Source organism: Niastella vici, assembly GCF_002077945.1.
Taxonomy (GTDB): Bacteria; Bacteroidota; Bacteroidia; order Chitinophagales; family Chitinophagaceae; genus Niastella; species Niastella vici.
Map to the genome: position 1 here is coordinate 1 of NZ_LVYD01000058.1, position 115343 is coordinate 115343.

The following is a 115343-nucleotide window of genomic DNA, read 5'->3' on the forward strand; positions in this document are numbered from 1 at the left end:
TATCCCTGCGGAACCTGGTAAGGATTGTTTGCTTTTGGCAGAACAGGAGAACCGGCATCCCCGGCTTTAACCAGTTGCAATAACTGATGGGCCAGCCCCTCAAAGTACCCGGCGGGCACTGTGTAAGGAACCTGGTGGCCGAGTTCAGCTACAACCGGGCTTATTTCCCTCAATTCATTCAATATGTTTTTCCTGTTTTCCATTGCACCAACTGAGACGTAATTTGTTAATTAAAGTTTAATGATTCAGGATGTAATCCTCAATTTTTTTCACCGCATGGTGGTAAGAAGCTTTCAGGGCCCCTTCAGAGGTTTCCAAAACCTGGCTCATTTGTTCATACGGCATTTCGTCATAATACCGCAGGGTAAATACAACGCGCTGTTTATCAGGTAATTGCTGAATAGCCAGTTGCAGTTTCCACTCCAGTTTATTAGGATCAAAATGTTTATCTGCTTTGATCTTGTTTTCCAGTCCACTTTCCACATCACTGAGCGATACCGAACTTCTTTTTTTCTGTTGTTCCAGGTAGGTGAGGCATTCATTGGTGGCAATGCGGTACAACCACGTATAAAGCTGGGAATCTTCCCTGAAATTCTCCAGTCCATTCCATACCCTTATAAAAACATTCTGTAATACATCGTTCGCATCCTCGTGTTCAACCACCATACGGCGAATATGCCAGTATAGTCTTTCCTGGTATTTTCGGATTAGAGCCGTATAGGCTTTTTCTTTAGTGGCCGGATCGCGGAATTGGATCAGCAATTCGCTGTCTTGCAAGGTCACCGACATAGGTTAGCTAGTTTTCTGTAAAAATGTGATAAATATTGGAACCCGCACAAGGGGTTTAGTTTAAACGCCGGAACAAATATATTATGATAAGATAAAAACCAGGCTTTTAGATTTTGTATTAAAGATTTTATATATGGAATGGGCTTAAAAAACAATGGTGAACGATCATTGATCGTTCACCATTGGCTATCGAATATCGACTATAAAGGATTATCCTTTTCTTGCTATTACTTTATGTACTGCATCTACGACATTTGGTGTATCGAGACCGTATTTTTTCAGCAATTGGGTAGGTGTGCCGCTTTCACCAAACGTATCATTGGTACCAATGTACTCAATAGGAATGGGGAAACTCTTTGCAGCAGTTTGTGCAATAGCATCGCCTAAACCGCCAATAATATTATGCTCTTCTACAGTAACCGCGCAACGGGTTTTGCGGATCGATTTCAGGATCGCCTCTGTATCGAGCGGTTTAATGGTGTGAATATTCACCACTTCAACGCTAATACCCTGCTCTTCCAGAATGCGACCGGCTTCAATGGCTTTCCATACCATGTGGCCGCAGGCAAAAATGGAAACATCTTTTCCTTCGCTGAAGAACTGGGCTTTACCTATTTCGAATTTTTGATCGGCTGCTGTAAAAATAGGCCAGCTGGGGCGGCCAAAACGCAGGTATACAGGTCCAACATATTCAGCCACGGCTATGGTAGCGGCCTTGGTTTGGTTGTAATCGCAGGGAACGATCACCGTCATGCCAGGCAGCATTTTCATTAAACCAATATCTTCCAGGATCTGGTGTGTGGCGCCATCTTCGCCCAGGGTTAAACCGGCATGTGAAGCGCAGATCTTTACGTTCTTACCTGAATAGGCAATTGACTGGCGGATCTGGTCGTATACGCGACCGGTAGAGAAGTTGGCAAAGGTGGTAGTGAAAGGAATTTTTCCTCCAATCGTTAAGCCGGCTGCAATGCCCATCATATTGGCTTCAGCAATACCCACCTGAACATAGCGCTCAGGAAACTCTTTCATGAACTGATTGAGTTTCATTGAACCAGCCAGATCGGCTGTTAAGGCTACTACATTCGAATTTTTACGGGCTGCTTCCACAATACCATCGCCAAAACCACTGCGGGTATCTTTTTGTCCGGTTACCTGTATTTCTTTGAGCATGTTTAAAATTTGGTGGTGCAAAGTAAGGTAAAAAAACGCAAATGGCTCAATGGCTGAATGGTTTGATGGTGCTAAATGCTAATATTTAAAGCTTTTCAAAAAAATGGGCCATTTTTGATTTTCATCCATCAAACTATTAAAGCATAAAGCCCCGCCCCGAACAAAGTGTTGCCGGGGCGGGGCTTGGGCCTGTATATTTTTTTAGGAAATTAATTCAGGTCTGCCGGTCTGCTTTGGTAAAAGCTGGCATCGGCTTTCAGCCGCTGCTCCCATTTCCAGGCAGTGGTCATCATATCTTCCAGCGAATATTGCGTTTCCCAGCCCAGCGTATTACGGGCGTGGTCGTTATTGGCGTAAATGGCGATAACGTCGCCTGGCCTGCGCGGACCTATCACGTAATTGAGTTTTACATCGCTCACCTTTTCAAAGGCTTTAATGGCTTCCAGCACGGTTACGCCATTGCCGGTTCCCAGGTTAAACACTTCACAACGCTGGGTGCTTTTACCTGCCTGTAGATACTGTATAGAAAGCGTATGTGCGTGGGCAATATCGCTTACATGAATAAAATCGCGGATGCAGGAACCATCGCGGGTAGGGTAATCATCCCCATGAACCTGCATTAAAGGTAATTTACCAATGGCTGTTTGAGTTATTACCGGAACCAGGTTGGCAGGTTTGCCAATGGGCAACTCACCGATGAGAATGGAAGGATGAGCGCCTACGGGGTTAAAGTAACGTAACAGAATGCATTTTGTAGAAGAGGCTTTTGAGAATTCATTAATGATCTGCTCGCCCATTTGTTTGGTATACCCATAAGGTGATTCGGCCGGTTTGGGTGGTGTAGCCTCCGTTACGGGTATTTTATCGGGATTGCCATATACTGTACAGGATGAGGAGAAAACAAAATGGGGTATATTGAATTCTGCCACACATTTCAGCAGGTTGATGAGCGAAAACATATTGTTTTCAAAATACATCAATGGCTGTTCTACCGATTCACCTACTGCTTTGTAGGCTGCAAAGTGAATAATACCGGTTATGTCGGTATTTTCCTGGAAAATGGCAAACGTATCATCAAAATCGCACAGATCAACTTTATAATTCTTGATCTTTTTGCCGGTAATTTTTTCAATACCTTCTAAAATACGGGGGGTTGACCGGGAATTGTCATCGACTGAAATTACTTCAAAGCCATTTTCTATAAGGTCAACTATAGTATGGGAACCGATGTAACCGCATCCGCCTGTAACCAGAATTTTGCTCATTGTATCGTTTTATTTTGAATCGTGAATGTTTAAGGTCAATGCCCGTGCCACCAGGGTCATGCGGGCGGGGTCAAAGGTGCAAAGTGAATTTTGTTTAATGCACACCCGACCTGTTCTCCAATTGCCAATTGTCCCTGGCGCGTGTTCGCGCACCGGCGCAAAGCCGAGGGATGGCCAATTGCTTATTGGTTTTCTTTCAACAGATTCATAAGATATTGTCCGTAACCGCTTTTCAGCAGGGGTTGGGCTACGGTGATCAACTGATCTTTTGTGATAAATCCTTTACGGTAAGCTATTTCTTCAATGCAGGCGATCTTTATGCCTTGCCGTTGTTCTATTACCTGTACAAATTGGGAAGCCTGCATCAGGGAATCGAAAGTGCCGGTATCTAACCAGGCGGTTCCTCTATCGAGAATAGAAACTTTCAATTTTCCCTTGCGAAGATATTCTTTATTTACGTCAGTGATCTCATATTCACCGCGGGGGCTTGGTTTAAGATCACGGGCAATAGTTACTACTTCATTATCATAAAAATATAAACCAGGCACAGCATAACTGCTTTTTGGCTGAGCTGGTTTTTCTTCAATGGAAATGGCTTTATTGTCCTTGTCAAATTCCACAACGCCATACCGTTCGGGGTCGCTTACATGGTAAGCATAAACAATTCCGCCTTCGGGTTGGGTGTTTTTGGAGAGTTGTTCTCCCAACCCAACACCATAAAAAATATTATCACCCAATACGAGCGCTACATTATCATTTCCAATAAAATCGGCGCCTATTACAAAAGCCTGTGCCAGTCCGTTGGGAACAGCTTGTTCGGCATAAGAGAAATTGAGACCCAGCTGTGAGCCATCGTTCAATAATCTTTTAAACTGAGGAAGATCGTGTGGTGTTGATATGATAAGGATATCCCTGATACCTGCCAGCATTAAGGTCGACAATGGGTAATAGATCATTGGCTTATCATAAATGGGCATTATCTGTTTGCTGATAGCGTAAGTTATTGGGTGCAACCGGGTACCAGAGCCTCCTGCTAAAATGATTCCTTTCATGTAAATTATTTATAAGGTCGTATTGTGCATAATAAATTATGCCAAAGTAATAATAAACGGTTGGAATACAAAAAGGAAGTGACAAGAAAGCGAGTGGGAGCAGGGAGTGGTGGGCAGGTATAACTGCTGTGTGGTAGTAGTGAGGAGTAAGCGGAAAAGGTAAGAAGTAAGAAAACAGGGTTCTTCTTACTTCTTACTTCCTGCTTCGTATTAGAATGCTGGACTTATCAGCTTTATAATATAATAAACAAGGGCGGCGAATAAGCCACTCACCGGAATGGTGAGTATCCATGCCCATAACAGGTTAATGGAAATGCCCCAGCGAACTGCCGATAAACGTTTGGTCATACCCACACCCATAATTGAACCCGCAATCGTATGCGTTGTACTTACAGGTATGCCCAGGCCTTGTGAAACACCATATAAGGTAATGGCGCCGGCAGTTTCTGCAGCCACCCCTTCAAGTGGCGTAACCTTGGTTATTTTGGTACCCATGGTTTTTACAATACGCCAGCCGCCCATCATGGTACCGCAGGCAATACATATGTAGCAGGTAATGGGGATCCATTGCGGTACATGTCCATAAGTTGATTTACCGTGTGCATCAACAATTTCCTGTATATGCGCCCAGTCAGGTATAGGATGACCATGTTGTATGCACCAGGCGCCATACACCACCATTGCTGCGGTGATAATTCCAATTACTTTTTGCGAATCGCTTCCGCCATGGCCTAAGCTGAATGCTGCTGATGAAACCAACTGCAAACGCCTGAACCATTTATCGGCATGATAGGGGTTGGCCTTTCGGCATAGGTTTACAATGAGCACCGTTATAATGAATGCGATGAACATTCCGATAAACGGCGCCAGAACAATAAATTTAACGATATCGAAAATTACCTTCTGGTTGATAACGCTAAAACTATGGGCATGCGCTACGGCGGCGCCTGCAAAGCCACCAATGAGGGTATGCGATGAGCTGGAAGGAATACCAAACCACCAGGTGAGCAGGTTCCACGCAATAGCTGCTATAAGCCCGGCGAAGATCACATATAAATTAATGGAATCGGCGTGAACGGTTTTGGCAACAAAATTGGCTACTTTCAGGTCGAAGATCCAGAAGGCGACAAAGTTGAACAATGCCGCCCAAACAACCGCCTGAAAGGGGGTTAATACCTTGGTAGAAACAACAGTAGCTATGGAGTTAGCAGAGTCGTGAAAGCCATTAATCAAATCAAAAGTCAGTCCGAGTATGATAATGATAACTAATAATGTAAACATTGATGCAGCGGTTAGGTAAAAAACAGGTCCTGTCTGTTACGCGTATTTAATAATGATAGATTCAATAACATTACCGGCATCTTCACATTTATCGGTTACGATTTCCATTACCTGGTAAATTTCCCGCTTTTTGATCACCTCTTTGGCATCGGGTTCGGTTTCGAACAGGCGGTCGATGCTCATATCAAAGATATCATCGGCCTGGTTTTCGATACTGTTCACTTTTACCAAAGCATCGGTGATCTGTCGCATATCGCGCATATCGCGCAGCTGCAGTACTGCATTTTTTATTTGCTCGCAACCCTGATCAATAAGATCGGCCATTTTCTGAATGCCCTGATCGTTGGGGTTTACTTTGTAGAAGTTGATTTTTTTGGCCGAAGCGAAGATATAGTCGGCAATATCATCGAGCGCGTTGGCGAGGTAGTGAATATCTTCACGGTCGAAGGGGGTAATAAAATTTCTGCCGAGTTCGGTAAAGATCTTATGAGTAAAGTCGTCATTAACATGCTCCAGGTCCTCAATTTGGGAAATTAAAGCAGCCCTTTTATCGAAGTCGGGTTCTGTAACAACTTCCTTCATCACCTTACCCATTTTAGCCACAGTGTGGGCAACCTGTTCAAATAAGGAATAGAATATCCTATCCTTAGGCATGAAAATCTTCATTATAGAGTTTAAACCCATTGAGAAAAATTTGTCGCAAAAATAGAATTAATACTATAGGATAAAAAAAAGGGTGACCTGGTAATAATTACTTAACACAAAGATAATATTAGTGGCTGGTAGTTCGAGTATGAATTTAAGTGATTGATTATCAGTTGTTAATTAAGCTATTGATCTGTTATTGACTATCAGCATAAGGCACAGGAGACCTTCTTTCCCATTATTTCTTAATAAAAATATTATACCAGATCAACTTCGTATGGAGTCGCAAGCCCTTAGAGCGGCCTTAATGAAAATTTAATCTTAAAATAATATTTGCTTAATATTGGGCCCCCAAAAAACTGCTATCATGCGTTCTGTACGATCGTTGGTATTTTCTGTATTAAGCAAAGTCGTTATTGTGCTGTTTTTTCTGCAAATCACGGCTGCAGCCCAGGCCCAGTTCCTGAACGACATGATCGATACCACCACCAACATTGGCAAGGGTATCTTGCAATTATATAAGAAGTTCGACCGCATTTATTTCACCGGCTATATTCAACCCCAGTTCCAGGTTGCAGAGCGTAAAGGCATTCCAAGTTTTAGCGGCGGCGATTTTGGCACCCATGTAGATAATCGCTTTATGTTGCGGCGCGGCCGGTTGCGGCTTGATTATGCCCGTATGAATAGCAATAATGAGATCTCCCTGTATTTCGTTTTTCAGTTCGATGGTACTGAAAAAGGGGTTTTCATCCGTGATTTCTGGGGGCGGGTATTTGAGAATAAATGGCAGGTTTTTTCTTTTACTGCCGGCTGGATGGCCCGCCCGTTTGGTTATGAGGTGAACCTGGGATCGGCCGATCGCGAGACGCCCGAACGGGGAAGAATGTCGCAAACATTAATGAAAGTAGAACGAGACCTGGGTGCCATGGTGTCTTTTGAACCCCGCCGGCCCGATCATCCTTTACGGTATTTGAAAATTGATGCCGGTTTTTATAATGGCCAGGGTTTGAACGCTACGGCAGAATACGATTCGTACAAAGATTTTATTACCCGTGCTTCGTGGAAACCTTACCCGCTTACCAAAACGCTTTTTTTGTCGGGCGGACTTTCCTATTTCAATGGCGGGTTGTTCCAGAATACGAAATATACCTATGAAATAGCGAAGGATGCCAATGGAAAAACATTTGTGGTTGACTCAGCCGACGATAATTTTGGCCGCAAGGCCCCCCGTAAATATTATGGGGCCGATTTGCAGTTGAAGTGGAAACACTCCTATGGTGCAACCGAATTGCGTGCCGAATACTGGCGGGGGACGCAAACCGGTTCGGCCGGCACTACAGAAACGCCCGCCTCCTTATTGCAGGAACCATACTATGTACGCAAGTTTGACGGCGCTTTTATATACCTGTTACAAAATATTGTAAACAGCCAGCATCAACTGGGTATTAAATATGACTGGTACGACCCCAACACAGAAGTAAAAGGGGAGGAGATCGGCAAAGGCGGTAATAATATAAATGCCACTAATATAAAGTATACAACTCTTAGTGTGGGATATAATTATTATATCAATGAAAATGTACGGTTGATGTTATGGTATGACTTTATAAAGAATGAAAAGACTTCCCTCACCGGTTATACCGGTGATCTAAAAGATAATGTATTTACTACCCGGTTACAGTTCAGATTCTAACAGCCGGGTAACCAGGTAAATAACTGATAATTGCTATCATTATTGTGCCAATTTTTTCTGAAAGAGCTTGAGTTCCAGCGATTTAATATTCCGTTAATATTGCCGTAACGTTCTCATAGCGTTCTGGTAACATTTGGCCTCTTAGGAGGGCCTTGACGGCGGTCAGTTAATAATTCCTTAACATAGGGGTAACATAGCGATAACAGCCCAGAGATACTTTTGCGACAAATAAAACTGTTTTTCGTGAGCAAAAAGTTCTTGTATACCCTGTTAGCCCTGGTTGTTACGGTTGCATCATTTGCACAAACTTCTCAAACCGGAAAAATTTCAGGTAAAGTTGTTGATGCCGAAAATGGTACGCCATTGGTTGGTGCATCAGTTGTATTGGCAGGCGATACTAAAAAAGGTATATTCACCGATGTGGAAGGCCGTTTCTTTGTAACGGTTCAAAAGAATAAAAAATATACACTTATTATTAGTAGTGTAGGATATGGCGATAAAGAAATAAGTGATATAGAAGTAACAGGTGCCGAAAATGCTACGGTAAGCGTATCACTGGAAAGAAAGGGAAAGCAATTACAGGGTGTTGAAGTAAAAGCCAGCATTCGTAAAGAGAACCTTTCTTCTTTATATCTCACACAAAAGAACAGCTCCTCTATCTCTGATGGTATTTCTGCAGAGGTAATTAAAAAATCGCCCGACCGCAACACCGGTGAAGTATTAAAACGCGTTAGCGGTGCTTCAGTACAGGATAATAAATTTGTAGTGATCCGTGGTTTGAACGAGCGCTACAATGTATCTATGCTTAATAACTCTGTGCTGCCCAGTACAGAGGCCGATAAAAAAGCGTTTTCTTTCGATATCATCCCTTCTTCAGTAGTTGATAACCTGGTAGTATATAAATCGCCTACACCCGATTTACCTGGTGATTTTTCAGGTGGCGCCGTTAAGGTAATTACGAAAGATTATCCTTCGCGCAAAATAAGCGAGCTGTCGGTGAATATCAGTTATAACTCGTTGACCACAGGCAAGAATTTTTACAAGAGTTATCCCGATGGCAAATACGATCAGGCAGGCTTTTTTGATAATTCACGATTAATTCCTGGTCCCTATCACAGGCACAGATATGATTTTATCAGCTATGATCAGCAATTTAAACAGGAAGTTACCAAAATGTTCCCCAATACATATGGTTACGAAGCAGCTTATAGAAGCATGCCTGCTGTGAGTGTTTCTTATACTGGTGGTAATACGGCCATTTTAAAGAATAATAATAAACTGGGTTACATTTATTCTATCGGCTATGGAAATGGCCGTGCGACCTCTGCAAAAGACAGGAACGAATATGATGGGCTTAAACAGCATCAGTATGATTATTTTACTGATAACTATGATGAAAAAAATAATCTTACAGCTCTTCTGAATCTTACTTATTCGTACGGTAAAAGCAAAATATCCTGGAAGAACCTGTTTAATAACACTTTTGTAAAAAATACCGGATTAAGGTATGGCCCCAACTGGCAAATTGATCCCAGTGCCGACCCATTTTATATTAAAAGTGCCAATAGTGAAGCCGCTGGTGCTGGTCTGGTGAACTCGGTAGTAGAAGGTGTGCATAAAATTGGTAAAGACTGGTCTGTCGATTGGAATGGTTCTTTTAGCTATACTTATAAAAATCAACCCGATCAACGCATTCTGACCTTCCGTTCAAATCAGGGCGATCAGTCGAATTACTGGTTAAAATTGAGTAATGAGAATTCACCCGAGATCAGGAATGCCGGCCGCGTGTATTCATTCCTGGAAGAATATATTTATGGCGCATCAGCCAATGCCACCAAACAGTTTAACTGGTTAGGCCAGGTTCAGAAATTCAAGTTTGGTACCATGAATTACTACCGCAATAGAACGGTTGAAGTTGATGCAGTAGGATATGCCTCCTTGCATAAGGACGGCCTTGTTGCTAATGGTGTCGTAATTCCTGAAACCAAATCAACAACCTTTAATACGCTTTTTACTCCTGAGAATATTGATGCCTACGAGCTTGTTCTTGCTAATATTGGCACTAACTCAACCGATTATAAAGGTAATGCCACGTTGAATGCCGGTTATGTGATGCTGGATAATAAATTCAACGATCAAATTAAATTAACCTGGGGTGCCCGTATTGAAAAATACCGCCAGGAGATAACTGCCAGAAATAAACCAAACAAGGTTTATGATAATACAGATGTACTGCCTTCATTTTTATTGACCTATTCGCTGAATAACAAATCGAACCTGAGATTAGCCGGATCAAAAGCTGTGAACAGACCTGAGTTCAGGGAATTGGCCGACTACGCTACTTATGACTATGAAAATAACGTAACTGTCAGAGGGTATAATGGCCTTGTCAGAAGTGTGAATACCAATGCCGATCTGCGTTATGAGTGGTTCCCCGCAGCCGGAGAAATTTTATCGGCCAGTGTATTCTATAAATATTTTAAAAATCCCATTGAGCAAATTAACCAGAGCAATGATGTGTTCTCCTATGCCAATGCCGATCATGCTACCACTTATGGTATTGAAATGGAATTGCGTAAAAAGCTTGATTTTATTGGCGGCGGGATCTTTGAACACCTTACATTTTATACCAATGCGGCCTATATAAAGGGATCGGTTCAGATTGATACGGTGAAGTTCAAAAGCCCCATGCAGGGCCAATCACCTTATTTGATCAATGGTGGAATGAATTACACATCGGCCGACGATGGTTTTTCTGTGAACGTATTATATAATAGGATCGGGCCGCGTTTACGCACTCGTGCACCGCTTTCGAGCCCTGCCCTTGATATATATGAAAAGCCAAGAGACGTAATTGACTTCCAGGTAAGTAAAAAGTTAATGAAGAACAAGCTTGAAGCCAAGATCACTGTTAGCGATATATTGGCCCAGCCTGTTCGCTGGTATTACAAGTATGATAAAGGTGCTTCTAACAAGAATTATAACCCTTCTGACGATAAAATTATTAATAGTACCAAGTACGGTACAACAGCAATGTTGTCGCTGCGATACAGCTTCGGTAAATAACATTTTGGTAAAACCTGGTTAACTATTCGGTAACAAAGCACGAATACTTTCGCCGAAAGTTTAATGAAATTCTGAATGAAACCGTAGACATACTGATCCCTTTTTAAATGCGAAAAAAGATCAGTGTGGGTGGTTCCAGACGGCCCATGTAAAAAACTTAAAAAAAGTCTTCTAATGAAAAAAATTTCAACAATCTATTTGTTGGGGCTTGTTATGCTCGGCGCCTGCAGCAAGAGCGATGACAAGAATGATCCAAACGGTGGCACTGGTGGAAACAACAGCGGTACTGAGATCCGCGGTACTATTACATCAGACCTGCACTGGACAAAAGACAAAACATACCGTTTGCGTGGGTATGTGTATGTACAAACTGGTGTTACACTAACTATTGATCCCGGTACTAAAATAGTTTCAAATAAAGACTCTGCCGGTGTTCTGGTTATTTATCGTGGTGCCAAGATCATGGCTCAGGGAACAGCTGCTGAACCGATCGTATTCACTTCAAACGAAACATCTCCTGCCCCTGGCGATCTGGGTGGTGTTGTTTTAGTAGGTCAGGCTACAGGTAATGGTAACCACTCTGTAATTGAAGGTGGTGTTGATGCTGCTTTCAGCGCATTCGGCGGTACCAATGATGCTGATAATTCAGGCATTATGAAATATGTACGCATTGAATATGCCGGTAAAGCGGTTAACCCCGGTGATGAAGTGAACGGTTTATCATTGTACGGCGTAGGTAGCGGTACTACGCTTGATTATATTCAAGTAGTGCGTGGTTTGGATGATGCCTTCGAATTCTTCGGTGGTACTGTAAATGCCAAACACCTGATCGCTTACAACAGCGCTGATGATGATTTTGATATGGACGACGGATACCGTGGTAAAATTCAATTTGCGATCTCTATTAAAGATCCCAAATTCACCGATGCCAAAGGAACAACCGGCGACGTTTCAAATAACTTCGAGGTTGATAACGTAAACCCCAGCAATGGTTTCCTGTTGACAAGAACGCCTATCACTTCCCCTGTTCTGTCAAACTTCACAGCTATAGGCCCCAACAACGCCAGCGGCGTTTCTAGCGACTACGGCTGGGGCATGCGTTGGAGAAGAGGTACCAAATTCATTTTGGCTAACTCTATTGTGATCGGCAGCCAGAAAGGTGGTTTCCGTTTACAGGAAGATTCAACCATCGCTTATTTTGCAAGAGGCATCAGCGGTTTCTATAACAGCTTCCTGCAGGCTTATCAAAATACAGTTGATGTTGAAACTGGTAAAACTATTCCTGGTGTAACATATGATGCTTCAACTATCACTGCTCAGTTAACAGGATCTAATAAGACAACTATCTTTACTGCTGGTACTACCGGTAATACTGATATGAAACTGACAGATCCTTTCAACAATACAGCGCCCAATGTTAAACCTGCTACCGGCTCTCCCGCTTTATCAGGTGCATTGTTCGACTTCAGTACTTCTTTGGGCGACGCATGGTTCGACAAAGTAGCTTACAGAGGTGCTATGGACGGTACTACTGACTGGACCGCCAGCTGGACTGTTTGGAATAAATAATCCATCTATAGATCATAGTCTCAGAGGAACTGTCCTGATCATTCAGGGCAGTTTTTCTTTTTAGCACCTGCCTGCCATTCATTAACCTTTACTTAATTGCGCCGTAACCATATACTCATATCCGGCTTTTATCTTGCACCCGATTCCGTCACAAACAATCCGTCCTTACCCTTTAATCAAAATGTCCTTGTTAAAAGGCCGTTTGGTGCCAGCCAGGCGGCTTTTTCATTGATGACAGTAGTGCTAATTATTTTTTGGAAGGGGTATACACATAAGCGACCTCATAAGGTGCTTTCTTTAATTCGGGAAGCAGCTGGCCCACCATCAGGTCTTCTTTTTGGGGAGTAGGTTCGCAGATGGTGTATTTATTGCCATTGTATACAATAGGCTTGCCCACGGGCTTATTAAACTGTACTGCTATGGTTACATGTTTGGGGTAGGTGAGTACGATCATTGGCAAATTATAGATCTCTTTTACCAGGCAGTAGAAAAGGGCCACCCTGTCCTCACAATCGCTTTGATCATATAGCAGGGTTTGTTCGGGCGACAGGCGTTTTTCGCTTCCGAATACTTCTGTATCGGGTTCAAACATAAAGGCGTAACGAGTGAACCGCATCAGGTAATCGACCCCATTTTTTACACTCATGCCTTTTACGCTTTTTCTCAATAATGGGATCAGCGAATAGTAGGTTTCGTGGCTGAGCGGAATATTGAGATACAATGCATAATCAACTACCGGGTAATTGATAAAAAGCGACTGTACCTGGTTATTCAGTTTTACTTTATAATGAAATTCATTTTCATTGTAATTGAAAACAAGGTCTTTCACTTTATAATCGGCCGTCTTGAAGTCGGGCAGGTGTGTGATCTTATAGGTAAAAGACTGCTGCGCATCAGGAACAGCGAGGCTGACTATGGTGAACACGTTTTTTTGAAAGTCGATATTGTTGCCATAATCGTGGTAATTCAAACATACATACTGGCTGCCCTTTACAACCCGGGTAGGGATATTATAGATATTCTCTTCACACTTTATATAAAAGAGGATATAGTTGCCCGCAGTGGTAAGCAGGGCATCGTACCCCGACCGGGTCAGGAAATACCATTTGTACATAGTATACCGGTGATAATCTTCCCCCTTAGGGCTTATTTGCTGGACTGCTTTTCTGATAAGCTGGTAATACAGCCAGTCGTCGGGTTTAAACTTTTCTTTATAGGCCAGCAGGGCCTTTATAATGGGATCGTAATCGGTTGGGTTAAGGCTTTGGTAGAAGGCTGTAATGGAAGCTTCGTTCGACAGCAGGGGCGATTTTGGAATGAGCGCCTGGTCAAAATCGAAGGTGATGGGCTCGCCGCAGAAATCAAATTGAATGGTATTGGCTGCAACAGTCAATGGGCGGATAGCAAAACACCCCAGGATCAGCAATATGGTGAAAAGCCTTCTCACAATTAAATTCCTGTATTAATATACGAAATTTAACGATAAGGTAATATTAAGGATTGCTTTTTTAGGGGTAATTACCCAGGTGCCTGTACGCCACCATGAATAGTTTCAGGTATCATTTACCATTTCGTAACACTGTTGTAACAGCCGGCTAATAGTTCGCAACTACCTTGCAGTGATTCCATTTTTCAATACCGTTCATGTTATTTAACAGATGCTGTTATTTAAAAAAGCCGTTCTGACCTCAGCGGAACGGCTTTTACTTGAAAAGTATGTTTATTAATGTAATGAATAAATATTTGTAAAGGATTTGACTAAGTTTCTGAAAAAAATTAAATGCAATCGGTTGTTTTTTTGAAAATTGTAAGAAAAAGGTAAAATTCTATAAAAAATTATGAATTATAGCTTATACGGGAGTATCTTTAATCATCTTATCCTCGCAGAAGACGCAAACCGGTACGTTTACCGTTACAATTAAGCACAAATTATACTACTAAGATTCTCTATAAAGTGAGAGTTTTATTTCTCTCATGTGACTGACGCCGTTCGATTTCTATCGTGACGGCTCTTTTTTATTTTATAGCATACAAACAAAATGTGCCATGCTTTTTAAAGTCATGGCACACCTGGTAAAATGGAAGAACGCGCTTTACCTAATTAAATATAAGATCGGGGTAAGGTATATCAAGTGTTGTTTTAAGATCGGTGCAACGCATCATAAGGATGTTGATAATAGCTTCTGTAGAATACCGGTATTGCACAGTGGGCGTTACCGGGTCGTTCACCCAATTATTAAACGTATCGGTGAAATCATCATCCAGTTTATCGAGGGTTTTAATGCCTATTTTTTTAAGCGCGGCCGCATTACATTGTTGCTCATATTGCCCCTGTATGGGAATGGCGATCATTTTCTTTTTCAGGTACAGGGCTTCGGCCGGGGTTTCAAAACCAGCGCCGCAAATAATACCGTGGCAATTGATCAGGCTGCGGTTGAAGTCTTTTGAATCAACCGGGCGGAAGTTCATATGATCAATTTCGTATGGTTTTACCGCCTGGCGCGAAAATACTTCGAACCGGTGGTCCCTGAACGGCTGCAGTAATTTTATCAATTGTTTATCGCAGTACGAAGGCAGGTAAACGGTAATATGGCCCTTGTTGCCTGCTTCAGCTTTTAATATTTCTTCTTTAATAACCGGCGAGAAAATGAAATCGTCATAATTCTCAAAGTGCAGGCCAATGTAATTGGTTGCCTTTGCATAATTGCGCAGTATCCATTCGCCCGCTTTACTGGGCTTCTGGGGCCGGGGTGTTTTATCGCTTAAAAAGCTGGCCTGGTGTCCGAAATTTACGGAAGGCACTTTTTTGCGGGCGCAGGCCAGGGAAGTGATGCATTCAAAATCGTTGATCACCAGATCGTACTTTTCAACCGGCAGGTCGCGCACTTCTTTCATTACCCTGAACGGTGAAATGCTGCGAACGATCTTGCTATAATCAAGGCTGCCGTCGCAGGTATAAAAAAGGCTCAATCCCTTGCTGCGGTATTTTATGGGCGCATTTAACGACAGGGTGCTGTTGGCGCCGCTTAAAAAAATATCAACTGTGCCATATTGTTGTAAATAAGGCAGTAATTCCATAGCCCGGCTTATATGTCCGTTGCCGGTAGCCTGTATTGCATAAAATATCTTCATATTGTTTAATGTTGTCCCCGTACTTAAATAGCCAGTGAATTAATGTAAAAGCTGATCTCGTCGGTCAGTACATTCACTTTGGCTGGTATATCGATAGCAGTTTGGGGGAAGTCTTTTTCGTTATATTCAAAAATGTTCCACTCATTTTGCCGGTATTCAAGGGCAGTTAAATGCTCAACCCAGTCGCCGGAATTCAAATAGGTCACTTTACCTTTTTCGTTTTCGATCACTCTTTTTTGCGGTTGGTGAATATGTCCGCAAATCACATAATCGTATCGCTTTTCGATGGCCAGCTCGGCAGCGATCTGTTCAAACTGGTCGATCTTGGCCATCTTGTTCACCCCGGCCATTACATTTTTTGAAATAGATAATTTTTCACGGCCAAAGGCTTTCAGCACGAAATTCACAAAACGGTTGAACAGTATCAGGGCGCCATAACCGTTGCTGCCCAGCTTGGCCAGCACTTTTGCTCCGCCTTTGGTGGTATTATCAAACACATCGCCATGGAAGATCCAGGTCATTTTATTGTCGATCTCAAGCACCAGTTTATCGGTAAGGGTAAAATGACTAAGCTGAAAATCGCTGTAACGGCGTAACAGCTCATCATGATTACCGGTGATATAGAAAACCCGCGTGCCTTTTGTGATCAGGTTCAGTACTTCCTTGATAACAGCCATATGCGAACCGGGGAAGTAACGTTTTGTGAATTGCCACCCGTCAATGATGTCACCGTTTAGGATAAGAATATTAGGCAGGATACTTTTCAGGTAAGCAACCAGCTCTTTTGCACGACATCCGTATGTGCCAAGGTGCACATCAGATATAACAACCACATCTACTGCTCGTTTTTCCATTGAGTTTGGGTTTATCAAAATTCCCATATATATATGACCTCATTGTTACAGCATTATTAAGTCCCCGTTAGCAATGTGTAAAGAAAATGTTATGTATTGGCCCGGGAATTAATATGACCTGCTGGGGTAAACGTAATATTTTGTTCACACGGGGGTAAGAATCACTTAATATGGTGGGTGTACCTTAGGGTCCGTTTTATTGCTGTGTGTTATACATAAATAACAATCGTAGCAGTTTCTTAATGTTGACCGGCGGAGCTTTTTTAAGTTTCGCCCTTTTTTTTGTCCCTGCACATTCCTGCAATACCCACTTACAATGCCGGTAATTCCTTATTTTACGAATGACAATTTTACGCCCTATTTTTCACCGTAAACTGCCTTCGTTTGTCAACACCAATGCCCTCCACTACTTCCTTCTCGCCAAGGCAGGTAAGCGTTGCTGTATACACAGCTGCTGTAGCTTTTTTAACGTATGCATGCATTTTTGCCTATCGCAAAGCCTTTACGGTAGCTACCTTTGACGGACAGGCATTTTGGGGAATAAAGTATCAAACCCTGTTGATCATTAGCCAGGGACTGGGGTACATGGCCAGCAAATTTTATGGCATCAAATTCATTTCTGAGTTAAAAAGACTGGGACGCTGGAAAACAAGCGCCCTGCTTATTGGGGCTGCCTGGTTGTGTCTGTTGCTTTTTGCACTGGTGCCGGCGCCCTGGGGTATAGTATGTTTATTTGGCAATGGCTTTATGCTTGGCTTTATGTGGGGGATCATTTTCAGTTATGCCGAAGGACGCCGGGCAACCGATTTTATTGGGGCCGCTATGGCCGTAAGTTTTGTATTTGCCGGTGGTTTCACCCGCTCGGTGGCCGTTTGGTTGCGCGATAGCTGGCACGTGGCCGAATCGTGGCTTGGTTTTACTACCGGGCTGGTATTTGCCCTGCCCCTGATCATTTTTATGTACCTGCTCGAGAGGGTGCCCGCCCCGGATGAAGCCGATATAAAAGAAAGAAGCATGCGTTTGCCTATGACCAGGGATGATCGTAAAAACTTCTTACGGCTGTTTGGGGGCGGGGTGGTTGCCGTGGTGATCACCTACTTGTTCCTGACCATTATGCGTGATGTGCGCGACAACTTTATGGCCAATATGTGGAATGAGCTGGGGTACGGACAAAAGCCGGCCATCTTTACCAGAACCGAAACCATTACCTCGGTAGTGGTGCTGGTGATCATGAGCCTGCTGGTGGTTATTCGCAAAAATATAAGGGCATTGCGGTTGATCCATTGGGTAATAGTAGCGGGGTTTTTGATCGCTGGTATTGCCTCAGCCTTGTTCTTAATGGGCGCAATGGCGGGTGTACTGTGGATGCAACTGGCGGGTTTGGGCCTGTATATGGGGTATATACCTTTTAATTGTATTTATTTTGAACGGCTGATTGCAGCATTCAGAATAACCGGTAATGTGGGGTTCCTGATCTATATCGCCGATGCCTGGGGATACCTGGGCAGCATGTTGGTTATGCTAACGAAAGAAATAGCCGGCCTGCAATTGACCTGGACGCAGTTTTACCCAACCAGTGTGGTTATCTTTTCTGCTATAGGAATTGTTACTACTATTTTTTCCCTGATCTATTTTAACCGGAAATACAGGGTATTGACACCGGATAAAGAAAATTGAGCTACGCTTCAACAATCTTATTGTATGATCAACTGTTGCACAAACTGCTCCTGTGTTCCCCTGTTCACCGATTTCACCATATAAACCCCTTTTTCCAGCTCCCCGGTAGTATTTAATTTTCCGGTAAGGGCATTGTTGAAATTATACCGTTTCAGTAAATGACCACTGACCGTATACACATTCACTTCCCAGTTTCCCCGTTTTGCATTGCTGAAAACCAGGCTGGTTACACCTTTGGCGGGGTTAGGATAAATTTTAGGTTGTGTATTGGCTATAGCGGCCAGCTTTACTCCATGAACAAGTGAATACTTTTCAGTACCATCGGCTTCTGTTTGTTTAAGCCTGAACAGGAGGGTCTTGTTATTATCGGCCGGTTCTACCTGGTACGAATAAGTATAGGCGCCGGTTTGGGAGCCGGACGAAGAATACTGCGTAACGTTTCCAAAAGATTTCCCATCAGCACTTTTCTGTAATTCATATTTGCGGTTGTTTTTTTCATTTTGGGTGATCCATTTTATGCCGATCGTGGCATTGTTTAATTTGTTTACCGTAAACGATGTTATATCTGCAGCCAGCACTACCTGCGGGCAATAAACATAAGTTATCGTAAAGTTCACTCCATCCTGTGCCGACCCTTCCAGGTTATTGTTGATACTACCCTGGGCGGCCGAATAAGTTGATGTTGTGTAGTCGAATTGTGCACTGTCCGATCCAAAGAAATCAGCTGTATTGGAAAGGGTATAATTAATGTTCTGCTGGTTCATTACATACAATGGTCCCTGTTGCGTATAATCGGGGCCTGAATTGGGGACGCCATTTGATCCTGCCAGAGAGTAATATCCGTATTGTTTCTGATAAGAATTTGTTAAAGGCGATAACAATGCGGTACTGCTGATTTCATCGTCGCGAAATACTTTAACCCGGTAATTGTTTACGGGGTTCACTTCGCCGTTCTCGAGGCTGAAATTATACACCAGGGTTACTTTGGTATTGATCTTCACCTCTGTAAGGGTACCCAGCTGGGGGTTAAATTTGGGGAAGGTAAATGTGAAAGAAGAGTTGCCTAATGCACTCACCGTAGTATCGTAGGAAAGCGTGTTTAACTGGCCACTGCATTGGGCCTCACTATCATTATATGTTACAAATAATATTACCGGTAGTAAAACCGCCAGTCTCAGCTTTTTCATGGAATTTGGATTGCCAAAGAAACGGCTGCTGGTGGTTTATGTGCATAGGTGCAAACCGCTATTCAGGGGAAATAAATAATTCTATGTAGCAATGGGTAGGAGAACCTTGTTTACAATCAGTCTCTTTTCGATTCCAAAGTGAAGCCAATAGTGGTGCCCACATCGGGCGTACTACGTACATGAATGCTTTGTCCGTGCGCTTCAATAATGTGTTTGCAGATGGCCAGGCCCAGGCCGGTGCCACCCTTATCGCGGCTGCGGGCGGTGTCGGTGCGGTAAAAACGCTCAAAGATACGGGGCAGGTGTTCTTCTTCAATACCAATGCCATCGTCACTGATCTCAACCAGTACGTGCTGGTCGTCGGTGTCGTAAATGCTGGCTACAATGGTTCCGTTCTGTTTGCCGTATTTGGTTGCATTTTCAACCAGGTTAATGAGCACCTGTTTTATTTTCTCTTTATCGGCAAACACGGTAATGGGGGCTTCACATCCTTTTTTTATTACCGTGCGAATGTTCTTTGCCTGGGTTTTAATTGACAGGGAATCGTAAATTTCCCTGATGAGTTCCTGAATAATGAAGTTTTGTTTGGCCAGCAATTGTTCGCCCCTTTCGAGCTTTGAAATTTCATCGAGGTCATTCATGAGGTTCACCAGGCGGTCAACATTTTTAGAAGTGTTCTCGAGGAATCTTTTGCGAATGGCTTCTTCCTCCATAGCGCCGCCCAGCAGGGTATCTACATACCCCTGAATGGCAAAAATGGGGGTTTTAAACTCGTGGGCGAGGTTTTGGAGGAACTCCTTGCGATAGGCTTCGTTCTGGCGCAACAGTTCTATTTCCCTGATGCGGCGTTCACCCCATTCCTCCACATCGGCCCGCACCTCGTCGATGCTTTTTTGGGGAAGAATGTATTTAAAATACATCTCCTCCTTTTTGGTGGCCTTGGTTTGGTATATAAGCTTGTAAATTAATTTGATCTTGCGGTAAATGAACCTTTCCATGGTAACCAGTATCAGCCAGTATCCGCCGGCGAATACTACCACCAGCGAGGCTAATCCTATTTGCCAGTTACTGGTAAGAATGAGAATGCCAATGGCTACGGGAAAAGCCAGTATTCCTGCAGTGAAAGCGGCTAATTGTCGTGGTGAAAGGTTTTTTGCTGAAGGCATAGAACTCCAATGTGATAATCCCGGCTAAAGTCGGGACAAGTTATGCTTATTAACCAATATGCTAATGAGAATACCGAATACAATAAAATTAGCAAATTAGTTAATTACCACCCTATTACATGGTGAATTTGTAACCAACTCCTTTTACGGTAGTGATGCAGTCGATGCCCAGCTTTTGACGGATCTTTCTGATATGTACATCAATGGTGCGGTCACCCACAATAACATCATTGCCCCAGATCTGATTAAGGATCTCGTTGCGTAAGAAAACACGGCCAGGTTTGGAGGCCAGCAGGTACAGCAGCTCGAATTCTTTTTTTGCCAGCACCACCGCCTTGCTATCAACCTTGGCTTCGAATTTTACGGGGTCAATTTCCAGGTTGTCGATCTTTATTACCTTTTCTTCGGGTTCTTTATTAATGCGGCGAAAGATGGCATGTATACGGCTGGTAAGGATCTTGGGGCTCACCGGTTTGCTGATATAATCATCGGCGCCGGTTTCAAGACCTTTAACGTGTGAGCTTTCATCGCTGAGCGCAGTCAGGAATACAATAACGGTATCTTTAAATTGCGGTTGTGCGCGTAAGATCTCACAAACTTCAACCCCGTTTTTGCGGGGCATCATTATATCCAGGATGATCAGGTCGGGCGAACTTAACTTGGCTTTTTGAATGGCATCATCCCCATTATTTGCTGTTACTATCTCGTATCCCTCTTTTGTAAGATTGTACCGGATAATTTCCACTATATCAGGCTCGTCGTCTGCAATCAGGATCTTGCCTTTAGCATTCATTAAAATAAAATTTTGGCAAACCTACTTGAATTGGAGCTTTCCTGTAAATGATAATATTGAGTTCACAATTTCTTAATATGTCAAGGTAGTTCTAATGGCTGAATTGGCCAAAATGGGCCTTCTTTGCGCGTATTTCCGCCGCCAACCGGCAAGATCGGGCAGCTGCCCCCGGTTCCAGCCAGTTCTTTCCCGCCTTCCGCCTTTTGCCTGCCTTCGCCCCCAGCTGGCAAATGCTGCCACCAAATGACCGCTGATTTCCCCAAAATCATCACCTCTTAATTCTTAACAATTAACCTTTAAGCCCAGTCAACCTGTCAACTTCTTTTATTACCTTTCGCCTGAATTTTAGTTTTTTTAATATGGCAAAGTGCTCACTGGGCCAGCAGGGGGACCAAAACCGGAAATTTTTTCGACCTATTTATTGTTATCATGTTCGTAAGGACAAAATGTCGTATACCGGTGCCGGTAGATTGATGTTGTTAAATTGGAGCTCCCTGTACAACCCTTTGGTCATATTTTTGCTCTACTTCATACAGATGTGCAGCATATGAGGATACATATACGTTTTATTGTAATTTGTTCACTGGTTTGCCATACCGCTCTTGCGCAAACTTCAGTTCCTATGAAAGTGTCGAGAGATCGGGAATTATGGCATGGCAATATCGATAAGCAGCAGAAAAAGATCATTCAAATAAATAGTCAGGGTAAAATTGCCGCCGATACCACTATCAGTCTGCATATAATGGATGCCCTCATAAGAGGTATTGATGAAATACAGAACGATATTGAAAGCGATTCTACCTTAAGCGGTCAGGGTAAGATAAAATACCTGCGCAGCATCGATTTTCTGTTGCAGGGTTATGTGTCGAATCTCAATCGCCGCGATTATCCCGCTTCGCTGGCGCCTGCCCTTGTTAAAGCTTTTGCCAGGTGTATGGAGCTCGACAAGCAACACCAAAGCTTTGCCCCTGTTATTCAAAATAATGATTATGGTGTTGGAAAGATCCTGGTTGATTGTCTTAAATATTCAGAAGATAACCCAGGTATGGCTGGCGCCCGCAACATACTTACGCGGAAGTACCTTACCATGCACCCCGATCAGATAATGCCGGAACTGGCTAAAAATCCCAACGCCTATTTTGCCGACAGTCTTATAAAGGAAGCATTAAAGATCGATATAGGCAGAGTATATGATTATGCACAGGCCCGGGGGCCGCTGGGCGACCGCATTCGCCATCACAGTGATTCAACTGTGCAATTGGTGGCCCGCATTGCCACCAGTAAAAGCGGCCAGTTGTATTTTCCTTTCCTCGATAACCTGATGCGCGGAAAGATCACGCTCGAAGCTATTGACAGCGTAAAAGATAATGACCTCAATTATTTCAGGTTGCTGGTTAAAACCCGTATTGAATATGTAGCACGCCAGTTACCGCCTTATAATGATACCGCCAACCAGATGCAGGCACTAACCGATATGATGTCGCGCAAGGCGCGGCAATATTTTATACGTGAAATAAATGCGTTACATACGGTACCAAACCCCAACATTCGCTTTCGCCGGCTCGAAGGCTTAACAGCGCAGGAACTTTATTACCTCGCAGTTTTGGGCGAGGATGAAATTTATACTTCCAGCTACGTGAGTGGGGTGTACCCGCGTATATGGCAACATATAGCTAAAGGCGACAGTTTGATCATGAGCGTGCGTGGCGACTACTTCAGGAAATTCATTAAAATGGCGGCTGGCTATAACGAGTTGAATGATTTTTTGGGCAGAATGGATAAAGCGAATGCCGAAACCATGATGAAAGCATTTGTGATCGGACTGGAGAAACCGCGTAAAATAAATGACCTCGAAGATGCCGTTGACGTGGCAGACTCATACAGCAGCATTATGGACAAGAGTAAAGAGCTGGCTGCTTTTATTTTGAACGAAGTGAATGTTAGCTATACTAAAAATGTGCAGGAGAATAATAAAAGAGGGATGGTAATTTATAACCTGCTGCGCATTTTGTTTGAATCGGCCGACACCACCAAGAAAGTTGATCTGTCTACTTTATTAGGTATTCCTTCTATTTATGGTAAAAATTATAATAATCTCGTTGATGACAGCGGCCGCGTAATTCAGCAGGTGTTCTTTTATGGCGATGAAGATAAGGACGGTCAATCCTCCTATCAGAATTTTATGACAATGTTCCGGGGCAAGCCGGGCTGGCGTATCGATGAAAGAAAAGCTGAATGGACGACCATAACTTCAACCAAAGGTAAACCGGTTTGGATATTTGCCAACAAGCCATTGTATGGTGAAGATGATCCTGATGATAAAGCGCAGGATAAACTGATCGAATACCTGCAAACACGCGATTTAAAACCCACCATGGTAGTACACCGGGGGCATAGCTATCACCTGTCAACTACTTTACACAAGTTACCGCCAAGCGCGCGCATTATAGTACTGGGTAGCTGTGGTGGTTATAATAACCTCAATGAAGTATTGACCGTTTGTCCCGATGCGCACATTATTTCTTCGAAACAGGTAGGAACAAAAACAGTGAACGAGCCAATTTTGCAGGCTATCAACGACCGGTTGCTGGCCGGCAGGGATATTGACTGGATAAGTATGTGGCGCGAGCTCAAAACTAAAAAGTTCGCTACCGGCGAAGCCAAAGAAAGATTCGACGATTATATTCCTCCATACAAAAATCTTGGCGCTATTTTTATTAAAGCCTACCGCAAAGCGATGGGAGAATAAAATAGTTTATAAGTTTTTTAGTTTTAAGATTTTAGTTTACCACCCGGGCAAATTACTGTTCATTTCAGGTTTCGCGAAATGCGGCAGCTATAATCTTATAAGCCTGTTAAATGTTATGCGTACCGCCTAAATTGGGGAATAACCATAACTCAAAAACAATACACCATAAGCCAACTAATGCTATCTTTGCAAACTCGTTATGGCAGGAAAAAGCTCGGGGAAGATCATATTTGATTTAAGTTTACTGAAGCGGGTATTTCAGTATGCAAAGCCCTATAAAACGAAATTCATTCTTTCGGTTATAATGGCTATCCTGCTTGCCGTTATTTCACCTGTACGGCCCTGGCTTATTCAGATCACCATAAATGACTACGTTCATCAGGGTGTTGTTGGCGATAAAGCAAAGAAGATCTCGGTTGAACAGGTGATCATCTGGATCACCGTACTGCAGATCGGTTTATTGTTGCTTGAAACTGCCTTCCGTTTTTATTTTTCCTATCTGACTTCGTGGCTGGGACAAACCGTGGTGAAAGACCTGCGGGTAAACGTTTACCGAAAAATACTGGGGTTGAACCTGTCGCAGTTTGATACCACGCCTATTGGAACATTAACTACCCGCACCATCAACGATATTGAAGCCATCAACGATATTTTTTCGGATGGGTTAATACCCATCATCGCCGACCTGCTGTCGATCATTGCAGTGCTGGTGTTTATGTTTTGGGTCGACTGGCGGTTGACGCTCATTAGCCTGGCTTCATTCCCCATTTTGTTAGTGGCTACCTGGTTATTTAAAGAAAGTGTGAACAAGTCCTTCATCAGGGTGCGTAATGCAGTGGCCAACCTGAATGCATTTGTGCAGGAACATATTACCGGTATGGCCATTGTGCAGGCATTTGCAGCAGAAACAAAAGAGTTTAACAAGTTCAGGGGCATTAATAAAGAACACCGCAACGCCAACATCAATGCCATCTTTGCGTATTCAGTGTTTTTTCCCGTGGTTGAAATTGTGCTGGCTGTGGGTACGGGTTTAATGGTATGGTGGGCCGCTACGCATGCCCTGAATATTTACACGGTAAATGAAGTGGAAGGCCGGCTGCTGATTGGCAAAATGTTCTCTTTTTTCCTTTGTTTGAACCTGCTTTTCAGGCCGTTGCGGGTGATCGCCGATAAGTTCAATGTATTGCAGATGGGTATGGTGGCCAGTGACCGGGTGTTCAAAGTGCTCGATAACGCGGATGTAATAAAGACCGAGGGCACATATGCGCCGGATATGGTAAAAGGCAGCATTGCTTTTGAAAATGTTTCTTTTGCCTATGTGGACGACCGTTATGTGCTCAAAAACATTTCATTTAAGGTACAGCCTGGCGAAACCATTGCCATTGTTGGACATACCGGCAGCGGTAAAACATCTATAATCAGTTTGCTCAACCGCCTGTATCATATTCAACAGGGCGCTATTAAAATAGATGAGGTAAAAGTAGAGGACTACAAGCTGGATGCCCTGCGTAAAAGTATTGGCGTGGTGCTGCAGGATGTGTTTCTGTTTTCGGGTTCTGTAGTGGACAATATTACCCTGCGCAACCCGGCCATTTCAAAAGAGCAGGTGATTGCGGCGGCCAAAATGATCGATATGCATGATTTTATTATGCAGCTGCCGGGCGGGTACGATTATAATGTAATGGAAAGGGGCAGCAGCCTTTCGCTGGGCCAGCGCCAGTTATTATCCTTTATCAGGGCGCTGTTGTACAATCCTTCTATTTTAATATTAGATGAGGCCACTTCTTCGGTAGATACCGAAAGTGAGCTGTTGATACAGAAAGCGATCGATAAGCTTATAGCTGGCCGCACCTCCATTGTCATTGCCCACCGTTTATCGACCATTCGCAAAGCCAGTAAAATAATAGTGCTCGATAAAGGCGAAATAAAAGAAATGGGCACCCATGAGGAGCTCATAGCCCGCCAGGGTTTTTATTACAAATTGCACCAAATGCAGTTCGAAAAGCACGCTCCGGTGCCTTAACCGAATAACCGGGAGGTATCCCGGATTTGAAGTTCTCCCCAAAAAATAATCATTAGGTAATGCTAACCCGGGAAGGTTGGTAAGGGTAATGTCATATATTAAAATATAATATTCGACTTTTAGGTACCTGTAATCTTTCTACGGTCCCCGGGTTATTCTGGGGTTATGCCAGGGTATTCCCGGGCTTATCTTAGCGTTTTAACTCCGGGAAAACCCCAGGATGACCCTAAGATGACCATAGGATTGAGCGGTGGTTTACAGGTGGTTTATACTGCTTTGTATCAGGGTAAACGGGGCGAAAAAAGCCAGCTGGTTTTGACACTGCAAAAGATGAATGTAAAGCCAGGGAATAAAAAAATCGCCAGTACCCCCAGGTTTTTTGGGAAAAATTGACCAATAAGGATATATGTGCGAAATTATAATATATAGTTTGCCAGGGTAAAAGCAGTGCTTTGGGTAAAACCGGTTGAAACCTTGACCGGTGTTGAATAAATACTTTGAATTCAAGTTCGTTTTTGGCCTTCCCCTGCTTATCTTTGCGCAAAATTTAAAAACAGGTATGCTGGTCAGAAGCGTCAAATCCTTATTGGTAGCGGTTTTCAGCCTGAGTGTTGTTTTTTTTCCATTATTAGTAAAAGCCGAAGGCGGTGGTGAGCCAAAGGAAGAAAAATTAGATCCTGCCAAATTGATCATTGAACACGTTTCTGATGGTCATGAATATCATTTCGCTACGCTTGGTCATAATCCGGTTACTATTCCTTTGCCAATTATTTTATTTGAACCGGGAAAAGGCCTGAAGGCATTTATGTCTTCTGAATTTCATCATGGAGCTGAGGCCCATGAAGGCTATGTGTGGGTTACCGAAGAGTTTTTAAAAGAGCATCCTGAGCTGGCAGAAAAAAAGGATGCAGAAGGCAAGGCGCTTTACAAGAACGAGAAGATCTATATAGCTGATGAAAACGGTTTACCCGTTCTCGATGGCAAAGTGTACGACTTTTCATTAACGCGCAATGCCACGCAAATGCTCATCTCTGTTTTGTTACTGGTATGGTTAATGACGAGCATTGCCAAAAAATATAAAAAAGGTATTGGACAAACCAGCGCACCCAAAGGGTTTCAGAATGCCGTTGAACCTATCATCACTTTTGTAAGAGATGATGTAGCCAAAGCCAACCTCGGCAATAACTACGAAAAGTATATGCCCCTGCTGCTGACCATTTTCTTCTTTATTCTTATTAATAACCTGATTGGTCTGGTTCCCGGATCGGCCAACGTAACCGGTAATATTGCGTTTACCGCTATGCTGGGTTTGATCGCATTTGTGGCGATCATGATCAGCACCAACAAACATTACTGGGGCCATATTTTCAACCCGCCGGTTCCCGGAGGTGTGAAGCCCATTCTGATACCGGTTGAAATTCTGGGTATTTTTACCAAGCCTTTCGCCCTTATCATCCGTCTTTTCGCCAACATGATCTCAGGTCACGTAATCATATTAGCATTTATTTGTTTGATCTTTATTTTCGGCGCCATGAACACGGCACTGGGATGGGGTACTTCCTGGTTCTTCATTCTGCTGTCTGTATTCATTTATGTGATAGAGATACTGGTAGCCTTTTTACAGGCGTACATTTTCGCCAACTTGACAGCGGTGTTTATTGGTCAGGCTTTTGAGGGTGGACATGAGCATCATGATGCACATGGTCATGATGAACCGGCAATCATTTAAACTAAGGTCTTTTTTAATTATAAACACAAGTATCATGAATTTGATGACTATTCTGTTGGAAGTTCAGCCTGGTTATGGTGCAATTGGTGCCAGCCTTGCTGCGATTGGTGCCGGTATCGGTATCGGTCAAATTGGTAAAGGCGCTGTTGAATCAATTGCCCGTCAACCAGAAGCAACCAACGACATTCGTGCTACCATGATCCTGGCTGCGGCCCTCGTAGAAGGTGTTGCCCTTCTGGCTGCTGTTGCCGGTTTGCTGGCTGTATTCCGCTAGTAGGTTTGCACGTAAAAACAGTACTGCATTCAATGCAAAGGGCGGCGAATGCAGTATTTTTCTCTGAAAAGCAATACAACACCATAAACATTAATTTAAAATGGAATTACTTACCCCCGGATTAGGCTTGTTCGTGTGGAACTTTATCGCGTTTTTGATCCTGTTGATCATTCTGAGAAAGTTAGCCTGGAAGCCTATTTTGAAGTCGTTGAAAGAGCGTGAAACCGGTATTGCCGATTCGCTGGCTACTGCCGAAAGGGTAAAAGCTGAAATGGCGCAACTGAAAAGTGAGAATGAAGCATTGCTGGCCAAAGCCCGTGAAGAAAGAGCCCAATTGCTGAAAGAAGCCCGTGATACAAAAGACCGTATCATTGCCGAAGCAAAAGAGCAGGCCAAGGTTGAAGCCAACAAGATCATCGTTGATGCCAATGCTGCTATTCAACAGCAGAAAATGGCTGCTTTAACTGATGTGAAAAACCAGGTAGGTTCACTGGTAATTGAAGTAGCTGAGAAAGTGCTGCGCCGTGAGCTCACTGATAAATCACAACAGGAAAAGTACATTAAGCAACTGGCTGAGGAAGTGAAGCTCAACTAGGCGATTTACTAATTAGTTAATGGGCTAACGGAATACAATATTCGCTTTAGCTCCATTATTAAAATAGCACATTAATAATTTATGCCCAATCCACGTTTAGCGGCGCGTTATGCAAAAAGTTTGATCGATCTGGCCAATGAAAGGAATCAGGTTGAAACAGTATATAAGGATATGTTGTATTTGCAGGCACTTTGCAAAGAAAGCCGTGATTTTTTAGCATTGATGCGCAGCCCGGTTGTAAAGGCCGATAAAAAAGTAGCGATTGTATTGGCGGTAACTAAAGGTAAAATAAGTGAACTTACCGATGCATTTAATAGATTAATGATTACAAAGGGCCGCGAATCGTACCTGCCTGAGATCAGTTCTGCATTTGTAGAACAATACAACAAGCAGAAAGGTATTCATACGGTTAAGCTTACAACTGCAGTGCCTGTTACCGAAGAGGTGAAACAACAGATCATTGGCCAGGTGCAAAAGCAAAGCAATATGAATAGCATTGACCTGAAGACCATTGTGAATGAGGATATTATCGGCGGTTTTGTACTGGAAATAGGCGATCAGCTGGTTGATGCAAGCATTGCGTATGATCTCAACAAGATCAAATCGCAATTCATGAACAATGACTTCATTTATAAAATAAGATAGTTCAAACACACACAAAAAACTATAAAAGGTTATATATGGTAGAGATAAAACCCGATGAGATATCTGCGATATTGCGTCAGCAATTGAGCAACTTTAACGCAGCTGCCGACCTGGAGGAAGTGGGTACTGTATTACAGGTGGGTGACGGTATTGCCCGCGTATACGGTTTAAATAATGTACGTTCAGGTGAACTGGTTGAGTTTGAGAATGGAGTACGTGCAATTGCGCTGAACCTGGAAGAAGACAACGTGGGTGTGGTATTGATGGGTGAAAGCGGTGATATTAAAGAAGGTGCTAAAGTACGCCGCACCGGCAAGATCGCCTCTATTAATGTAGGCGAAGGCATGCTGGGCCGCGTGGTAAATACATTGGGTGAACCCATTGATGGTAAAGGCCCCATCGCCGGCGACAGATATGAAATGCCCCTGGAGCGTAAAGCGCCTGGTGTAATTTATCGCGAGCCGGTAAAAGAGCCGCTGCAAACAGGTTTGAAAGCCATTGACGCCATGATCCCCATTGGCCGCGGTCAACGTGAGCTCATCATTGGTGACCGCCAAACTGGTAAAACCGCCATTGCTATTGACACCATCATCAACCAGAAAGAGTTTTACGCAGCCGGTAAACCGGTTTATTGTATATATGTTGCCATTGGTCAAAAAGCATCAACCATTGCCGGTGTGATGAAGACCCTCGAAGACAATGGTGCTATGGCTTATACTACTATCGTAGCTGCATCAGCTTCTGATCCTGCTCCGTTACAGTTCTATGCGCCATTTGCCGGTGCTGCCATCGGTGAGTTCTTCCGTGATTCCGGACGTCCTGCACTGATCATTTATGATGATCTGTCGAAACAAGCCGTAGCTTACCGTGAAGTATCATTGTTGCTTCGCCGTCCGCCCGGCCGTGAGGCATATCCTGGTGACGTATTCTACCTGCACAGCCGTTTGCTCGAGCGTGCTGCGAAAGTGATCAGCGATGATAACGTGGCAAAGAACATGAACGATTTGCCCGATTCAATAAAACACCTGGTTAAAGGAGGTGGCTCGCTCACTGCTTTACCGATCATTGAAACACAGGCCGGTGACGTATCTGCCTACATTCCTACCAACGTGATCTCTATTACCGATGGCCAGATATTCCTGGAGTCGAACCTGTTCAACGCAGGTATCCGTCCGGCCATTAACGTAGGTATCTCTGTAAGCCGCGTGGGTGGTAATGCACAGATCAAGTCAATGAAGAAGGTAGCTGGTACCCTGAAACTCGACCAGGCCCTTTACCGCGAAATGGAGGCCTTCTCTAAATTCGGTGGTGACCTCGATGCTGCTACCAAGCTGGTACTCGACAAAGGTGCCCGTAACGTGGAGATCCTGAAACAAACCCAGTATACGCCTTTCGCTGTTGAAAAACAGGTAGCTATCATTTACCTGGGTACACAAGGTCTGTTACGTGAAGTGCCTGTTAAAAAGATGAAGGAGTTTGAAGAGCACTTCCTGATGGAAATGGAAAACAAACTGCCTGATGTACTGGTTGAGTTCAAAAAAGGTAATTTACCTGATGATGGCATTAAGAAAATGGTTAATCTGGCCAATACACTGATACCTCAGTACAAAGCATAACATTCAGTATTAGACGATATAAGAGCCATCTGCTAAAGCGGGTGGCTTTTTTTATTGCAGAATTCCGACGTAAAAAAAATTGCAAAAAAGTAATATTACTATTGCATAATCAAAAACCAGTTTAGATATTTGTGCATCGATCGGGCAAGCCGGTCAACTTCTCACCAATCTCCTTTTAGAACCGTACCTGTTACTTCGAATTTTAATATTCCCCCAATTCCGTGAAAACTGATTGATTTTCCCAATCCGGTCCCTTTAAAACGTAATCTGTACGAACATGTACCTTTTGAAACACATATGTATTGAATTTAATTCAGTTATCACTCAACTGATTGTCGCACTGGTTCTTGCCACGTCTGCATATTTGTTCTCGCCTGGTACTACCGGTACCGTTTCTCAACTACGTTTTATACCTGGGGCCGCCATAAACAGCAATAACGGCCATGTAAATACTAATAGCATCCATTATGCACACATACCCAACCGTGCCATGAAGCGGTTACGTATTATTAAAGTGGAGGAGGTGTGGTGTTAAAAAATGGATAGTATGAAAGTGATTGTAAATCAGGTTTATATAAATAATTAGCCTTGCGTGTTGTGAAGAAAAAAGTGCGGTAGGCAATGCAACAAATCATAGAGAAATAGTGTAATAAGTGTTATGTATGTAATATAGTACCCCTGATGGATAATTGGTGCCGAAGCGAAGTGTGCGTTATAACCGAAAAAGATTAAAGTTTTTATTTTAAAGGGTACGATCAACAACACCGTCCCGTTTCTACGGGATGGTTTTTTCTAAAAACTCTCCATTCCTATCAGAATACCCCAACCGAAATTCAATTATCTGAAGCGCGCCTTGCGCAGCTGTAGTTTAACCACCTAGTTTTTTTACATAGACAATATTTACCGAATAATAAAGCGGCCTGGTGCTGTCACCGGTCCGTTTATATAAAGAGTTTATTTTAAAGGGTACGATCAACAACACTGTCCCGTTTCTACGGGATAGTTCTTTTTTAAGATCGAACCATAAAGAGATTAAAGAGTTTATTTTAAAGGGTACGATCAACAACACCGTCCCGTTTCTACGGGATGGTTCTTTTTAAAGATCGAACCACATAAAAAGATTAAAGAGTTTATTTTAAAGGGTACGATCAACAACGCCGTCCCGTTTCTACGGGAGGGTTTTTAAAAAAGCAAATGATCAATTCTCAGGATCAATCAGCAAAAGATCGTATTACAAAAGCCTGCATGCATTTTAACTTCTGTCAGTGAATAACTGAAATCCCATTTCCTTTTTACTGCCCCCGATATCAATTTGTGCTGAGCAAATACTTATGGGTTGCTCTGCAGAAAAGCCTCTTGTATTGCACTGTTTTCCTTCTGTGTTCATAACGATAATACAATAATAGCCTGGGCTGCAATGAGCCCGGTTACCCGCTTCCTATGAACAACTCATACTGTAACAAAAAATAAATTTTATCAGATGAGTAAGTTGAACCTTATTTCCTCAAAAAGGATCCGTTCTTTATTTAGTTCGTTGGTGGCCGTTATAATGTTGGCAGCCCCTGCAGCAACCAGGGCGCAAGGCCTTGTATTTAAAAATGCCACGTTATTTTCCGGCACAGAAGGCCAGGATGGGGCCGTATACAAATTTCCTGACGTTACATCGGGGGTTGATGGTTATATAACGGTCAGCGGCCGTTCCTCCTCAGCCGTAAAATTAGCAAGCATTGACCTGGAGAACACCGGTTGGGATAAAGCCTTTCAACCCCAGGTAGCTTACAAGAAAAAGAATGCCAGCTATAATGAACGGGACTGGTGGATGGAGTTCGAGATCTCTTTTGTTTCTGCAACCAATAGTATGCCGGTAACAATTGGCAACATGGACCTTACTGCTATTGATATTGATGGCGATAATAATGATCTCAATGAATGGGTATCGTTGTATAGCCTCGATTCATATACTACCGAGCAAAATACCAAATTGCAGATAACCGATCTGCTCGAGAATATCTTAAGTGTATTAACACTTACCGGTAAAAAATTCTCAGGACCAATTACCCAGTATAGTAATATCGATACCAATGCCACCCGGGTAATGACAACAGCCAAATACACGAATAAAAACAAATTGAAGATCCGGGCTGGCGGGCATAGCAGCGACGACGATATATCGGCTGAACGCATGTATTCGTTCTGGTTCAAATCATTTACTTACCAGGCACCGGCTCAAGGTACCCTGCCAGTAGTATTAAGTGCTTTTACCGCACGGAAGAATGGAAATCAGGTTGTATTGAACTGGAGCACCGATATGGAAAGAGATGTAAGCCATTTTGTGGTTGAAAAGAGTTTCGATGGAAAGGATTTTACCGATGCCGGGATTCTGTTCACTGATGGCAATAGCGATGCGCGCAGGGAATATAATTTCAAAGATGAGCTGCATAGTAATACAGGACTTGTTTATTACCGGCTTAAGATCGTTGACCTGGATGGAAGGTATAAACAGTCGGCCGTGCGAATTATTAAAGTAACAGAAGATAACGCGGCGGGGAGCATTACGGTTTACCCCAATCCGGTTGTAAATGAGATCAGGGTAACCCTCAACAGCAACTGGCAGGACAAAGCCCTGCAGATACAGGTTATGAATACCAATGGACAACCGGTGATACAAATGGCCGATACAAAACCCGGTCAAACCGAAACCATCAACGTCAATGAGCTTACACCAGGCATATATATATTTCGGGTTTCGGATGGAAAGGAAACAGCGATGCAGCGGTTTGTGAAGCTGAGATAGGTTGCGATCAAATAGTATAAAAGCAAAAGGTCCCGTCCTGATACAACCAGGACGGGACCTTTTTATAAAATTCTACCTTCCGGACCTATTATTTTTTCAGGAGTTTTTTCTGGAAGATCTGTTCGTTACCAGCTTTAACATCCAGCAAATAAATGCCTTTAGTTAAGCCGGCCGGTATGCGAATACTGAGTGAATTGGTTCCAATACCTAATTTCTCAGTGGTGCTGTATACTTCTTTTCCAAGAAGATCGAGCAACCTGATACGAACGGTTTCAGCAGTTTTTAACCGAACCTGAACGTTTAGATCGCGGTCGAACGGATTTGGCGCTGCTTCTATATCCAGGTCTTGGGCATTGAGCTTAATGATACCTGAATAGGTATAGTTTCCACCCTTTTGAATAGCCTTCAGGCGATAATAACGAATGCTAGCGAATGTATGCTGCGCGTCGGTGAACTGATAGGTGTTGGCCGAGCTGTTGGGACTGCCCTTGCCAGCCACGGTGCCGGTGGTGGTGAATTTAGTGCCGGTTTCAGAAAATTCTACTTCATAGGTAGCAACATTTTCATCGCCGTTCATACTCCATGTCAACAGGGACCGGTCGTCAACCAGACTGCCTTTAAATTTCAGGTTGCTTAAAGGCAATATACCATCTGAATAGAAGCAGGTTGGCGTTTGACCTACGTTGGTGGGGTCGTTTGAGTTTACGAACATCACATTACCATCGGCATCGAGCAAAGTGATCTTCGACTGGTTACAAACCTGCACATTGGGCAGGGTTGCCACCCGGAATTTTACCACCGCGGCATTGGCAACACCAGGCTTTATGATACCGGGGTCTTCGCCTTTTGTCATTACCAGCTTACCGCCAGATACTGCATAAGGCATTATACCACCGCTTGCATCGGGTATTAATGAGTCGTTTATTTTGGTAGTATGGGTTACGTATGTAGTGGCTGGCGGAATGTAATCATACATATACACACCTGCCGCATTGATGTTACCGTAATTGGTTACTGTAATGCTGTATTCAACGGTATCGCCCCCATTTACCACAGAGGTACCATCTATGTTCTTATATGATTTAGTGGCTATGATCGAGCTTGTTAATACGGGGAAACCGCAGGACGCGAAGTCACCGCTATAGTATACGTTGGAGGCGCCTGCAGCGTTGAACCTCGTTGTAGCCATTGTTGACAAATTAAGCGTATACACATCGGTGTATGCGCCACCGATATATACAGTACCATACGCATCGATGGCCAGTGCCTGGCTGGCTCCGCCCGGATAAGGGTTTACCGTACCCATGTACGTAGCTACCCGGGTTGAAGGGTTGATCTTGTACATGTTACCGCTGTTGGCGATCAGGTATAATTTACCATTACCATCGGCAAAAAGGTCACCCCCGGCATCGGCGAACACATCGCGGGTGCCATTGGTTGCCGCATTGGTAAGGGCCCCATAGCGGGTAATAACCGGCGTTACCAGTCCCGAAGAATCTTTAAAACCAATTCTGATAAAGTCCAGGGCATTGGAGGTAAGCCCATACAAATAGCCATCAGAACCCATGCCCAAACGGTTAACGTTGTAACCGTTGTTGGTATTTGTTTCAACCTGATATCCTGTAAATCTATAAGCAGTGTAGGGGCTACTGGTGCTAAGGTTTACGTAACTAAGGTCCTCTCCACCGGAGTTATTTATAAAAAACAGCCACTTTCTGGTGCCGTCATAAGCGATGGCTGCAGAACTGCTTAAGATACTGGCACCGCCGATGGTACTACCTGTAAAGGCGTCCTTTTGAGTGCCACCAGCATTATAATAAAGCGTAGTCGCCTTGCCATAATTACTGGAAGTGGAGTTATTAACGTTGCGAATATAATTGTAACTGGTAGTACAAGGCCAACTACAACCAGTGGTAGTAGATGGTGTAGTTTGGTAAATATTATTACAGGGAGCATCAACAGTAATATTTGTTGTTACTGTATTGGTGGCCTGTACGGTTGACACGCTGTTCTGGCTGGCGTCAACGGTAGCGTTATTGAAGACGCTTCCTCCATTGGCCGTAACCTTAACCTGGAAGATAATGGTGGCTGTTATGTTGGGAGCCAGTATACCTGCACCAAATGTGGGTGATTTAATATAACCGCCACTGCCTGCATACGGCATTTTACCGCCACTGGCATCTGCTACAGCTGCACCATTAAGGGTAGTTGATCCCGTTATATACGTAGTGCCCGCCGGCACGTTATCGTATAATTTGGTTGCAACATAGTTTTGGGCAGTTTTGTTGGTGACAGTAATGGTATACTGCAAAATTTCGCCAACTTTTGCTGAGGTACCATCACCACCCGTGGTGATGTTCTCCACAGCCTTCTGAAAATCTAATGACACCTGTGCCTGCGTACGTGCCTTGAAGCCCAATAGCAATAAGGCAAAGAGCGCGGCTCTCAAAGGGTAGAATTTTAAGTTCATAGGTTCCGGATTTACTCATGAATTTTTTATAGTTAATTCAGTCATCATAACCGGGAAACAGGCCTCGAGCTGCTTCATCGATTATAATCTCTACATTTTTTACTTACGGATTAAATTATATTTCTGTGTTACTCATTTAATTGCATCGGCCACATGTTTTAGTTTATCAGGTTATTGTATCTGTTTAGTTCAGTTCTGTATATGTTATTTTATTTTTTGAATGAGTTTGCTGGAACACAATGCTGGCGGCATCCCTGTTCTTGATCAGTTGATTATATCCGGTAAAACTTACTGAAGAGGAATGAAAGCGTGAAATAGTGTTGAGGCTATGGTTGTACAGGAAAACAGTTCCAGTAACCACGGGCATGATGTTACCAGCAACAGGAAGTTGACTGGCCGGGTTAGCAGGGCGGCAAAATCCATCTAAACGAATAGACGGAAATAAAGGAGTACGGTTCCTTTTCATAGTTTCAAATACGGATATGAATAATTAAAGGCGAAAGTTGCACTTTTTCGCCAATCGTACAACGCAAAACCCCTATGCATATTTTACAGGTAAATATGTAGATGACTTAAGGGTTTGATATTATATTTTGTTGCCTTGTGAAAAACGATACAAATCAAATGGAAACGAATAGTGTATAATTTACTATCAAAGGAAAAACGATTTATCAAATTGATTATCAAACAGATGATTGATTTTTTAATGATATTCCTTTATTAGGACAAATGTGGAAAAGTTTCACAATTAATTTGGTTTATATTATAAACTAATTTACGTTTGAGTAATAAATACACTGCAATGCATCACCTTTTGCCGCTGCTTATTTTACTCTTATCCTTTCTGGCCGGTTCGGGCCAAACCGTTATTTCAGGAAAAGTAAAAGATGGGAAAGGCCGTCCATTACAGGGCGCCAGCATTACCATAAAAGATACCTACGATGGCGCTACAACCGATTCTTTGGGTGCTTATCATTTCAAAACAACCGAAAAGGGGGAGCAAACCCTGCTGACCACTTCAATCGGTTATAAACTGCAGGAGCAAAAAATTACCATTACCGGCGCAACCCTGCATATTGATGTTTTATTAAAACAGGAGCCCAATGAATTAACGGCCGTAACAATTACCGCCGGTTCCTTTGAGGCAAGCGATACCAAACGCACCACAGTTTTAAATCCCATTGATATTGTCACCACTGCCAGTGCAAATGCCGATATCACCAGCGCTATTAAAACCCTGCCAGGCGCTCAGCAGGTAGGGGAGAGCGAAGGCCTGTTTGTTCGGGGCGGAACCGCACAGGAAACAAAAGTGTTCATAGATGGCACCCTGGTGAATAATTTCTTTTTTAGCAGTGTTCCCGACATTGCCCAACGCGGCCGTTTTTCGCCCTTTATTTTTAAAGGTACCGTTTTCAGCGCCGGTGGTTATTCGGCCTTATACGGTCAGGCGCTTTCTTCGGCCCTCATACTTGAATCTGTTGATTTGCCCGAACAGTCATCGGCCAGTGTTGGCGTTTCTACAGTTGGGCTGAATGCCGGCTTTCAAAAGCTGTCAAAGAAAAAGAACGCCAGCTGGGGTGTTAATTACGGTTATGTGAACCTGGCTGCCTATTTTGCTGCAGTTAAACAACGGCCCGATAATTTCAAAATACCCGAATTCCATAATGGTGAAGTTAATTTCCGCATCAAGACCTCTAAAAGCGGGATGCTGAAGTTTTATGGGTATTTCAATTTTAATGATTTGGGGTTACGCCGGCCCGATATTGATTCTACAGATCTGAAAAATGCGTTCAGACTCAGGAACTTTAATATATACGGCAATTTATCGTGGAAGGAAAAGCTGGGCCGTAAATGGCATTTATACCTGGGTGCTTCCTACAGCACCAACACCGATAAGATCGGTAATGAACTGCAAGACCAGCACAACGTGCCGGTGATCATTCCTTTTGAGCCCTACGATACAAAAAGTTTTAATGTTAAATCAACTGGTGAGCTGGCCCAAATAAAAACGGTGTTTGAGAGACGCCTGTATGGGTTAAGCGCCATTCGCTTTGGCGGCGAGTATATGTATTTTACCGATAAGAACGATTTTACCAATTACTATACAACCAATGGCATTGTTAAAGCCGATGATCATTTTAAAGCAGCTTTTGCAGAAGCAGACCTTTATATCACCAACGACCTTGCGGCCAAAATAGGCAGCCGGTTCGAACAAAGTTCCCTGCTCAATAAAGCCAACCTGGTTCCCCGCCTTTCACTGGCGTATAAAGTAGGAAATAAAGCACAGGCTTCGCTGGCGTATGGCATTTTTTATCAAAAGCCCGAAAAGGATTATTACCTGCGCGGTTATGCGTTTAATGACCTGTTGTATACGAGAGCCACGCATTACATAGCCAACTATCAAAAGGTTAGCAAAGATTACACTTTGCGCATTGAAGGGTTTTATAAGAAATACGAGCACCTGATAAAAACATACGGCAGCAATAACAACGGCATTATTGACAGTGTTGGCAATGCCGGTTTTGGCGATGCCAAGGGTATTGAACTTTTCTGGCGCGATCGAAAAACATTGAAAGATGTTGACTACTGGATCTCCTATTCATACCTCGATACCAAAAGAGATTACCTGAATTATCCATATGCCATTCAACCCAATTTTGCAGCAACGCATACTGCCAGCCTGGTGGTTAAAAAGTTTGTTACCAAAATAAAGACCCAGTTCAACGGTTCGTATACGTTTGCAACGGGCCGCCCCTATTACAATTTCCGTTATAACAATTCGGCCGGTAAATACGTGATTGCCGACCAGGGTAAAACCATTTCATACAACAATCTTAGCTTTAGTGTGAATTACCTGCCTACCATAGGGAATACCAAGGCAAAGAAATTTGTTGTGTGGGTTTTCTCTGTCAACAACGTATTAGGGAGCGATCAGGTGTTTGGTTATAACTATTCATACAATGGTCTCAGGAAAGATCCTATTTTGCCTACTGCCCGGCGGTTTTATTTTCTGGGTTGTTTCCTGAGCTTTGGCGTCGACAGAAGCGATGATGTGATCAATAATAATTTATAATACCTGTAATTAAACAATTTTCATAACCTTAAAACCAGTCACATGGAAAATGAAAAAGACCCACAATTGTGGAAAATTGCCCAACGGCGGGTTGGGTTTAAATATAACCTGATGTCCTATATTGGGATGAGCTGTTTCTTTTGGGGCATATGGCTTTGGGCCGGCATAAACGAAGGTAACATGGGGTATCCCTGGCCGGTATGGCCAATGGCGGGATGGGGAATTGGCCTGTTTTTCCATTTTTTAAACGCCTATGTTTATACCAATCCCAACAATAGTGTAGAACGGGAATATGAAAAACTGAAACAACAGCAGGTGAATTGAAATAACAAGAATGACCTGCCGAAATGAAATACACCTTAAAAAATAAAAACAGATCATCATGAAGAAAATCTTCTTTGCACTTATGTCGCTTGCTGTAGTAACCCAGGGGTTTGCACAAAGCGAAAAGTTCACCAAAGCAATGACCACTAACATTGCCCAGTTTGATTCGGCTAAAACTGCCGATGACATGCTGGCAGTATCTGCCAGCTTTGAGCGTATTGGCGATGCCGAAAAAACACAATGGCTTCCCTATTATTATGCTTCCTTAAGCGAGGTGATATATGCTTTTATGAAGAACGACATGGCCAATAATGATGCCTTTGCCCAAAAAGCTGAACAGTTGTTGAACAAAGCCGACGCCGCACAACCCAATAATTCAGAGATCAGTGTTGTAAAAGCAATGATCGCCACCCTGCGTATGCTGGTAAATCCGCAACAACGCTGGCAACAATACGGGGCTGTTATACAAACAGAAATTGAAAATGCCAAAAAGCAGGACCCCACCAATCCAAGACCCTATTACTTACAGGGCCAGAATTTACGTAACACCCCCGAGCAATTCGGTGGTGGTTGCGCCACTGCCAAACCCATGCTTGAAGAAGCCATAAAGAAATTTGACGCGTTTAAACCGGCATCGGGCATAGCCCCCAATTGGGGTAAAAGTCAAACCCAGAAAGTGCTTGATGGTTGTAAATAATTTTGAATTGTTCACGCACCACTATAGTGCGTGAACAATTTTTTTATTGTATCTCTACATCCGGTAATTTGATTATTGCCGGATTGACTATTATTAATTTTACTGTTATATGGAAAAAGACACTTCTTTTTCGCACACGGAAAGTTTAGCGTTGATTGAATCCATGATCAACCGGGCCACGAACCGTTTTAATGAAGATGGTTCATTGTATTTGTTATGGGGCTGGGTGGTATTTCTTTGCAGCATTACGGAATTTTTTCTGTTACGTATTCAATTTGAGAAGCATTACCTGGTTTGGACGCTTACCTGGGCAACCACAATATATCAGATATTCGTTTTGCGCAGAAAGCGGCGGAAACAAACGGTTCGCACCTATACTGATGATATTATCAAATATGTATGGCTCACATTTGTGATCATCATGTTCCTGGCGGCGGTGCTCATTGGAACCATTCAGGGAAAAGAGTATTATAAACTCATAGATCCCCTGTTTTTGGTCATTTATGGAATGCCCACCTTTTTGTCGGGCATTATTCTACGCTTTAAACCATTGATGTGGGGTGGCATCGGTTGCTGGGCGCTATCGGTAGTGACACCTGTAATTCCGTTTGAATATCATTTATTGCTGGTATCAGCGGCCATGGTCATCGCCTGGATTGTGCCGGGTTACCTGTTGCGAATAAAATTCAGGCGTTCGAACAGGGCGCTGGCGTAGCATTATATTTGTAAAAGATATATTCAATAAGGTTGAATGCGATTGAAATGGAGTTTAAAGATCTAGACCCGATTTTACATTCTCAACTGCGGCTGGCGGTTGTTTCACTTCTCATTAGCGTGAAGGAGGCGGAGTTTACTTTTATTCGCGAAAAGACAAATGCAACCGCCGGTAATTTGAGTGTGCAGATAAACAAGTTAAAAGAAGCCGGTTATATTGAAGTAACAAAACAGTTTAAGGATAATTATCCGCAAACCATGTGTAAAATAACCCCGGCGGGCGTTGCTGCGTTTGAGCAATATGTAAAGAACCTGCAGTCGTACCTGGGTATACATATAAAATAACCCCTGCCTTTTGGTAAAAGCAGGGGCGTATTATCTGTGAAACTTATTATTATTCCTTGATCAGCTTGACCATCATCCGCTCTTTGCTGTTCACGGTTACATCAAGCGTATAAGCGCCGGGTTGTAAATTATGCGTGCCTTCCATAATAAAACTATTTGCACCTGCAGCAACTTTCGATGTTTTATTGATCACAATGTCTCCATCGGCATTTAATATTTTCATAGCCACATAGCTGCTCTCATTCAATTGCGTTGTAACGGCAATATCATTTTTTGCCGGGTTGGGGGTAACGCTCACCATCTTCACTGTTGGTGTATTGTACACCCGTACTACCAGTAACCGGCTCGTGGCTACCTTACCGGCATTATCAAACTGTTTCAGGCGATAATACAGGTCTTTTTTAAGGGCAGTGTTCTTGCCCACTTCATCATTAAAGGAATATACTTTCCGCACATTTGAAGTGCCCTGTGCTTTTACAGTACCGGCTGTTTGCCATTTACGGCCATCGATACTTCTTTCTATCTCGAAGCGGTTGCTGTTGAATTCGTAACCGGTGGCCCATTTCAATTGAACCTCTCCGCCGTCGTTATACAACCCGGCGAAATCATTCAGGCTTATTGACTCATCGGGGAAATCAAGTTTAACGGTAGCATCCTGCGAGCACAGGCGGCCAAAACCATTATCACATACTTTATAGGTAAATGTGGTTGAATGCCCGGTAAAATCAGGATTGGGTGTAAATGTAAAGCTGCCATCTCCCTTCAATACCACTTTTCCATCGGGAGAGTTGGCGATCAGGTAGGCATTAAAATGATCGTGATCGGCATCCCGGTCATTTTCAGTGACCTGACCGTAAGCAGTATGATCGGGCAGTCCGGTAATGATGTCGTTTTCGGCAACAGGCGAGGTATTGCAGCCTTCGGCATAATGCAGGGAAGCTGAAACCACCAGCTGATCAATAGCAATACGCGTAGTGCCGCCTGTGCCCTGGTAATTCAGGTACAGTTTATATATACCCGGTTGAATATTTGAGAATGACTTATTATATGTGTGCGATGTTTGTGCCGAAACCGGGGCGCATTCGATACTGTCTAACCGGCTAACCAGCAAATTATTGGGATCGGTTAAATACAGTTTCAGCCACCTGCGGGTGCCTTTTTCAAAGGCCTGGTTAAATTGCCAGTTAAAGGAAATTGTAACCTGGCCGGTAATATCCAGTGCCGGGGTATAAATGCCGGTGCGTTGGTTCGCCGTTATGGTGGCGCCGGGAACCAGCCAGCCATCACTGTCGGTATTGGCGCGGGTGATGTCCACGTCAGGTAAAGTCCAGCAATGTGTTTGTAAATATCCTTTAAGCTGTGATAACGCAACACCGTCTCTTGTGTTGAAGTTCTCAGCAACCTGGGCGTTGGTACTGGAGGCCAACAGGCCGGTTATTACCAGTAAACAAAAAATGCGCTTCATTAATGAAAGTTTCAGCGATTAGTAAATAAATACTCCGGTGGTGGATGCAATGATCCATCAAGGGTATTCAAAGGCAAATACATTGTTTAAAGGATACCAACGAACAGGGTATGGGTATTACGAATTATTAGGGGATTACGTAGGAATTGGAAGTATTTATACTATAAAAAGCAGTTCCTGGAAGATATTAAACCGGCGACTTTTTTTATCTGAATACTGCTATCATTCAAATAGTCAGCGGCTTATGTAGGTTTTTGGAATTTATTACAGGAGCGATATTATATTCCTGCGGGTTACGGAATTATCAGAGGATGTAGTGGTACCTTACAAATGTAACTAACGGAATTGTTTTTTGCAAGCTGCACCACATAAAAATATATTTTGGTTAAATCGGTCTTAATTATAGCTGACTAATCCTTTATTTTTCAGGCCCGAACCTTTTCGGGTTGTAATTTGTACATTTTATTTACATATGTCTGCGATCATAAAGGTCAGTAATCTGAGTAAGCAATATCGTGAGGTGAAGGCAGTGAATGATATTTCATTTACTGTAAACACGGGCGATATTTATGGCTTTCTGGGTCAGAACGGGGCTGGTAAATCTACTACCATTCGCATGCTGCTGACCCTCATTGAACCAACAGCCGGCGCCATTGAATTGTTTGGTAGGAACTTATATTCCCACCGCAAAGAAGTATTACAGCAAATAGGGGCTGTTATTGAAAAGCCCGATCTGTACAAATACCTGACGGCTTATGAAAACCTTTCCCTGTTTGCGAAAATGAGCGGTGTTGCTGTTACTGATAAAAAATTAATGGACCAGTTAGAACAGGTTGGGCTTACCGAACGGGCCCATAGTAAAGTGCGCACCTTTTCGCAGGGTATGAAACAGCGTTTGGGAATTGCCATTGCACTGATCCACGATCCGCAACTGATCATTCTCGATGAACCAACCAACGGATTAGATCCCCAGGGCATAGCCGATATCCGTAACCTTATATTACACCTGAGCCGCCACCAGGGAAAAACCATTCTGGTATCATCGCACCTGTTGCATGAAATTGAATTGATAGCCAACCGCATGCTCATCATTGATAAGGGCAAAAAAATAATGGAAGGAACCGTTGCCGAACTGGTTGACCCCGCACGCACCATGGTGCATATTGAGGTCACCAATCCGCAACTCGTAATGGCGTGGTTGCAAAACAGCCGGTGGAGTGCCTGTGTTCAGGAACAGAATAATAACGTTATTCTGTTGCGTATGAACAAACCACAGGTACCTGAATTAACGGCCGAGCTGGTAAATGCCGGCGCTCATATTATGGCCTTGCAGCCCCAGAATTCATTGGAATCATATTTTCTGTCATTAACAACCGAAAACCGGCATGTGGACACTTTTACAAATTGAGCTTTTTAAAATATTCAAACGGCCGCGTACATATATTGCTTTTATTGCCATTGCAGCTATTGTAATATTAATTCAGCTGGCTCTGTACCTCGATGGCAAAACCTATATTGGTTTTCTGCTGCAAAGTATTGAACGGTTTAATGTGGAAGGCAAAATACTGAATGGGTATTTTGTGTGTTATTTTATTCTGCAAACCCTGCTCATACATGTGCCATTATTGATTGCGCTGGTTGGGGGCGATATGATCGCCGGCGAGGCCAATATGGGCACCTTGCGTTTACTGATCAGTAAACCCATTAGCCGGTCTACTTTATTGATCAGCAAATTTCTGGCATCTACCATTTATACCCTCATGTTGTTGATATGGATGGCCATTTTATCGCTGCTGGTGTCGCTGCTGATATTTGGTTCGGGCGACCTGATGGTATTTCAGAGCCAGGTGATCATTCAAATTCCACAATCGGATGTGTTCTGGCGTTACCTTGCTGCATTTGGGTTTGCGGCTATTGCCATGACAACCGTAGCTGCCCTGTCGTTCTTTTTGTCGTTGTTTGCTGAAAATTCAATTGGTCCCATTGTAGCGGCGATGAGCATTGTTATTGTGTGCACCATATTAACGACTATGGACCTGCCCTTGTTTTTATCGATGAAGCCCTTCCTTTTCACTTCGCATATGCTTGGCTGGAAAGGATTTTTTGATATAAAGGCAACAACCGGTAACAGTGCGGTACCCGGCAGTATACAAAACCTGCCGGCTATTCTTCGTTCGGCCCTGATACTGGTTGTGCATATTATTGGGTTTGTAGGGGCGGCGGTAATCATTTTTAGGAAGAAGGATGTTTTATCGTGATTTGCGAAACAAAAGTTCAGAAGCAGGAGGTAAAAGCGAGTCTGAAATTTCGGGATCTTCGTACTTCCTACGTCTTACTTCCTACCCCCGACAATCAATCAGCTATTGTAAAATGGAAAATGCTGCCTTTGCCGGCTTCCGATTCTACCCAAATAGTGCCACCATGCAGCTCTACTATTTTCTTGCAGTGCGCAAGCCCAATACCCGAACCTTCATAAACCGACCGGTTGTGCAACCGTTGGAAAATAATAAATATGCGTTGCTGGTATTGTTTCTCAATACCAATACCATTATCGCGGAACCGGAAATGCCAGTGGCCCATTTCGCGTACGGCAGAAATTTCAATGAATGGCGCAATGCCCTGTTTCTGGAATTTGATAGAATTGCTGATCAGGTTCTGGAATAACAATTTTAATTCGGTGGGAAATGCATTCACTACAGGCAGCTTGCCGGTTGTGATCACTGCTTTATTTTCCTTGATCACTTTGGCGAGGTCGGCCAGTACTTCTTCAAACGCAACATTGCAATCGACCGGTTCAAACTTTTTCTCCCGGCCAATACGCGAGTAATCGAGCAGGTCTTTGATCAGAGTTTTCATACGGTCAGAAGCCTGTATCACATAATCGATATACCGGTTGGCGTTGTCATCGAGCTTGCCATGGTATTGCTTGCGAAGCAGTTCCACAAAACTGGAAGTAGTGCGCAGCGGTTCCTGCAGGTCGTGTGAGGCCACATAGGCAAATTGTTCCAGCTCTTTGTTCTTGATCTCCAGCTCGCCGGTGCGTTGTTTTACTTTTTTCTCGAGGGTTACATTAGATTCCCTGATCTCTTTTTCAAGCCTTTTCTTTTCAGAAATATCGCGAATGGCGGCTGTGATCAGTAATCCTTCTTTGGTGTGCATGGGGCTTAAACTTATTTCAACCGGAAATTCTTCGCCGCTTTTGCGCCGGCCCAATAATTCAAGGCCTACATCGGTTGAACGCACGCCGGGGAAGTCGTAAAACAATTTCCGGTTTTCCTGCGGCGTGGTACGGAACCGTTCGGGTAATAATAACTCCACGTCATGACCAATGAGCTCATTTTTAGTGTACCCGAAAATATATTCACACTTGTTATTGACGAGTTGAATGATCCCTTTTTCACCAACAATAACAATGGCGTCGGGGGCCGATTCCAACAACCCTTTGAACTTTTGTTGCGCCTGTTCAATATTGCGGATACTTAGAGCCAGCTCTTCAGACATGGTGTTGAAGTTATTGGCCAGTATCCCGATCTCATCTTTTGAAAATGCTTTTGCCTTGCGGGTAAAATCTCTTTTGGCAACGGCCTTGGCCGATTGCAGGATCTCGTTCAGGCCTTTTTGAATGTTACGGCTCACCACAATGGCCAGGGTTAAACCCGTTATTTCAACAGTAAGGGCAATCGAAAATAATATTTTCAGCACCAGGTTCTCGAGCCAGCGCGACCCTTCACCAAGCGTATACGAAAAATCATCTTCCAGTTTGGTGAGGCGGGCATTTAAAGGGTCAATAGCCTGCACGATCTCATTGATCTTTTCAGTTGAAGGATGGCCAGAGTTAATTTCTTTATGTAATTGTTCCCCAATTGGGATGAACTCAGCCACCAGCGGATCGGCTTTTGACCAAATTGTGATGGCTTTGTTGATGTATGAAATGGAGTTGAACCGGGTGAACAGGTTGATCATGCCCTCTACATCTTCTTTATGATTGCGGCCTTCAATAAAACCCTCCCGCGCAATTTTCATATCAGGTTTTTTCCTGCTTAGCTCAACCAGGGTTTTGTGATCGCCCCGGGGCACATTCATAAAATATTTAAATTTATCATAATCGGTTTCATCATGACTGCGGCTGTATTTCAACAACTGGTACATGGCATCTTTTTGTGCTTTTGACCAAAGCCCTTCACCGCTTACGTATGCCCTTACTGAAGAAAGGGTATTTATGGAGAAAATGAGCGCCCCCAATTCAATAGCTATCAGGGTAGCCATAATGCCTACCGTAAAGTATAATTTTTTAGCAATGGATACATTTTTGAACCACTTGAAAAGCGACACACCCTTCATTTTACATTCGTGTTTTAATTACCCGTATATACATTGATATCATTGGCAAATACCCGGTACCAGCATGGGTACATCATACCATTTGCGTTGCACTTGTTGATTGGTTGAATAGTAACCTGGGAATACTTTCTGCTACTGAACGGAGCCTGGGCAGCGAAGCTGGCTGCCAGTAAGGGGAAGGTAAGTAAAATTTTTAAGGTATGCCAGCCGGCCGGGCAAAATAAAGCCCCGAAGAATGGTGCCGGTTGTACCTTTCTTCGGGGCGGGCTGACTATCAATATTTTTTAAAATCCATACTTCGTTACTCCGGGAATGGGAACCGGGTAATAGCCTTCATCATTGGGTAAAATGGGTGGCATGGCATTGAAATCGTATGATTGGGGTTGCAGGTTCAACCCCGAGTTCAATGCTTTGTCCCATTCAACTACCTGTCCGGTATAGGTGGCCATACGGCCCAGGATAGAAGTCATGGAGCTATGGGCGCCCATTTCGGCATCAGCGAACTTGTATTCACCTTTGGCAATAGCCGCAAACAATTCATCGTGTTCGGTTTGGTAAGGATTGTTTTCGGTTTGTTTATCGAACTGGTACAGCACTTTTCCTTTCGGGTCAACAATGTTGGCATCGCCGCACTGGATCTTTCCTTTTGTGCCCACCAGTAGTTCATCAACCTTGCTCATGGTGCCGGGAATATGGCGGCACTGGCTGTTGAGCACAGAGCCATCGGCATAGGTGAACTCAACGTAGTGATGGTCGAAGATCTCACCATTATCTTTGCCTTTACGCACCTGGCGGCCACCCATACCCTGGGCTTTCACCGGGTAACCCTCTTTGAACCAGTTCACCACATCAATATTATGGATATGCTGTTCGCAAATATGATCGCCGCATAACCATACAAAGTAATACCAGTTGCGCATCTGGTATTCCATTTCTGTTTGGCCGTACTGGCGTTTGCGCACCCATACGCCATCATTGTTCCACCAGGCCTGGGCCGATATAATATCACCGATGAGCTTTTTGCGTTTGAATAACTCGCGGTAAGAATTCTGGTAGTGGCGCTGCAAACCTACTACCACGTTTAATTTCTTTTGTTTGGCTGATTCGGCGGCCTCCAGCACCTTCTTTATACCGGCAGGATCGGTGGCCACCGGTTTTTCCATGAATACATGTTTGTTTTGTTTGATTGCCTCTTCAAAATGAATAGGTCGAAAGCCGGGCGGTGTTGCCAGTATCACTACATCGGCCAGGGCAATCGCTTTTTGATAGGCATCAAAACCGGAGAATTTTCTTTCTTCCGGAACATCGATGCGTTCGCTTAAATTAACACCACCATTATTTTTTGCGTTTTCGGGTGCGGTTAGCCGTTTATAGCTACGGTCGAGGTTGTCGCGAAAAGCATCGGCCATGGCCACCAGCTTAACGTTCTGTTTGCTTAATAAGGCCTGTTGTGCGGCGCCGGTACCCCGGCCGCCGCAGCCGATCAACGCAACTTTTATGGTATCGTCTGCACCAGAAAAGAAATTGGCTTTTGAGATCAATGGAGCTGCAAGTAAACCTCCGGCCAGCCAGGTAGATTGTTTTACAAAGCGGCGGCGCGAAGTGGCAAGGTTGTTCGATGTGCTCATTTGCATCAGTTTTAGTATAACAAAATCAGGAACCGTATGTATTTTTTATTCTTGAATCTTTTATTCATTCGCCTTTTGGCGGAAGCCTGAATTTCGGATTTCTGATTTTGCGATTTAGGGATTTTGCGATTTCGTTTAGGTTTTGCCTTCTGACCAATCTCAAAATCGCGAAATCTCAAAATTTCAAAATTCCCCTGGGTGTTACTCGCGGCAATATTTTTTATAAAAAGCTTCTGCTTCTTCTGCAGTGGGCGCCTGTACCGGACGAACGATCCTGAAGCCAACGGCCATGGCATCGGTTAACCACCATTTGCTTTTTGGCATTTGAGGATCGCGTTTATTCCATGACGCATCGGAGGGCTGCCGGGTTGCACAGCGAAGTGCATCGGCTTTGTCGGAATAACCGCCGCCGCGAACCGTGCGGGGATATGTTTCCGTTGGCGCCACCATTGGGTTGGTGCCTGTATCGCCCAAACTGGTAAAATAATCTTCGCGAAACTGATCGAGCGTCCATTCGCTTACATTGCCCAGCATATCATACAATCCCCAGGCATTGGGCTTTTTTTGCCCGGTTTTCTGGTACTTCTTATTGCTGTTCTCAGCAAACCAGGCATAATCTTTCAGTTGTTTGGGATCATCGCCAAAAAAGTAGGCGCTGGTGGTGCCCGCCCGGCAGGCATATTCCCATTCGGCCTCAGTAGGAAGGCGGTAAAAGATGCCGGTCTTTTTATACAGCCAGCGGCAATACATCATAGCAGTATATTGCGACATGCTATTAACCGGAAAACCGCCCTGTTTTCCCATGCCCCAGCTAAGATCAATATATTGCGGTGTAGGCCGGGTTACGGCATCCACCTCTGATTCGCGGGGGAGATTTTCATCATTGAAGAACAATAAAAATTCATCATAGGTCACTTCTTTGGCGCCCATCCAGAATGCATCGAGCTTTACTTTTTTTGCAGGTCCTTCCACCGGTTTATGACCTGTTTCGGTGGCAGGACTGCCCATCATAAAACTGCCGGCCTGTATTGGCACCATATTAAAGCTTACGTTGCTGCCGGGCATTGTTTGAGCGTAGGGTGCGAATGCGGTTGAGTTACCTGTTTGGGCAAAGGCACTAGCGCCTCCCAACAAAAATGACATTACAAATAATGCTGATTTCACAAGGTGTTCTTTTGATGAAGGAACGGAAATTAAGAAATTAAAACATGCGCGATGCAAACGCTGCCATATTAGTTAAGACAAACGTTTGCAAAATGCTAAACGCCGGATCCTCGTTTTACGAGCTGCTGATTCAAGATCATAGCCGAAAAGCGAACCGAACCCCGACGAGTGCGACGCAACCACGGTCAAATAGTAGTGCCAATGCCGGGCCCCAAACTGTTTTTCTGCTTTCCTTTTATATGTCGGTTCAGGGCCATAAACCCCTAAACCATAATGGCCTGTTTATTTTTGCTAATGGCTACAGGTGTTAGCGCTGCTACCACACCGGTAGGCCGAAATCCCGGAAGAAAGGAACTGGGGTATAAGATATTCAGGGTATGGAATACGGAAATTTTTAAAATGGGCAGAGGAGAGCTTGCCTTTATAAAAGCCTGCGGCCCTTGAGGCTGCTTTCTGTAAGGCTTCGTTAAAACTGCCGCTGGCTGATGCAGGTGTGTTAAATTTGTAGTATGAATATTCCCGGAATGAAATTATCTGTATTGGCCTGTTTGCTGATGCTGTTCTTACTGCCTGGTTTTGTGAGCCGTGCACAGGATGCCAATGATCTGATAAAGAAAGTAAAGGAAAAGCTGGCGCTTGTAAACGACTATCAGGCTGAGGGTGTAATGAAAACGGATGTGTCGTTCATGAAGGTTCCCGAATCGAAAGTGACCATTTTTTATAAGAAACCCGATAAATTCAAGATCAGAAAACAGGATGGTATTTCCATTGTGCCCAAAGGCGGTGGCAATATTAACCTGGCTTCTTTGTTTGAAGGAAATAATTATACGGCCGTGGCAGCCGGAAAGGGTACGGTGGATGGTTCGCCGGTTGCGATCGTTAAATTATTACCACTCGATGAAAAGAGCGACATAGTGGTTTCAACCCTGTATATTGATGAAAAAGAATCGCTGGTGAAAAAGGCCATTATTACCACCCGCGAAAATGGAACTTACGAAATGGAAATGCAGTATGGCAAATACGGCAACCGCGGTTTGCCCGATGTGATCACTTTTTTATTTGCTACCAAAGATTATAAACTACCCAAAGGGCTCGCATTTGATTATGATACCGGTGAACAAACATCAAAAGCAAATTCAGCAAGCGGTAATCAAAAAGGTAAAATTCAAATTTCCTACACCAGTTATATTATAAACAAGGGCATTGCCAACGAGATGTTTAAATAAGTGCTATAGCCCCCAGAAATGTTTTATTGTGCTATTGATCTATGTCAAATAATTTTGATGTATGAAATTTCAGTTTGGTGATAATCAGCCAGTTGTTGAATAAGTGCTATTCTTTATTATTTATTAGGGGAAATAATATATTCAACACATACGTTATATAAGCGCACTTTAATTGTGAAACGTACACCTGAAAACTGAAAACATGTCTTTATTTCTACGCATCTTCAAATTACCTGCCGGTTATTTTTATTCATTAAGACCCAGTGTTGTTGTAACTAACCAGTTGGTTGTTAAAGGCAACAGGTACCAGGTGCTTCGTAATTCAAGTTAAATCTTTCATTCAATATGTTCCTGCCCCGGAAGTGGGCGATTCCTGTGTATTTGGTATGAAATAGTTGTTCTGATGTGTGAACTTATTTCGTAAACCTTAGCCTATGCTTTGCATGAAGTGTATTGCTTAAACCTTGTCCTTATTTTTTAAACCTTAAAAGTTGCAATGACTGACATCTTATTCCTAAACCTTAGCTTATGGCAGAGATAGTTGTCCTGATCCCGATGATCCGGAATTATGAACAGGCAAACTTATTTCATAAACCTTAGCCTACTTGTCCTATCAAAATAAAAAATCCCCCGGAAGGCCGGGGGATTTTTGTTATTCAATGTTGTAATTTATTCTTCGTTGCTGTCTTCTTCAATTTTTTCATCTTCCACATTGGCGAGAATGGCCGGTGTAACTTTCTTCACGGGATTGCGATGGCTTTCAATATATCCATGGCGGCGGTTAATGATATCGATACATTCGAATATGGCTGTGAGAAATGAGGTATTATCGGCCTTGTTCTTACCGGCAATATCAAAGGCAGTGCCATGGTCGGGGGAAGTGCGAACGACAGGCAGGCCTGCAGTATAGTTCACGCCTTCGCCAATGGCCAGTGATTTAAAAGGTATTAAACCCTGGTCGTGGTACATAGCCAGTACGGCATCGAATTTTTCATACTGCCTGCGGGCAAAGAATGCGTCGGCACTGTAGGGCCCCATGGCCAGCATAAAATGACGCGCATCTTTAATAGCCGGCTTAATGATCTCTTCTTCTTCCCGGCCAATCAATCCTTCATCGCCGGCATGGGGGTTAAGGCCCAGTACGGCAACCTTGGGTTTATCGATGCCAAAATCTTTAATAAGTGAGTTATTGATGATGTTGAGCTTCGACAGAATGTTTTCCCGGGTAACATATTTTGCGGCCTCGGCCAGGGGAACATGTTCGCTTAACAAACCTACCCTGAACGAACCAGCCACCATAAGCATGGCTACATCCTGCACGCCGAAAACGTGTTTCAGGTAGGGCGTATGGCCCGTATAATTGAATTCGTTGCTGTGGGTATTTTTTTTATGAATTGGTGCCGTGATCAATCCATGGATCTTATTTTCTTTCAGGGCCTGCACTGCCATGGTCAATGATTTGATAGCGTACTTGCCACCTATATCAGACAACTGGCCGGGGGTAATGCCCACCTCTTCTTCCCAGCAATTGAAAATGTTGATCTGTTTAAAATTAACGCGGTTCAGTTCCTTGATGCTTTGATAGCTGAAATTGATGTCGGGCACCGATTTACGGTAAAAATTGATCACTTTATTAGAGGCAAAAATAACGGGGGTACAAAGTTCGAGCAGGCGATGATCGTTCAGGGTTTTTATGATCAGTTCAGCCCCAATTCCGTTCAGATCGCCGATCGAGATACCTATTATGGGTTTTTGTTGTTGTGCGTTCATTGTGAGTTTACTATTGAAGCGGCTAATTTACGATATAATGTTCAAGATAATGTTCCACCGTGTGTTTAAGGCATAATGCCAGCCAGCCTTTCGGGTAAAGGGTTAAAGACGGCTGCCTTAAAGGTATACCGGGATGTAAAGCCGGGAAACTCCATATCCTGGAAAATTAGTTCAACAATTAATCCCAAAACCGGCCGGCCTCTCCTTATTAAATTAAGTGTTAACACCTAAGTTACTGAAACAAAGCCCTTAGGAAAATATATGATTTAGTATATATACTATATGATATTAATATAATGTTATTTACATTTGACCAAAATCAATCCACCCTTATGAAAATGCTAAAATTATGTTGGCAATACTTTTCATGCGGACCTCCATTTATAAACGGGCTACCTATTAGACCTTCCGTGCAGACTGTTTCCCTTTAGAGTATAAATCCGTTTTTATGAAAATCCGTTTACGTGAAACTATTACCCTGATGTTACTGCTAGCCAGTTTATCCTGGTCGCAGGCTCAGATAACCGCGCCTGTGATCCGCGGTAAATTTGGTGTAGATGCCGATGTACAACTTGACTGGTTCAATGAAGCGCTTAAGACCAGTCCTGTAAATGATGACTGGTATTACCGGCTTGGTAGCGCAGCCAATACTGGTATTTTTATTATTGATACTGCCGGGGCCGGGGCTAAAATGGCGCAATATGCTGCAGGTAAAAACCTGACAACTCCTTTCTACAAGAAAATGCAATATCCCGCTTTTAGTATTGTAGGGAGCAGAACACTGATCGATGCTATTTTTGTGCGCGACTATCATGGCAATGATACTACTGCATTTGCTGCTGGCTCAGATAAAAATGGAGACAGTCCGGCCGATTGGACAGGTGATGTACAATCGATTCCCAACAAAAATGATATCCTCGACTCGTATGTGCATATTCGAAGGGAAGGCCCTACGGGAACTCTTGCCGATACGCTGTGGATGTATGGCGGTTTGGCCCTCGAGGCAACGAATGGTAACCGGTATTTTGATTTTGAATTATACCAGACCGATATTTTTTACACCCGCGCTACGAAAGCATTCACAGGGTATGGCCCCGATGCCGGGCACACTTCCTGGAAATTTGATGCTGCGGGTAATGTAACGCAGGTGGGCGATATTATTTTTTCGGCTAATTATGGCAGCTCGAGCCTTTCTTCTATTGAAGCCCGCATTTGGATCGACGAAGCTGACTTTGCTATAATTCCCAATGCATTTGACTGGACGTATACCTTTGATGGCGCAAACAGCGGTTCGCAATATGGCTATGCCGGTATAAAACCGAAAACCGCAGATCCTTTTTATTTTGGTACAACAAATTCAACTACCAGTTGGGCCGGTCCTTACGGAATAGTGCGGGCCGATAATTCAGTGCTGACGAGTTTCGCGGCAGGCCAGTTTATGGAATTTGGGGTGAACCTCTCCATTTTGGGATTGAACCCCGATAAACTCCTTGGAGTAACTAATTGCGGTATTCCTTTCAGCAAGATCCTGATCAAGACGCGTTCTTCTGTTTCTTTTAATGCAGAGTTAAAAGATTTTATCGGCCCCTTCGATCTGTTCCTGCCCGACAAGGCAGATGCTGCGGCCGATCAGCCGGTATTTTGCGGCGCTACAGGCATAAGTACTTTAACAGTTGTAAATCCTTATTCAACTTCTAACTATGCCTGGACCACAGCCAATGGCCACATTGTTGGCGCCACTACCGGAACAAGTATTACAGTTGACCAGCCAGGTACCTATATTGTTACGCAAACACTGGCCACCAGTTGTCCTTATTATGCAAGCGATACAGTAGTGATAACTTCAGATCCTACCTGTGTGGTACTGGCAACCAACGATGTAACCTTAAGTGGCGAGTTGGCAAAAAGTGTGGTGAACCTTGACTGGTCGGTATTCCAGAACCAGGAAGTGCAATCTTTCACCATTGAAAGAAGTATTGATGGCACACATTTTACGCTTGTAGATATAGTAAATAATCAATCGCCCACAACACGGTACCTGGCCTATAAAGCTACCGATAATGTAAGTGGGTTGAATGGTTCGTATGTGTATTACCGCATCAAGGTATCGGGCCGTAATGGCGGAGTTCAATACACCAGAACTATACGAGTGGCATTGGATGGTAATTCAACCGGGATAACCCTGTCGCCTAACCCCGTGCGTGATCATTTTCAGCTATACATGCATTCAGATGCCGACAGGGATGTGCAGGTACAGGTTTATAGTGTTACCGGCCAGTTGATGAGAACTATGCACACGCAGGTGAAAAAAGGCTATTCTACCATTAGCATGGATGATTTCAAAAGCTGGGCAAAAGGCATGTATACCGTTAAAGTGCTTGCGGGCAGCGATACATTTATAGAAAAGATGATCCTCACTAAATAACAACTGTTGTTTTTTTATGTTTTACTTGCAGCTTGAAGTGTTATGCTTTAAGCTGCAGGTTTTAACCACCACTCAAATGTATTCATGTAGGATTTGAATTAAACATTAAACAATTCCATTATTTAACTAGCGTATCTGTTGTTGGTAAGTGTTTATTTTAGTGTTGAGTTTCCAATAATATTTCGAAAGGTACGTTTATAGCTTGCCCTAAGATCCGTATATATGAAAAACGCCCTACTGGCTGTGCTGATCACAACAGTATGTAACGATCATGCACTGGCACAAATAACCCCAACCGGAGCTTATTCACCTCCGGCTACTGTAAACAGTAAAGTAAGCACTACAAATAAAGCAACTGGCGCCATAATAACCGGCCCGTTAACCGATGGCACTATCAGCACTGATAGACTGGCTAACGAACTACTCACCACCAACAAACTTACTGATGGTGTTGAAACCAGCAACAAACTGGCTGACGATATAATCAATTCATTAAAAACTATAGAGGATGCACGACCTGCCGGCAAACAGTCGGCGGGCATACAATGGGAAGCATTACCACTATCCGGAGTCATTACAGGCGAGGCCGTTGAATGTGGTATGCAGCAATTACATAAACCCAGACCCATTAGTACAAGAAAAAGAACAGGACGTTTACAAATATAAGGTTGACCAAGGTTTTAGTTTCATGCGGATCAAAGAGGTCCGGCCGGATTTCATTCCTGAATATTCCCCTACCTCTTTCTTATCTTCTGTTTCCGCACCCCTTTCAACTTCTCAACTTCTTTGTACTTTTGCCATGTGTATACACTAAAAAAATCGCTGGGACAGCATTTTCTGAAAGATGAAAATATTTGTCACAAAATAGTGCAGGCATTGCAGCAGCAGCCATTTCAACGGCTGCTGGAGGTAGGCCCCGGTGGCGGTGCTTTAACCAAATATTTACACCAATTGCCCGGTATCGACTTTAAATGTGTTGAACTGGACGAAGAAAAGGTGAACTGGTTACTGCAACAATATCCCGCATTGCAATCAAAGATCATTCACCAGGATTTTCTGACAATTGAACAGCCGTTTGGCGAACCGTTCACGCTAGTGGGCAATTTCCCTTATAACATTTCCTCACAGATATTGTTTAAAGTACTGGAATGGAAAGGCAGTGTGCAAACCGTTATTGGTATGTTCCAGAAAGAAGTGGCGCAACGGGTTGTTGCCCGCGAAGGCAATAAAGTGTACGGGATCCTGAGCGTGCTGGTGCAGGCATTTTTTGATGTGGAATACTTGTTTGAAGTAAGTGAGAATGCTTTTAATCCGCCCCCCAAAGTAAAAAGCGCCGTGATCAGGTTAACACCCCGGCAAACCGTGCCTGAAATGAAAAGCGAACGGGCATTTTTTGTACTGGTAAAAACCGCTTTTAACCAGCGTCGTAAAACCTTACGGAATGCGGTTAAAAGTTTATATACGCCCAAAGAACTGAAAGATCCCATATTTGATAAAAGAGCCGAACAATTAACGGTGAACGATTTTGCCCGGCTTACTTTCACCATGAAATAATAACCCCACCAGATACAGACAACAGGATGATGAAGAAAGTGATTATAACCGCCAAAGTACATGACTGGCTGATTGAGCAGTTACAGAAAAAAGGTTTTACCATTCAATATGTTCCCGCTGTTACTTACGAAGAGCTGCTGAATATTATTCAGGAAGCGGAAGGCCTCATAGTAACCACCCGCATAAAGATCGATAAACCCATGCTCGACCGGGCAACGCAATTAAAATGGATTGGCCGGCTGGGCAGTGGCATGGAACTGATTGATGTGGCCTATGCCGAACGTATGGGCATAAAATGCGCAAGCAGTCCCGAAGGCAACCGGAATGCTGTAGCTGAACATGCACTGGGCATGTTGCTGAGCCTGATGAACAAGATGAACAGCAGTATGCAGGAAATAAGGGAGGGCAAATGGATACGCGATGCCAACCGGGGTATTGAGCTTACTGGTAAAACAGTGGGGATCGTGGGCTTTGGCAACACGGGCAGCGCCTTTGCCAAATTACTGGCTGCTTTTGATGTTACGGTGCTGGCCTGTGATAAATTTAAATTTGGCTTTGCCAAAGGAATTGTACGGGAAGCCAACCAGGAACAAATTGCCCGCTATGCCGATGTGGTGAGTTTACACCTGCCATTGACCGACGATACCTTTCATTATGCCAATGATGCATTTTTTAATGCGCTTGAACGCAAGCCGTTTTTTTTAAATACCTCGCGGGGTAAGGTGCAGGATACCGGGGCTATTATCAGGGCCCTGCAGAATGGTAAAATTGCCGGGGCCGGCCTCGATGTGCTGGAAAATGAAAAGCTGGAAACCTATTCCGAATCGGAGAAAAAGGAGTTGGACTGGCTTTTACAGCAGCCCAATGTGCTCATTACACCGCATACTGCCGGCTACAGTCATGAGGCTTTTTATAAAATGGCCAGTGTGGTATTGGAGAAACTGGGGATCTAAGGTTAGTAGCCCGTACATGCTAAAAAAATGCTAAATCAGGGACGCCAATTGCGCCAGGAATGGGCAAGGCCGCTGGTTTAACCGGTTTCCTTTTAAAAAATCGATCCGGGTAGCTAAATCATTCTGAAAAAAACTTTATTTTTGTTTTATACAGTAGTGCAACGCTTCAGCTCTGAGGCGTTGTTCTTTTTTTCTATTTATAGTAGAGAGCACCAAATATATCTGGTTTAAAATAAGGAGGTTTTTATGACAAGTGTTTTATACGTTACAAAAGAAACACTCGAGCAAATGAAGGAAGAGCTGCTGCGTATGCGTACGGTTGATCGTCCGGCGGCGGCCAGGGCTATTGCTGAAGCACGTGAAAAAGGCGATTTGAAGGAAAATGCTGAATACGATGCTGCCAAAGAAGCCCAGGGTATACTGGAAGCCAAATTAAAAAAACTTGAAAACGATATTGCCAGCGTTCGGATACTGGATACAGAAAATGTAGATACCAGTAAAGTATCTATTCTTACCAAAGTAACCATTCTTAATCTTGCTAATAAAAAAAGGATCACCTACACTATCGTTTCTGAAAAAGAAGCTGATCTGAAACAGGGAAAAATCTCAGTGACTTCCCCCATTGGCCAGGGCCTCCTTGGCAAGGTAGTAGGCGATGTGGCAGAAGTTCAGGTTCCTGCCGGCCTGCTCAAGTTCCAGATTGAAGAGATCACTGTTTAACAACCGTTACACCCCGAGATTCCCGGATATTTATTGCTAATTTCTTTTAGGCTGGTTTATCATTTACAGTAGCTTTGTGCGCCACTTACAATGGTTTTTATAAGGCATGTATAGTGCTTTCAACTCATATTAAAAACTACGGGGCATATGACTATTTTTTCGAAGATAATTGCCGGTGATATACCGGCCTATAAGATTGCAGAAGATGAACATTTCTTTGCATTCCTTGATATTTTTCCCCTGGTTGAAGGGCATGTATTGGTAGTGCCGAAGCTGGAAGTAGATAAGTTTTTCGATATGCCTGAAGATTATCTTGGCCGGATGCTGGTATTTTCACAGCCTATCGCAAAAGCTATTGAAAAAGCGTTTCCCTGTAACCGCTGTGGCATGGCCGTAGTAGGGCTCGAAGTGCCACATGCACATTTGCACCTGGTGCCCATCAACGGTATAAACGACCTGAATTTCACCCGTGGCAAGCTCAAGCTTACGCCTGAACAATTGAAAGCTTCACAGGAAAAGATCATCAAGGCAATGAAGGGGTGAAACGGAAAAGGGAGTGCCGCATTCGGGATCACTACTTTTTCGGCAATTGGCCTACGCCAGAACACCGGCGGCCAGAGTAGGAACCAGATAACCGGCAGCAGGCAATCGGCTATTTAACGATGCAAGATGCAGGTTGATCTCGAAGATCATGAGCATTTCCCGTTCAGCTTTGCCGTTTCGCTATTATCCTGTCGGGGTTTTTCGCAATGAAATCTTCCCAGCCTTTTAGTTTTTTGCCGGCGGTTTTTAACAGGGTATTGTCCTGGAAATGATGGCATACCGCCACCGCCAGCGCATCGGAAGCATCGAGGTATTTGATATCTGTATTATGTTGAATGGAAAGGATGCGTTGCAGCATTTGCCATACCTGTTCTTTTCCCGCATTACCATTACCGGTAATGGATTGCTTTATTTTTTTGGGGGAATATTCAAAAACTTCCAGCCCGGCATTTATAGCAGCTGCAATGGCTACGCCCTGAGCGCGGCCCAACTTGAGCATACTTTGTACGTTCTTCCCAAAAAAAGGCGCTTCAATGGCAAAGCTGGAAGGCTTGTGCGCTTTTATAAGTTCGCTTACTTTTTGGTGAATGAGCTGCAAGCGTTCATAATTGTCTTTACGACTGTTCAGCTTGAGTATGCTCATTTCGAGCAGTTTTATTTTTTGCGGCGATACGGCTATAATGCCATATCCCATTACCAGGGTGCCGGGATCTATACCAAGAATTATTTTTGAAGGTGTATGCAATGAGTGTGGGGATGTAATTACTTTGTAAACTTATTTTGGTGACGTCGAACAAAAATATCAAAATTCTTCTCAACTATGTTATAGGGCCGCTGGTGTTTTGCCTGCTGGCCTGGTCAATTTACCAGCAATTATTACGGCAGAACAACTGGAAGGCTTCCCTGCAGCATGCATGGCGGGCAACAACGGGTGTTGAATGGTGGAAGATGGTACTGGCAATAGTATTCATGTTTGTTAATTGGGGGGTGGAAGCCCGTAAATGGCAGATCGCCATAAAGCAGGTACAGCGATTATCATTTATACAGAGTTGCAAAGCTGTTTTTACCGGAACTACGCTGGCATTTTTTACCCCCAACCGTATAGGGGAATACATGGGGCGCATATTATATCTTGGTGAAGGCAAGCGAATAAAGGCAATTTCTCTTACTATTGTATGCAGTATGGGGCAGTTGCTGGTTACTTTGTGGGTTGGAATTGGCGGAATTTTATATCTGCAATCATATGGGAATACAGAATTGCTTCATACGTTTGCCGGGCTTTGGCTGAAATTGGTGTTATATGCAGCCATAGCTGGGGCAGTAATTTTAACATTATTTTATTTTCGTTTAGCAGGGCTGGTAAGATGGGTTGAAAAGATGCCCCGGTTGCGGAAACCTGTATCTTATATCAGGGTTTTAGATAATCTTAACGCAACTATCCTTTTACGGATCCTGTCTTTATCTGTACTGAGATACAGCGTTTTTTTAGGGCAATATTACCTGCTGTTCGATGTGTTTGATGTGCACATAACTGTTGCACAGGTTGCCGGTTCGGTTAGTGTAATATTCCTTGTTTTAGCAATAGTACCCACCATAGCAGTGATCACCGAGTTAGGGGTTCGATGGAAAGTCGGCATTGAAGTGGTACAACTTTTTGATAGCAATATTACCGGAATACTGGCCACATCGCTGGCCGTTTGGATCATAAACCTGGTAATACCAGCGTTGATAGGGAGTTTACTAATTTTAGGCATTAAAGTATTTAATAATAGAAAATAAATACACCGGCCCGGACGTCAACCTTATTAATTGGATTAATTGAATAGCGTTACATGAAAGTAAACCGACCACTCGTTTTTCTCCTGCTTTTTGTTATAAGTTTTCCGCTGAGAGCGGGGGACGGCTTTTGCGAGATCCGTAACTCGGCCTTTTCGAATGGAGAGGTGATCACTTTGAAGGTATTTTATACTGTAGTAGGCGCCTATTTCGGGGCTGGTGAAGCTTCTTTCACCACTACAGTGGAGAAAATGGCCGGTAAACCCGTATATCATATTATTGGCGACGGAAAAACCTATAGTTTTTACGATAACTTCTTCAAGGTTCGGGATAAGTATGAAACTTATATCGACACGGGAACCCTGCAGCCATACCGCTTTATCCGTAATGTGTATGAAGGTGGCTATAAGAAATATGAGAATGTAACTTTCAATAAGGCCGCTAATTCAGCGGTGACCAACCAGGGGGTTTACAAGGTGCCCGAGTGCGTGCAGGATGTGTTAAGCGCGGTTTATTATTCCCGGAATATTGAGTTTAATAAACTGAAGGTTAACGACAAGATCAATTTCTCCATGTTCCTTGACAATGAAGTGTATGAAATGTACATCCGTTACCTGGGCAAGGAAACCATCAAGACCAAATATGGGAAGTTCAGGGCTATTAAATTTAAGCCATTACTTATTAAAGGGACCATTTTTGAGGGTGGCGAGAAAATGACGGTTTGGGTAAGCGATGACCGGAATCATATTCCCATCCGGATTGAAAGCCCAATATCTGTTGGCAGCGTAAAGATCGATATGATCAGCTATCGTAATCTGCGCTATCCGCTCACTTCCCTGGTTAGCCTGTAGAGTGGGAGAGAATCGGTTTTGGTCGGTAGTAGCCTGATTTCCAATCTATAATGATTTTTTTCGACTGCAGTTTGCTTCAATTTAAACACTGTATACATCACTGAAAAATTTGTTGCCCGCCCCAACAGTACCGTTGGGGCGGTTTTTTTATGCTGCAGCCCGGTTTGAGCTTGCTGTTTGGTGAATTGAATGAGCTGTTTTCAGATTTGTATGCTTTGTTTGGTGGTTTTTTATGCTTTGCAGGGCGATTTTATTGGTCTGCAGGGCGGTTTTATGAGCCTGTTGCGCAAGTTTAAATGTTTGCAGCGCGGGTTTATGAGCCTGCAATACGAGTTTATCAGCTTGCTGTGCGGGTTGAAGCTTATTCAGTTCGGGAATTAGCTTACTCCTGACAAGAGTTCGTTAACTCAGGGAAAGAGTAAGCTGTAACTAAACACGTGCTGCGATTAACTCTGCATGCAATAGACTGAAATTGAAAAATTTTGCCACAAACACGATATGCGGCCTGTTCAAACTGAAAAAAACAATTCAAACTCGTTATGTTGGCTGTTAAACTCGTCATTTAAAACAGTGAATTCGTCATGTAAAACAATGAATTCGCCATGTGAAACAGTGAATTCGCCATGTAAAACAGTGAATTCGCCATGTAAAGGGGCAAACTCATTATGCAAAGCCTTAATGTTGCCAGCCCATTTTTCACCGAATGAAATCAGGAAAATATAACCATGAAGCATGAAAGTAAAGCCGCGGTGCGGAGTGATGAAAACACGAATTAGCGGTTCCAACCCAAAAAATAAAATAGATACACCAAATTTAAAACTCCCCATTTTTCAGTTGGCGCAAATTCTAATAAACCCACCCCATTCCTCCTAACCAGCATCCTCAAAAAGTAAGCAACCGGTCCCGAATTTAAAAAATTGACCGCCAGTAAAAAATAATCCGGAATCGGAATATTGCCCGGATCCCAAAATGCACGAAAGCTCAAAATTTGAAAATGTCAGTTTTGGCTCGTCGCCCGTGAATTCAACTCAAACGATGCGACACTCGCCCCTTCATGCAGATCGAATTTTTAAAAACCGGCCATTTTGCAATTTGGAAGATCAAAATTTAAAAATCGGCCGAAAATTGATTTTCAACCAATTTCAAAAAATATTATAAAAATGACGCATGCGAATTGTGTCGCACGAATGATATGTTTAAAAATTATAATGCATTTTCTGCAAATAGACCGGTAATACCATAGAAACGACAAAAACGTCAATTACGACAATTGCGTATCTGGTTGATTTTGAGTGTTTCTATGATGTGCTTTTACTGTTAATAACGCCAACGGATATCCATAGTGTTGTTTGTACGCGTATGAAGGATATGATAGCGTGTTTAAATAGCAGTCTGTTTTTATGCTTATGCCGTATACGAAATTCAAATGAAAATAAAGCCTGTAGCTGATTAATTAATAATGGTTTAATTAACATCCGTTAGTAACGGTTGATCAATTATCAACGTTCAGACATCTTACTGGCTATAAATAAAAAAGGTGAGTCTCCTTTAAAGGGAGGCTCACCTTGCAAAAAAAATGAGCCGCTCTTAAAGAGCGACTCACCTTTGCTCAAAACTTTTATCTCAGTTATTTCAGATCTTCCAATTTGAATACTTCCTTATGACGTACGCCTCTATCTGTTTGTTGTAACGAACAACATTCATTCACCGGGTCATGTTCAAAAAAGAGAATGTAATTGTTGTCCACTGCTTCGGTAAGGAATTGTTTTTTTTCCTGCATGGTTGAAAGCGGAAACATATCGTACGCCATTACGTAGGGAATAGGCAGGTGAGCTACAGCCGGTAACAGATCAGCGACATATATAACAGTATGTCCTTTGTAGCTGATCTGTGGCAACATCATCGCTTCTGTATGCCCGTACACGAACCGTACTTTCATGGTATCGGAAAATTGAACACCATCGGTGGGTTCAACAAATTTCAATTGCCCGCTTTCCTCGATCGGCAAAATATTCTCTTTCAGGAAGGAGGCTTTTTCACGGTCATTGGGTTGTGTGGCAGCTTCCCAATGCCGTAAGTTGCTCCAGTAGGTAGCATTTTTAAAAGCAGGCACCAGTTTATCGCCCGAACGAATGATACTGCCACCACAATGATCGAAATGCAGATGGGTTAAAAATACATCGGTGATATCATCGGCATGGAACCCGTATTTGGCCAGCGATTTGTTCAGCGAGTCGTCGCCGTTCAGGTAATAGTGTCGCATAAATTTATCATCCTGTTTATCGCCAATGCCGTTATCAATTAAAATGAGCCGGTTCTCTTCCTGTATCAGCATGCTGCGCATGGCCCAGTTACACAGGTTGTTTTCATCAGAAGGGTTCAGTTTATTCCATATCGATTTAGGCACTACACCAAACATAGCGCCGCCATCCAGTCTGAAATAGCCGGTATTTATTGAATATAACTGCATGTTATAAATAGTGTTTGGTTCTAAGTTTTTAATTCCTGGTTCATTGTATCCCTGCTGCACCAATGATCTCTTCTGTTTGCAAAAATACTACCACAATTTTTTACATCATTAGCCCTGGGCAGTGCCTGAGGATTGCTTTTGGGCCTTTTTTAACGCGCTCATTGTTAAACCCAGCCAAACAAAACCCAGCATAAAGAAAAACATGAGAGCCAGTACCGAGTTACGCATGCCGCCAAAATGAATGGTTTGTTCTTCAATAAAAGCAAACGTGAACATACCAATCACCAGCGCTACTTTTTCAGTAACATCATAAAAGCTGAAGAAAGAAGCCGTGTCTTTTGTTTCGGGCATGAGGTTCGAATAGGTAGAGCGGCTAAGCGATTGAATACCGCCCATTACCAGACCCACAACAGCGCCAAGAATATAGAATTGAATATCTGTATACGTGTAGTAGGCACCAATGCAGGCGCCTATCCATATCAGCACCACAGTCATTAAGGTTTGAATATTACCAAAACGTTCAGAGGCCCGCGAAATAATAATAGCGCCGGGAATGGCCACCAGCTGAATGATCATGATGGTAATAATAAGCTTATCGGTGGGCAGGTGCAGTTCTTTCGCCCCGAATTGTGTAGCAGCGAGAAAGACGGTTTGTATACCGGCACTGTACCAGAAGAAGGATACCAGGAACAATTTAAGAACGCGCATATGTTTCAGCTGGGTCCATACTTTCTTTAATTCAAGAAAGCCATTGCTGAATACATTTTTGAGCTCACGCCGTTCCTTCATTGTATTGATAGGCAAATACCGGAAAGGGATCTGGGCAAAACCAAACCACCACAAACCCACCAGCACAAACGAAATGCGGGCAGGCATAAAGTCTTTATCAAATTTGCTATGGAAGCCAAACGATTCCGGAAAGAATACAACTATAAAACAAAGTATCTGCAAAATAACGCTGCCTATATATCCCCAGGTATAACCGCGCGCACTGATGCGGTCGCGCTGGTTATGTGGTACCAGATCGGGTAGAAAAGAATTATAGAATACGAGGCTGCCCCAAAAGCCAATGCACGATAACACCATACAAAAAATGCCAATCGTTAAGCTTGTTGAAGAAAGGCGATTGGCGTTTTCCGGAACATATTCCGGCGCAAAAAAGTATAGCAGGCAACAGAATATAGCGCCCATGGTACAAAAAAAGCGCATGAAATTGCGCTTGTTACCCCGGTAATCGGCTATAGAAGTGAGTATCGGAATAATAAAGGCCACCACTATGAATGCGGTACCCAGGGCATAATTATATAAAGCCGTATTCACAAACCTGCGGCCCAGGAATTCTATTTCATTATCGGGCATCCGGTTTTTAGTGACGCCTTCAAAATAAGCCGGAAATATGGTAGAAGTAATCACCAGGTTGTAGGCCGAGTTGGCCCAGTCGTACATACACCAGGCGTTGATCACTTTACGGGGTGCAGTTTGCATAATAGTAGCTTTGGACAGTTTAGGGGAATACGAGTGGCTATCTCATTTATTAACCAATAACACCGGTATAAAAAAGGATGATTAAAGCCAGGCCAACAATGATACGGTACCAGCCAAACAGCCGGAAACCATGTTTCTGCAAAAAGGTAATAAAGAATTTGATGGCCAGTATGGCAACAATAAATGCGATAGCACAACCTAACAACAGCGTACCTATGTTTCCGCTATGGGTGAGTACTTCAGGTTGTTCTTTATACATCTTGTACAGGCTATAAACTGTTGCCGCCAGCATGGTGGGTACGGCCAGGAAGAAAGAGAATTCTGCCGCCAGGCGCCGGCTTAATTTCTGTTGCATACCACCAATAATGGTAGCCGCGCTTCGGCTTAAACCGGGAAAAACGATCGAAAGCACCTGGTACAAACCAATGATAAAGGCTTTTTTATTGCTGATGTTCGCTTCATTATCGATGGTTGATTTTTGAAACCATTTATCAACAAACAGCAGTACAATACCGCCCAGCAACATAATAAGTGCAATGATCATGGGCTTTTCGAGCATGGCATCAATGTGCTTTTTAAACAAAGCGCCAAAGGCCAGGGCCGGTATAATGGCAATAATGAGCTTTATATAAAAGGAGATCTTTTTAAAATCAAAAAATTTGCGCCAGTACAGCACCACTACCGATAAAATGGCGCCAAACTGAATAACGATCTCAAACAGTTTGGCAAAGTCGCCGTTATCGCCCATGATGGCAGAGGCAATGGCCATATGCCCGGTTGATGAAATGGGTAAAAATTCGGTTAAACCTTCAATAATAGCAATGATGATGGCGTGTAACGTGCTCATTTGTTGTTTTGTTGATCAGTTAACGAGTTAATGAATTAATTGGCTAACGGGTTAGCAGAACAGACAGGCTTAACTGTATAAAACAAATAAAGCGATACCTTATCAAGCATCGCCTTATTACCTTATTAATTAGTTTGTATTAACTATTCTTGGGCTTTTTGAAAATGGCATACACTTCAACACCCAGTCCCAGCAAAATCAAAATGGGCGCAATAGTGATTCGACGAGCGCTGTACACTTCATTTTCCCTGAAAACGTTGGGATCGTCGCTGTTGCCACCCGCCATTAAAATAATACCAATACCTACCAGAATAATACCTGCAATGATCCAGATATAATTTTCCCTGGTGAACAGGCTGGTAGCAGGAGCGGTTTGTTTTTTTGTTTCCTTCATTTGGGCCAATTATTAGGTGCGCAATATATGTAAACTTTGTGTGCCCGGTTCGTTAAAGGGGCATAAAAAATCTTTATCAACAGGAGCCAGCTGGCCGGGGCGCTTAATAAAGCTCGTCCAGTTTCATTTTCAGGTATTTTACCACGCTGCGATAGGTGCTGAACAGGGAAATGCTGATACCCAGCACTATCAAAAAGAGGAACAGGGTGGCCACCTTGCCATTATCCCGCAGGTCGCGGAGATAGGGTAGAAAATATTCCGACAACATCATCAACCCGTAAATAAGGCCAATAGCCACCAGGGCGGCGATCAATCCATTCAGTACTGCCCGCATATTCAGCGGCTTGGCTATAAACCCGCGGGTAGCGCCCACCATTTGCATGGTCTTAATCAGGAACCGGTTACTGTACATGGCCAGCCTGATGGTATTATCAATAAGGATAATAGATAAGATACAGAACAGGGCGGCCAGTGAGGCAAATACGATGAGCCCGGCCCGTACCGATGAACCCATTTTTTCCACCACAAAAGCAGGATATTTTACACTTTCGATCACCAGTTGCCGCTGCTCCAGGTCGGCCTTGATGGCCGCGATGGTATCCTTCTGCACATACATGTTCTTGAGGTTAAAATCAATGGAGGCAGGCAGCGGGTTCTCGTCCAGCAATTCCTGGAAATCGGTTTCCCCTTTGTCCATCCATTGCTTTTTGGCGGCCTCTTTGTCTATGTATTCAACGGTTTTGGTGTAAGGGCGCGATTTAATGTACTGCATCAGTGTATCCACATCGGCCTGGGTAGCGTTTCTGCGCAGGTAAACCTGAAGTTTGATGTCTTCTTTCAGTTCTTCGGTATACCGGCTGGCATTTAATAACAGCCATCCGAAAACGCCTACAAAAAAGAGTACAATGGTAACGCCCAGGATGGCCATAAAGTAAGATGGTTTGGAACGCTTGGCCGATGCTTTTCCGAATTGCGCCATGTATTATTTGTTTTTGAAGGGATAATAATGCGTCAAAAGAGCGGCAAAAATAACGGTTTTATCCCGGTAAAACGGTTATTATCCGTATTTTTGACATCCTTCTAAACGATTAAGATGGTATAAAAATTTCAGGGGTCGGTGACTTTTTAACGTTTCCTCAACGTTTGATTGTCAGAGAGAAAGGCAAAAAGCAAACCAAAAATTAAGCAGAACTAAAATATAAGAACCCAGAACCAAGCACTAATTATGGAATACAACTTCAGGGATATTGAAAAAAAATGGCAGGCACAATGGAAAGCGTCAGGCGCCTACAAGGTGAGCAATGATTCCCCGAAACCTAAATTTTACGTACTGGATATGTTTCCTTACCCAAGTGGGGTGGGTTTACATGTTGGCCATCCGCTGGGCTATATTGCCAGTGATATTTACAGCCGCTTTAAACGGTTAAAAGGGTTCAACATACTGCACCCCATGGGGTACGATGCGTTTGGGCTGCCCGCCGAGCAATATGCCATTGACCATGGCGTGCATCCGGCAGTGAGCACCGATCAGAACATTAATAATTTCCGCCGTCAGCTCGATAATATTGGTTTTTGTTTCGACTGGGACCGCGAATTCCGCACCAGCGACCCGGCCTACTACAAATGGACCCAATGGATCTTTCTACAATTGTTCCATAGCTGGTATAACCGCAAAACAAAAAAGGCCGAACATATCGATAACCTGGTAAAAGCTTTCGAAAAGGAAGGAAATGCAGGGTATGAAATTCCGCACGACAAATACCAGATCGCCAAAACCGGAAAGCGGGTATTCTCCGCTGCGGAATGGGCCGCATTTACAGAAAAGGAACAGCAGGATATTTTGATGGAATATCGCCTGGCATATTGCGGCTATGGCGAAGTGAACTGGTGCGAGGCATTGGGTACCGTGCTGGCCAACGACGAAGTGGTGAACGGGGTAAGTGAAAGAGGTGGTCACCCGGTGGTTAAGAAAAAATTAAGACAGTGGTACCTGCGCATAACTGAATACGCCGACCGCCTGCTGGAGGGGTTGGAACGCATCGAGTTCAGCGAATCGATGAAGGAAATGCAAACCAACTGGATCGGGAAAAGCTATGGGGCAGAGGTCAGCTTTAACCTGAAAGGTTCAAAAGAACTACTTACCGTATATACTACACGCCCCGATACCATATTCGGGGTCGACTTCATGGTAATAGCACCCGAACATGATCTTATAGAATCGATCACCACGCCCGAACATAAACAGGCGGTGGAAGATTATATTGCTTATGTAAAAAGCCGCAGCGAACGTGAGCGAATGGCCGAAAAGAAGATCTCCGGCGTTTTTACCGGGGCCTATGCATTGAACCCATTCGATGGCCGCGAAATTCCCGTGTGGATCAGCGAGTACGTACTCGCAGGGTATGGAACCGGGGCCATTATGGCCGTGCCTTGTGGCGATGAACGCGATCATAAGTTTGCACAACATTTCAGCATACCTATTACCAATATCATTGGTTCGCATTATGATGGTAAGGAAGCCAATGCTACCAAAGATGCCAAACTCGAAAATTCAGGCTTCCTGAATGGCATGGTAATGCGCAATGCCATGGAAGTAGTGATACAGAAAATTGAAGAAATGGGCATTGGTGTGCGTAAGGTGAATTTTAAAATGCGCGATGCGGCTTTCAGCCGGCAGCGTTATTGGGGCGAACCATTTCCTATTGTTTGGAAGAATGGTATTGCATATCCCATGGCAGAAAACGAATTGCCACTGGAATTGCCGCATGTAGAAAGTTATAAGCCGGGGCCGGAAGGCGAGGGGCCATTGGCGAACATTGCTGAGTGGACCTCACGCGATCTGGAAACGAATACCATGCCTGGTTATGCCGGCAGCAGCTGGTACTTCCTGCGTTATATGGACCCGCAAAATGCCACCGAATTCTGCAGCCGTAAGGCCAGCGATTACTGGGGCCAGGTTGATCTGTATATCGGTGGTACCGAACATGCTGTTGGGCATTTGCTGTACAGCCGTATGTGGACGAAAGCCCTGTTCGATCTGGGCTATATTGGTCACGATGAGCCGTATAAAAAGCTTGTTAACCAGGGTATGATCCAGGGCAGCAGCCGGTTTGTATACCGTGTTCATGGCTCAAACAAATTTGTATCGCTTGGGTTAAAAGATCAATATTCAACCGATGCTATACACGTAGACGTTAACATTGTTGATGGTTTAGAGCTCGATGTATCGGCATTTAAAAAATGGCGCACGGAATATGAAAACGCAGAATTCATGCTGGAAGATGGCAAATACATTTGCGGAACCGAAGTAGAGAAAATGAGCAAGCGCCTGTACAATACCGTGAACCCCGATGATGTGGTGAATAAATACGGCGCCGATACCTTCCGCATGTATGAAATGTTCCTGGGACCCGTTGAACAAAGCAAACCCTGGGAAACAAAAGGTATTGAAGGGGTGCACCGCTTCCTCAAAAAGCTGTGGCGCCAGTTCTTTGATGACATGAAAGGAAAAGTATGGAATGAAGAAAAGGCTACCCCTGCCGAGTTAAAAGTACTGCACCGCACCATCAAAAAAATTGAAGAAGATACCGAACGCTTCTCGTTCAATACCGGTGTTAGCGCCTTCATGGTGTGTGTAAACGATTTAATAGATCTGAAATGCAATAAAAAAGAAATTCTGCAACCACTGTTGATATTGCTTACACCCTATGCGCCGCATGTGAGCGAAGAGTTATGGCATTTGCTGGGCAATACCGGTTCTATACTGGATGCTGAATTTCCAAAATTCAACGAAAGCTACCTGGTTGAAAGCAGCAAGGAATATCCTATTTCAGTAAATGGAAAGCTGCGTACAACCATTCATATTGCGATGGATGCCCCACAGGATGATGTGGAAAGAATTGTGTTGAGCAATGAGGTCATTCAAAAGTGGATGGAAGGCAAGCCGCACAAAAGGATCATTTATGTGAAGGGTAAAATGGTGAATGTGGTAGTTTAAAAAATGTAGTTGTTTAAAATATGTAAGGTGGGTCACTAAAAAGGTGACCCACTTTTTTTCTTTTTCTGTTTTATAAATCTAATCAACGCACTACTGTTCTCTGTACTCTCTAACCGCGCTTCATAACGCTTGCCATCAACAATACAAACCATCAGCGAGGTGTTTGGCGGAATAGTTCCCAGGTTCTCGGCCACCATCACCATTTCATTGTCTTCCCCGAGCTCACTTACAGGTAAGGTGAGCGTGTAGGGCTTATTGTTCAACCGAACGTGTTCAAACACCATGCGGTCGTTAAGGAAAACGGCAATAGAATCCCCATCGACCACCGCATTATCATAAAACCGCAATTCAATGCTGTCGCCGGTAATGGGAATAACCGTTGCCAGCTTCTTTTCACGCGTAGAATATTTCTGCTGCGCTGTGGATGGGGTAGCTGGCGTTGGTTTTTTCTTCTCAACGATCGGTGGTGCTTTAACAGTAATGGAAGGATCATTTTTAGGAACAGACTTCACTGTTGTGCTGGCAAGCTCGGTCTCCCTTTCTTCAGTTACTTCATTGGGCACACCATGTAACCGGGCAATACTGTCAATGATCTCGGGATCATTGGCGCCATAGATATAATTCTCGATCACAAAATCCCATTCATCATGAAACCCCGAAGAATTGATCTTTTCAAGGGCAATAGTGCCTTTGGGTTTGTTTTTATTATCACGTTTGGTGCTTTCGCCATCGAGCCGCATTGTTCTTTCACCGGGGCAATTAAAGTCTGCCACCGAAAGCAGGGCTTCTTTATCATCACCGAAAATTTTGCCCGAGAGCCGGTCTTCGAGCATGGCATCGTCCCACCAGACAACACTGTTGTTGTTGGGATCAAAGTAGCCCTTCACCGCATAGCGAATATAGTTGCTGCGCGACGTGTAGTAATACGATGTGCCTAACAGGCTATCGCCTTTTTTAATGAGTTTCAATTCGGTATGGGCCGAACCGATCTTGCCTTTCCAGGCGCCCGTAATGGTTTGAGCTTGAGTTGACGTCAGAAAGAGACCACAAAACAGCAGGCCCAATAGCAGTGCGATACGTGTTTTCAAGGCAATTGATTTTGCAGGTGATAGAGTTAAACGCCGGGTGAAGGGGTATATTTTGCACTGTTTTTCATTTAACGTTTTCACAGGGATTTCCGCCCCCGGATCCTCCGCCGGCTGTAAACTAATCTTTTTCCTTAACTGTTTTATTAGGAAATTAGCAATATGGCACATCCAAATACTGCATTGATCGAGGGGCTGCGTTCAGCGGCAGCCGGGCTGGAAAATGGCAATTATTATGCCTGGGGGCATCATGGCGCCTGTAATTGCGGACATTTATTACAGGCTACTACCAAATTGACAAAAGAAGAGATCGTTACCTATGCCCATACCGGTACCGGTGAGTGGACGGAGCTGGCGCAGGAAGCCTGTGCGGTTACCAATGTACCGGTTAATTTGTTACTAATGAAGCTGCAACAATTGGGACTAACGCCTACGGATATTCATAATATTGAGTATCTCGAAGACCGGGAAGTGCTGAACCGGTTACCCGGTGGCTTTAGATGGCTGAAAAAAAATGTGCGTGAGCATGTAGTCTTGTATTTCGACACAATGGCGGCTATGCTGGAAGATAAATTGATCAGCAATATCGAAGTAAATTACAGCGAATTGATGCCGCAAAGAGAAGTGACAGTTGCCAGTGAACTGGAGTTAAAGATCAATGACTCTTTTTTGATTCCTCCTGGTCCCCGGTTCCCAACTCATTCTGATCTTTCTTGTAGTTCATCAGAATGGCATAAGACACAATCGTAGCTGCCAGTATCATATAAAATATAATCGTCCACGTATCCATACTCTGCAATGTTTATATATAGTAGTCAGAAATTATGCCATTTTATAATTTGTGTTGAAAAGTTCATGAATACTAAGTAGTTGTTTGTATCGTTGGATTTTACTTATTGCTTGATTATTAAGGAGATGATTGTATATTAGCGAAAGGTCATAAACAAATTCATTTTAACAGGGCTGATTATTAGCGCATTATAATTTTATCAACTTGGAGCCGGGCACATTTGAAAATATCATCCGCAAGTATCAGAATACCTTTCACGGTGTAGTGGATTTCAATCCGGGTAAAGACCGGTTATCTACGCTTGATTTTACACAGCAGAATAAGGAGCTTACACCCGAAATCCTTGGTGATGAGCGTGTTTTTAGCGATTACATTCAACAAAAACTGCAATCGTCCAACTCCCGGTATGGTATAGGTGGTTATGCCGAACACAGGACCATTTACAGCATCAGCCCACATTTTGATGGAAAACAACCCAGCGAGGAGCCTCGCCGGTTACATTTAGGCGTTGACGTTTGGGGCGCTGCCGGAACACCCGTTTATGCATTTATGGGGGGTATGATCCACAGTTTTGCATTCAATGATCAATTTGGTGATTATGGCGCCACGTTAATTTTATTGCATCAGTTGGATGGGGTGCCGTTTTATACATTATACGGGCATTTGAGCCTGCGTGATCTTCAATCTATTTCGGCCGGAAATTATGTTAGCATTGGACAAACCATTGCGCATTTTGGCGAGCTGCATGAAAATGGCCATTGGCCGCCGCACCTTCATTTTCAGATCATCCGGGATATGGAATTGAAAGAAGGTGATTATCCGGGCGTATGTAAGTATTCTGAAAAAGAAAAATACCTCGCCAATTGTCCCGACCCTGATCTTATTCTACAACTTAGCCGGTATCTGAAACACTGAGCATATACTGGGGTTTAATTATTCAGGTTGGCAAATCGTTGTTTCATTTGTAGCAGCCATTTTTTCTTTTCTCCTGAGAAACGAATTTTACCATGTTTAGTTCAAAACCATGAAACATGGTAACGCCATTTTAGCAATAAACGGGTTGAAACAGGCTTTTGATAGCTGCAATTTTGTATCACAAAAAATTGCTATCGATGAAGAAGTTTAAAATTGTTCCGTTATCAAAGGATTACGCAGCACATATAAGATCAACGGGTAAAGATGAATTTGGTCACTCAGTAATTGAGCAGGTGGCCACCGGATCGGGGCCCTGCCGGGTATCACTGAAGCCATTTAAAAAGGGGATCGATAAGCGGCTGTTGATCAGTCATAGTCCTTTCGCCGTTGACAATGCTTATAACCAGCCCGGCCCTGTGTTTATCAATAAAGAAGAAGTGGAGGAATACAAAGATGTGCATCGGTTCCCGCCAGAAATAAAAGCAAATAAGAAAAGCTTTCCATTATCATTGATCGGCTATAGTAAAGACCAGGTGATGGTATTTACACAACTGGTGGGCGATGATGATGTAGATGAATTAATTGCCCGTACATTTGAGCTGTATCCCGAAATTGAATACCTGCATGCCCGCAATGCCGAGGCCTGTTGTTATATCTGTAAAATTGAACGGGTTTAGTTTGGTTAATGCTCCAGTTGCTGCCTGTGCAACCGGCTTATATATTGTTTGGCGATCCTGTTCTCAGGTTTTCTGTCGAACGTATAAAGCGTTAATAAAAAAAGCCATTCCGCCGGTTTCATTAAAAGGTAAACAACGTCGCAGATGTATTTGTTGTTGAAAACACCCTAATAGCGGTGAATGATGTCACCAACCCGGTTATACGATTTACGGATGGGTTTATAAAGGTGCTATAATTATCGTAATGATCTCTGTAGTTCGAAATAAAGCGCCCGTCGCTGGTTTGCGGGTGGTGAGGTAGCGTGAAAAATAATAAATTACAAATAAGCAGGAAAGAGCAAAAGGAACGAAAATAAACGAAAGATCCATGGGTGTTTTAGGAATTGAGATATAAAAATACTCAACAGCTTAGGTTTTCCAAGTCTCTTCCGCTTTTATACTTCTTTATAACATCGCTTTCACAATTTCTTCCCATTCCTGTTCAAGGGAATAACCGGGCATTCGTTTACCGGCTTTGGTGTACCAGTAATTGGCATTCCACACATCACCTTCGCGGCGGTGCAAATAGGCATGTATCCAGGCTGCAGATTTATCAGGTACGTCCTGTATTAATGTGTGGGCCTGGTCCCAATCGCCCTTGGCATCGTACCATAAGGATTGCAGGTATACGTTGATGGTAGCGGGTGGCGTATTGGTTTGCAGGCTTTGCTGAAAGGTTTCGAAATTCATGGGTTAAAGGTATAAACTATAAGGTAGAAAACCTTATACCTTCAACAGCTTGAATGCATGTGTCCATTGGTTTTCGAGAAAACCCGGAATGCACCACAAAATGCATAATGGCTCTATGGCGCGGGCGGCAGTGGCTTTTCCCATATCAGCTGTGTCCCATCCAAAGGAAGTTAATATTTCCGTTACTGTTTTTTTGGCTTTTTCGTCGTCGCCGCAAATGAACATAGTGGGTGGTCCGCCTTTTACGGTTGGTTTGTACATTTGGGCGTTACCCACACTATTAAACGCTTTTACCATTTTGGCCTGTGGAATTTGTTTTTGCAACCGTTCCATCAGCGACTCATTCAAGTCGGTAAAAAAGGAAAGCACCCCGTCTTTCGGCGGTGCAGCTGCTATGGGGTTGGTAGCATCTATCACGATCTTGTTGTTGAAGTGAGAGGTGCCCGATAGCTTGATGGCCGAATCAGCTACTGAACCGGCAACGGCCAGCACCAGTATATCGCCGAATTGGGCGGTTACACCAAATGTGCCGCATTGCCCTTTGGGGTTTTGCTGCTTCCATTTCTTTACTTCTTCCTTGCCGGGGTTGCGGGTGCCCAGCATGACTTCGTGGCCCTCGGCTAAAAAAGCAGTGGCCAGTTTTTGGCCAACTTCGCCGGAGCCAATGATGCCTATTTTCATGATCCTGTTTTTTTGTTCAGAATAAGCACAGTACTCTATTAAGTTAGGGAATTTTGTGTTTCCATCCCGGTATGATTTAAGAACGGTACATTTGCGTAGTTTTACAACTACGTCCAATCTAATGGCCAATCCGAACTTAAATAACAATAAAGAAACGCTCAGTGCGGCGGATAAAGAGTTTGAGAATAATATCCGCCCCCGGGAAATAAATGATTTTTCGGGGCAGGGACAGATCATTGAGAACCTGACAATTTTTATCAAAGCCGCTAAAATGCGTGGCGAAGCCCTGGACCATGTTCTGTTCCATGGCCCGCCCGGTTTGGGTAAAACCACGCTCAGCCGCATTGTTGCTAATGAGCTGGGGGTGAATATTAAGGAAACGAGTGGCCCTGTTATTGAAAAGCCCGGCGACCTCGCCGGTTTGCTCACCAACCTGGAGCCCAACGATGTATTGTTTATTGATGAAATTCACCGCCTGAGCACCGTGGTGGAAGAATACCTGTATGCCGCGATGGAAGACTACCGCATCGATATTATGATCGACAGTGGTCCAAATGCAAGAAGCATACAATTGACGCTTAATCCGTTTACATTGATCGGGGCCACCACTCGCAGTGGTTTGCTGACGGCTCCTTTATTATCGCGCTTTGCTATTAAGGAACGTCTGGAATATTATACGGCCGAAACATTGCAAAAGATCATTCAGCGTTCTGCCGGCATCCTGGGCACAAAAATAACGTCTGATGCAGCCGGTGAAATTGCCCGGCGCAGCCGCGGTACTCCACGTATTGCCAATGCCCTCTTGCGCCGCATGCGCGATTTTGCGCAGGTGCTGGGCAATGGCGTTATCGATATGGGTATAACGCAGCATGGTTTACGGGCATTGAAGGTTGATGAACACGGTCTCGATGAAATGGATAACCGCATTTTGCTAACCATTATTGATAAATTCAAGGGCGGCCCGGTAGGCATTACGACCATTGCAACAGCAGTGGGCGAGGAAACGGGTACGCTGGAAGAAGTATATGAACCCTTTTTAATTCAGGAAGGTTTTATAAAACGTACGCCCCGCGGTCGCGAAGCTACGCACAAGGCGTATGCGCACCTGGGGCGGGTAGCGCCGGGAAGCGGCGGAACGAATACCTTGTTTGATTAGAACAAATTCTGCAATAGATAATAAAAAACGCTGAATATGTGGTTCAACCCATATACTCAGCGTTTTTTTATAAAAAGGATCTTGTAATCGATCAGGTACTCCCCCTTTAGGGGGCGGGGGCTACGCCACCGGTACTACCAGGCGGAAGCCATTACCATGTATGTTCACGATCTCAATGCTGTCATCATCTTTCAGGTATTTGCGCAATTTGGCAATATACACGTCCATACTACGGCCATTGAAATAGGTATCGCTGCCCCAGATCTTTTTGAGCGCCTGCTCACGTGGCAACAGGTCATTCATATGCTCGCACAGCATTTTCAGCAACTCATTTTCCTTGGGCGACAATGTTTGTGTTTTACCGCTGTGGCTCAGCTCGCGTAATTTGGGATTGAAGTGATAATCGCCCAGGTCGTATTCTTTATTTTCCTGTTCTTTATTCACTTCTTCATTCCTTTTCAGAATGGCCTTTATTTTCAATAACAATACTTCGCTATCGAATGGCTTGGTGATATAGTCATCGGCGCCCAGCTTGTAGCCCTGGATGATATCTTCCTTCATTGTTTTGGCGCTGAGGAAGAATAATGGAATATCAGGATCCACGTCGCGAATTTCTTCGGCCAGGGTGAACCCATCCATGTGGGGCATCATTATATCAAGTAAGCAAAGATCAAATCTTTCGCGTTGAAAAGCGGCAAGACCCAGGCGACCGTCACGTTCAAGCGTCACATCAAAATCATTCAGTTCCAGGTAATTCTTCAACACCATTCCAAGGTTCTGGTCGTCCTCGCATAATAAAATTTTAGGTTTCTTTCCTTCCATTGTGATGTAGATTTAGTTCGATAGTGTAAATAAAGTTAAATCATTTGCGAAAACCGGCAATAGCCGCGTAATTTTTTGTTAATAATCCCTGTTTACCGGTTGAGTGGCAATTAATAAGTATGATCAGTTAATTGGTTAATTTTACATCTTTAATGCCAGCTCATATGCGTTTGACAACCGATAACAAATTCAAAAAGCTTATTGTCATTGGCGACAGGGTATTGATTCGCCCTGCAAAGCCCAATGAACGTACCGATACCGGCCTTTACCTGCCACCGGGGGTGGGGGAGCGCGAAAAGGTACAACAAGGTTATGTAATAAAAACCGGGCCCGGTTATGCAATTCCCTTACCGGTTGAGGAGGAAACCTGGAAAAGCAGCGAAGAACAGGTTAAATATGTGCCCTTACAGGCGAAAGAAGGCGACCTGGCCATCTTTTTACTAAGTGGCGCTACCGAAGTGCTGTACGAAAATGATAAGTACTATATCGTTCCGCAAAGCGCTATTTTGATGCTGGAGCGGGAAGAGGAGATGTAATGTGCTGATGTGCTAATTAGCCAATCCCGACATTTGTAGGGACAAGTTGTGCTAATAAAAACACATACGTAATGTTATTGGGGAGTTATCGGTCGGTGGCGGATGGCTCCCTTTGTTTTTAATAGCCGGGCAATATTTAATTTGATCATTTTCAGCTTATTAGGATGCAGGCTAAGGGGCATTATACTTCTGTAAAAAATATAATCTGTTGCCTCCCACGGCTTGCTGATTCGGGGTAAACATGTATCTTTCTGCCACAAAATTCCATTATGCCTGATAAAGATGCATTTGTTCAGCTGGTAAAGGATAATTATACATTTAAAGGAGAATCATTTCGCATAGGTACTGCTGTATTGGATGGAGAGGTGCTCGCCGGGGCAGATGCATGCATCCCATTAAAAACAATGAACCGTCATGGGCTCATCGCCGGGGCAACGGGAACCGGTAAAACTAAAACCCTGCAACTGATAGCCGAGGCTTTGAGTGATGCCAGTGTGCCGGTATTGCTGATGGATATAAAAGGCGACCTGAGCGGTATTGCCGCCGCCGGTTCTGAAAATAATAATATCAAAGAACGCCTGGCAAAGATCGGGGGGGAATATAAGCCTGCCGCTTTCCCCGTTGAGCTTATGACCCTGAGCAACGAAAAAGGCGTGCGCCTGCGTGCTACGGTAAGCGAGTTCGGTCCCATTTTGTTATCGAAGATACTTGATCTTAACAATACACAGGAAGGCATTGTGTCGCTTATATTCAAATACTGCGATGATAATAAAATGCCTTTGCTCGATCTGAAAGATTTTGTGAAGGTGATACAGTATGTGAGCAATGAAGGCAAGAAAGAAATTGAGCAGGCTTATGGTAAAGTTGCTACCACCAGTACCGGTACTATTCTACGTAAAGTAATAGAGTTACAACAGCAGGGTGCCGATCTGTTCTTTGGCGAACCTTCATTCGAGATCGACGACCTCATGCGTATTGCCGATGATGGCCGAGGTATCATCAGCGTTTTACGTGTAACGGAGATGCAAAACCGGCCCAAAATGTTCTCCACCTTTATGCTGCAGATGCTGGCCGAATTGTATGCAACCCTGCCCGAAGCTGGTGACATGGATAAACCCAAACTGGTACTGTTTATTGATGAGGCCCACCTGGTTTTTCAGGAAGCAACCGATGCGCTGTTGCAGCAAATTGAAACGGTTATAAAACTCATTCGATCAAAAGGCGTGGGTATTTTCTTTTGTACGCAGAACCCGCAGGATGTTCCCGCTGCCATATTAAGTCAGCTGGGCTTGAAAGTACAGCATGCCCTGCGTGCTTTCACTGCTGCCGACAGAAAGACCATTAAGCAGGCTGCTGAAAATTATCCCGAAACCGAATATTATAAAACTGCTGAACTACTTACCCAGCTGGGTATTGGTGAAGCATTAGTGACAGCCCTGAACGAAAAAGGCATTCCCACGCCGTTGGTGCATACCATGCTTGTTCCGCCCCGTTCGAGAATGGATGTACTTTCTGATGCGGAAATTGATAACCTGGTGAATCAATCAAAACTGGTGAAAAAATATGCCAATGATGAAGACCGGGAAAGCGCCTGTGAAATATTAGCGGCCAAACTGAACGACGCCGCGCAAAAAGCAGAACAACAAAAAGAAGAAGAAAAGCCGGCAAGATCATCGCAAAAAGAAGAAAAATCAACCCTGGAAAAAGTGCTCGAAAGTCCGGTCACCAAACAAATAGGACGTACCGCCGCCAACGTTATCACCCGTAGTTTGCTGGGGGCATTGGGGCTGGGCGGCAAGAGTTCGCGCCGTAAATCGGGCAGCTGGTTCTAATAAGGCTTATTTGCAGCAATCATATAGGATCTTCTATTGTTTCCCGTGAGTTCCAACCTTACACCACTGGGTGTTCCCGGGTATTTATTCTTTTATTTAAAACAACAATTATGAAGAAAGTATTTCTATTGCTCGCAGTATCCACCACTCTTTTCACCGCTTGTGAAAGCAATGCCAGCAAAACAACCGGAACAGCTGGCACAGACAGCGTAAAGTCTGAGTCAGCTACTGGCATGACTGAAAACAAAGCCGAACGCAACAAGAAAACAATGATGGCCAGCTACGATGCCATGGCCTCGCATAACGTAAACGAAATGCTGAAAGATTGCGCAGCTGATTGTGTTGATTATGGCGATGGAAGCATGCCTCCTATAAAGGGAAAGGATAGCATCGCTAAAATGTTAACTACAATGTTCAGCGCTTTTCCCGACTACAAAGGCAGCGACCTGAAATTTGTTGCCGATGGCGATTGGGTAATGGTATGGGGCGACTGGACAGGTACTTTTAAAAATGATTTCATGGGCATGAAGGCCACCAACAAATCGTTTAAGATGAAAGATGTGGATATATTCAAATTGAACGATGCCGGTCAAATTGTTGAACATCACAATGTACAATCGCCCAATATGATGATGATGCAGGTAGGAGCTGCCATGCCGGGTAAAAAATAGCTTTAATAACAATTAATAATGATGCTCGGGTCTGGATGGTATCATATCATCCAGCCCTTTTTTATTAAGCCGGTTTCACGTACCCTTCTTTATCGATGTAGATCTTGTTCTCTGTTTGCAGAAAATCGAGCACTTTATAAAGCTTCTCTTTTTTTATATCCGGAAGTTGTTGTGGCAATACTTCGCTGGCCACCGGTTGCTGGTTGATGACATTGAAAATAGATTGGGAAATGTTTTCAAATTCAGCAGCCGATAAACCATGACCCTTTTGTTGCAGGCAATTGTCGCAAATGCCGCATGGCTTTGTTTTATCGTCGCCGAAATAAGCCGCTATATACTGACTTCGGCATTGCTTTTCGATACGGATGTACCCCATCATGATGCGGATGCGCTCAATGAACAGTTGCTTTCTTTTTTCATAGCTGGTTATGTCAAAACGCAGGGTGGCTGGCCTTACCCGGTTCAACATCACATATATTTGTGGACTATCCTTGCGTGGAATGTATTCTATGATGGCATGGGCATGTAATCGTTTCAGGTCCTGTATAATGGCGGCTTCCTCTTTGCGCAGTAAACCCGCTACACTTTTTTCATGAATGTTAACCGGAATATCGAAAATACCTTCGTATGTGCGTAACAGGGTTTTTATCAGTGGTTCCAGCAGCGGGTTGTCGCGCTCAAACTGGTATAACCATTCTTTATTGGTTATGAACTGCACACGGGCAGGTAAAAATATCTGTTCGTTATAAGATACCCAACCTTCCTGTTCCAGGGCTTTTATGGCATAAATGGCCATGTGAACATTGAGCTGGAATTTCTTTATAAAATCAGTGAAATCGAAATTATAATAATTGCCTTCCCCTGAGCCGGAGGGTATCTGCAAATAGTTCATCAACGCTTCATATACCTTTCTGATATTTTCCAGACTGGGAAAACGGATCCCGGGTAATTCGTGCAGTTCATCCAGCTCTTTGTGATCGAATAATAACACGGCGTATGATTTCTTTTCATCACGGCCGGCGCGGCCTGCTTCCTGGTAATAATTCTCCAGGCAATCGGGTACATCGGCATGCACCACTACGCGCACATCGGGTTTATCGATGCCCATGCCAAACGCATTGGTGCAAACGATAGTGCGTATGGAGTTATTGATCCAGGCAGCCTGCTTTTGCACGCGTACTTCCTGCTGAAGACCGGCATGGTAGAAGTCGGCCGATATGCCATGCATGTTCAGCAGATCGCTGATCTCTTTGGTGCGCTTGCGGCTTTTGCAATAGACGATGCTGCTGCCCTTTACTTTTTGTAATATTTCGGTGACCTTGCCGATCTTGGTATCTACATTGAAAACACTGTATGATAAGTTCGGCCGTTCGAACGAGCGGCTGAATACCTTGTGATTGTGAAATTGCAGCTTCTCACAAATATCTTTCTGTACTATTGGTGTGGCAGAGGCGGTAAGCGCCAGAATGGGAATATTGGGAAGTTCTTCACGTAAGGCAGCAATGCGCAGGTACGGCGGTCTGAAGTCATAGCCCCATTGCGAAATACAATGCGCTTCATCAACTGCTATAAGATTGATATCAATCGCAGGCAGGTATTCAAGGAACAATTTTGTTTCGAGCCGTTCAGGCGAAACGTAGAGGAACTTGCAATTGCTGTTGGTTGCGAGTTTGAGAATATTGATCACTTCCTTGCGGCCCATTCCCGAATTAATAGCAAAGGCGGTAATGCCTTTTTTACGCAGGTTATCAACCTGGTCTTTCATTAACGCTATCAATGGACTTATAACCAGGCATAGTCCTTCCCGGGCCATGGCCGGCACCTGAAAGCAAATTGATTTGCCACCGCCCGTAGGCATCAGGGCGAGTGTATCTTTTCCGGCCAGCACAGAATTGATGATGTCTTCCTGCAATGGACGGAACGCGGCATGGCCCCAATATTCTTTTAATATGGAATGGATGCTCAAGTGTATTATGTTAGCCGGTTACGCTACTTTCTTAACGAACAACCGCACCGAATTTATCGCCAGCACCACATCACTCAACCCCATTACCAATGCACCAAAAGTGGGAGTGAGCAATCCAAACGCGGCAATAGGAATTGCAATGATATTATAGATAAATGCCCAGAAAAGATTTTGTCTGATGGTAACAAAAGTATGACGGCCCAGGCCCAACGCAAGCGGAAGGTTTTTGATGCCGCTGTTCATCAATACCACATCGGCTGTTTGTACAGCGATCTGTGAAGCTTCGCTCAATGAAATTCCAATGGTGGCTTTTGCCAGCGCGGGTGCATCATTGATGCCATCGCCCACCATGGCAGTTGGGCCCTGCAGGGTGAGGTCTTCAATAACGGCAAGCTTTTCTTCAGGCTTTTTTTCTGCGATCACTTCATCGATGCCCAGTAAATTAGCCAGCTGCTTGCATTTGATATGCCGGTCGCCGCTTAATAAAATAGTGCGCAGGTTGCGGTGACGCAGGTATTGTACAATAGTAATGGCTTCGGGTCGTACTTCATCCTTTACGTCTATCCAGCCCAGCAACTGCCCGTTTTTCAGAATATATACATTATGCGTATCGTCGGTAGTTAATGCTATGGCCATCTCGAATGAACCGGCTACATAACTGTCGCCCGAGGCGGTAGTGGCAATCATGCCTGAGCCTTTTTTCTCTTCTATTGTAGCCCAGCGAATGGCATCTTTTCGTTTCCAGCTATTGGTTATGCACTGTGCAATGGGATGGTTTGAATATTTTTCCAGCGAAAAGGCAATGTGTTTGAATTCATCGGCATCCATATGCTCCCCAACCACTTCGTAATTGGCCAGCTCGAACCGGCCCGTTGTGAGGGTGCCTGTTTTATCAAACACCACCTGCTTAATGGTCCTGAAAAGTTCCAGGCTTTTGGCATTCCGGAACAAAACCCCGTTTTTGGCAGCCCGGCCCAGGCCAACAGCAATGGCGGCGGGGGTGGCCAGTCCCATAGCGCATGGACAGGCAATAACCAGAATGGCTATGCTGCGCATTAGCGCCCCGGTAAAGTCGTGCAACACCAGGTAATTCACAATAAAGGCAACTACGGCAATACCCAGCACAACCGGAACAAATATGGCACTGATCTTATCGGCCAGCTGCTGTACGGGTGGTTTTTCGCTTTGCGCCTGTTTTACCAAATTAATAATATTCGACAGCACGGAGTCCTTTGCTTCGGCCGTAACCTGGGCTTTTATAATGCCATCGATGATGATGCTGCCGCCGATCAGTTTGTCTTTCCCTTTTTTGGTAATAGGCAAACTTTCCCCCGTGATAATGGCTTCGTTAACGGTGGCTTCGCCCGATAATATTTTGCAGTCGGCAGGAACCTGTTCGCCGCTTTTAATGAGAATAAGATCACCACTGCGCAGCTGGGTATTTTCTATGGGGAAAATTATTTCCTGGTGGTGTTCGTCAAAAGCGATCATATTGGCCATCACTTTTTGCGATTTGGCCAGGCTGTTCAATGCCCGCTGGGTTGATTGAATAGAGGCATCTTCCAGAAAATTGCCCAGAAATACCAGGGTGATGATAGAGGCTGTGGTCTCAAAAAAAAGATATTGCGGGCCTAGGTTCAGCAAGGCGCCGGTAAGGCTATATATAAATGCCGCAGATGCGCCAATTGCAACCAGTACGTTCATATTAGGCATGCGGTTGCGAATGCTTTTAATGGCACTGCGCCCGAAAAAGTTCATACCTACTACATAAACAGGGAAACAAAGGCCCAATTGTAGCCAGGGGTTCATGAGCCAGTGAAAGTGCACCCATTTGTCGAACATATGCAACATCAGCGGCAGGGTGAATGCCAGGCAGAATAAGAAGCGTTGTTTATGGTTGGCCAATAACTTTTTGCGCTTTGGGGCGCCTGGGATGTCTTCGTTTTGAACGGTATAACCCAGCGATTCTATGCCTTTGATGAGCTGTTGTTCGTTTTTGCCATCGATGTCAAAGCTCACTTCGCCCCCCATCAGGTTAACTTTCACATTTTCCATACCCTCATGGGTGAGGTACTGCTGAACGGTCAGCGCACAATTTGAACAGGTCATGCCATCTACTTTCCAATTCACTTTATTCATGTTTCAATCCATGGGGTTGAGTGTTTGCAAATTTACCGCTCTATGGGTAAATGATCCCGGCATAAAAGCAATAATATGTCCACCGGGTTGCAATTTTAACTTAAATCTGTCTTTCGGGCCCGGGTGTTATCTTTGCGATCTATGCAATTGCAATGTACTTTGGATAACATCAGGCAAACTGCACGCCGGTTTTGGGAACTTATTGATGGGCGTAAGGTCATTGCCTTTTATGGTGATATGGGGGCGGGCAAAACTACCCTCATTCATGCCCTGTGCGATGAAAAAGGGGTCACCAGCACGGTGGGCAGCCCCACTTTTTCTATAATTAATGAATATATATACCCGGGCGGCAGGCTGTTTCATATTGACCTGTACCGGCTGAAAGATGAGGAAGAAGCTATCCGAACGGGGGTCGAGGACTGCCTGTACTCGGGCGATATTTGCCTGGTAGAATGGCCTGGCCGTGCAGAAGCGATTTTGCCCGAGGACGCGGCCCGGGTAGAGATCAGGGTGGTTGACCCGCAAACAAGAATTATTCACGTGTTGAACGGGTAAGGCGGGAGGCAGGAAGCGAGCTTCCTACTTCAAAAACACCGACTTCCGATTAAATTTGTAACTTGTGGCCCCAATAATGGGGGTAAAATCATTTACTGCTCACATGTCCCAGCAAAAGCCGATCATCAGCACTTCTTTTAGTTATGAAACATTGCAGGAAACTTTGGATATTAAACCCAAAGGGGCCGAGTTGCACATTGGCATACCCAAGGAAACAGCTTTCCAGGAAAACCGCATTGCGCTTACCCCGGAAGCAGTGGGGGTGTTGGTAAGTAATGGACATAATGTGGTCATTGAGCACAATGCCGGCGAGGCGGCCCATTTCCGTGATCGCGACTATAGTGAAGCCGGCGCCAAAATAGTATATGATAAAGCGGCTGTATATAAAGCGCCCATTCTGGTAAAAAGCGCCCCGGTGGTTGAAGACGACCTGCCTCATCTGCAATTTAACCAGGTCATCATTTCGCCCATCCATTTATCGGCTATGAAGGCTGAATTCCTGCAAAAGATGATGGAAAAGCGCATTACGGCCATCTCGTTCGAAAACCTCAAAGACGATAGCGACAGTTTACCCATTGTTCGCAGTATGAGCGAAATTGCCGGCAGTGCGGTAATGCTTATTGCTGCGCAATACCTCAGTTCGGCCAACCATGGCAAAGGCGTGTTGCTGGGTGGTATTTCGGGTATTCCGCCTACCAAGGTAATTATTCTGGGGGCAGGTATTGTGGGCGAGTTTGCTGCCCGTGCTGCATTGGCCCTGGGTGCTTCGGTAAAAGTATTCGACAATAGTGTATACCGCCTGAAGCGGTTGCAAAATAATATCGGTCAACGTATGTGGACCTCAGTAATGGAGCCCCGAATACTGGCCAAACAATTAAAGACCTGTGAAGTGGCTGTAGGCGCACTGGGTTCGCCCAGCGGCCGCTCGCCTGTTGTTGTAACCGAAGAAATGGTAAGCAATATGCGACCTGGAAGTGTGATCATTGATGTTAGTATCGACCGCGGAGGTTGTTTTGAAACATCCGAGATCACCAGTCATGAACAACCGATCTTTATGAAGTACGGAGTGATCCACTATTGTGTGCCTAATATTCCATCAGGATTTGCACGAACCGCTTCACAGGCTATTAGTAATGTATTGATGCCTTTATTGCTTGAAGCAGGTGAAGAAGGTGGTTTTGAAAACCTCGTATGGCACAAAGTGCACCTGCGCAGTGGGATATACCTGTTCAAAGGCGCCCTCACCAATTTTCATTTAAGCCAACGCTTCGATTTAAAATACACAGACCTCAACCTGCTGATCGCAAGTCAGCGTTAAAGGTTGCATGTAATACATAATTATTTTTCATTTCAGGTAACAATAATATTATTAGTATATGCTATACTGGTAATGTGCGTGTTAATTGTGGGTGCAACACTAAAACTTTATTATTTACGTTAATTAGTGCGTCAGACATTTGACTTTAACGAGTTTCCTATTATTTTTGCGCATTCCCCAATTAACAATTGCCGCCACATTAACAAGAAAACGTAGATTCCCGTAATAAATAAACGTTTTTCACGTTTTCTATGGCCCCAAAGTTGCTAATTGGAATCAAATACCTGTTATGAAGACAAGGCCCTATTTGTTAGCAGTACTCTGCTTACTGATTAATGAAATCACTTCTTTTGCCCAAACCGTTCCCCCCATATCAGGTTGGGATCTGGATGAAAAAAGCGGCAGTTATACACTGAAACCGAAAGTACCCGGTGATACCAAAGAATTTATATATGAAATAATGCCTGTTGTAAAAATTGATGGGCAGTCGGTTGACGAATGGTTTGGCGGCGCTATTGATAAAGATATCAAGGAATCGGGGTTTACATTACCTGCATCTTCAGGTAAAAGAAACATTTCTACCAATCAAACTATTTTCTCCTACTCATCTGAGCTTACTGATAAAAAAGGCAAAGCCTGGTATGTAACCTATATCGGTTATCAGGTAGGCAATGGCGAAAATCGCATGGCCCGCGTAATGAGCTCCCCCGATGTAAAATATTATTCAACGTATATGCGTCCTGTAGCCGATCATATTGGCCAGCTCGAAAAACTGGATGCATCTGCAGCAGCTGCCGGTAAGCTTACCCGGGCAACTCCCACGCATACCCGTCAGGAGGTAAAGGCCGCTCCTGTTGCTGTACAAAGCGAACCCATTCCTGAAAGAGGGTTGAAATCACAGGAAATAAATGGTATTCTCATTCATCTTGAATATAACACTACCAGCGATGGTAAAATGGTGCGCATTTATAAACCTTACCTGGTTTTAAATGATGGTTCAATTTACAGTGAACCGGTAATAAGCCCATACAGCCTCGATGTTGAGCAGTCGAAACAGAAAGAGCCTAAAAAATGGGGTACCTGGAAATTGAAGAACAACTCTTTCATGGTTGAGTGGACAGCCCGCAATGAAACAGAAAAATGGTTCAAGAACTGGTTTTGGGCAACACCTTCGCAGAAAGAAGAAAAGCTCGACGGTTCGTTCATGACGGTAAACGGCATCGATAACGATGGCCTGAAAAGCTACGAGAAGGCAACTACCTCCAAATACATTGCTTTCAACAATTCAGGACAATTCACTATTACAGGCAGCGACAATAACAGTAACGCAGCTGTGCCTTCTTCTGAGTTCAATAAAAAGAATGAAGCCGGTACCTATACGCTCAATGATTACTCTATTGAGCTGCACTTTAATAACGGTACCGTTATCCGCCGCATATTCTATTTTTACCTGCAGGGTAAAACGCACTTTGGCGTGGGCAATTCGGTGTATAGTCCGAAGCAGTATGCCGAAGCCAGCACCACCAGCAATTAACCGTTCTCTTTCGGTATAAACATATCTTATTTTGCATCAGGCACAGGAGCTTATCCTGTGCCTGCTTTTTTTGCGGTTATTTACAGGCGCATATACATGTTTAAAACATTTCTATGGAAAAGTTTTGAACATGTGAAAAAGATTTAGGCTGCGTAAACCTTCTTTCTTTTCTGTGGCCCGAAAATTGACTGACCATTCCCTGTAAATAACCTACTATGAAAAATACGCTCCTGGTTTTAGTCCTGATCATGGGTTTGGGTATTCCCACTGTTTTTGCACAGTCTTCCTCGGTTCAGCCAATGCTGGGCTGGAGGATGGAGGAAAACAGAGGGCGTTTTGTTTTTAAGCCTACCGCTGTTTTCAGTGATGAAAATAAAGAATTCTCCTACGAAGTAATGCCGCTTGAAAAGGCCGAAGGAAAAACCTTCGACGATTGGTTTAGCGGTTCTATAGAGAAGAATATGCGCCTGTCGGGATTTTCCCTTCCAAAAAGTAAAGACAAGAAAAATATCAGCTACAGCACGCTGTCGTCTTATTCGGGTAAAGTAACTGATAAAAGCGGTCATATGTGGTATGTAGCTTACATGGCTTACCGCACAAACAACCAGCAGTACCGGCTGGCCAAACTGTTCAGCTCACCTGATATCACCTATTATACTAATTGCATGAAATCGGCCGCCATGCATTTTGGAAAACTGGCAAAGCAGGAAGGGGCGTTTGACCCCACCGGGCTTACTGATGTAGTCAAAAATACTGCCCCTGCGCCGGTAACACCACCCAGCGTTACCGAAAAAGTGCCCACACCACGCACCATCACCGAAACTGGCACAGGGCCGGTAAAAGGATTAAAAGCCACAGAAATAAAGGGAGTTGTTATAAACCTTGAGTATAGCTATGGGGTAGGAGGCGCTGTTGAAAGCGAGTATATGCCTTATTTGTTATTGAATGATGGCAGCCTGTACAGCAATCCGGTGGTGAGCCCCTATGAATTTGATGTAGCCCTTTCAAAACAACGGGAACCAAAAAAATGGGGCACCTGGAAGTTAAGCGGTGGCGCCATCACGGTTAACTGGCCCGCCAGAAATAAGACCGAAAGATGGGAGAAGAACTGGTTTTGGGCCCGGCCGGCAGCAGGTAACGAAAAAATTGAAGGGGCGTTTACCAGTATTTCCGGAGCAGGTAATACGGCAATAGGCGGCAATGTAATGACAGTTTCATCAAAGAATATTTTATTTAATACGTTCGGCCGCTTTGCCCTCACGGGGGTAGGGGTTGGAACCAATTATACCGATTACAGCATTGCTACTTCTGCTTATTCTAAAAAAGACGAAGCCGGCGCTTATGCCCTGAACGGGTATTCCATTGAGCTTCGGTTTAATAATGGCACTACCATGCGCCGGGCGTTTTATTTCTACCCCAAAGACAAGGCTCATTTTGGAATAGGCAATCACGTGTATATTCAGAAGAGATAAGGCGGCAAACGGCAATGAAATTACAGCGGTGCAAAGCTGCAGCTTAATCTCAAAAATCGCGAGCGATTCACGATTTTTTAAAATCTGCGATGCTTATTTTCTCCTTACAGAACGAATACTCCTGTTCATCATTCGAGCTTACGATCACCAGGCGGTCATTGCAATGATCGTTTATCAGTTTATGATAGAGTGCTATGCCGGCTGCATCGAGGTTGGTACAGGGTTCATCGAGCAACACACAGGGCACATCGCTGAAAATGGCCTGCGCCAGTTTTACCCGTTGCTTCATCCCACTTGAGTAGAACCGGATCTGTTTTTGGGCGGCTGCCTGTAAACCAATGGCGTTTATAATTTCCGGAATGTCGTAATGAGGCAAAAAAGGCTTGAACTGTTTATGGAACTGCAGGAATTCATGCAGGGTCATTTCTTCAATCAGTTCAAGATAAGGAGCTGCTATGGAGATATATTTGAATGCCTGGTCAACGTGCACTTCGGTCTTTTGGGTTCCAACCTCATATTGCACGTTTCCCTCGCTCATCATCATGGCCCCGCCTATTACCTGTAATAAAGTAGATTTACCGGACCCATTGGGACCGGTAATAGCATAGGCAGCGCCTGAAATAAATTCCTGGGTAATTTTTCGAAAGATCCAGTCGCGGTTAAAGCGTTTACCGGCATTAATCAGCGATATCTTCATCCACACTATTTTTTGAATAGCGTTTAATGATGCCGCGGCCGCTTTCGCGAATAAAGGTTACAATTTCATCGCGTTCGTCGGTAGCGGGAAACTCTTCTTCCAGGTACTCGAGCGCCTGGCTGGTGTTTAACCCTTTATTATAAATTACGCGATAGATATCGAGAATATGATTGATCTTATCGATAGTGAATCCACGTCTTTTTAACCCTACAGAGTTTACACCGGCATAGCTCAGTGGCTGACGGCCAGCTTTTATATAGGGAGGAATATCTTTACCTACTAATGAGCCGCCGCTTATAAAAGCATGCTGCCCTACCTTGGTGAATTGGTGCACGGCGCACATTCCACCTAAAATAGCCCAATCGCCGAGGATCACGTGACCAGCCACCTGCGAGTTGTTGCTGAGGATCACGTTGCTGCCGATGATACAGTCGTGGGCAACGTGGCTGTAGGCCATGATCATACAATTTTTGCCGATCTTGGTCTTCCACCTGTCCTTGGTACCCCGGTGAATTGTTACAAACTCACGAATGGTAGTATTATCACCAATTTCTGTAATGGTATCTTCACCCTCAAATTTGAGGTCCTGAGGCATGGCTGAAATTACAGCGCCCGGGAAAATACGGCAGTTTTTGCCGATGCGGGCGCCTTCCATGATCGTTACGTTGCTTCCCACCCAGGTGCCTTCGCCTATTTCTACATTCTGGTGAATCACAGAAAAAGGATCAACTTTCACATTTGTGGCTAACTTGGCATTGGGATGAATATATGTATGCGGATGAATCATTTTGTTTACATTCTTAAGGGTTGTAGCAGGATATTCATTCATAGGCGTTACAGACATCCCATCCCCGGTGGGGTTTTGCTGGTGATCGTCACCTGAACTGTGTTTATGGATGGATTGACGTTTGATGTTAATTAATCTGCTAAAATAGACAAAACTAGTTCAATATACCCCTACGGCCTGATATATTTTATTGCTCATTATCCTTTTCAGGTATAATAACCAATTATTTATTTACCGTTTTACTACCTGCGCCATGAGGTCGGCTTCAGTGGCAATTTTGTTGCCTACATACACCGTTCCTCGCATTTCGCAAATACCACGCCGTATCGGGGAGATTAACTCCATTTTCAGGATCATAGTATCTCCGGGAACAACTTTTTGCTTGAATTTACAATTATCGATCTTCAAAAAGTATGTATCGTACTCTCCGGGCGGTAATGCATTGATACAAAGAATTCCACCGGTTTGGGCCAGGGCCTCTACCTGCAATACGCCGGGCATTACCGGATTGCCGGGAAAATGGCCTGTAAAAAATGGCTCATTGTAAGTCACATTCTTAATACCTACAATGTGTTTGTCGGTCAATTCTATGATCTTATCAACCAACAGGAACGGATACCGGTGTGGCAGGGTTTTCTCGATCTGCTGCAGTGTGAATACCGGTGGCAAATTGGGATCATACACCGGTACATCCTTTACATGCTTGTTTCTCTTTATGTATTGCTTGATCTTACGAGCAAAGTCAACATTGGTACTGTGGCCCGGCCGGTTGGCAATGATATGGGCCTTGATGGGGTACCCGATGAGCGCCAGATCGCCCACCACATCCAGGGTTTTATGACGGGCCGGTTCATTCGGAAAACGCAGTTCCAGGTTGTTGAGGTACCCTTCGTTCTTTACTTCAATGTTCTTGCGGTTGAATACCTTGGCCAGCCGGTCCATTTCTTCCTTGGTAACAGGCTTGTCAACTATCACGATGGCATTGTTGATATCGCCGCCCTTGATAAGATTGTGTTCCAGCAACATTTCCAGCTCATGCAGGAAACAAAAAGTACGGCAGGAGGCAATTTCATCCTTGAAATCGCGCATGGTCTTTAAACCTGCATGCTGGGTGCCCAACACCGGACTGTTAAAATCAATAAGGGTGGTGATCTTATAATCTGTTGAAGGAAGGGCTGTCATTTCAACCCTTTTCTTTTCATCGTAATGGGTAATGTTGGTATCAATGCTGTACCAGACCTTGGCCGCATCCTGCTCCAGTACGCCGGCTTCTTCAATGATCTCAACAAAGGGGGCGCTGCTTCCGTCTGCGATAGGAATTTCGGGCCCGTTCAGCTCAATAAGGCAATTATCAACGCCCATACCCACCAGCGCTGCCAGAATATGCTCCACTGTGCAAACTTTAGTCTCGCCTTCCTGCAGGGTTGTGCCGCGTGAAGTATCGGTAACCAGATCGCAATCAGCCTTGATAACCGGTTGTCCGGGCAGGTCAATGCGTTGAAACTGAAAACCAAAACCAGGGTTGGCTGGCTTCAGGGTCATATCCACATTAATGCCTGTATGTAAACCGGTACCGGAAATACTTGCAGCCGATTGCAGGGTATGTTGTTTATCTGGATTAAAGTTATTATTCATTCTATTTTTTATAAAGAATGCGCAAAGATAGGGATTCCGCAAAGACGAAAAGGTTTGAAAATGACCTACATATCGTACAGCTGCAAAATAGTTGTTCCCATAGCCGGTTTTTACCGGAAACGCTGTAAGGTTTAACCGGTACCGTAAGCCTAGTGACCTTATTATCACAGCTTTAATAAGCCTGCAAACGCACATTAGCGTGGGCAATGGGCTGTAATCAATTTTTTGATCAACTCATATAAGGGTTTTCTCAATTCATGTATGCTCCCATATGCGCAGCCTTGCCGCCACTATAGTTTTGTTGAACCCTGAAAAAAATCATCATGATACGTAAGATCTTAAAATGGACCGGTATTACTGTATTGTCATTAATACTGATTTTAGCGATTGTTGTTGCCAGCCGCCAGAACCTGCAGTTCAATGCGCCTTACCCGGCTATCACTGCTTCAACCGACAGTGCTGTTATTGCTCATGGTAAAGAGATCGCCTATGGCCCTGCCCATTGTGCCGATTGTCATTATGCCGGCAATGCCGACTCGGTGTTTAAACTGGGACAGGAACCGGCGTTGAGTGGTGGCCGTGTATTCGAACTGCCGCTTGGAAACTTTTATGTGCGCAATATAACCTCCGATCCTGTTGTGGGCATTGGCAGGTATACCGATGGTGAAATAGCCCGCGTGTTACGGTATGGTGTGCGGCCTAACGGCACAGCGGTCATTGATTTTATGCCTTTTCATAACATGAGTGATGAAGACCTCACAGCCGTTATCTCATTTTTACGCACCTCAAAACCGGTTCGCAACCCCGTGCCCGATCATTCAGTAACCATGCTGGGCCGCGTGATCAATGCATTTATGATAAAACCAGTGGGGCCCACAGGCGAAGTGCCCAAATCAATACCGAGAGATTCAACGGCTGTGTATGGAAAATACCTGGCCAACAGTGTAGCCAATTGCGTGGGTTGCCATACCAATCGCGATATGATGACGGGCGCTTTTATTGGCGAGCCATTTGCCGGTGGTTTAAAGTTTGAAGAACCGGGCATTCCTACGCTGGTATCGCCCAATATTAACCCCAACACACCGGGGCGTATATACGGCTGGTCGCAACAGGATTTTATTAACCGGTTTAAAATGGGAAAAACAATCCCATACAGCCACATGCCCTGGAATTCGTTTAAGCGAATGAGTGATAATGACCTGAAGGCGATCTATAATTTCCTGAAAACTTTACCGGCGGCAACAACAAAGAAATAAGTCGCAAGACAAAAATTTTTATCTCCGCTTCCACCCCGGTCGCCGAAGGCGAAGCTGGAGAGCCACCCCCCTCAGCGGGAGGGCCGGGGTGGAAGAAGGGCAATTGGTTGTAAACAAAAATGGGTTGGCGGTGTAAGAACCATCAACCCATTCATTTTAGGGGTGGGCATTCGCCAGTTGGCAAATGGCTAACCCTTGCATCTTTTAATCAAAAAAGTGAGCCGCTTCACCAGCGGGCGCAGCGGCTCACCTTGTAATTCTTTTCGTTAAGATATCTTCTCAGTCATCAACTGCTTCACCAACTGTTCCAATTCTTTAATTCTTTTTTCCAGATCGGGCAGTTTGCGGCTAACAGCCTGACTGCGCAGTGCGCTGGTGTATTCGAATGCGGGGCTGCCGGTTACAGCTGCATTGGGTGTTTTTATTGATTTGCTCACTCCGCTTTGCGCATTGATTTTACTGCCATCGGCAATTTGAATATGGCCTACAATGCCGGCCTGCCCGCCGATCATTACATTATTCCCGATCTTGGTACTTCCACTAACCCCGGCCTGTGCGGCTATTACGGTATTATTTCCTACTTCAACATTATGGGCTACCTGAATCAGGTTATCAAGTTTGGCGCCTGATTTTATTACGGTAGAACCAATGGTGGCGCGGTCGATGGTGGCGTTGGCGCCGATCTCAACAAAACTTTCTACCACCACATTCCCGATCTGCGGAACTTTTTTAAAGCTGCCATCGGCCTGGGGGGCAAAACCAAAACCATCGCTGCCGATCACTGTGCCGGCATGTATGGTAACATTTTTACCGATCACACAACCATGATAGATCTTTACACCGGGATGTACAATGGTATTATCGTCGATCGTTACATTATCGCCGAGGAATACGTTCGGGAATATCTTCACATTATTTCCCAACACCACGTTTTCACCGAGATAGGAAAAAGCGCCGATAAAAACCTGCTGGCCATATTTGGCCGATTTACTGATATAGGCCGGTTCCTGGATACCCGTTAATTTTTGGGTAGCCATTTCCTGGTATTTTGTAAGCAACGTGGCAAAAGCTGAATACGCATCGGCTACCCTTATCAATGTTGCACCCACAGGTTCTTTCAGTTCCTGTGAATCATTGATGATAACCAGCGAAGCTTTTGTACGGTACAGGTATTCTTCGTATTTGGGGTTGGCCAAAAAAGAGAGCTGACCGGGTTGGGCTTCTTCAATTTTTCCAAAGGAATGCACCAACGCATCAGGGTTTCCCTCTACTTTGCCATTGATGATCATAGCTATTTGTGCTGCGGTAAATTGCATAGAATAGTATTCAATCTGTTATAGAGATCAAAATAATAATAAAATTTGTCAAAGCTACTGCATATTGAAAAAACTGTAATATGTTTTGAAAGCTATGATACAGGAGTTAACATACCGATCAACATATCTGTTTAACAATTGTAGTAACAAATGTAATATTTTTTCACAGGGCTTGCTAATGCCTGATGGATCAATGCATTATCAACTTTTGATATATCTTTCACTGTTCCATTCTTAAATAAAATAGTGATGCGTTCTTCGCTGGGGTCGTAGGTGGTGTTTTCTGCTTCCCCCGTGAAAATTAAATAATCGCAATCCGCATCTTTTATGTTCAAATGGTGGCAAATGTTATTCCGCTGTGTTTTTATCCATTCCTGATCAAACGGTTCGGCCTGCAATTTAACTTTTAGTAAACGGCGTTCAATAAGGCAACGGCATAAAGTGCTAAGCACTGTGTCGGCATGAAATATCCAGTTTTTTATGGTAGCCAAAACGTCAAAATCGTCGAGCAGGCAAAATTTATCGAGATGTTGCTCTATAAACGCGGTGCCGGTAGCGCTTTTTAAAAAGAAATCAAAAGTCAGCGAGGCTGCCTGCACCTGTTGCCCCTGTTTAATTAGTTCTTTGGCGCGTTCGATGATCTTTACCAGTGTTTTTTCGGCGCCAAGTACCGTTTTGTGCAAATAAACCTGCCAGTACATAAGCCGCCGGGCCACCAGGAATTTTTCTATGCTGTAAATGCCTTTTTCTTCTACCATAAGATCGCCATCCTTTACGGCCAGCATCTTTAAAATGCGATCGTACCCGATAACGCCTTCCGATACGCCGGTATAAAAGCTGTCGCGGGTGAGGTAATCCATGCGGTCAACATCGAGCTGGCCGCTGATGAGCTGGTGAAGGAATGGCTTGGTATAATTATTGGTAAAAATGTCAATGGCTTTACACAACTGACCCTTCATTTGTTCGTTGAGTACACGCATGATCAAAATACTGATGGTTTCATGATGCGTATTGTTGATCAGTACATTTTCAAGGGCATGTGAAAAAGGACCATGGCCTATATCGTGTAAAAGGATCGCAATTTTAGCAGCCGTTTCTTCTTCAGGAGTAATATCCACTCCTTTATTTTTCAGCTCGTTCAACGCATTGCACATAAGGTGATAGGCGCCCAGTGAGTGATGAAGGCGGGTATGCACCGCGCCCGGATACACCAGGTGGGCAAAAGCCATTTGATGAACGCGTCGCAAACGCTGGTACCAGGGATGCGCGATTACCTGAAAAACTAGCGGATCGTCAATGGTAATAAAACCGTAAACGGGGTCATTGATGATCTTTCTGATGCGGTTTGTCATTCGCTGCCTGCTATTTTGTTAAAATTGCTGCCAAAAGCAGCGGGCAAAAGTACAAAGCCTGCGGGGATAAATTAAATTTGGTTAGATTGGTGCCGGAAGCAGATGCCCGGCACAGGCAAGTGAGAACTTAAAACTTAGCATACATATAAATAACTATACATGCCATTAGGTAAAATACTCTGGGTCGACGATGAAATTGAAAGTTTACAATCACAGATACTTTTTTTACAAAATAAAGGCTACGAAGTAACCGCGCTCACGAACGGTTTTGATGCCGTTGATTTTGTAAAAGAAAACCCACTCGATGTGGTGTTGCTCGATGAAACCATGCCCGGTATAACCGGACTGGAAACCCTCTCCAAAATAAAAGAGATCAATTCGCAGATACCGGTGGTAATGATCACCAAAAATGAAACGGAGAACCTGATGGACGATGCCATCGGCAGCCAGATAACCGATTACCTCATTAAACCGGTTAACCCCAATCAGGTGTTGCTGAGCCTTAAAAAGATCATTGATAAAAAAAGCCTGGTAGCCGAAAAAACCACCACTGCTTATCAGCAACAATTCCGCAATTTGTTTATGGCACTGAACAGCAGTCCCGATTACAACGAGTGGATGGATCTTTATAAAAAACTGGTGTACTGGGAACTGGAAATGGAAAAAAGCGACAGTCCCGAAATGCAGGAAGTGTTCCAAACGCAAAAGAACGAGGCCAATACCGAGTTCTTTAAATTCGTTTCAAAGAATTATGCACGCTGGGTAAATCCCAAAAGTGCCGATGCGCCGGTAATGTCGCACAACCTTATTAAATACAAAGTGCTGCCACATATTGAAAAGGGAACGCCTACTTTTTTTGTGTTGATCGATAACCTGCGCTTTGACCAGTGGCGGGCCATTTCACCCATCTTTGCAGAAAGTTTTCGTATACTCGAAGAAGACAGTTTTTACAGCATATTGCCCACGGCCACACAATACGCACGCAATGCCATCTTCAGTGGATTGCTACCGGTTGATATTGAAAAACATTTTCCCCAGCAATGGAAAAATGATGATGAAGAAGGTGGAAAGAATTTACATGAAGAAGAGTTTTTCCGCGGGTTTTTGAAACGGCAGCGGCGCGATGATATCAAATTCTCCTATACAAAGATCCTGAACAACCAGGCCGGGCAGGACCTCGTGAACAATATTCATAACCTGATGGGGAACGATCTGAATATTATCGTGTACAATTTTGTAGATATGCTGAGCCATGCACGTACCGAAATGGAAGTACTAAAAGAGCTGGCCGGCGACGAAACCAGCTATCGCAGCGTTACCCGCAGCTGGTTCGAGCATTCGCCCCTGCACCAGGCATTGAAAAAGGTGGCCGATAAAAAACTCAACCTCATACTGGCTACTGATCATGGTACGGTGCGTGTTAAAACACCCGCCAAAGTGATCGGCGACAAACAAACTACCACCAACCTGCGGTATAAACATGGCCGCAACCTCAATTATGAACCCCGCGATGTACTGGCTTTCCGCGATCCCAGGGAGGCTGGTTTGCCGGTTCCAACAGTGAATTCATCGTTCATTTTTGCCCGGGAAGATATGTACCTGTGTTACCCCAATAATTACAATTATTATGTGAACTATTATCGCAACACTTTTCAGCATGGCGGCGTTAGTTTAGAAGAGATGATTGTGCCGGTGATCAAGATGACCAATAAGTAATAGCAGCAGGAAGAAGGGCGCGATAGTTGCTTAAATGATAATAATGACACTTTTGGCTCCCATTTTAGGCCTTTTTTGCCGTTTTTTGGGCGCGGAGGCGTAATTCTCAACGTTTTGCGCTGTTTTGTGTGGAAAAGTTGTGGGCTTGATTTCAAGCACTAAAATTGTGAATAGTAACTTTGCGAAACATTTAAAGTCATTTACATCCAGACTATGAAATTTACGCAGGCAACATTAGATAAAATTGAAGCGATTCTCGATGAGGCGGAATATGTGCTACGCTATGAACGGGGTAATTTTCAAAGCGGATACTGTATTTTGGAACAAAAGAAAGTAGTAGTATTAAATAAATTCCTCCAGCTCGAGGGCCGTATAAGCACCCTCATTGATCTTATTCCCCAGCTGAATGTAGATCCCGAAATATTCAGCCCGGAAGTACGTAAAACGTATAACGATGTGCTGGAAAGGCATGCATTAGTGCAGGCAGCGGAAGGCCAGAAGTAAGAGATAAGCTGTATTTTTACCGCGTGAGCTATCCTTCATTAACCATTACATTTTTAGGAACCGGTACCAGTGCCGGTGTACCAATGATCGCCTGTGATTGTCCGGTTTGTACTTCGCCCGATAAAAAAGACAACCGGCTTCGTTCCAGCATTATGGTGCAATCGCAAAACACCACGCTTGTGGTTGATTCGGGGCCCGATTTTCGTTACCAGATGCTGCGGGCCCGTGTAAAGCATTTAGACGCTATTGTTTTCACCCATTCGCATAAAGACCACGTGGCCGGACTCGATGATGTTCGGGCCTTTAACTTCTTTTCGCAACAGCCCATGCAGGTGTTTGCCAGCGAGCCCACCCAGGAAGTGATCATTCGCGAATTCCCTTATGCTTTTTATGAATCAAAATATCCCGGTGTTCCCGATATTCAGTTAAATACAATTGGGTTGGAACCTTTTATGGCTGGCGATATTCCCGTAACCCCTGTCATGGTTTGGCATTTAAAAATGCCGGTACTGGGTTTCCGGTTCGGCCGGTTTACTTATATCACCGACGCCAACCACATTGAAGAAAGCGAACTGGAAAAAATAAAAGGCACCGAAGTGCTGGTATTAAATGCCCTGCGGAAAGAAAAACATATTTCACATTATTCCCTGGGTGAAGCCATTGAAGTAGCCAAGGGCTTACAGGTACAGCAATGTTACCTTACCCATATGAGCCATCAAATGGGCCGCCATGCCGATGTGGAAGCCGAATTGCCTAACGGCATCAACCTGGCGTATGATGGCCTGGTGATAAAAGTGTGAGTTGCCTACGCCTTCCTGCTATACTTTGAGATCATCTCATACAATTCACCTGGTTTAAAAGGTTTCGCGAGGTAATCCGTCATGCCAAACTCGCGGGTTCTTTGTAAAATATCCGCCGAGGCAGAAGCGGTCAATGCAATGATGGGAATAGCGTCATTAAAATTCCTGATGTGTTGCGTGGCATTATACCCATCCATTACCGGCATTTGCAGGTCCATCAGCACAATATCATATTCGGTTTGCCGCACTTTATTAATGGCGATGGCCCCGTTTTCGGCAATGTCAACAGCGCCATTCCAGTTGGTGATCATTTTCTTTGCTACCATAATATTGAATTCAACATCTTCAACCAGTAACACCTTAATTCCCGACAGATCATTTTTTCCGGCAAAGGCTTGTTGCTGCTGTGGTTCCTGTTTTCCTTTTTTAAAAGTTATGGTGAAGAAAAAGGTTGAACCGTGGCCCACCTCACTATTCAAATATATATCACTGTTATAAAGCGCCGCCAGCCGTTTAACGATGGCCAGCCCAAGGCCCGAGCCGCCAAATTCGCGGGCAATATCAACATTGGCCTGGGTGAACCGGTCGAATATCAACAACTGTTTTTCTTTTTCAATACCAACACCGGTATCGGTTACTGAAAAGTAAACGGTTGCTTCATCGGCCGTTGCTTTTTGTAATGCCATTTGCAAGGTTATTACACCGTTGCGGGTGAATTTAACGGCATTCGACAGCAGGTTATGTAATATTTGTCCCAACCTCACTTCATCGGCCAGCACATATTTAGGCAATGCCTCGTCAACGATCATATTGATGGTGTTGCCCCTTTCTGCGGCTCTTATGTGGTGAGCTGTTTTTATATTTTCAGCAAGCTGTTGTAAGCTGGTGTTCTTTTCGGCCAGTACAATTTTTCCTTCTTCTATTTTTCCAAAGTCAAGGATATCGTTGATAAGGCGGAGCAGGTTTTCGGCCGAAATGTTCAATGCTTTCAGGTTTTCGAGCTGGCTGGGCAATAGTTGGTCCTGCAACAACAAATGCGCAATGCCAATGATGGCATTGAGTGGGGTGCGTATTTCATGGCTCATCACCGACAGAAAATCGCTTTTCGCACGGGCGCCGTCTTCGGCCTGTTCTTTTGCCCTGATGAGCTCGGCTTCAGTTTCCTTTCTTTTCTGGATCTGTTTTTCGAGCCAGGCCTTTATGTTGATCAGTATATTGTCTTCCTTATCTATAATGGCGGCAGCCTGCGGATCGTGTGCAATGATGGCATCCTTTAATTTTTTTACCGACTGGCTGTATATATTATTCTGCAGCTGCAGGGTATGCAATATGTCCTGGTATTCTTTTTCACTTACAAGAAAAGCGTGCTCGGTCAGTTGCTGCTCGTTCTCAAAATTCTTATACGACTGATCAACCAGCTTTAAAAACTGTTGAATGACGGGGTCAAACTTATGCTGGCCGCCCAGGGTTTTCTCAATCTGCTTCTCCAATAATTTATGGTACTGCATAAGGGCTTGCTTGGATTAAATTTCCGTAAATGTGGTAATGGTCATGGTTTGATTATGCAGTAAGGGAAGGCTGCCGGTTTGTAAAGGCGATATTTCCCCATATGAATAAAAACCTGTGGTACAGGTGGCCGTTCCAAAAATTTCATTTACGGCATGTACTTCTTCTTCGGTTCTGTCGCGCAAGATCAGTTTGCGGCCAATACAACTGATCAGTATCGCCAAATCGGGTTTGGCGATCGTTTCATTAACAGTATGCTGCGCTGCGCGGGACGATCCATCGATCAGTTTATTAAAACTGGCCTTCATCAAACGCACCTGGCTGCCTTCAGGCATATTTCCCGCAAACACCATGAAACGTTCCTGTTCATTGATCGACAAAATGGTTCTAACCACTGCTTTATCGGCACCCGGTTCTTTAACCGCTAAAGGAAAAAGCATGGCCGAACCTGGCAATTCTTTTTTATAAGGTCCCAGGTAAGCCTGATAAAGTTCGAAGGCATTTTTGCCATCTATTTCGTGTAAGATATTTTTATCAGAGCGGGTAATGGTGCGGGGCGGCCCAAATTCATCCCAACCGCCAAATGACCCATGGCCTACCTGTAACTGCCGGCCATAAAAACCAATAGCTACAATGACCCCTTCGGCAGGCAATTGATTTAATCCCACAAAAGTTTTTGTAAAGCGCGAACCATCGCCTGCCAGTCCGCCCGTAACGGGAACGCTGTTCGTATTGGTTGTATTAAAACCGGCAACCAGTTCACTGCCATTGATATTTGTGCCATCAGAAATGATAAAGGCGGCGCTGAGGTCGTTTTGTTGCAGCTGCTGCATCAGGTACTGACCGGCATCATAACTGTTTTGGTGGCGATTGATAGTGGTTTCGGCACAATGGATAGTGGTATTGTCAAATTGGATGGCGGTAACTACAACACTATTGTCAAAAACATCGGTATGAATAATTTCGCCCGAAGTAGAAGAAAGAATAATGTGCGCTTCGGGATAGCTGCGTTCCAGGTAATTAAAAACAGCCGTGTCGGTGATCAGCGACGGTTCGCCAAATACCAGCACCAACTGGCATTGCATGCGGTCGAATTCGTCGGCGTGCACGTAAATTTTCCATGCCTTATCGTAGTACTGCAGTTGTTGAATTTTCATACGGGTTATTGTTTAAAGGGTACAGATAAGGATATATGTGTAACGTGGATTGAATCAAATACTTATATTTAGGCATAAAAAAGTAAGTGTTTTTTTCCCACCTTTTGAAAAGATTCTAATAAACCCTTAGTGAAAGGCAATGATTCGTAGTAAGAAGTTGAAAAGTTGATAAAGCTCAATTCTTGCTAATGGAAAGCAACTGGAAAGATTATTTCGCCTTCACGAAAAAGGAACGCGCCGGCATACTAATGCTGTTGGGGTTAATTGCGGCCGGTATTATGGGCCCTTATTTTTTCGATACTCCTGATCCTCAACCTGAAATACGGGTGGAGGCCATCCGCTTGCAGCAGGCTCAGCATGAACAGGCGGCCGACGACCAGTTCCGCCATGTGGCAGGATCCCGCTCACAACAACCCGCTTTTAAAGAAGGTTATTATAAACCAGGGCGGGAACCGGCCGTGACAGCGCTTTTCCCCTTTGATCCCAATACGTTGGATGCGGCAGGTTGGAAGAAGTTGGGTCTCAACGACCGTATGATCGGCACCATACAACATTATAAAGCCAAAGGCGGACAGTTCAGAAAGCCTGCCGATCTGCAACGAATGTATGGTTTGAGGAAAACTGATTTTGACCGGTTGGCGCCTTTTATAAAGATTGCTGCCCCGTCGCCTTTTGTGTATGCGGCAAGGCCACGGGTGAAATATGTAAAGGCCCCGCCGGTTATCATTGATATAAACCAGGCCGATACCACTGCTTTTATTGCCCTGCCCGGCATTGGAAGCAGGCTGGCCAGCCGCATCGTCAATTTCCGTACAAAGCTGGGCGGGTTTGTTTCGGTTCAACAGGTAGGGGAGACGTTTGGATTACCCGATTCTACCTTTCAATTAATAAGACCACGCCTGCAGTGCGCGCCCGTTGCCTTGCAAAAGATCAATATCAATACGGCCGATGCCAATACCCTAAAACAGCATCCGTACATCCGCTGGAACATTGCCAATGCGATTGTGCAGTACCGGCAGCAACATGGTATTTTTCATTCACAGGAAGAATTGCAGCAGATCGTGCTCATAACGCCTGAATTGTACCAGAAAATAGCGGCTTATGTAACGGTTGAATGAAAAGGCAGAAGGCTTCTGTGGGTTTGCCAATCAAAAGGTTATGACACTTATATATTAAAGTTTTGAAAAAGATTACTAACATTTGTTAGTGTGTCAAAAAAAGCTACTATATTGCATCAGCCTTTAACGATTCTTGCGATATAATCAGGTAAATTTAAGTATGAATTTTCAAACCTCTGAGCTTACAGATCAGGTTGCTCAAACCGCTCGTGACTTTGCGCTACAGCACATTAAACCTTATGTGATGGAGTGGGACGAAACCCAGGAGTTTCCCCTGCATGTTTTTAAAGAAATGGGAAAATTGGGTTTAATGGGAGTATTGGTGCCCGAGGCATATGGCGGCGCCGGTCTTTCTTATTACGAATATGTAGTTATTATTCAGGAGATCTCCAAAGTATGTGGTTCTATTGGCTTAAGCTTGGCTGCGCACAATTCATTGTGTACCGGTCATATTTTGAGCTTTGCTAATGAAGAGCAGAAGAAAAAGTATTTGCCCAAACTGGCAACCGGCGAATGGCTGGGGGCCTGGGGATTAACGGAGCCCAATACCGGAAGTGATGCAGCCAATATGAAAACGGTGGCCGTTAAGGATGGCGATCACTGGGTGTTGAACGGCACCAAATGCTGGATCACCCATGGAAAGAGCGCCGATGTTGCAGTTGTTATTGCGCGTACGGGCGAACCAAGGGCAAAGAACAATGCAACGGCCTTTGTGGTTGAACGAAGCATGCCGGGTTTCCGCGGCGGTAAAAAAGAGAACAAGCTGGGCATGCGCGCCAGTGAAACTGCTGAAATGATCTTTGATAATGTACGGATACCCGATGCCAACCGCCTCGGTAATTTTGGCGATGGGTTCAAGCAATCATTAAAGGTGTTGGATGGCGGCCGTATTTCAATAGCCGCGCTGTCGCTGGGTATTGCGAAGGGTGCTTACGAAGCAGCTATTCAATATGCCAAGGAGCGGCACCAGTTTGATCAGGCAATTGCCAATTTTCAGGGTATCTCATTTAAACTGGCCGACATGGCCACAGAAATAACTGCTGCTGAATTGCTGACCCTGCAGGCATGCGATCTTAAAATGCGTGGGGAATCCATGAGCAAGGAAGCGGCTATGGCAAAATATTATGCCAGTGAAGTAGCTGTTAAAGTGGCTACCGATGCCGTACAGATCTTTGGCGGCTATGGTTATACGAAAGATTTTCCCGTTGAAAAATATTATCGCGATAGTAAATTATGCACCATTGGTGAAGGCACATCTGAAATTCAGAAGGTTGTTATCGCCAGGGAAGTGTTACGGGCCTAATTGATGATGAATACTGCTCAAGGTTGCTTGTCATGACAGAGGACCCCGATAAAAGTCGGGGCCTTTTTATTTACGGCATAATATCATCATCATCATCTTTGGGGCCGTACTTATCGAACAGTTTATCGATAGCGCCACCGAAGATGGGGAATTTATCTTTTGCAAAATTCTTGATGATCTCAACGGCTTTATAGGCCTGTTGTTCTGTTAATCCTTCTGCCATTAACTGCTTTATCAGTTCCTGCATATAATAAGTTTGAATGAGATTAATTAATACGAATAAAAAACGTCAGTATGATGGCTGACGTTTTTTGAAATTCTTTTGTCAGCAAGACGAAGGTCCTGATGACTATTTTGATTATGCTACTTTCAGCAAACTCATCTTGCTCTTGTCGAAATTCTTCTGCGCGTATTCCAGGTTCAAATGGAAAACGGTTTGCTTTGAAGAAGGTAATTCAAACATGGCGTCGGTGAGTATGCTTTCGCAAATGCTGCGTAAGCCACGGGCGCCCAGTTTGTATTCAACTGCCTTATCAACCATGAAGTCAAGCACATCATTGTCGATGGTAAGCGCAATACCTTCCAGTTCAAACAATTTTTTGTATTGTTTGATCAGTGCATTTTTGGGTTCTGTTAAAATAGAGCGGAGGGTAGATTTATCCAATGGATTGAGGTGAGTAACTACCGGTAAACGGCCCAGTAACTCGGGAATTAATCCAAACGACTTCAGATCGGTGGCATTAATGTATTGCAACAGGTTCTTTTTCATGTGTTCCTGCAGCTCTTTATTTACATTAAAACCGATGGCATTGGTATTTACCCGGCGGGCAATTACTTTGTCGATACCATCAAAAGCGCCACCGCAAATGAAAAGAATATTCTGGGTGTTGATCTTTATCAGCTTTTGTTCAGGGTGTTTACGGCCGCCCTGGGGTGGAACCAGTACATCGGTGCCCTCGAGCAGTTTCAGTAAACCCTGTTGCACGCCTTCACCGCTTACATCACGGGTGATAGACGGGTTATCGCCTTTGCGGGCAATTTTGTCTATTTCATCGATATACACGATGCCTCTTTCGGCAGCGGCTACGTCATAATTACATACCTGTAACAAGCGGGTAAGAATACTTTCCACGTCTTCACCCACATAACCGGCTTCGGTAAATACGGTAGCATCCACAATGGCGAATGGCACGTTCAACAAGCGGGCAATGGTTTTTGCCAGTAAGGTTTTACCGGTACCTGTTTCGCCAACCATCACGATGTTGCTTTTTTCAATATCTACATCGTTTTCGGTGGGTTTTTGCTGCAGGCGTTTATAGTGGTTGTAAACAGCTACTGCTAATACCTTTTTAGCTTCATCCTGACCGATTACATATTCATCCAGAAAACGTTTAACCTCAATAGGTTTCTTAACGTTTAGCTTGAAGGAAGTGGAAGGTGGGGTACTTTCATGGCGGATCATCAGCTCCTGTTCAATGATCTCGCGTGCATGCTCAACGCAATTTTCACAAATATGTCCTTCCTGCCCGGCAATAAGAATCTTTACTTCATCGCGGCTGCGTCCGCAAAAAGAACAGTGTAATGTTGTTTTAGCCATGTTTAGTATAAAAATCGCTTACAAAGGTATCTAAATGATATGCCAAATCCCAATTAAAAATCCCAAACTCCTTTTTAAGAAAATTAGTATGTGGAATTTGGGACTTTTACGGGTTTATACGTACCTATAGTTTTTCAACTTGCTGATCTACAATGCCATACTCGATTGCTTCTTTTGCATCCATCCAGTAGTCGCGATCAAAATCTTTCATGATCTGTTCAAATTTCTTACCGCAGTTTTCAGCCAGAATGCGGGCACCCATTTCTTTGGTCTTGCGGGTTTGTTTGGCCTGAATTTCCAGATCAGCACTTACACCCTGCATATAGCCGCCCAAACTGGGTTGGTGAATCATTACTTCGCCATGGGGGAAAATGTAGCGTTTTCCTTTAGCGCCGGCGCTTAACAAAATAGAACCCATAGACGCTGCCAGTCCCATACACACGGTGCTTACCGGGCTTTTCAGCATACGCATGGTATCGTAAATGACCATGCCACTGGTAACCACACCGCCCGGGCTGTTGATAAAGAATTTAATTTCTTCACCGGGTTTATCGGCATCTAACAGTAAAAGACGGGTTACAATATCTTTAGCTGATTTATCTTCCACAACACCCCACAGGTATACTGTTCTTTTTTCAAAAAAGAACTTTTCCATTTTTTTGGCTAATACGCCGAAATCCTGTTTTTCCTCTTTGCCGTTTTCTTTTGGTTCATCTTCATCATCCATGCGAAATGGCTGGAACAAATGATTTGAATATATCTGCATGATATTTTTGTTTGAAGTTCGATTTAATAGTTAGTCAGAACAATGTACGCATCGCTTCGCCTGCTGTCCCCCGACTCGTCGGGGCCGCCAAAGCTTTAGCGGAGGCGCAAGCCAAGGCGCAGGCAGGTAACCGAATGGCCAGCTTAGTCTTTCTTGTCTTTCCGCGGGTTGATCAGCAACACTTCATCAACGAGGCCATATTCCTTGGCTTCGTCAGAAGTTAACCAGTAGTCGCGGTCGCAGTCTTTTTCAACCTGTTTTACTGTTTTTCCGGTGTGGAAGGAGATTGCATCATACAGGTTCTTTTTGATCTTTTTGATCTCCTGAACTGTGATCTCGATATCACTGGCCTGGCCGCCGATGGCGCCGCTGGGCTGGTGCATCATTACCCGGCTATGGCGTAAGGCAGTGCGTTTACCTTTTGTACCGGCGCATAACAATACAGCTGCCATGGAAGCGGCCATACCTATGCATATAGTCGATACATCGGGAGTGATGTAATTCATGGTGTCGTACATACCCAAACCAGAGTATACATTACCGCCGGGCGAGTTAATGTACATCTGAATGTCGCGTGTACGATCGGTGCTTTCCAGGAACAACATCTGGGCGGTTACGATGTTTGCCACTTCGTCATTGATGGGGTAGCCAAGGAAGATAATGCGGTCCATCATCAACCGGCTGTAAACGTCCATGACAGCGATATTCATGGGACGTTCTTCAATAATATTGGGAGTGAGGTTCGTAACCTGGTGCTTTTGGTAACTGTACAGGGTATTGCTTGAAATACCTCTGTGGTGTACCGCGTATTTTTCAAATTCTTTTCCAAGATTCATAGTACTTTTCTATTATTTGAGTGGGCAATTTAAGTTTTTGTCAAATACCAAATACCGTGCAATTTAAAAAAACAGTCATTTTGGCCTAATATCTTCATAAACAAGGTTTTTGGGCCTGCTAATGAGGCAGACGGACTGGCAGCCGGCGCCAGTTTTTACCCCTTCCGGCAGCCTAACAGGTACTGTTATGTAAAAAGGGAAGAACAGCAGAGCCGGACCCCCGCTGCGCCTTCGCGAAGGTTCGGCCAGGCAAGGCCGGTCAGCTTTGAAACCCAACCAGGTACACAGCTTAACCAAACAGTCATTAGTTTTATTCTGCATGAATAATAAGTGCTGAATCAACAATTGAAAACGGCAGTAGTTCAATACTGTCAAAAAGCAGCAAACGAACAATTGTTTGTAGGCTGGAATGTTAAATAAGATTTAGTCCACTCGTTTGGTAGAAAAAATTTTTAAGATCCGTCTTTCTGTGTTATCTTTGATCTACAAATTGAGTAGACTTATTATGTTTCGCTCCCACACAATACACATCATGTACATCTCCTGTTGCAATAAATATTGTTGTTGCTGTTAATACTCAATGATTACCCGCTTTTCAGCCGTCTTTGCTTCTCAGGTTCCAGATTAATGAATGAAATGAATGATAAACGTATATGAGCTCAACACTACAGTCAAACTTGTCAGATTTAACCCACCAATCAGATAGACTAAATATTCATGAATTTATAAAACTGGTTACGGAAAAATTCCCTGGCAAGGTTACTTTTTCAACCAGCTTCAGCTTTGAAGATCAGGTAATTGCCCACGAAATATTGAGCAATAAGCTGCCGGTGAACATATTTACTTTAGATACCGGAAGGTTATTTTCTGAAACATATTCTGTTTGGAACAATACCAACGAAAAATACCAGGCGAATATAGCAGCCTACTATCCCGATTACCGTTTGCTCGAAGAATTTGTCACCGAAAAAGGCCCGAATGCATTTTATGAGTCGGTTGAGAACCGCAAGCAATGCTGCTTTATTCGTAAGGTAGAACCGCTAAAAAGGGCACTGGCCGGCAACGCCATCTGGATTACCGGTTTGCGCGCCGAACATTCGCCCGACCGTAAAGACCTCAGCGTAATAGAGTGGGACGAAACCAACCAGATCATCAAGTACAATCCCATTTTGCACTGGACAACCGAGCAGGTACGGAAATACATCGACGAAAATAATGTACCATATAATATATTGCATGACCGCGGATTTGTGAGCATTGGCTGCCTTCCCTGTACCCGCGCTATTCGCCCCGGCGAAGATTTCAGAGCCGGCCGTTGGTGGTGGGAAGATGCAGCTAAAAAAGAATGTGGTTTGCATATACATAAATAATTATTAACTGAATTCCTGAAAACAGAAATATGAGTAAGTATAGTTTAGATTATTTGGATCATCTGGAGTCGGAAGCTATTCATATCTTCCGCGAGGTAGCAGGACAATTTGAAAGACCGGCTTTATTATTTTCCGGTGGGAAAGATTCCATTACGCTGGTACAACTGGCGTTAAAGGCTTTCCGCCCCGGTAAATTCCCCTTCCCGCTGGTACACATCGATACCGGCCATAACTTCCCCGAAGCATTGCAATACCGTGATGAACTGGCCAAAAAAATTGGTGAGAAATTAATAGTACGTAACGTAGGCGATACCATTAAAGCAAAGAACCTCACCGAACCCAAAGGAAAATTCGCCAGCCGCAACGCATTACAAACCTACACGCTGCTCGATACCATCGAGGAGTTCAAGTTTGATGCCTGCATTGGTGGTGCCCGCCGCGATGAAGAAAAAGCAAGAGCCAAAGAGCGCATCTTCTCTGTACGCGATGAGTTCGGTCAATGGGACCCCAAACTGCAACGCCCTGAGCTGTGGAATACCTATAATGGTAGAATAACCAAAGGGGAGAACGTTCGCGTATTCCCAATCAGTAACTGGACCGAGCTGGATGTATGGAACTATATCCGCCGCGAAAAGATCGAACTGCCTTCCATATATTTTTCACACGAACGCGAGGTGATCGATCACGAAGGACAACTGGTAGCTGTAAGTGATTTTATAAAACTCGATGCTACCGACAAGGTGCTAAGGAAGAATGTACGTTATCGTACTGTAGGTGATATGACGTGTACTGCCGCAGTAGAATCGCATGCTTCGAACATCGACGACATCATCAGCGAGATCACTGCAACAAAAACCAGTGAACGCGGTGAAACCCGTATCGATGACAAGGTATCGGAAGCAGCTATGGAAGACAGAAAGAAGAACGGATATTTTTAATTTCTGATTTAGCGATTTTGGGATTTTTAGATCTGATCAAATCCCCGAAATCTCGAAATCCCCAAATCTCAAAATTCTTAAAATGGATTTATTACGGTTTATAACAGCAGGTAGTGTAGATGATGGCAAGAGCACATTGATCGGCCGTTTATTATACGATAGCAAAAGTATAATGATCGACCAACTGGAGGCTATTGAGAAACAAAGTAAAAACAAAGAGCAGGGAGAAATTGATCTGGCCTTGTTGACCGATGGTTTACGTGCAGAAAGAGAGCAGGGCATTACGATCGATGTGGCGTACAAATATTTCTCAACGCCCAAACGTAAGTTCATTATTGCCGATGCGCCCGGGCATATTCAATACACCCGTAACATGGTGACCGGCGCTTCTACCGCCGACCTCGCCATTATATTAATTGATGCCCGTAATGGCGTGGTTGAACAAACCCGCCGCCATTCTATCATAACTTCTTTGCTGAACATTCCGCATGTGGTAGTGGCCATCAATAAAATGGACCTGGTCGATTACTCACAGGATGTTTACAATAATATTGTGATCGATTATGCCGAAGTGGCAAAATCGCTGGGACTGAAAGATGTAACCTACATCCCCATCAGCGCCGCGTTTGGCGATAACATCGTAGAAAAGTCGCCAAAGCTGAGCTGGTACGAAGGCTCATCTTTGCTGAACTTTCTTGAATCAGTGGAAGTAGAAAAAGATATTAACCTCGCCGATCCGCGTTTCCCTGTGCAATATGTGATCCGTCCGCAAACAGACGATCTGCACGATTATCGTGGTTATGCCGGTAAGGTCATCAGCGGTATTTACAAGAAAGGAGATGCCGTTACCGTGCTTCCCTCAGGAAGAACAAGCACCATTAAAAATATTGAACATAACGGGGTAGATGTAGCCGAAGTGTTTGCACCACAAAGCGCTATCCTGCACCTGGAAGATGATATTGATATCAGCCGGGGTGATATTATCGTAAAAAACGATAACCTGCCCAGGGTTACCCAGGAGCTGGATGTGGTGTTGTGCTGGATGGATAACAAACCACTGGTAACCGGTAACAAATATTTACTGCAGATCAACAGCCGCGTAGTAAAAAGTGTGATAAAAGAAATTGAGTACAAGCTGGATGTAAATACCCTGCAAAAGACCGATGCCACATCAGCCGGTTTGAATGATGTAATAAAAGTGAAAATAAAAACAGCATCACCCATTCCGTACGATTCGTATAGCGAATTGCGCGAGAACGGCGGTGCCATCCTGATAGATGAAACAAGCCACGTAACAGTAGGCGCCTGTATGATTAAATAGCCGGGTAGTAAACAGCGTGTTGAACTTTGAATATTGAATAACATGAGTACGAGCGAATTTATACAGCATTTATATGCACAACATAAAAAGGTAGATACCTCATTTCCCGATAAGGAAATGGCGGAGCAGTTCATTGATCAGGTTTTTAATTTTTTGTTCTTACCCAACAAAAAACATCAGCAGGTCAGCGATCTGGAAAAAGAGCTCAACATCTTAAAGAGCTATTTATCGAGCCTGGCGTATGATGTGGTGCATACGGAAGACAAGGCCGAACTGATCACAGAAACATTTTTTGCGGTCATCCCCGACCTGTATGCAACGTTGATGAAGGATGCAAATGCGTTGTTGTTGTTTGACCCGGCCGCGCGGTCAGTAGAAGAAGTGATAGTGGCGTATCCCGGGTTTTATGCAACAGCAGTGTATCGCTTGTCGCACCAGTTATGGGAGCAGGGTGTTGGAATTTTGCCCAGGCTGTTCACCGAATATGCGCACAGCAAAACAGGAGTTGATATTCATCCCGGCGCCCGTATAGGCGATGCCTTTTGCATTGACCATGGAACCGGAATCGTAATAGGCGAGACCACAGAAATTGGTAATAACGTAAAAATATATCAGGGTGTAACATTGGGCGCTTTGAACGTATCGAAAGATAATGTAACAAAACGCCACCCGACCATTGAAGATAATGTGACCATTTACTCAGGCGCCACCATTTTAGGAGGCACAACGGTGATAGGAAAAGATAGCATCATTGGCGGTAATGTTTGGCTAACGTACAGCGTACCCTCATTCTCGGTGGTATATCATAAAAGTGAAGTGAAAGTACGGGATAAAAATCCATTTCCCGAACCATTAAACTTTGTCATCTAATAAAACTGATTTGTTATGATCACAGAAAAAGCAAAAAATATTACAGATAACCAAAACAACCAGCGAATGAGAGCCGGTAACATTTTAGAAACGATTGGCCAAACCCCCCATGTTAAGATCAACAGGCTGTATGGCGAAGGACACGAAGTTTGGATAAAACTCGAACGTAACAATCCAGGCAACAGCATTAAGGACCGTATTGCATTGTCGATGATCGAAGATGCAGAGAAGAAAGGTATCCTGAATAAAGACAGTGTGATCATTGAACCTACTTCGGGCAACACCGGTATTGGTTTGGCCATGGTATCAGCAGTAAAAGGATACAAATTGATACTGGTAATGCCAGAATCAATGAGTGTGGAAAGAAGACAGTTGATGGAACTGTATGGCGCTTCATTTGAATTAACACCCCGTGAAAAAGGGATGAAAGGCGCTATTGAAAAAGCAAAGGAACTGGTTGCCGCAACGCCCAATTCCTGGATGCCCCAACAGTTCGATAATGCAGCCAACGTAAAAGTTCACCGCGAAACCACCGCACAGGAAATTCTGGAAAGCTTTCCTGACGGCATCGATTACCTGATCACTGGTGTTGGTACCGGCGGACATATCACCGGTGTGGCAGAAGTGCTGAAAGAAAAATTCCCTAACCTGAAAGTATTTGCAGTAGAACCCGAGTTATCGGCTGTGATCAGCGGCGGTGCTCCCGGACCACATCCTTTGCAGGGATTGGGCGCTGGTTTCATTCCTTCTATCCTGAATACAAAATTGCTCGATGGAACGGTGCTGGTAGGAAAAGATGAAGCATTTGTATATGCACAACGCCTGGCCAAAGAAGAAGGAATACTGGCTGGTATTTCAACCGGTGCCGCCCTGGCAGCAGTAGCAAAGAAATTAGCCGAGATACCAAAAGGAGCTCGCGTATTAACATTCAACTACGATACCGGCGAACGGTATTTGTCAATAGAAGGCTTGTATAAATAGTAAAGTAAGTACATGCAAACAAACCAAACATCTGGTAAAGTGATACTTGCTGCTGCCGGTCCCGGTGATCCCGAACTGGTAACGGTAAAAACAGTACGCTACCTGCAACAGGCTGATGTGGTGTTGGCCGACCGTTTGGTTAGTTCGGCCATCCTGCAGCAGTATGTGAACAGCAAGGCAGAGATCGTGTACGTAGGCAAGCAATGCAGCCGCGGTTCTTCTACTCCGCAGTATACCATTAATGAACTGATGGTACACTACGCATTACAGGGCAAACTGGTGGTGCGGTTAAAAGGGGGAGATGCCACTATGTTCTCGAACATACTCGATGAGCTGCAAAGCCTGGTGCAACACAATATACCCTATGAAATTGTACCGGGTGTAACGGCGGCGTTGGGAGCAGCAGCCTATGCAGGCATTCCTTTAACGGCACGGGGGTATACAACTTCCGTTCGGTTCCTGACCAGCTATAAACTGGATGTTCTTACCCCAACATACTGGAAAGAGCTGGCACAAACCAACGATACCCTTGTATTTTATATGTCGTCTGAAACATTGGACCATGTAGTGGATAGCCTGGTGCAGCATAATATCAGCAGCGATAAGTTGCTGGCAGTGATTGAACAGGCAACAACGCCCCTGCAAAATGTACATGTAACCAATATATATGAATATGACCAACAGTTGCGGGGAAAAACATTTGTTTCTCCTTCGCTGGTGATCATAGGAAAAGTGGTGGCTTTGCACGAACGGTTCAAATGGATTGCGAACAGCGAAAGTGCCGAGCATTATTTTAAACCACTGGCAAAACTGATTACAACGACACCCGATTCTGAAAATGCGGAAAAAGTAAATAAATATGTTAGCAGAGCATAAACTGAAATTGTTACAGGATTTAGTAAGGTCTTCAACCAAAGAAGAACTGGTTTGGATAAATGGATTCCTGGCCGGCGTGTTAATGAATTGCCACGATCAGCCTGCACTGGCTTCTACTGCAGCACCTGCAACAGCAGCTGCACCCGTGGCTGCCCCTGTTGAAAGCAAACCAACCGTATCTAAAATAACTATAGCATACGGTACTGAAACCGGTAACTCAAAAAAGCTGGCTACCGACTTGGCCGCTAAAGCAAAGAAAAGTGGTATCCAGGCCAAAGTGGTAAGCCTTGATCAATATCGCCTGAATGATCTGGCGAAAGAAGAATATTTCTTCACCATCATCAGCACACAAGGCGAAGGCGAACCACCTGCTACTGCAAAGAAATTTTACGACCACATCCATCAGAATGGTTTCAAGTTGCCTCAAATAAAATTTGGCGTATTGGCGCTCGGCGATACATCATACCCCCTGTTTTGCAAAGCTGGTGAAGATGTAGATCAGCAATTGCAAAAACTGGGCGGACAACGCGTTGTTAACTTAATAAAATGTGATACCGATTACCAGGGGGATGCAGATGGCTGGTTCTCGCAGGTATTGCATTCATTAACCACCACTACCAGCAGCAATGGTACAGCCAGCGTAGGCGCGGTAGTAACGGCTAAAAAGCCAACCGGCAAAAAAGTTTACAATGGTAGCATCATCACCAACGTAAACCTGAACGACAGAGGTTCTCAAAAAGCAACTCATCATATTGAAATAGTGGCCG

Annotated in this window: 100 protein-coding genes (1 of these 100 running past the window's edge); 55 read left to right on the forward strand and 45 right to left on the reverse strand. The window is 44.1% G+C overall.

The features are described 5' to 3' along the window. From A3860_RS41235 to A3860_RS24150, 7 genes are all read right to left on the reverse strand, one after another. A partial coding sequence (locus tag A3860_RS41235; RefSeq protein WP_158085342.1) for a hypothetical protein occupies positions 1-203 on the reverse strand: 203 nt, incomplete at its 3' end. Positions 204-237: 34 nt separating this feature from the next. Further along, the gene (locus tag A3860_RS24125) at positions 238-789 is read right to left on the reverse strand and encodes an RNA polymerase sigma factor (protein WP_081150825.1); all 552 of its coding nucleotides are present in this window, start codon (positions 787-789) and stop codon (positions 238-240) included. A gap of 210 nt (positions 790-999) precedes the next feature. Then, positions 1000-1959, reverse strand: coding sequence for a transketolase family protein (locus A3860_RS24130; protein ID WP_081150827.1), 960 nt, complete (start codon positions 1957-1959; stop codon positions 1000-1002). Between the two features lie 209 nt (positions 1960-2168). Further along, on the reverse strand, positions 2169-3224 hold the full coding sequence (gene galE / locus A3860_RS24135) for a UDP-glucose 4-epimerase GalE (protein ID WP_081150829.1): 1056 nt from the start codon (positions 3222-3224) through the stop codon (positions 2169-2171). 182 nt (positions 3225-3406) lie between these two features. Next, a complete protein-coding gene (gene rfbA / locus A3860_RS24140) occupies positions 3407-4276 on the reverse strand; it encodes a glucose-1-phosphate thymidylyltransferase RfbA (protein WP_081150831.1) in 870 nt (289 codons plus the stop codon). A 210-nt stretch (positions 4277-4486) separates the two neighbouring features. After that, entirely contained in the window at positions 4487-5557 is a 1071-nt protein-coding gene (locus A3860_RS24145) for an inorganic phosphate transporter (RefSeq protein ID WP_081150833.1), read from the reverse strand. Between the two features lie 36 nt (positions 5558-5593). Further along, positions 5594-6223: a DUF47 domain-containing protein gene (locus A3860_RS24150; protein ID WP_081150835.1), complete on the reverse strand. Its 630-nt coding sequence runs from the start codon at positions 6221-6223 to the stop codon at positions 5594-5596. Positions 6224-6569: 346 nt separating this feature from the next. Here A3860_RS24150 and A3860_RS24155 point away from each other — a divergent pair, with 346 nt between their 5' ends. The 3 genes from A3860_RS24155 (at position 6570) to A3860_RS24165 (ending at position 12530) form a co-directional block, all read left to right on the forward strand. Next, positions 6570-7895, forward strand: coding sequence for a porin (locus tag A3860_RS24155; protein WP_081150837.1), 1326 nt, complete (start codon positions 6570-6572; stop codon positions 7893-7895). A gap of 243 nt (positions 7896-8138) precedes the next feature. Further along, the gene (locus A3860_RS24160; protein WP_143774244.1) at positions 8139-10961 is read left to right on the forward strand and encodes a TonB-dependent receptor; all 2823 of its coding nucleotides are present in this window, start codon (positions 8139-8141) and stop codon (positions 10959-10961) included. Positions 10962-11135: 174 nt separating this feature from the next. Further along, complete coding sequence (locus tag A3860_RS24165; protein WP_081150841.1) at positions 11136-12530, forward strand: hypothetical protein; 1395 nt, start codon at positions 11136-11138, stop codon at positions 12528-12530. 247 nt (positions 12531-12777) lie between these two features. Here the strand turns inward: A3860_RS24165 and A3860_RS24170 are convergent, their stop codons facing one another. From A3860_RS24170 to A3860_RS24180, 3 genes are all read right to left on the reverse strand, one after another. Beyond that, positions 12778-13977 carry a hypothetical protein gene (locus A3860_RS24170; protein ID WP_081150843.1) on the reverse strand — a complete coding sequence of 400 codons (1200 nt, stop codon included), beginning with the start codon at positions 13975-13977 and terminating at the stop codon, positions 12778-12780. Between the two features lie 650 nt (positions 13978-14627). Beyond that, the gene (locus tag A3860_RS24175) at positions 14628-15662 is read right to left on the reverse strand and encodes a glycosyltransferase family protein (protein ID WP_081150845.1); all 1035 of its coding nucleotides are present in this window, start codon (positions 15660-15662) and stop codon (positions 14628-14630) included. A gap of 23 nt (positions 15663-15685) precedes the next feature. Then, positions 15686-16516, reverse strand: a complete 831-nt coding sequence (locus tag A3860_RS24180; protein WP_081150847.1) for a UDP-2,3-diacylglucosamine diphosphatase — start codon at positions 16514-16516, stop codon at positions 15686-15688. 384 nt (positions 16517-16900) lie between these two features. Between A3860_RS24180 and A3860_RS24185 the strand changes: the two genes are divergently transcribed. Beyond that, on the forward strand, positions 16901-18193 hold the full coding sequence (locus A3860_RS24185) for a DUF5690 family protein (protein ID WP_245843609.1): 1293 nt from the start codon (positions 16901-16903) through the stop codon (positions 18191-18193). A 17-nt stretch (positions 18194-18210) separates the two neighbouring features. Here A3860_RS24185 and A3860_RS24190 read toward each other — a convergent pair whose 3' ends face one another. The 3 genes from A3860_RS24190 to A3860_RS24200 form a co-directional block, all read right to left on the reverse strand. Beyond that, entirely contained in the window at positions 18211-19380 is a 1170-nt protein-coding gene (locus tag A3860_RS24190; protein ID WP_081150851.1) for a choice-of-anchor E domain-containing protein, read from the reverse strand. A 116-nt stretch (positions 19381-19496) separates the two neighbouring features. After that, on the reverse strand, positions 19497-20546 hold the full coding sequence (locus A3860_RS24195; RefSeq protein WP_081150853.1) for a sensor histidine kinase: 1050 nt from the start codon (positions 20544-20546) through the stop codon (positions 19497-19499). Positions 20547-20661: 115 nt separating this feature from the next. Then, positions 20662-21339 (reverse strand): response regulator, encoded by a 678-nt coding sequence (locus tag A3860_RS24200; RefSeq protein WP_081150855.1) that lies wholly within the window; start codon positions 21337-21339, stop codon positions 20662-20664. A 622-nt stretch (positions 21340-21961) separates the two neighbouring features. Between A3860_RS24200 and A3860_RS24210 the strand changes: the two genes are divergently transcribed. From A3860_RS24210 to A3860_RS24250, 8 genes are all read left to right on the forward strand, one after another. Continuing rightward, entirely contained in the window at positions 21962-24088 is a 2127-nt protein-coding gene (locus A3860_RS24210; protein ID WP_081150859.1) for a hypothetical protein, read from the forward strand. A gap of 199 nt (positions 24089-24287) precedes the next feature. Beyond that, complete coding sequence (locus A3860_RS24215) at positions 24288-26111, forward strand: ABC transporter ATP-binding protein (protein WP_081150861.1); 1824 nt, start codon at positions 24288-24290, stop codon at positions 26109-26111. A 559-nt stretch (positions 26112-26670) separates the two neighbouring features. After that, on the forward strand, positions 26671-27840 hold the full coding sequence (gene atpB / locus A3860_RS24220) for a F0F1 ATP synthase subunit A (protein ID WP_081152245.1): 1170 nt from the start codon (positions 26671-26673) through the stop codon (positions 27838-27840). A gap of 34 nt (positions 27841-27874) precedes the next feature. Then, positions 27875-28114 carry an ATP synthase F0 subunit C gene (gene atpE / locus A3860_RS24225; RefSeq protein ID WP_014223036.1) on the forward strand — a complete coding sequence of 80 codons (240 nt, stop codon included), beginning with the start codon at positions 27875-27877 and terminating at the stop codon, positions 28112-28114. 100 nt (positions 28115-28214) lie between these two features. Continuing rightward, positions 28215-28709: a F0F1 ATP synthase subunit B gene (gene atpF, locus A3860_RS24230; protein ID WP_081150863.1), complete on the forward strand. Its 495-nt coding sequence runs from the start codon at positions 28215-28217 to the stop codon at positions 28707-28709. An 81-nt stretch (positions 28710-28790) separates the two neighbouring features. Further along, a complete protein-coding gene (atpH, locus tag A3860_RS24235; RefSeq protein WP_081150865.1) occupies positions 28791-29354 on the forward strand; it encodes an ATP synthase F1 subunit delta in 564 nt (187 codons plus the stop codon). Between the two features lie 35 nt (positions 29355-29389). Next, a complete protein-coding gene (atpA, locus tag A3860_RS24240) occupies positions 29390-30970 on the forward strand; it encodes a F0F1 ATP synthase subunit alpha (protein WP_081150867.1) in 1581 nt (526 codons plus the stop codon). 1480 nt (positions 30971-32450) lie between these two features. Continuing rightward, positions 32451-33764, forward strand: a complete 1314-nt coding sequence (locus A3860_RS24250; protein ID WP_081150871.1) for a T9SS type A sorting domain-containing protein — start codon at positions 32451-32453, stop codon at positions 33762-33764. 88 nt (positions 33765-33852) lie between these two features. Here A3860_RS24250 and A3860_RS24255 read toward each other — a convergent pair whose 3' ends face one another. Together A3860_RS24255 and A3860_RS24260 are read right to left on the reverse strand one after the other, a co-directional pair. After that, positions 33853-36234, reverse strand: a complete 2382-nt coding sequence (locus A3860_RS24255; protein ID WP_081150872.1) for a T9SS type A sorting domain-containing protein — start codon at positions 36232-36234, stop codon at positions 33853-33855. Between the two features lie 184 nt (positions 36235-36418). Beyond that, complete coding sequence (locus A3860_RS24260; protein ID WP_081150874.1) at positions 36419-36700, reverse strand: hypothetical protein; 282 nt, start codon at positions 36698-36700, stop codon at positions 36419-36421. Between the two features lie 336 nt (positions 36701-37036). On the opposite strand from A3860_RS24260, the gene A3860_RS24265 reads away from it, so the two are divergent. From A3860_RS24265 to A3860_RS24285, 5 genes are all read left to right on the forward strand, one after another. Next, positions 37037-39307 (forward strand): TonB-dependent receptor, encoded by a 2271-nt coding sequence (locus A3860_RS24265; RefSeq protein ID WP_081150876.1) that lies wholly within the window; start codon positions 37037-37039, stop codon positions 39305-39307. 42 nt (positions 39308-39349) lie between these two features. Continuing rightward, a complete protein-coding gene (locus tag A3860_RS24270; RefSeq protein WP_081150878.1) occupies positions 39350-39631 on the forward strand; it encodes a 2TM domain-containing protein in 282 nt (93 codons plus the stop codon). Positions 39632-39689: 58 nt separating this feature from the next. Continuing rightward, entirely contained in the window at positions 39690-40328 is a 639-nt protein-coding gene (locus A3860_RS24275; protein WP_081150880.1) for a hypothetical protein, read from the forward strand. 109 nt (positions 40329-40437) lie between these two features. After that, positions 40438-41043 (forward strand): hypothetical protein, encoded by a 606-nt coding sequence (locus A3860_RS24280; RefSeq protein ID WP_081150882.1) that lies wholly within the window; start codon positions 40438-40440, stop codon positions 41041-41043. Positions 41044-41090: 47 nt separating this feature from the next. Beyond that, the gene (locus tag A3860_RS24285) at positions 41091-41387 is read left to right on the forward strand and encodes a winged helix-turn-helix domain-containing protein (RefSeq protein ID WP_081150884.1); all 297 of its coding nucleotides are present in this window, start codon (positions 41091-41093) and stop codon (positions 41385-41387) included. 49 nt (positions 41388-41436) lie between these two features. Here A3860_RS24285 and A3860_RS24290 read toward each other — a convergent pair whose 3' ends face one another. Next, entirely contained in the window at positions 41437-42852 is a 1416-nt protein-coding gene (locus tag A3860_RS24290) for an Ig-like domain-containing protein (protein ID WP_081150886.1), read from the reverse strand. Between the two features lie 472 nt (positions 42853-43324). On the opposite strand from A3860_RS24290, the gene A3860_RS24295 reads away from it, so the two are divergent. Further along, on the forward strand, positions 43325-44260 hold the full coding sequence (locus A3860_RS24295; protein WP_081150888.1) for an ABC transporter ATP-binding protein: 936 nt from the start codon (positions 43325-43327) through the stop codon (positions 44258-44260). Continuing rightward, positions 44238-45110: an ABC transporter permease gene (locus A3860_RS24300; RefSeq protein WP_081150890.1), complete on the forward strand. Its 873-nt coding sequence runs from the start codon at positions 44238-44240 to the stop codon at positions 45108-45110. Before A3860_RS24295 ends, A3860_RS24300 begins: the two co-directional genes overlap by 23 nt. Before the next feature lie 94 nt (positions 45111-45204). Here A3860_RS24300 and A3860_RS24305 read toward each other — a convergent pair whose 3' ends face one another. The 3 genes from A3860_RS24305 to A3860_RS24320 form a co-directional block, all read right to left on the reverse strand. Beyond that, complete coding sequence (locus A3860_RS24305; protein ID WP_158085343.1) at positions 45205-47184, reverse strand: PAS domain S-box protein; 1980 nt, start codon at positions 47182-47184, stop codon at positions 45205-45207. 293 nt (positions 47185-47477) lie between these two features. Beyond that, a complete protein-coding gene (locus tag A3860_RS24315; RefSeq protein ID WP_143774245.1) occupies positions 47478-48821 on the reverse strand; it encodes a Gfo/Idh/MocA family protein in 1344 nt (447 codons plus the stop codon). A 201-nt stretch (positions 48822-49022) separates the two neighbouring features. Next, complete coding sequence (locus A3860_RS24320; protein ID WP_081150898.1) at positions 49023-49985, reverse strand: formylglycine-generating enzyme family protein; 963 nt, start codon at positions 49983-49985, stop codon at positions 49023-49025. Between the two features lie 294 nt (positions 49986-50279). On the opposite strand from A3860_RS24320, the gene A3860_RS41240 reads away from it, so the two are divergent. The 3 genes from A3860_RS41240 (at position 50280) to A3860_RS42130 (ending at position 51542) form a co-directional block, all read left to right on the forward strand. Next, positions 50280-50429 (forward strand): hypothetical protein, encoded by a 150-nt coding sequence (locus A3860_RS41240; RefSeq protein ID WP_216823500.1) that lies wholly within the window; start codon positions 50280-50282, stop codon positions 50427-50429. A 65-nt stretch (positions 50430-50494) separates the two neighbouring features. Further along, entirely contained in the window at positions 50495-51211 is a 717-nt protein-coding gene (locus tag A3860_RS24325) for a LolA family protein (RefSeq protein ID WP_081150899.1), read from the forward strand. A 202-nt stretch (positions 51212-51413) separates the two neighbouring features. Then, a complete protein-coding gene (locus A3860_RS42130) occupies positions 51414-51542 on the forward strand; it encodes a hypothetical protein (protein ID WP_262497326.1) in 129 nt (42 codons plus the stop codon). Between the two features lie 338 nt (positions 51543-51880). Here the strand turns inward: A3860_RS42130 and pdxA are convergent, their stop codons facing one another. After that, positions 51881-52981 (reverse strand): 4-hydroxythreonine-4-phosphate dehydrogenase PdxA, encoded by a 1101-nt coding sequence (pdxA, locus tag A3860_RS24330; protein WP_081150901.1) that lies wholly within the window; start codon positions 52979-52981, stop codon positions 51881-51883. Between the two features lie 448 nt (positions 52982-53429). Here pdxA and A3860_RS24335 point away from each other — a divergent pair, with 448 nt between their 5' ends. From A3860_RS24335 to A3860_RS24360, 6 genes are all read left to right on the forward strand, one after another. Then, positions 53430-55406 (forward strand): T9SS type A sorting domain-containing protein, encoded by a 1977-nt coding sequence (locus A3860_RS24335; protein WP_081150903.1) that lies wholly within the window; start codon positions 53430-53432, stop codon positions 55404-55406. Between the two features lie 222 nt (positions 55407-55628). Next, positions 55629-56072 (forward strand): hypothetical protein, encoded by a 444-nt coding sequence (locus A3860_RS24340; protein ID WP_081150905.1) that lies wholly within the window; start codon positions 55629-55631, stop codon positions 56070-56072. Between the two features lie 135 nt (positions 56073-56207). Continuing rightward, positions 56208-56960: a 16S rRNA (adenine(1518)-N(6)/adenine(1519)-N(6))-dimethyltransferase RsmA gene (gene rsmA / locus A3860_RS24345; protein ID WP_081150907.1), complete on the forward strand. Its 753-nt coding sequence runs from the start codon at positions 56208-56210 to the stop codon at positions 56958-56960. A 26-nt stretch (positions 56961-56986) separates the two neighbouring features. Then, positions 56987-57913, forward strand: a complete 927-nt coding sequence (locus A3860_RS24350) for an NAD(P)-dependent oxidoreductase (RefSeq protein WP_173820251.1) — start codon at positions 56987-56989, stop codon at positions 57911-57913. 246 nt (positions 57914-58159) lie between these two features. Further along, complete coding sequence (gene greA, locus A3860_RS24355) at positions 58160-58633, forward strand: transcription elongation factor GreA (protein ID WP_081150909.1); 474 nt, start codon at positions 58160-58162, stop codon at positions 58631-58633. Between the two features lie 147 nt (positions 58634-58780). After that, positions 58781-59176 carry an HIT family protein gene (locus A3860_RS24360; protein ID WP_081150911.1) on the forward strand — a complete coding sequence of 132 codons (396 nt, stop codon included), beginning with the start codon at positions 58781-58783 and terminating at the stop codon, positions 59174-59176. Between the two features lie 163 nt (positions 59177-59339). Here A3860_RS24360 and ruvC read toward each other — a convergent pair whose 3' ends face one another. Beyond that, positions 59340-59921, reverse strand: a complete 582-nt coding sequence (gene ruvC / locus A3860_RS24365; protein ID WP_081150913.1) for a crossover junction endodeoxyribonuclease RuvC — start codon at positions 59919-59921, stop codon at positions 59340-59342. A gap of 38 nt (positions 59922-59959) precedes the next feature. On the opposite strand from ruvC, the gene A3860_RS24370 reads away from it, so the two are divergent. Together A3860_RS24370 and A3860_RS24375 are read left to right on the forward strand one after the other, a co-directional pair. Then, positions 59960-60955, forward strand: coding sequence for a lysylphosphatidylglycerol synthase transmembrane domain-containing protein (locus A3860_RS24370; protein WP_158085345.1), 996 nt, complete (start codon positions 59960-59962; stop codon positions 60953-60955). A 53-nt stretch (positions 60956-61008) separates the two neighbouring features. Further along, complete coding sequence (locus tag A3860_RS24375) at positions 61009-61803, forward strand: DUF3108 domain-containing protein (protein ID WP_081150917.1); 795 nt, start codon at positions 61009-61011, stop codon at positions 61801-61803. A gap of 509 nt (positions 61804-62312) precedes the next feature. Here the strand turns inward: A3860_RS24375 and A3860_RS24380 are convergent. From A3860_RS24380 to A3860_RS24405, 6 genes are all read right to left on the reverse strand, one after another. Next, positions 62313-62630 carry a hypothetical protein gene (locus tag A3860_RS24380; protein WP_081150920.1) on the reverse strand — a complete coding sequence of 106 codons (318 nt, stop codon included), beginning with the start codon at positions 62628-62630 and terminating at the stop codon, positions 62313-62315. Positions 62631-63430: 800 nt separating this feature from the next. Further along, positions 63431-64273, reverse strand: coding sequence for an MBL fold metallo-hydrolase (locus A3860_RS24385; RefSeq protein ID WP_081152248.1), 843 nt, complete (start codon positions 64271-64273; stop codon positions 63431-63433). Positions 64274-64381: 108 nt separating this feature from the next. Further along, positions 64382-65758: an MFS transporter gene (locus A3860_RS24390; RefSeq protein WP_081150922.1), complete on the reverse strand. Its 1377-nt coding sequence runs from the start codon at positions 65756-65758 to the stop codon at positions 64382-64384. Positions 65759-65807: 49 nt separating this feature from the next. Beyond that, complete coding sequence (locus A3860_RS24395; RefSeq protein WP_081150924.1) at positions 65808-66605, reverse strand: undecaprenyl-diphosphate phosphatase; 798 nt, start codon at positions 66603-66605, stop codon at positions 65808-65810. Positions 66606-66744: 139 nt separating this feature from the next. After that, positions 66745-66999 (reverse strand): DUF3098 domain-containing protein, encoded by a 255-nt coding sequence (locus A3860_RS24400; RefSeq protein WP_081150926.1) that lies wholly within the window; start codon positions 66997-66999, stop codon positions 66745-66747. A 103-nt stretch (positions 67000-67102) separates the two neighbouring features. Further along, positions 67103-67978 carry a cell division protein FtsX gene (locus tag A3860_RS24405; protein ID WP_081150928.1) on the reverse strand — a complete coding sequence of 292 codons (876 nt, stop codon included), beginning with the start codon at positions 67976-67978 and terminating at the stop codon, positions 67103-67105. A 246-nt stretch (positions 67979-68224) separates the two neighbouring features. Here A3860_RS24405 and leuS point away from each other — a divergent pair, with 246 nt between their 5' ends. Further along, positions 68225-70996, forward strand: a complete 2772-nt coding sequence (gene leuS, locus A3860_RS24410; protein ID WP_216823501.1) for a leucine--tRNA ligase — start codon at positions 68225-68227, stop codon at positions 70994-70996. Between the two features lie 35 nt (positions 70997-71031). On the opposite strand, the gene A3860_RS24415 is transcribed toward leuS, so the two are convergent. Further along, complete coding sequence (locus A3860_RS24415) at positions 71032-72084, reverse strand: hypothetical protein (protein ID WP_081150932.1); 1053 nt, start codon at positions 72082-72084, stop codon at positions 71032-71034. 159 nt (positions 72085-72243) lie between these two features. Here A3860_RS24415 and A3860_RS24420 point away from each other — a divergent pair, with 159 nt between their 5' ends. From A3860_RS24420 to A3860_RS24430, 3 genes are all read left to right on the forward strand, one after another. Further along, positions 72244-72831: a hypothetical protein gene (locus tag A3860_RS24420; RefSeq protein ID WP_081150934.1), complete on the forward strand. Its 588-nt coding sequence runs from the start codon at positions 72244-72246 to the stop codon at positions 72829-72831. Between the two features lie 244 nt (positions 72832-73075). Next, positions 73076-73786, forward strand: a complete 711-nt coding sequence (locus tag A3860_RS24425) for a peptidoglycan DD-metalloendopeptidase family protein (protein WP_081150936.1) — start codon at positions 73076-73078, stop codon at positions 73784-73786. Positions 73787-73983: 197 nt separating this feature from the next. Next, positions 73984-74463, forward strand: coding sequence for a DUF1203 domain-containing protein (locus A3860_RS24430; RefSeq protein ID WP_081150938.1), 480 nt, complete (start codon positions 73984-73986; stop codon positions 74461-74463). Positions 74464-74468: 5 nt separating this feature from the next. On the opposite strand, the gene A3860_RS42310 is transcribed toward A3860_RS24430, so the two are convergent. The 3 genes from A3860_RS42310 to A3860_RS24440 form a co-directional block, all read right to left on the reverse strand. Next, positions 74469-74609, reverse strand: a complete 141-nt coding sequence (locus tag A3860_RS42310; RefSeq protein ID WP_394334798.1) for a DUF6688 family protein — start codon at positions 74607-74609, stop codon at positions 74469-74471. A gap of 298 nt (positions 74610-74907) precedes the next feature. Continuing rightward, on the reverse strand, positions 74908-75192 hold the full coding sequence (locus A3860_RS24435) for a hypothetical protein (protein WP_081150940.1): 285 nt from the start codon (positions 75190-75192) through the stop codon (positions 74908-74910). Between the two features lie 33 nt (positions 75193-75225). Beyond that, positions 75226-75873, reverse strand: coding sequence for an NADPH-dependent F420 reductase (locus A3860_RS24440; protein WP_081150943.1), 648 nt, complete (start codon positions 75871-75873; stop codon positions 75226-75228). A 121-nt stretch (positions 75874-75994) separates the two neighbouring features. Here A3860_RS24440 and ruvB point away from each other — a divergent pair, with 121 nt between their 5' ends. Continuing rightward, positions 75995-77029: a Holliday junction branch migration DNA helicase RuvB gene (gene ruvB / locus A3860_RS24445; protein ID WP_081150946.1), complete on the forward strand. Its 1035-nt coding sequence runs from the start codon at positions 75995-75997 to the stop codon at positions 77027-77029. 120 nt (positions 77030-77149) lie between these two features. Here the strand turns inward: ruvB and A3860_RS24450 are convergent, their stop codons facing one another. Beyond that, complete coding sequence (locus A3860_RS24450; protein WP_014223080.1) at positions 77150-77851, reverse strand: response regulator transcription factor; 702 nt, start codon at positions 77849-77851, stop codon at positions 77150-77152. Between the two features lie 164 nt (positions 77852-78015). On the opposite strand from A3860_RS24450, the gene A3860_RS24455 reads away from it, so the two are divergent. From A3860_RS24455 to A3860_RS24465, 3 genes are all read left to right on the forward strand, one after another. Then, positions 78016-78387: a co-chaperone GroES gene (locus A3860_RS24455; RefSeq protein WP_081150948.1), complete on the forward strand. Its 372-nt coding sequence runs from the start codon at positions 78016-78018 to the stop codon at positions 78385-78387. A 269-nt stretch (positions 78388-78656) separates the two neighbouring features. Beyond that, positions 78657-80219: a helicase HerA-like domain-containing protein gene (locus A3860_RS24460; protein ID WP_081150950.1), complete on the forward strand. Its 1563-nt coding sequence runs from the start codon at positions 78657-78659 to the stop codon at positions 80217-80219. 110 nt (positions 80220-80329) lie between these two features. Beyond that, the gene (locus tag A3860_RS24465; RefSeq protein WP_081150952.1) at positions 80330-80890 is read left to right on the forward strand and encodes an ester cyclase; all 561 of its coding nucleotides are present in this window, start codon (positions 80330-80332) and stop codon (positions 80888-80890) included. Positions 80891-80954: 64 nt separating this feature from the next. On the opposite strand, the gene A3860_RS24470 is transcribed toward A3860_RS24465, so the two are convergent. Beyond that, positions 80955-82856 (reverse strand): RecQ family ATP-dependent DNA helicase, encoded by a 1902-nt coding sequence (locus tag A3860_RS24470; protein WP_081150954.1) that lies wholly within the window; start codon positions 82854-82856, stop codon positions 80955-80957. 18 nt (positions 82857-82874) lie between these two features. Beyond that, positions 82875-84995 carry a heavy metal translocating P-type ATPase gene (locus A3860_RS24475; protein ID WP_081150956.1) on the reverse strand — a complete coding sequence of 707 codons (2121 nt, stop codon included), beginning with the start codon at positions 84993-84995 and terminating at the stop codon, positions 82875-82877. 141 nt (positions 84996-85136) lie between these two features. Between A3860_RS24475 and tsaE the strand changes: the two genes are divergently transcribed. From tsaE to A3860_RS24495, 4 genes are all read left to right on the forward strand, one after another. After that, entirely contained in the window at positions 85137-85550 is a 414-nt protein-coding gene (tsaE, locus tag A3860_RS24480; protein WP_081150958.1) for a tRNA (adenosine(37)-N6)-threonylcarbamoyltransferase complex ATPase subunit type 1 TsaE, read from the forward strand. A gap of 103 nt (positions 85551-85653) precedes the next feature. Next, positions 85654-86868 carry an alanine dehydrogenase gene (locus A3860_RS24485; RefSeq protein ID WP_081150960.1) on the forward strand — a complete coding sequence of 405 codons (1215 nt, stop codon included), beginning with the start codon at positions 85654-85656 and terminating at the stop codon, positions 86866-86868. A 289-nt stretch (positions 86869-87157) separates the two neighbouring features. Next, positions 87158-88402: a hypothetical protein gene (locus tag A3860_RS24490; RefSeq protein ID WP_081150961.1), complete on the forward strand. Its 1245-nt coding sequence runs from the start codon at positions 87158-87160 to the stop codon at positions 88400-88402. Positions 88403-88617: 215 nt separating this feature from the next. Further along, entirely contained in the window at positions 88618-89874 is a 1257-nt protein-coding gene (locus A3860_RS24495) for a hypothetical protein (protein WP_081150963.1), read from the forward strand. A 67-nt stretch (positions 89875-89941) separates the two neighbouring features. Here A3860_RS24495 and A3860_RS24500 read toward each other — a convergent pair whose 3' ends face one another. The 3 genes from A3860_RS24500 to A3860_RS24510 all read right to left on the reverse strand — a co-directional run bounded on the left by A3860_RS24500 (position 89942) and on the right by A3860_RS24510 (position 92993). Further along, entirely contained in the window at positions 89942-90571 is a 630-nt protein-coding gene (locus A3860_RS24500) for an ABC transporter ATP-binding protein (protein ID WP_081150965.1), read from the reverse strand. Continuing rightward, a complete protein-coding gene (lpxA, locus tag A3860_RS24505; RefSeq protein WP_245843611.1) occupies positions 90552-91415 on the reverse strand; it encodes an acyl-ACP--UDP-N-acetylglucosamine O-acyltransferase in 864 nt (287 codons plus the stop codon). The genes A3860_RS24500 and lpxA overlap by 20 nt, the downstream gene beginning before the upstream one ends. A gap of 174 nt (positions 91416-91589) precedes the next feature. Further along, entirely contained in the window at positions 91590-92993 is a 1404-nt protein-coding gene (locus A3860_RS24510; protein WP_081150966.1) for a bifunctional UDP-3-O-[3-hydroxymyristoyl] N-acetylglucosamine deacetylase/3-hydroxyacyl-ACP dehydratase, read from the reverse strand. A 323-nt stretch (positions 92994-93316) separates the two neighbouring features. Here A3860_RS24510 and A3860_RS24515 point away from each other — a divergent pair, with 323 nt between their 5' ends. Beyond that, positions 93317-94249: a c-type cytochrome gene (locus A3860_RS24515; protein ID WP_081150968.1), complete on the forward strand. Its 933-nt coding sequence runs from the start codon at positions 93317-93319 to the stop codon at positions 94247-94249. 266 nt (positions 94250-94515) lie between these two features. Here A3860_RS24515 and lpxD read toward each other — a convergent pair whose 3' ends face one another. Together lpxD and A3860_RS24525 are read right to left on the reverse strand one after the other, a co-directional pair. Beyond that, a complete protein-coding gene (gene lpxD, locus A3860_RS24520) occupies positions 94516-95565 on the reverse strand; it encodes a UDP-3-O-(3-hydroxymyristoyl)glucosamine N-acyltransferase (protein ID WP_081150970.1) in 1050 nt (349 codons plus the stop codon). A gap of 131 nt (positions 95566-95696) precedes the next feature. Continuing rightward, positions 95697-96917, reverse strand: a complete 1221-nt coding sequence (locus A3860_RS24525) for an HD domain-containing protein (RefSeq protein WP_081150972.1) — start codon at positions 96915-96917, stop codon at positions 95697-95699. Positions 96918-97076: 159 nt separating this feature from the next. On the opposite strand from A3860_RS24525, the gene porX reads away from it, so the two are divergent. The 3 genes from porX (at position 97077) to A3860_RS24540 (ending at position 99937) form a co-directional block, all read left to right on the forward strand. After that, the gene (gene porX / locus A3860_RS24530) at positions 97077-98633 is read left to right on the forward strand and encodes a T9SS response regulator signal transducer PorX (RefSeq protein ID WP_081150974.1); all 1557 of its coding nucleotides are present in this window, start codon (positions 97077-97079) and stop codon (positions 98631-98633) included. 213 nt (positions 98634-98846) lie between these two features. After that, positions 98847-99137: a hypothetical protein gene (locus tag A3860_RS24535; RefSeq protein ID WP_081150976.1), complete on the forward strand. Its 291-nt coding sequence runs from the start codon at positions 98847-98849 to the stop codon at positions 99135-99137. 23 nt (positions 99138-99160) lie between these two features. Beyond that, positions 99161-99937 (forward strand): MBL fold metallo-hydrolase, encoded by a 777-nt coding sequence (locus A3860_RS24540; protein ID WP_081150978.1) that lies wholly within the window; start codon positions 99161-99163, stop codon positions 99935-99937. A gap of 5 nt (positions 99938-99942) precedes the next feature. Here A3860_RS24540 and A3860_RS24545 read toward each other — a convergent pair whose 3' ends face one another. Together A3860_RS24545 and A3860_RS24550 are read right to left on the reverse strand one after the other, a co-directional pair. Beyond that, positions 99943-101445, reverse strand: coding sequence for a response regulator (locus A3860_RS24545; RefSeq protein ID WP_081150980.1), 1503 nt, complete (start codon positions 101443-101445; stop codon positions 99943-99945). Between the two features lie 15 nt (positions 101446-101460). Further along, a complete protein-coding gene (locus A3860_RS24550; protein WP_216823502.1) occupies positions 101461-102600 on the reverse strand; it encodes an FIST signal transduction protein in 1140 nt (379 codons plus the stop codon). Between the two features lie 188 nt (positions 102601-102788). Between A3860_RS24550 and A3860_RS24555 the strand changes: the two genes are divergently transcribed. Together A3860_RS24555 and A3860_RS24560 are read left to right on the forward strand one after the other, a co-directional pair. Then, positions 102789-103718 (forward strand): helix-hairpin-helix domain-containing protein, encoded by a 930-nt coding sequence (locus tag A3860_RS24555; RefSeq protein ID WP_081150982.1) that lies wholly within the window; start codon positions 102789-102791, stop codon positions 103716-103718. Positions 103719-103878: 160 nt separating this feature from the next. Next, positions 103879-105021, forward strand: a complete 1143-nt coding sequence (locus tag A3860_RS24560) for an acyl-CoA dehydrogenase (RefSeq protein ID WP_081150984.1) — start codon at positions 103879-103881, stop codon at positions 105019-105021. 70 nt (positions 105022-105091) lie between these two features. Here the strand turns inward: A3860_RS24560 and A3860_RS41530 are convergent, their stop codons facing one another. From A3860_RS41530 to A3860_RS24575, 4 genes are all read right to left on the reverse strand, one after another. Further along, positions 105092-105268: a hypothetical protein gene (locus A3860_RS41530; protein WP_173820253.1), complete on the reverse strand. Its 177-nt coding sequence runs from the start codon at positions 105266-105268 to the stop codon at positions 105092-105094. 111 nt (positions 105269-105379) lie between these two features. Continuing rightward, complete coding sequence (clpX, locus tag A3860_RS24565; RefSeq protein ID WP_081150986.1) at positions 105380-106618, reverse strand: ATP-dependent Clp protease ATP-binding subunit ClpX; 1239 nt, start codon at positions 106616-106618, stop codon at positions 105380-105382. Between the two features lie 124 nt (positions 106619-106742). Further along, the gene (locus tag A3860_RS24570) at positions 106743-107384 is read right to left on the reverse strand and encodes a ClpP family protease (RefSeq protein WP_216823503.1); all 642 of its coding nucleotides are present in this window, start codon (positions 107382-107384) and stop codon (positions 106743-106745) included. Positions 107385-107527: 143 nt separating this feature from the next. Beyond that, positions 107528-108220, reverse strand: coding sequence for a ClpP family protease (locus A3860_RS24575; RefSeq protein ID WP_081150988.1), 693 nt, complete (start codon positions 108218-108220; stop codon positions 107528-107530). Between the two features lie 677 nt (positions 108221-108897). Between A3860_RS24575 and A3860_RS24585 the strand changes: the two genes are divergently transcribed. The 7 genes from A3860_RS24585 to A3860_RS24615 all read left to right on the forward strand — a co-directional run. Continuing rightward, a complete protein-coding gene (locus tag A3860_RS24585) occupies positions 108898-109590 on the forward strand; it encodes a phosphoadenylyl-sulfate reductase (protein ID WP_245843612.1) in 693 nt (230 codons plus the stop codon). A 29-nt stretch (positions 109591-109619) separates the two neighbouring features. Continuing rightward, the gene (gene cysD, locus A3860_RS24590; protein WP_081150994.1) at positions 109620-110528 is read left to right on the forward strand and encodes a sulfate adenylyltransferase subunit CysD; all 909 of its coding nucleotides are present in this window, start codon (positions 109620-109622) and stop codon (positions 110526-110528) included. Positions 110529-110610: 82 nt separating this feature from the next. Further along, on the forward strand, positions 110611-111849 hold the full coding sequence (locus tag A3860_RS24595; RefSeq protein ID WP_081150996.1) for a sulfate adenylyltransferase subunit 1: 1239 nt from the start codon (positions 110611-110613) through the stop codon (positions 111847-111849). A 42-nt stretch (positions 111850-111891) separates the two neighbouring features. Continuing rightward, positions 111892-112719 (forward strand): serine O-acetyltransferase, encoded by an 828-nt coding sequence (locus A3860_RS24600; RefSeq protein WP_081150998.1) that lies wholly within the window; start codon positions 111892-111894, stop codon positions 112717-112719. A gap of 15 nt (positions 112720-112734) precedes the next feature. After that, on the forward strand, positions 112735-113700 hold the full coding sequence (cysK, locus tag A3860_RS24605; RefSeq protein WP_245843613.1) for a cysteine synthase A: 966 nt from the start codon (positions 112735-112737) through the stop codon (positions 113698-113700). Between the two features lie 12 nt (positions 113701-113712). Continuing rightward, positions 113713-114576 (forward strand): uroporphyrinogen-III C-methyltransferase, encoded by an 864-nt coding sequence (cobA, locus tag A3860_RS24610; protein WP_081151000.1) that lies wholly within the window; start codon positions 113713-113715, stop codon positions 114574-114576. Further along, a protein-coding gene (locus A3860_RS24615; protein WP_081151002.1) for a diflavin oxidoreductase crosses the window boundary here: on the forward strand, positions 114560-115343 show its 5' portion. The gene runs 965 nt beyond the window's last position; only the first 784 of its 1749 coding nucleotides appear in the window; it begins with the start codon at positions 114560-114562; its stop codon lies off the right edge, out of view. Before cobA ends, A3860_RS24615 begins: the two co-directional genes overlap by 17 nt.

Excerpts from the sequence above, each read along its gene's own strand:
- A3860_RS24490 (WP_081150961.1), top strand. The coding sequence starts at position 87,158 with ATGAAGACAAGGCCCTATTTGTTAGCAGTACTCTGCTTACTGATTAAT.
- atpB (WP_081152245.1), top strand. The coding sequence starts at position 26,671 with ATGCTGGTCAGAAGCGTCAAATCCTTATTGGTAGCGGTTTTCAGCCTG.
- A3860_RS24155 (WP_081150837.1), top strand. The coding sequence starts at position 6,570 with ATGCGTTCTGTACGATCGTTGGTATTTTCTGTATTAAGCAAAGTCGTT.
- A3860_RS24595 (WP_081150996.1), top strand. The coding sequence starts at position 110,611 with ATGGATTTATTACGGTTTATAACAGCAGGTAGTGTAGATGATGGCAAG.
- A3860_RS24215 (WP_081150861.1), top strand. The coding sequence starts at position 24,288 with ATGGCAGGAAAAAGCTCGGGGAAGATCATATTTGATTTAAGTTTACTG.
- A3860_RS24450 (WP_014223080.1), bottom strand. The coding sequence starts at position 77,851 with ATGGAAGGAAAGAAACCTAAAATTTTATTATGCGAGGACGACCAGAAC.
- rfbA (WP_081150831.1), bottom strand. The coding sequence starts at position 4,276 with ATGAAAGGAATCATTTTAGCAGGAGGCTCTGGTACCCGGTTGCACCCA.
- A3860_RS24175 (WP_081150845.1), bottom strand. The coding sequence starts at position 15,662 with ATGAAGATATTTTATGCAATACAGGCTACCGGCAACGGACATATAAGC.
- tsaE (WP_081150958.1), top strand. The coding sequence starts at position 85,137 with ATGCAATTGCAATGTACTTTGGATAACATCAGGCAAACTGCACGCCGG.
- ruvB (WP_081150946.1), top strand. The coding sequence starts at position 75,995 with ATGGCCAATCCGAACTTAAATAACAATAAAGAAACGCTCAGTGCGGCG.
- A3860_RS24145 (WP_081150833.1), bottom strand. The coding sequence starts at position 5,557 with ATGTTTACATTATTAGTTATCATTATCATACTCGGACTGACTTTTGAT.
- A3860_RS24210 (WP_081150859.1), top strand. The coding sequence starts at position 21,962 with ATGAAAGTGTCGAGAGATCGGGAATTATGGCATGGCAATATCGATAAG.
- A3860_RS24460 (WP_081150950.1), top strand. The coding sequence starts at position 78,657 with ATGCCTGATAAAGATGCATTTGTTCAGCTGGTAAAGGATAATTATACA.
- lpxD (WP_081150970.1), bottom strand. The coding sequence starts at position 95,565 with ATGCAATTTACCGCAGCACAAATAGCTATGATCATCAATGGCAAAGTA.
- A3860_RS24430 (WP_081150938.1), top strand. The coding sequence starts at position 73,984 with ATGAAGAAGTTTAAAATTGTTCCGTTATCAAAGGATTACGCAGCACAT.
- A3860_RS24295 (WP_081150888.1), top strand. The coding sequence starts at position 43,325 with ATGTCTGCGATCATAAAGGTCAGTAATCTGAGTAAGCAATATCGTGAG.
- A3860_RS24195 (WP_081150853.1), bottom strand. The coding sequence starts at position 20,546 with ATGCCTTCAGCAAAAAACCTTTCACCACGACAATTAGCCGCTTTCACT.
- A3860_RS24315 (WP_143774245.1), bottom strand. The coding sequence starts at position 48,821 with ATGAGCACATCGAACAACCTTGCCACTTCGCGCCGCCGCTTTGTAAAA.
- A3860_RS24400 (WP_081150926.1), bottom strand. The coding sequence starts at position 66,999 with ATGAAGGAAACAAAAAAACAAACCGCTCCTGCTACCAGCCTGTTCACC.
- A3860_RS24525 (WP_081150972.1), bottom strand. The coding sequence starts at position 96,917 with ATGACAAACCGCATCAGAAAGATCATCAATGACCCCGTTTACGGTTTT.
- A3860_RS41530 (WP_173820253.1), bottom strand. The coding sequence starts at position 105,268 with ATGCAGGAACTGATAAAGCAGTTAATGGCAGAAGGATTAACAGAACAA.
- A3860_RS24265 (WP_081150876.1), top strand. The coding sequence starts at position 37,037 with ATGCATCACCTTTTGCCGCTGCTTATTTTACTCTTATCCTTTCTGGCC.
- A3860_RS24250 (WP_081150871.1), top strand. The coding sequence starts at position 32,451 with ATGAGTAAGTTGAACCTTATTTCCTCAAAAAGGATCCGTTCTTTATTT.
- A3860_RS24545 (WP_081150980.1), bottom strand. The coding sequence starts at position 101,445 with ATGCAGTACCATAAATTATTGGAGAAGCAGATTGAGAAAACCCTGGGC.
- A3860_RS24485 (WP_081150960.1), top strand. The coding sequence starts at position 85,654 with ATGTCCCAGCAAAAGCCGATCATCAGCACTTCTTTTAGTTATGAAACA.
- A3860_RS41240 (WP_216823500.1), top strand. The coding sequence starts at position 50,280 with ATGGCTACAGGTGTTAGCGCTGCTACCACACCGGTAGGCCGAAATCCC.
- A3860_RS24290 (WP_081150886.1), bottom strand. The coding sequence starts at position 42,852 with ATGAAGCGCATTTTTTGTTTACTGGTAATAACCGGCCTGTTGGCCTCC.
- A3860_RS24390 (WP_081150922.1), bottom strand. The coding sequence starts at position 65,758 with ATGCAAACTGCACCCCGTAAAGTGATCAACGCCTGGTGTATGTACGAC.
- clpX (WP_081150986.1), bottom strand. The coding sequence starts at position 106,618 with ATGGCTAAAACAACATTACACTGTTCTTTTTGCGGACGCAGCCGCGAT.
- pdxA (WP_081150901.1), bottom strand. The coding sequence starts at position 52,981 with ATGAACGCACAACAACAAAAACCCATAATAGGTATCTCGATCGGCGAT.
- galE (WP_081150829.1), bottom strand. The coding sequence starts at position 3,224 with ATGAGCAAAATTCTGGTTACAGGCGGATGCGGTTACATCGGTTCCCAT.
- A3860_RS24200 (WP_081150855.1), bottom strand. The coding sequence starts at position 21,339 with ATGAATGCTAAAGGCAAGATCCTGATTGCAGACGACGAGCCTGATATA.
- A3860_RS24300 (WP_081150890.1), top strand. The coding sequence starts at position 44,238 with ATGTGGACACTTTTACAAATTGAGCTTTTTAAAATATTCAAACGGCCG.
- A3860_RS24535 (WP_081150976.1), top strand. The coding sequence starts at position 98,847 with ATGAAATTTACGCAGGCAACATTAGATAAAATTGAAGCGATTCTCGAT.
- porX (WP_081150974.1), top strand. The coding sequence starts at position 97,077 with ATGCCATTAGGTAAAATACTCTGGGTCGACGATGAAATTGAAAGTTTA.
- A3860_RS24150 (WP_081150835.1), bottom strand. The coding sequence starts at position 6,223 with ATGAAGATTTTCATGCCTAAGGATAGGATATTCTATTCCTTATTTGAA.
- A3860_RS24455 (WP_081150948.1), top strand. The coding sequence starts at position 78,016 with ATGCGTTTGACAACCGATAACAAATTCAAAAAGCTTATTGTCATTGGC.
- atpF (WP_081150863.1), top strand. The coding sequence starts at position 28,215 with ATGGAATTACTTACCCCCGGATTAGGCTTGTTCGTGTGGAACTTTATC.
- A3860_RS24325 (WP_081150899.1), top strand. The coding sequence starts at position 50,495 with ATGAATATTCCCGGAATGAAATTATCTGTATTGGCCTGTTTGCTGATG.
- A3860_RS24440 (WP_081150943.1), bottom strand. The coding sequence starts at position 75,873 with ATGAAAATAGGCATCATTGGCTCCGGCGAAGTTGGCCAAAAACTGGCC.
- A3860_RS24385 (WP_081152248.1), bottom strand. The coding sequence starts at position 64,273 with ATGCAGTTATATTCAATAAATACCGGCTATTTCAGACTGGATGGCGGC.
- greA (WP_081150909.1), top strand. The coding sequence starts at position 58,160 with ATGACAAGTGTTTTATACGTTACAAAAGAAACACTCGAGCAAATGAAG.
- atpA (WP_081150867.1), top strand. The coding sequence starts at position 29,390 with ATGGTAGAGATAAAACCCGATGAGATATCTGCGATATTGCGTCAGCAA.
- A3860_RS24360 (WP_081150911.1), top strand. The coding sequence starts at position 58,781 with ATGACTATTTTTTCGAAGATAATTGCCGGTGATATACCGGCCTATAAG.
- A3860_RS24510 (WP_081150966.1), bottom strand. The coding sequence starts at position 92,993 with ATGAATAATAACTTTAATCCAGATAAACAACATACCCTGCAATCGGCT.
- A3860_RS24395 (WP_081150924.1), bottom strand. The coding sequence starts at position 66,605 with ATGAGCACGTTACACGCCATCATCATTGCTATTATTGAAGGTTTAACC.
- A3860_RS24380 (WP_081150920.1), bottom strand. The coding sequence starts at position 62,630 with ATGGGGAGTTTTAAATTTGGTGTATCTATTTTATTTTTTGGGTTGGAA.
- A3860_RS24435 (WP_081150940.1), bottom strand. The coding sequence starts at position 75,192 with ATGAATTTCGAAACCTTTCAGCAAAGCCTGCAAACCAATACGCCACCC.
- A3860_RS24255 (WP_081150872.1), bottom strand. The coding sequence starts at position 36,234 with ATGAACTTAAAATTCTACCCTTTGAGAGCCGCGCTCTTTGCCTTATTG.
- A3860_RS24180 (WP_081150847.1), bottom strand. The coding sequence starts at position 16,516 with ATGGAAAAACGAGCAGTAGATGTGGTTGTTATATCTGATGTGCACCTT.
- A3860_RS24575 (WP_081150988.1), bottom strand. The coding sequence starts at position 108,220 with ATGAATCTTGGAAAAGAATTTGAAAAATACGCGGTACACCACAGAGGT.
- A3860_RS24500 (WP_081150965.1), bottom strand. The coding sequence starts at position 90,571 with ATGAAGATATCGCTGATTAATGCCGGTAAACGCTTTAACCGCGACTGG.
- A3860_RS24495 (WP_081150963.1), top strand. The coding sequence starts at position 88,618 with ATGAAAAATACGCTCCTGGTTTTAGTCCTGATCATGGGTTTGGGTATT.
- A3860_RS24335 (WP_081150903.1), top strand. The coding sequence starts at position 53,430 with ATGAAAATCCGTTTACGTGAAACTATTACCCTGATGTTACTGCTAGCC.
- atpE (WP_014223036.1), top strand. The coding sequence starts at position 27,875 with ATGAATTTGATGACTATTCTGTTGGAAGTTCAGCCTGGTTATGGTGCA.
- A3860_RS24420 (WP_081150934.1), top strand. The coding sequence starts at position 72,244 with ATGGCACATCCAAATACTGCATTGATCGAGGGGCTGCGTTCAGCGGCA.
- A3860_RS24555 (WP_081150982.1), top strand. The coding sequence starts at position 102,789 with ATGGAAAGCAACTGGAAAGATTATTTCGCCTTCACGAAAAAGGAACGC.
- A3860_RS24350 (WP_173820251.1), top strand. The coding sequence starts at position 56,987 with ATGATGAAGAAAGTGATTATAACCGCCAAAGTACATGACTGGCTGATT.
- A3860_RS24285 (WP_081150884.1), top strand. The coding sequence starts at position 41,091 with ATGGAGTTTAAAGATCTAGACCCGATTTTACATTCTCAACTGCGGCTG.
- A3860_RS24190 (WP_081150851.1), bottom strand. The coding sequence starts at position 19,380 with ATGAAAAAGCTGAGACTGGCGGTTTTACTACCGGTAATATTATTTGTA.
- A3860_RS24125 (WP_081150825.1), bottom strand. The coding sequence starts at position 789 with ATGTCGGTGACCTTGCAAGACAGCGAATTGCTGATCCAATTCCGCGAT.
- A3860_RS24260 (WP_081150874.1), bottom strand. The coding sequence starts at position 36,700 with ATGAAAAGGAACCGTACTCCTTTATTTCCGTCTATTCGTTTAGATGGA.
- A3860_RS24600 (WP_081150998.1), top strand. The coding sequence starts at position 111,892 with ATGAGTACGAGCGAATTTATACAGCATTTATATGCACAACATAAAAAG.
- A3860_RS24550 (WP_216823502.1), bottom strand. The coding sequence starts at position 102,600 with ATGAAAATTCAACAACTGCAGTACTACGATAAGGCATGGAAAATTTAC.
- leuS (WP_216823501.1), top strand. The coding sequence starts at position 68,225 with ATGGAATACAACTTCAGGGATATTGAAAAAAAATGGCAGGCACAATGG.
- A3860_RS24465 (WP_081150952.1), top strand. The coding sequence starts at position 80,330 with ATGAAGAAAGTATTTCTATTGCTCGCAGTATCCACCACTCTTTTCACC.
- atpH (WP_081150865.1), top strand. The coding sequence starts at position 28,791 with ATGCCCAATCCACGTTTAGCGGCGCGTTATGCAAAAAGTTTGATCGAT.
- cobA (WP_081151000.1), top strand. The coding sequence starts at position 113,713 with ATGCAAACAAACCAAACATCTGGTAAAGTGATACTTGCTGCTGCCGGT.
- A3860_RS24280 (WP_081150882.1), top strand. The coding sequence starts at position 40,438 with ATGGAAAAAGACACTTCTTTTTCGCACACGGAAAGTTTAGCGTTGATT.
- lpxA (WP_245843611.1), bottom strand. The coding sequence starts at position 91,415 with ATGTCTGTAACGCCTATGAATGAATATCCTGCTACAACCCTTAAGAAT.
- A3860_RS24270 (WP_081150878.1), top strand. The coding sequence starts at position 39,350 with ATGGAAAATGAAAAAGACCCACAATTGTGGAAAATTGCCCAACGGCGG.
- A3860_RS24340 (WP_081150905.1), top strand. The coding sequence starts at position 55,629 with ATGAAAAACGCCCTACTGGCTGTGCTGATCACAACAGTATGTAACGAT.
- A3860_RS24475 (WP_081150956.1), bottom strand. The coding sequence starts at position 84,995 with ATGAATAAAGTGAATTGGAAAGTAGATGGCATGACCTGTTCAAATTGT.
- cysD (WP_081150994.1), top strand. The coding sequence starts at position 109,620 with ATGAGTAAGTATAGTTTAGATTATTTGGATCATCTGGAGTCGGAAGCT.
- A3860_RS24405 (WP_081150928.1), bottom strand. The coding sequence starts at position 67,978 with ATGGCGCAATTCGGAAAAGCATCGGCCAAGCGTTCCAAACCATCTTAC.
- A3860_RS24560 (WP_081150984.1), top strand. The coding sequence starts at position 103,879 with ATGAATTTTCAAACCTCTGAGCTTACAGATCAGGTTGCTCAAACCGCT.
- cysK (WP_245843613.1), top strand. The coding sequence starts at position 112,735 with ATGATCACAGAAAAAGCAAAAAATATTACAGATAACCAAAACAACCAG.
- A3860_RS24515 (WP_081150968.1), top strand. The coding sequence starts at position 93,317 with ATGATACGTAAGATCTTAAAATGGACCGGTATTACTGTATTGTCATTA.
- A3860_RS24570 (WP_216823503.1), bottom strand. The coding sequence starts at position 107,384 with ATGCAGATATATTCAAATCATTTGTTCCAGCCATTTCGCATGGATGAT.
- A3860_RS24130 (WP_081150827.1), bottom strand. The coding sequence starts at position 1,959 with ATGCTCAAAGAAATACAGGTAACCGGACAAAAAGATACCCGCAGTGGT.
- A3860_RS24165 (WP_081150841.1), top strand. The coding sequence starts at position 11,136 with ATGAAAAAAATTTCAACAATCTATTTGTTGGGGCTTGTTATGCTCGGC.
- A3860_RS24375 (WP_081150917.1), top strand. The coding sequence starts at position 61,009 with ATGAAAGTAAACCGACCACTCGTTTTTCTCCTGCTTTTTGTTATAAGT.
- A3860_RS24275 (WP_081150880.1), top strand. The coding sequence starts at position 39,690 with ATGAAGAAAATCTTCTTTGCACTTATGTCGCTTGCTGTAGTAACCCAG.
- A3860_RS42130 (WP_262497326.1), top strand. The coding sequence starts at position 51,414 with ATGTCTTTATTTCTACGCATCTTCAAATTACCTGCCGGTTATTTTTAT.